Source organism: Streptomyces sp. R302, assembly GCF_012927245.1.
Taxonomy (GTDB): Bacteria; Actinomycetota; Actinomycetes; order Streptomycetales; family Streptomycetaceae; genus Streptomyces.
Genome location: NZ_JABBGE010000009.1, coordinates 1 through 114,131, shown reverse-complemented (window position 1 = coordinate 114,131; position 114,131 = coordinate 1). Strand labels below are relative to the sequence as shown.

Genomic DNA, 114,131 nt, shown 5'->3' with positions numbered 1-114,131 from the left:
GCCCGCGGAGCCGGTGCGGCTCAGCGAGGCGGCGGTGCGCTCGCGCTTCCATCCGGTGGACTGGAACGAGATCGACGGCGTCGTCAGCCTCGCGGTGGCCGAGGGGACGCTCGCCGAGGCCCGGCTGCGGATCATGGACGAGCAGGGCCGGGTGATCAGGACCGTACGGAGCCGGTCCAAGCCGCTGATCGAGGGAAGCGACTACCAGCTGGTCGGGACGCTCCAGGAGGTGGCGGAGCCGCAGCCGGGGACGGCCGGGCCGCACACGCCGATCACCGGGGACTGGCGGCGGTCGCGGGAGGCCTTCCTGCTCGACGCGGGGCGGGCCCTGGCGGAGGCGCGGTCCACGGCCGAGGTGCTGCGGGTGGCGGCCTCGTTGTCGATGCCGGGCTTCTCGCCGGACGGGCTCGCGGTCTTCGGGATGTCGGGCGACCGGCTGACGGTGATCGGGCACCACGGGCAGCAGGACGGCGACGAGGGCCCCTTCACCTCGATGTCGCTCGACACGGACTATCCGGCGGCGGAGGTGGTGCGGACCGGGCGGGCGATCTACCTGCCGTCCCCGGAGGAGTACCGGCGCCGCTTCCCGACGACGTGGCCGCTGGCGGAGCCCTTCGAGCGGCAGTCGTGGGCGTTCGTGCCGCTGGTCGTGGCGGGGCGGACCATGGGCGCCTGGATGGCGGCCTTCAAGCATCCGGCGACGTTCACGCCGGACGAGCGGTCGGTGCTGACCACGGTGGCCCGGATGCTGGCGCAGGCGCTGGCCAGGGCCGGGGTGGCGGAGTCGGAGCGGGAGCTGTCGCTCGGTCTCCAGCGGACGATGATGCCGGTGCTCGGGCCGGGGATCCCGGGGATCCAGGTGGCGGCGCGGTACGTGCCCACCGGCGGCGGTCTCCAGGTCGGCGGCGACTGGTACGACCTGATCCGGCTGCCCGGCGGCACGGAGGGCGGTACGGGCGGCGGCGCGGGCCGGATCGCGCTCGTCATCGGGGACGTCCAGGGGCACGACGTGCGGGCGGCGGCCCTGATGGGGCAGCTGCGGATCGCGCTGCGGGCGTACGCCTCCGAGGGGCACCGGCCGGACGCGGTGCTGTCGCGGGCGTCGCGGTTCCTGTACGGGGTGAACGACGGGTACGACGGGTACGACGGCGACGGCAGGCCGGGCGGCGGGCCGGGGGCCGGGGCTCCGGGCGGCGGGCCGCGGTTCGCGACCTGCCTGTACCTGGAGGTCGACCTGGAGACGGGGACGGTGGACATCGCCCGTGCGGGCCACCCGGACCCGGCGGTCCGGATGGTCGACGGAACGGTTCTGCTGAGGCCGACGGCCGGCGGGCTCCCGCTCGGCATCGACGCCGACACCGACTACCCCACCACCCGCCTCACCCTCGACCCCGGCGAGACCCTGATGATCTGCACCGACGGCCTCCTGGAGACCGGCGGGCACGACCTCGACAGCGGCTGGGAGCGGGTCAGGCGGCTCCTGGAGGCGCACCGGGGCGACGACCTGGAGGAGCTGGCCGACACCCTTGTGGAGGCCGTCCACGGGCCCGGCTCCCACCACACCACCGGGCCGCTCGCGGACCGGCGCGAGGACGACATCGCCGTCCTGCTGCTCTCCCTCCGGCCGGCGACGGCGGTACGGGAGACCCCGCGCCGCACCCTGATGACGATCGCCCAGGCCGAGCCGGAACGGATCGCGGAGGCCCGCGAGCAGGTGCGGCAGCTGCTGCACGACTGGACCGACGAGGACCAGCTGGACTCGGCCGTCCTGATGGTCTCCGAGATGGTCACGAACGTCCTCGTCCACACGGACGGCGACGCGCTGCTGACCGCGGAGGTCGCCTGCGGCGCCAAGGGCCGCCGGCTGCGGGTCGAGGTCTCCGACGCCAGCGACGAACTGCCGCACAAACGGCACCCGGGCGAGATGGCGTCCAGCGGCCGCGGCCTGGTCCTGATGGAGATGCTGGCCGAGACGTGGGGCGTCGCACCGCGCGGCGAGGGCAAGACGATCTGGTTCGAACTGACGGAACCGCCGGGGGCGGAGGGGTGCTGCTCGTAGGGACGCGAAGGCCTCCAGGGACGACGGCACGCGCGCGTGGCGCGCGTCGGCGGAGCCCGTCCCCCCGGCGGCTGAGCTCCGCAGGCCGCACGCGCGCGTGGCCCCCGGCGGCGGAGCCCGTACCCCTCCGGCGCGCAAGGTCTCCCCGTACGGCGGAGACTGGTGTCGTACGGCCGTCGGGGGGACCACGGAGCACGCCATGGACACCCACAAGGTCGGCAGTGACACCACCGTCCTGGCCGACAGCCTGGAAATACCGGGGATCGGGCACATCCCCGTCAACGCCTACGTACTGACCGCCGCCGAACCCGTCGTCGTCGACACCGGCCTTTCGCTCGACGACCGGGACTTCCTCGCCGCGCTCGCCAGGGTGATCGACCCCGCCGACGTGCGCTGGATCTGGCTCTCCCACCCGGACCGCGACCACACCGGCGGCATCTTCGACCTCCTGGAGGCCGCCCCGCACGCGCGCGTGGTGACCACCTTCCTCGGCTTCGGCATCATGACGACCGAGCGGCCGCTGCCGATGGACCGGGTGTACTTCCTCAACCCGGGGCAGTCCCTGGACGTCGGCGACCGCGCCCTGCACGCCTTCCGGCCGCCGCTCTTCGACAATCCGGCCACCGTCGGCTTCTACGACGACCGCACCCGGATCGCCTTCAGCTCGGACTGCTTCGGCGGGCCGATGCCGACGGCCGAGCTCGCCGAGAGCGGGCACGCGAGCGACCTGAAGCCGGAGGAGCTGCGGGCCGCGCAGCTGCTGTGGGCGACGCTCGACAGCCCGTGGGTGCACCTGGTGGACCCGGAGAAGTACCGGGCGACCCTGGCACCGCTGCGGGAGACGAACCCGGAGATCGTGCTCTGCACCCATCTGCCGCCCGCCGTGCGGATGACGGACCGGATGCTGGAGACCCTGGCCGCCGCGCCGGACTCCGACCCCTTCGTCGGCCCGGACCAGGCCGCCCTGGAGGCCATGCTGAAGTCCTTCGAGCCGGGCGGCGCGCCGGTCTAGGCGGGCTTCTCCGGAGCCGTACCGGTGCCGTACCGGGCGCGGAGTTCGCCGAGGATGCCGGTGGCGGCGGCCGTCAGGGGGACGGCGAGGAGCATGCCGAGGATGCCGGCGACGGAGGCGCCGGCGGTGATGGCGAGCATGACGGCGGCCGGGTGCATCTGGACGGTGCGGCTCTGGACCATCGGCTGGAGGACGTTGCCCTCGATGACCTGGACGGCGAGGACCACGCCGAGGACCCACAGGGCGATGACGAAGCCGCGGTCGGCGAGGGCGACGAGGACGGCGACCGCGCCGGAGAGGAAGGCGCCGAGGTACGGGATGTAGGCGGTGACGAAGACGAGCGCGGCGAGCCCGACGGCGCCGGGCACGTCGAGGACGAGCAGGCCGATGCCGATGAGGACGGCGTCGACGAGCGCGACGAGCGTGGTGCCGCGCATGAAGCCCTCGACGGCCTCGAAGGCGCGGCGGGCCATCGCCTCGGCGGTGTCGCCGGTGGCGGCGGGGACGAGGGAGCGCAGGGAGCCCGCGGCCCGGTCGGAGTCGCGGAGGAAGAAGAAGATCAGGAGGAGGGCGAGGACGGCGGTGGCGAGCATCTGCCCGACCACGCTGAGCCCGGAGATCACCCCGGAGGCGGCGGTGCCGCCGAACTTCTCCAGGAGGGTCTTGGCGTTCTCGGCGAGGTCGGCCAGGGAGGTCCCGGCGGCCCCGAAGTGCTCGGCGATGTCGACGGCGGCCTGCCGCAGCGAGGCGAGGATCTGGTCGCCGGTCTCGATCAGCGCGGCGACGACGATGTACGTGGCTCCGCCGACGACGAGGAGCACGGCGAGGACGGTGATCGCGGCGGCGAGGGACTTGTTCACCTTCATCCGCAGCAGCCGCCGGTAGAGCGGTCCGAGCAGCGCCGTCCCGAGGATGGCGAGCAGCACCGGCGTCACGGCGGCCTTGAAGACCACGCAGAGCCAGATGAAGACGGCGGCGACCCCGGCGACGAGCAGCGCCACGGCGCACCAGGCGGCGAGCTTGCGGGCGGGCTCGGGGAGGAGGGGCGCTCGACTGGTCTGCACCCGCCCATAAGATCACACCATTGTGCGGGAAACGCGGACATGACGGGCCGTCCGGGCGACGCCCCGTCATGCTCCTGGTCTCCGGCTACTCGCCCATGCCGTGGACGGCCGGGATGGTGCCGAGGCGGCCCGCCTGGAAGTCCTCGAAGGCCTGGCGGAGTTCGGCCTGGGTGTTCATCACGAAGGGGCCGTAGTGGGCCATGGGCTCGCGGATGGGCCGGCCGCCGAGGAGGACGACCTCCAGGTCCGGGGTGTGCGAGTCCTGCTTCTCGTCGGCGCGGACGGTCAGCGAGCCTCCCTGGCCGAAGACGGCGGTCTGGCCGAGGTGGATCGGGCGGTGCTCGGCGCCGACGGTGCCGCGGCCGGCCATCACGTACGCGAGGCCGTTGAAGTCCTCGCGCCAGGGCAGGGTGATCTCGGCGCCGGGGCGCAGAGTGGCGTGGATCATCGTGATCGGGGTGTGGGTGATGCCGGGGCCCTGGTGGCCGTCGAGCTCGCCGGCGATGACGCGGAGCAGCGCGCCGCCGTCGGGGGAGGTGAGCAGCTGGACCTGGCCGCCGCGGATGTCCTGGTAGCGGGGGGCCATCATCTTGTCGCTCGCGGGCAGGTTCACCCACAGCTGGAGGCCGTGGAAGAGGCCGCCGGAGACGACGAGGGACTCCGGCGGGGCCTCGATGTGGAGGAGGCCGGAGCCGGCGGTCATCCACTGGGTGTCGCCGTCGGTGATGGTGCCGCCGCCGCCGTTGGAGTCCTGGTGGTCGAAGGTGCCGTCGACGATGTAGGTGACGGTCTCGAAGCCGCGGTGGGGGTGCCAGGGGGTGCCCTTGGGCTCGCCCGGCGCGTACTCCACCTCGCCCATCTGGTCCATCATGATGAACGGGTCGAGGTACTGGTAGGTGATCCCCGCGAAGGCCCGGCGGACCGGGAAGCCCTCGCCCTCGAAGCCCTGCGGGGCCGTGGTGACGGCCAGCACGGGGCGCGGGGCGGCGTCGGCCGGGGCGACGACGCGCGGCAGGGTGAGCGGGTTCTCGACAGTCACGGCGGGCATGGCGGGACCTCCTTCGTGCGACCTGAGGGCCGGCCTTCGCGGCCTGTCCTCACAACCTCACTTTAGTTGAATGCTGAACTTCCTGCCACCCGGAACGCGGAACGCCCGGGAGGAATTCCTCCCGGGCGCCCCCGCGTACGTCCAGACCGGATCAGCCGTACATCCGCCGCATCGCGAAGTCCACCATCTGCTCCACGGCCTTCGCGTCGAAGACCATCCGGTGGTCGCCCTCCATGTCGAGCACGAAGCCGTAGCCGGTCGGGAGGAGGTCGATCACCTCGGCGCCGGTGATCACGAAGTACTTCGACTCCTTGCCCGCGTACCGCCGCAGCCCCTTCAGCGTGGTGAACATGGGGATCACCGGCTGCTGGGTGTTGTGCAGGGCGAGGAAGCCGGGGTTGTCGCCGCGCGGGCAGTAGACCTTCGAGCTCGCGAAGATCTGCTGGAAGTCCTCGGCGGCCATGGTGCCGGTGGTGAAGGCGCGTACGGCGTCGGCGAGGGAGGGCGGCGAGGGCTCGGGGTAGAGCGGCGCCTGCTGCTGGCCGTACCCGCCGGGAACACCGCCCTGCATGCCCCCTTGCATGCCGCCCTGCGGTGCGTACTGCCCCTGCGGAGGCGGCCCGTACTGCTGCTGCGCGCCCGGATTCTGCTCGTAGCCGTACATGGATCAGGAGCCTACTGCGTCACAGATCGCCCGCCGGGGGTTGCTCTTATTACCGGTGGGTAGCATCATCGTAGAGAAGAGTGCGCTACCCGTGAGTAGGAAGCGGGTGGCCCTCGGTGCACGAGGAATCCCTCCCCGATCTTTACGGAGCCGTCGCCATGGGGCACTACAAGTCGAATCTCCGCGACATCGAGTTCAACCTCTTCGAGGTGCTCGGCCGCGACAAGGTGTACGGCACCGGTCCGTTCGAGGAGATGGACGTCGACACCGCCAAGAGCATCCTCGACGAGATCCGCCGCCTCGCCGAGAACGAGCTGGCCGATTCCTTCGCCGACGCCGACCGCAACCCGCCGGTCTTCGACCCGGAGACCAACACCGCCCCGGTCCCGGCCACCTTCAAGGCGTCGTACAACGCCTTCATGGAGTCCGAGTACTGGCGCCTCGGCATCCCCGAGGAGATCGGCGGCACGGTCTCCCCGCGCTCCCTGATCTGGGCCTACGCGGAGCTGCTGCTCGGCTCGAACCCGGCCATCTGGATGTACTCCTCCGGCCCGGCCTTCGCCGGCATCCTCTACAACGAGGGCAACGAGGCGCAGAAGAAGATCGCGCAGATCGCCGTCGAGCGCCGCTGGGGCTCCACGATGGTCCTCACCGAGCCCGACGCCGGCTCCGACGTCGGCGCCGGCCGCACCAAGGCCGTCCAGCAGGAGGACGGCTCCTGGCACATCGAGGGCGTCAAGCGCTTCATCACCAGCGGTGAGCACGACATGGAGGAGAACATCCTCCACTACGTCCTCGCCCGCCCCGAGGGCGCGGGCCCCGGCACCAAGGGCCTGAGCCTCTTCCTCGTCCCGAAGTACGAGTTCGACTGGGAGACCGGCGAGCTCGGCGCCCGCAACGGCGCCTACGCGACCAACGTCGAGCACAAGATGGGCCTCAAGGCCTCCAACACGTGCGAGATGACCTTCGGCGACAAGCACCCCGCCAAGGGCTGGCTCATCGGCGACAAGCACGACGGCATCCGCCAGATGTTCCTCATCATCGAGTTCGCCCGCATGATGGTCGGCACGAAGGCGATCTCCACCCTCTCCACGGGCTACCTCAACGCCCTGGAGTACGCCAAGGAGCGCGTCCAGGGCACCGACCTGGCGAACTTCATGGACAAGGCCGCGCCCAAGGTCACCATCACGCACCACCCCGACGTCCGCCGCTCGCTGATGACGCAGAAGGCGTACGCCGAGGGCATGCGCTCCCTCGTCCTCTACACGGCCACCGTGCAGGACGAGATCCAGCTCAAGGAGGCCGCGGGCGAGGACGCGAAGGCCCTCATCGGCCTGAACGACCTGCTCCTGCCGATCGTCAAGGGCTACGGCTCCGAGAAGGGCTACGAGCAGCTCGCCCAGTCGCTCCAGACCTTCGGCGGCTCCGGCTTCCTGCAGGAGTACCCGATCGAGCAGTACATCCGGGACGCCAAGATCGACACCCTCTACGAGGGCACCACCGCCATCCAGGGCCAGGACTTCTTCTTCCGGAAGATCGTCCGCGACCAGGGCGCCTCCCTGAACGCGCTGTCCGAGGAGATCAAGAAGTTCCTCGCGGTCGGCACCGGCGGCGAGGAGCTGGCCGACGCCCGCGACGCGCTCGCCAAGGCGGCCGTCGACCTGGAGGCGATCGTCGGCCGGATGATCACCGACCTCACCGCCACCGGCGAGGACGTCAAGAACATCTACAAGGTCGGCCTCAACACCACCCGCCTGCTCATGGTCTCCGGCGACGTCGTCGTCGGCTACCTGCTCCTCAAGGGCGCGGCCGTGGCCGCCGAGAAGCTCGCGGCGGGCGCCACCGGCAAGGATGTCGCCTTCTACCAGGGCAAGATCGCCGCCGCGAAGTTCTTCGCCGCGAACGTCCTGCCCGGCGTCTCCACCGAGCGCCTCCTCGCCGACGGCGTCGACGGCGGCCTGATGGACCTGGACGAGGCCGCGTTCTAGTACTCCGGTACCGAACGCACCACGTCCTTACTGGAACGGCCCGTCCCCGGGGAGGGGGGCGGGCCGTTCCCCCTTTTTTGGAGGCTCGGTCCGCCTCCGGGGCGCCGAAGCCGGGCTCACGGCCCCGACGCGCCCCTTCGGCTCACTCGCCGGGTTCCGCGGGCGGAGGTACGGGCTCCGTGGGCCGAGGTCCCGAAGGGGGCGTCGGGGTACGGGCGTCGGGGCTCCCGACCGGGCCCGGGGGTGGAGAGGGGTCACCGTAAGGTGGGCGTATGAGCAGCGCAGCTTCCCGACCGGCGTCCGCACCCTTCGGGCCCGGACACACCGATGACCTGATGTCCTTCCTCGCGGCCTCCCCGTCGCCGTACCACGCGGTGGCCAACGCCGCGGACCGGCTGGAGAAGGCGGGCTTCCGCCGGGTCGAGGAGACCGCGGCGTGGGACGGGACGAGCGGCGGGAAGTTCGTCACCCGCGGCGGCGCGATCATCGCCTGGTACGTGCCCGAGGGCGCCGCCCCGCACACCCCGTACCGGATCGTCGGCGCGCACACCGACTCCCCCAACCTGCGCGTCAAGCCCCAGCCCGACATGGGAACGCAGGGCTGGCGGCAGATCGCCGTGGAGATCTACGGCGGCAGCCTCCTCAACACCTGGCTCGACCGCGACCTCGGCCTCGCCGGCCGCCTCACCCTCCGCGACGGCGGCCACCGCCTCGTCAACGTCGACCGGCCGCTGCTGCGCGTCCCGCAGCTCGCCATCCACCTCGACCGCTCCGCCAACGACGGGCTCAAGCTCGACCGCCAGCGCCACATGCAGCCCGTGTGGGGCACCGGCGAGGTCCACGAGGGCGACCTGATCGAGTTCGTCGCCGGCGAGGCCGGCGTGGACGCCGAGGACGTGGCCGGCTGGGACCTGATGGTCCACGCCGTCGACAAGCCCGCCTACCTCGGCCGCGACCGCGAACTCGTCGCGGGCCCCCGCATGGACAACCTGCTGTCCGTGCACGCCGCCGTCGCCGCGCTCGTCGAGGTCGCCGGCCGCGAGGACCTCCCGTACATCCCGGTCCTCGCCGCCTTCGACCACGAGGAGAACGGCTCCGAGGCCGACACCGGCGCCCAGGGCCCCCTCCTCGGCACCGTCCTGGAGCGCTCCGTGTACGCCCGCGGCGGCGCCTACGAGGACCGGGCCCGCGCCTTCGCCGGCACGGTCTGCCTCTCCTCCGACACCGGCCACGCCGTCCACCCCAACTACGCGGAGCGGCACGACCCGACGCACCACCCGCGCGTCAACGGCGGCCCGATCCTCAAGGTCAACGTCAACCAGCGGTACGCCACCGACGGCACCGGCCGCGCCCTCTTCGCCGCCGCCTGCGAGAAGGCGGGCGTGCCGTGGCAGTCGTTCGTCTCCAACAACGACATGCCCTGCGGGACCACGATCGGCCCCATCACGGCCGCCCGCCACGGCATCACCACCGTCGACATCGGCGTGGCGATCCTCTCCATGCACAGCGCCCGCGAGCTCTGCGGCGCCGAGGACCCCTACCTCCTCGCCAACGCCCTGGTCGCCTTCCTGGAGGGCTGACCCGCCTTACGCGTCCAGCCCCGCGAGGATCAGCGGGAGGCGGCTCGCGCCGTCTCCCGTGATCCGCACCGGGACGCCCCAGTCCTGCTGGTGGACGTGGCAGGCCGGGTACTCGTTGGCCGGATCGTCGTCGCAGGACGCGGCCATCGCGGAGACGTGCAGGACGCCCTCGGTGAGGTCCGGGTTCAGCTCCAGGTCGCGGAAGAGGTCCGTGCCCGTGCCCTCGCCGGAGAGCAGCAGCTCCGGCGGGGTGGACGAGACCAGGAGGCGGGTGGAGGGGCCGTAGCGCTCGTCCAGCTTCTGGCCCGTCGGCGCCTGGAAGACGACGTCCAGGCGGAAGGCGCCGGGAGCGACGTCGGTGGCCTCGCGCTTCGTGCGGTGCGCGACCGCCTCCACCCGCACGGCCTCCTCCGGGAGCCGCAGCCGGGTCAGACGGTGGCGCGCCGACTCGACGACGACGATGTCGCCGCCGACGAGGACCGCGTCGCTGGGCTCGCGCAGATCGGTCGCGAGGGTGGTGACCTCGCCGGTCGCGGGGTCGTAGCGGCGCAGGGCGTGGTTGTACGTGTCGGAGACCGCGACCGAGCCGTCGGGCAGGGCGGTCACGCCGAGCGGGTGCTGGAGGAGGGCCTGTTCGGCGGCACCGTCCCGGTGCCCGAAGTCGAAGAGGCCGGTGCCGACGGCCGTGTGGACGTGCCCGTCGGTGTCGACGTACCGCAGCGCGCTGGTCTCCGAGTCGGCGATCCAGAGGCGGTCCTCGGTGGCGGCGAGCCCGGACGGCTGCGCGAACCACGCCTCGGCGCCGGGGCCGTCGACGAGCCCCTCGTTCGTCGTCCCGGCCGCCACCTCGACGGTCCCGGACGCGGGGTCGTACGTCCAGATCTGGTGCACGCCGGCCATGGCGATCCACACCTTGCCCCGCCACCAGGCGACGTCCCACGGCGAGGACAGGTCCACGTCGAGCGCGGGCCCGGAGGTCGGCGACCCCTGCCACCACTGCCTGCCGGTACCGGCGATCCGCTCCACCTCGCCGGTCGCCGGGTCGAACCGCTGGAGCGCGTGGTGCACGGTGTCCGCGACGACGACCGTCCCGTCCGGCAGCAGCGCCAGACCCTGCGGCTCGCGGAACACCCCCTCGCCGCCGATCCGCCGCACGACGGTCTCCCCGTCGGCGGCCAGCTCGACCAGCTGGTGCCGGGTGGTGTCCGAGACGAGCAGGTTCCCCTCCGGCAGGACGACGGCCTTCCCCGGGAAGCGCAGATCGGTCGCGACAGGCTCCGGCGGCACGTACGGCCCGTCCCCGCGCCGCAGCGTCCCCTTCGCCTCGTGCTCCGCCTCCAGCTCCTCCACCAGCGTCCGGAGCGCGTTGGCGTGCCCCTCGCCCGCGTGCTGGGCGACGACGTACCCCTCGGGGTCGATCACGACGAGCGTCGGCCACGCCCGCACGGCGTACTGCTTCCAGGTCGCGAGCTCCGGGTCGTCGAGCACGGGGTGGTGCACCTCGTACCGCTCCACGGCGTCGACGACCGCCTGGTGCTCGGCCTCGTGCACGAACTTCGGCGAGTGCACGCCCACGATGACGAGCGTGTCCCGGTGCTTCTCCTCCAACTCCCGCAGCTCGTCGAGGACGTGCAGGCAGTTGATGCAGCAGAAGGTCCAGAAGTCCAGCACGACGATCTTGCCGCGCAGTCCGGCGAGGGTCAGCTCGTCGCCGCCGGTGTTGAGCCAGCCGCCCTTGCCGATCAGCTCGGGGGCACGGACACGGGCGCGGGAACGGGGGGAGGGCGCGGGCGCGGGAGTGGGCGCCGGGGCAGCATCGTTCATCCTTCAAGCTTGCCATCCGCCTGTGAACGGGCCGCGAAGGGCCCGAACATAAGGGCGTACACGCGGACGGGCGTACGCGCGTACGAGTGGATCGGTGGGGCCGAGTGGGGGGTGCGGGCGTGTCCCGGGGTGAGGGAGGGACGCGGCGGGCGTTGGCATGGACGCATGACGCATGCGGGCAGATCATCCGACTACTCGCGCATCCGGGGGAGACGGGCCGTCCGGGCCGGCGCCGGGATCCTCGCCGGGGTGCTCGTCCTGCCCTGCCTCGTCCTCGCCGCCGGGGCCCCGGCGGCGGCGGGCGGCGCGGGCGACAGGGCGCTGCGGCTCACCGTCACCGTCAACGGGCGCGGGGACGGCGGGGAACGGCCGACACCCGTACGGGCCGGGAGCGAGGTGGTGAAGCGGTACCGGCTGGTGAACCGGGGCGGCGCCGATCTGCACGGGGTGCGGGTGCACGATCCCGGGAACCCCGAAGGGGTCACCGTGCGCTGCCCGCGCCGGACCCTCGTCGGGCTCACCTCCATGGAGTGCGCCGCCCGCTTCCGCGCCCTCCCCGGCACCCGCACCGCCACCGTCCGCGCCGAGGGCCGGATCCCATCGCTCGGGCTCGCCGCCACCGCGACCGCCCGCGGCGGGTACGCCGGCGTCCTCGGGTCCCTCGTCCTCGGCGAGCGGGTGCGCCTCGCCGCGCCCGCGACGAAGGGCGCGGCCACCGTCACGTACACCGTCGCCAACCGCGGGAACCGGCCCCTGTACGACGTGCGCGTCACCGATCCCGGGCTCGGGCTCGCCGGGCGCGGTGTCGACTGCGGCGCGGGCCCGCTCCGGCTCGCCCCCGGCGCCTCCGCGCGCTGTACGGCGACCGTGCGCCGCCCGCCGGGCGTCCACCGCAGCACCGGCCTCGCCACCGGCACCGACCGGGTCGCCACCTACGCCCCCGACGGGCGGCGCCTCGCCGCACCCCTGCTCACCGCCCGCTCCGGCGCCTCCTTCACGGTGCCGAGGCCGGAGCCGGAGCCGGTACGGGAGGGGGCGGCTGTGGCTGGTCCGTCTGGTGCGCCTGGGGCACGCGGGGTATCTGGTGCGCCTGGTGCGCCCGGTGCGCCTGGGGGTGCCGCCGTCGCGCCCGTGCCTCCGCTGACCGACGTCCTGCCCATCGGCCCGCCCGGGACCGACGCCCTCCCCGGTCTCGACGAGGCCGCAGGCCTCGGAGCCGCCGTGGCCGGAGAAGGGGAAGGTGCCGGTGCGGGTGCGGGGGCGGGGCTGGTGGAGCCGCCCCCGGCCGCACCGGCCGCACCGGCCGCACCAGAGGAACCCGGCGCGACAGGAGACACAGGCGGCACAGGCGGCACAGGCGGTACCAGCGAGACAGGCGGCACCGGCGAGGCATCGACCGGCGGGCGTACCCCGCCCGATACCGCCGCCCGGCGGACCGCGACGCTCGACGGCGAGGGGTTTCTCGGGAGGTTGCGGCGGCGGGGGCGGGAGGCGGACGAGATGGGGGTGGTCGTGATGCTGCTGCTGATCCTGGTGCCGGCGGCCCTCGCCGCCGCACTCCTGGGGAACCGGAGGACCTGACCCGTGGCCCTGCTCGAAACGCTCGTCGTCGTCGGCGGCGTCGCCCTGCTCGGCGCGCTCGCCGTCATCGTCAAGACGCGGCTCTTCCCCACCCCCGAGAGCGAGGAGCCGCGCGAGGACGTCGCCGAGTACATCGCCATGATGGTCTCGGTCCTCTACGCCATCGTTCTCGGCCTCTGCCTGGTCTCCGTCTGGGACACCCGGACCTCCGCCTCCGACCACGTCCAGGCCGAGGCGAGCGCCCTGCACCAGATGTATCTGCTCGCCGACGCGCTCCCCGACGACCGGCGCGAGCCGCTGCGGGAGGCGGCGCGGACGTACGCCGACCACGTCGTCGACGTCGAGTGGCCGATGATGGCCGCCCGGCAGCAGCTCGACGCCTCCGGCTGGCGGCTGCTCGAACAACTCCGGCGGGCCGGCGAGGTCGGCGACACCGCCACCGTCTCGCAGCAGATCGCCGCGCAGGAGGTCCTCGCCCAGCTCGGCAACGTGGACGACGCCCGGCGCAGCCGGGAGGCGGCCGCGCAGGAACGGCTGTCGCCGGTGCTGTGGGCCGGGCTGATCATCGGCGGTGTCCTGACCCTCGCCTTCATGTTCATCTTCGGCATCCATCACACCCGCACCCATGTGGTGATGGTGATGGGCCTCGCCGGTTTCATCGCCTTCACCGCGCTGCTGGTCCATCAGCTCGACGAGCCGTTCGGGGAGACGCTCGGCACCGGTCCCGAGGCCTTCACCCGCTACTTCGTGTGATCGCGCTGTTTCACGTGAAACAGCAAGAGGGGAGACATTCCGCATGAAATACCTGGTACGAGACAAGATCTTCGCGCTCGGCGACGACTACTGGATCGAGGACGAGGACGGCCGGCACGCCTTCCTCGTCGACGGCAAGGCCCTGCGGCTGCGCGACACCCTGGAGCTGAAGGACCGTGACGGGCGGGTGCTCGTCACGCTGCGGCAGAAGCTCCTGAGCCTGCGCGACGCGATGACGATCGAGCGGGACGAGCAGCCGCTGGCGACCATCCGCCGCAAGCGGCTCTCGCTGCTGCGCAACCACTACCGCGTGACGCTCGTCGACGGCACCGAGCTGGACGTCAGCGGCCGGATCCTGGACCGGGAGTTCGCCGTCGAGTACGAGGGCGAACTCCTCGCCCACATCTCCCGCCGCTGGCTCCGCGTCCGGGACACCTACGCGGTGGACGTCGTCCGCGAGGACGCGGACGCGTCCCTGCTCATCGCGGTGGCGGTGTGCGTGATCCGGATGGCCGAGCGGGGAGGGGAGTAGCCGGAGGGGACGGAGACCGGCGGGTCCTGTAAGGCTCTGGCCAACGTGGCTTGTTTCCGGCGCTCGGACCGGGAAACATACGGGTGCATCTGCAAAGTGATGTCGTCGTACCGCCATGGGGGCTCCGCGAGATGGGTTTTGACGAGGAAACTGCCGGCCTTGGGGCCACCGGGTCCATGCGCCTGAACGGGCTGGACGACGGCACCGGCGGCCGGGGGATCGTCGGTGGCGGCGCCCCGGACCTGCGGACCGCGCCGGAGAAGAAGCGGGCGGCGGCGAACACCATCGAGACCGAGCTGGAGCCCAACACGGGCAAGGCCGCCAAGTGGGCCGACGAGGCCACCACCACGGCGATCTCCACCTTCGGCGGCTGGTCCGTCGCCGCCGGCCTGAAGACGGTCGACACCACCTGGAACAACCAGGTCAAGGCGCTGCTCGGGCGCCTCGCGCACGAGAAGGGCGCGCTGCGCGGCACCATCACCACGCTCAACGGCCAGGACGTGGCCGTCCGCTCGCAGCTCGCGGGCGTGCGGCCGATCTCCTCCATCTCCGGCTACTGAGAAGGGTGCCGTCGTGCTGACCTACTCCGAGATCATGACCACCGACCTCGGCAAGCTCTCCGCCGCCGCCGACAAGTGGGACGAGATGGCGAAGGAGCTGCACCGGGTCGAGGTGCGCTACCGGGACAGCGTGCAGGTGCTGCCCGACTCGCCGGCCTGGATGGGCCTGAGCGCCAACGCCGCGCGGACCAACTTCTCCGCGACCCGGTACGAGTACCAGGCCGCGCAGACCCAGGCGAAGGCCACCGCGACGCTGCTCCGCAACGGGCACCAGCAGTTCGTCGAGTTGAAGAAGCAGCTGGAGTCGGCCCGTGCCGACGCCGTGAAGGCCGGCATGAAGGTCTCCGAGGAGGGCCGGGTCGCCTACGACCACGAGCGGCTCACCCCCGGTGAGAAGCAGGCCGTCATGCACGACCCGGACTACGCCAAGAGCATCCGGGCAGCGGAGACCGCCTGGGACGAGCAGCTCGACAGCTGTGTGAAGGCCTTCGACCTCGCCGACCAGGACCTGAAGAAGGACCTGGAGGCCGTGGTGAAGGACAGCGGCGGCGGCAAGAACGACGAGACGCTCGGGACCGGCTTCAACGGCGGTGCGGACAAGGTCGCCGCGGCCGACGACAAGGCCAAGGCCGACCGGATGGACCTCGCCTGGCTGGAGATGAAGGACAGCGAGACGCTCGACGACTACATCAAGCGGCTCCAGAAGGAGGGCCTCACCCGGCTCACCGGCAACCCGCAACTCGCCGAGCTGGTGACCAAGTTCACCAACGGCGCGATCACAGCGGGCGCGTTCACCGGCGCGCTGACGGCCGCCGGCCTGTACTCGTACAAGCTGTCCAAGGCGCTCCGGCCGCCGTTCGTGCACCCGACCGCGCCCGGCACCTTCCTCTCCAAGCACTTCAACATGCGGCTCGCGGGCGCCGCGCCCGGCAGCCTGCTCAGCAAGATCCCGCCGGGCCTCGCCACCGCCCTCACCGGCTCCGACGAGGCCGCCATGTGGGGCGGGTTCATGCGGAACGGCTCGTTCTTCATGCCGACGGCCGCCGAGGCCAACCTGCTCAAGGTCGCCCAGAACGGCGGCCTCGCCAACGCGGCGAAGGCGGCCGGCTGGCTGCGCGGCGCCGGCGTCGTCGGCGGCGTCGCGGCCACCGCCTACGGCGTGGCCAACCTCGCCACGTACGACACCGACATGATCAAGGCGGACCCGGCGAAGTTCGCCTCGGACCTGACCGGCACGGCCTTCAGCGCGTCCATGACGGCGCTGACCGTCGCCCCGACGCCGGTCACCCTCGGCCTCGCCATCGGTACGGGCGTGGCCTACGGCGCGGCCCTCATCTGGGACAACCACGAGGCCATCGGCAAGGGCCTGGAGGACGCCGGCGAGTGGGTCGGCGACAAGGCGTCCGACATCGGCGAAGGGATCAAGGACGGCGCGAAGAAGCTGGGCAGCGCGCTGAACCCGTTCGACTGAGCACCCGGCCGTCGGCCGGACTTCGACCGAGAGGTACACAGGGATCATGCACACCGACGTCACCCCCTTCGAGCTGCGGCGCTGGCAGGAGGGGGGCCGGCACGACCACCGGGCCGGCTTCAAGGGGAGCTCACGGGAGTTCGGCGAGATCGTCCTCACCGCCCCGCTGCCCCGGAGCAACGCGGAGGCGGCCGTCGTCTCCGAGCTGCGCGGCGGCCTGCTCCCCACGGCCTCCTTCGAGGCGCGCGGGATCCACACCGACGTCGTGAAGCTGCCCACCCTCAACCGGTCCACCCTCCGCGTCGGCGACCGGATCGTCCCCCTGTCCCGCAACCGCGCGGGCTTCACCGCCGGCCAGCGCGCCCTGCACCTGCGGTTCGCGGGCGACGACTACCGGCTCTCCGCCCTCGACAAGCGCGGCTACGTCCTCACCCGCCTGCCGGACGACGAGGACCCCGGCGTCACCGTCACCGTCCGCGAGTCCGGCCGCGGGAAGAAGCGGCGGCTCCAGGTCCAGGTCGCCGGCCGCGCGGAGGGCGGCGACCTGTCCCTGGCGCTGATCTTCGCGGGGGTGGACCGGTCGGCGCTGACGCGGCTCGGCGCCGTGAAGGCGGGGATCTCGCGGGTGACGCACCTGTTCGCCGAATCGCAGTACTGATCCCCCCCCCGTTCCGCACCCCCTTCTCTTCCGACCTTCCGACCTTCCGACCTTCCGAGCGAGTGAGCGAGTGAGCGCATAGATGCCTTCCTTCGATGTGACCCGGTCCCGTTTCCGTCTCAGTGACGACCATGTGTTCGTGCTGGCCCAGATGGCGACCGGGCAGCCGGTCCCGGAGGCCCTGGAGGGCGCGCGGGCGGCGCTGCGGGAGGCCGGGCTGATCAACGCGGCCGGGGAACTGTCCGCCCTGCTGCTGCCCGTCATGAAGACCGTCGTCCAGCCGAACGTGATCGTCTCCCTGGAGGCCGGCGGCCGCCAGGGCACCCTGCTCCACGGGCTCCTCATCGGCGAGGAGCACGTCGTCTGCCACGAGAGCTGGCCGGGCGAGGCGGAGGCCGTCTACCGGCTCGTGGAGCCGCGCACGGTGGTGTGGACGCTCGCCGACCTCGTCGCGCTCCGCCAGTCCGGCGGCGCGCCGGCGGACGAGGCGGTCGTGGAGACGACGATCGGGGTCCTGGAGGCGGGCCTGGCGGCCCTGGAGAAGGCAGCGTCGACACCGGGCGCGGACGAGCGGGCGCTGGTGGCGGCGGCCCTGGAGGCGGCGGGCGGACCGGCCGCCCCGCTGGCCGACCTGATCGTCGAGCTGCGCTCCCAGTGGCGCGTCACGGCCGCGTGGCAGGGCGGCCCGGAGGGCGAGCGGGGTGTCGTGGCGCGGATCGTGGCGGCCTGGGACTGCGGGCCGCTGGGCTACTGGCAGCGCGAGCTGCCGGCCGAGCCGGTCGCCGAGGGTTCGGTGACGCCGGAGAGCGCCTTCCGGCTGCGCCGGGTGACGCCGAAGCGGCTGTGGCAGTCCCTGACGGACCTCCTCCCGGACGCCGCCGAACTCGCCTCCTGAGCAGGGGCGGGGGCGGGGGCGGGGAAGCCCCGGGTCTCAGGCCCGGGGCGCCGTCCGCGGCTCGTACGTGACCTGCTCGACCGGGTCCTCGTGCGGATGGAAGAGGGCGGGCAGGCCCTCGACGGCGAGCTCGCCGCGCAGCCAGGCGAGGAGCGTCCCGGGGAGGGTGCCGGTGAGCGGCCGGCCCACGCGCGCGTGGCGGGGGTCGATGATCAGCGGCCAGGTCTCGGGGTCGTCGCCCTCGGCGAGCCAGCCGAGCTGGTCGCCGTCGATGGTCGAGGCGAACGGCAGGAAGCCGCCGGGCTCGGGCCAGACGGCCAGCGGGTGGAACTCGGGGTAGTCGGCGCGCGAGGAGCGGTAGGTGTCGGCGTACCACTCGGCCCAGGGCGCGAGGTCGTACTCCCCGGTGCCCCAGGGCAGGGGGAAGCGCAGCCAGTCGCACCAGACGCCGCCGCCGTACGCCTCCATCAGGCGGACGTAGTCGCCGGGGAGTTCGGTGCCGAGCTGGTCGTACGTCCACTCCCAGCCGCGCGGGCCGAGGTACGGCTCCGGGGGCGGCGGGACGGCGGCGAGGAGGGTGTCGAGTCCGGTGCCGCCGCTCGCGAACGCGGCGCGCTGCGCGGCCGTCGGCTCCGGGCGGCGCGGCGGCGGGACCCATGGCCCGGTGGCGTCCTCGGCGCGGGCGCTGCGGGCGAGGGTCCGGGGCAGGCCCTCGTCGACGAGGAGCGCGAGGGCGGGCAGCAGGGTGGTGCCGGGGCGGCGCCAGGGGTCGCGGCCCTTGTCCTTCTCGTGCGGGTCGTGGAGGACCACGGGCCAGGCGTCGGGGTCGTCGGAGGCGCTGGTGTCCCAGAAGAGGGTGCCGGAGGTGCGCGTCTCGCCGAAGGGGAGGACGCCGGGCGCCGTGCGGCGGTACTCCTGGACGAAGCGGCCGTAGTCGAAGAGGCCGTGCGCGTCGGCGTACGGCGTATGGATCCAGAACCGCTCGCCGAGGAGGACGGGGCCGTAGAGGGTGGCGATCGCCTTGTAGTCGGCGGGCAGCCGCAGTCCGATCCACTCCTCGACGGCGGCCCAGTCGACGGGGATCGCGGGCCCCTCGGGCGGCGGCCCGAAGAGCCCGGCGAAGGCGGCGAGCGCCTCGTCCCGGAAGTCCGTCACACGCGCGTCCGGCGGGGCGCGGCGACGCCGAGGACGCGGTCCTTGAGGGCCGGGAAGTCCTCGCGGATCGCGGCGGGCTTCGCCGGGTCGAGGACGGCCCGCAGGATTTCCTCGCCGGGCCCGGCCTCGGCGAGGATCTCGCCCCAGGGGTCGACGACCAGCGAGTGCCCGGCCTGTTCGACGCCCGCGTGGGTGCCGGCGGTGCCGCAGGCGAGGACGTACGCCTGGTTCTCGACGGCCCGGGCCTGGGCGAGGAGCCGCCAGTGGGCGCGGCGGCGGGCGGGCCAGCCGGCCGGGACGACGAAGGCCTCGGCGCCGGCGTCGACGAGGCCGCGAAAGAGCTCGGGGAAGCGCAGGTCGTAGCAGGTGCCGACGCCGACGGTGAGGTGCGGCAGGTCGAAGGTGACCAGGTCCTCGCCGGCGGCGAGCAGCACGGCCTCGCCCTGGTCGAAGCCGAAGCGGTGGATCTTGCGGTAGGAGGCGGCGAGTTCGCCGTCGGGGGAGAAGACGAGGGAGGTGTTGTAGAGGGAGCCGCCGGCGGACTCGACGAAGGAGCCGGCGTGCAGCCAGACCTCGGCGTCGCGGGCGGCAGCTGCCATCGACTTGTACGTGGGTCCGTGGAGGGGCTCGGACTCGGCGGCCCAGAGGTCGGCCGAGAACGCCCCCGTGGGCCACAGTTCGGGGAGGACGACGAGGTCCGCGGCCCCGCGCTCCTCCCGTACGAGGCGGGCCGCTCGGGCCCGCCGGTCGGCGACCGGTTCGTCCGGGTCTACCGCGATCTGGATCAGCGAGGCGCGCACACTACCACCGTCCTGGCGTTGAAGCCGTCAACACCGGCCTACGATCGTCACACGAAAGCACTGCCGGGGTGCTCCCGGGGAGCGTAACTTAGCGTCCGAGCCTCCCATTCCACTGTCGCCCAGTCGTGTTTTCAGCCCGCACCGAAGAACGTCGAGGGGTCCCGTGACCGTCCATCCCAGCCTCCAGAACTACGCCGACGCCTGGACCCACTCCATCGAAGCGATAGCCGAGCTGGTGCAGCCGCTCGTGGAGGGCGAGTGGAACCGGGCGACCCCGTGCCCCGGCTGGTCGGTCCGCGACATCGTGTCGCACGTGATCGGCCTGGAGACCGAGATGCTCGGGGACCCGCGGCCGATCCACTCGCTCCCCCGCGACCTGTACCACGTGCGCAGCGACTTCGCCCGCTACATGGAGGTGCAGGTCGACGTCCGCCGGCACCACACGGCGCCGGAGATGACCTCGGAGCTGGAGTACGTCCTGATCCGCCGGGCCCGTCAGCTGCGCAACGAGACCCGCTCCCCCGACCACGTCATCCGGGCGCCGCTGGGCGGCGAGCAGACCCTGGAGCTGGCCTACCGGCTGCGGGCCTTCGACACCTGGGTGCACGAGCAGGACCTGCGGTTCGCGCTCGGCGTGCCGGGGAACCTGGACTCGCCGGGCGCGTTCGTGACGCGGGACCTGCTCCTGGCGGGGCTGCCGAAGGTGGTCGCGAAGGGCGCGGGCGCGCCGGCGAACTCGGCGATCGTGGTGGACGTGACCGGGCCGGTGGAGTTCCTGCGGACGGTGCGGGTGGACGCGGAGGGGCGCGGCTCGATCGACGGGGCGCCGTCGCTGGGCCCGGCGGTGACGCTGGCGACGGACTGGGAGACGTACGTGCGCCTGGCCTGCGGCCGGGTCCGGCCGGCCGAGGTGGCCGACCGGGTCAAGGTGGAGGGCGACCGGGACCTGGCCGACGCGATCCTCGACCACTTCGCGGTGACGCCGAACTAGATCCTGTCCGGCGGCTCAGACCGGCACGTGGACGGCCTCCACGCGGCTGGCGACGAGGCGTTCGCGTTCGCGCCGGTGGGTGCGGGACTTGAGGCGCAGGATCTGGACGACGCCGAGCGCTTCGAGGACGAAGACGGAGGAGAACGCGATCCGGTAGTCGTCGCCGGTCGCGTCGAGGAGCACGCCGACGGCGAGGAGCGTCGTCATCGAGGCGACGAAACCACCCATGTTGACGATGCCGGAGGCGGTGCCCTGACGCTCCGGCGGGTTGGCCGGGCGGGCGAAGTCGAAGCCGATCATGGAGGCCGGTCCGCAGGCCCCGAGGACCAGGCAGAGGGTGACGAGCAGCCACATCGGGGCGTGGTCGGCGGGGTAAGCGATCGTGGCCGCCCACAGCAGGGCGGTGGCGGCGACCGTGCCGAGGGCCAGCGGGGCGCGGGCGCCGCCGTGCCGGGCGATGATCTGGCCGTAGGCGAGGCCGACGGCCATGTTGGACAGCACCACGAGGGTGAGCAGCTCACCGGCGGTGCCCCGGTCGAGGCCCTGCGCCTCGACGAGGAACGGCAGCCCCCACAGCAGCAGGAACACCATCGCGGGGAACTGGGTGGTGAAGTGCACCCACAGGCCGAGCCGGGTGCCGGGCTCGCGCCAGGACTCGGCGATCTGCCGGCGGACGTAGGCGGCGCCCGCGTGCCGGACGGGAGCGGGCTCGTACCCCTCCGGGTGGTCCTTCAGGAAGAGCAGCAGCAGGACCAGGACGACAACGCCGGCCAGCGAGCTGCCGACGAAGGTGGTGGTCCAGCCGAGGCCGTGCAGCGCGCGGGAGAGGACCACGGTCGAGATCAGGTTGCCGGCCATGCCGATGAGGCCGGCGAGCTGGGCGATCAGCGGTCCCCGGCGGGCCGGGAACCAGCGTCCGCCGAGCCGCAGGACGCTGATGAAGGTCATGGCGTCGCCGCAGCCGAGCAGAGCGCGGGCGGCGAGGGCCATGGGATACGACGGCGAGAGCGCGAACCCCACCTGCCCCAGGGTGAACAGAACGACGCCGAGCGCGAGGACCTTCTTGGTGCCGAGCCGGTCGACCATGAGGCCGACGGGTATCTGCATGCCCGCGTAGACCAGCAGCTGGAGTATGGAGAAGGTGGAGAGCGCGGAGGCCCCCACGTGGAAGCGCTGGGCAGCGTCAAGCCCGGCGACCCCGAGAGAGGTCCGGAAGATGACGGCGACGAAGTAGACGCCGACGCCGACCCCCCAGACGAGGGCGGCGCGCCGCCCACCGGGCGGATCACCGGGCAGGGACGGCCTCACCGCCCCTCCCCCCGCACCAGCGCACCGACCCGCCCGAGGTGGCCGCGAACAGCGGCGGCGGCCCCCTCCGCGTCCCCGGCCTTCAGCCGGTCGAGGATCTCGGCGTGCTCGGCGATGTTCTGCGCGACCCGGTCGGGGTGCGCCTGCATCACGGCGACGCCCATGCGGAGCTGCCGGTCGCGGAGCTGGTCGTACAGTCGGGCCAGGATCTGGTTGCCCGCGTACCGGACGATCTCGGCGTGGAAGCACCGGTCGGTGACGGCGACCTCGGCGAGGTCCCCGTCCCCCGCCTGCCGCTGCTGCTCCTCCAGGAGTTCTTCGAGCCGGGTGAGGAGCGCGGGCGGAGCGGGCACGGCCTTGCGGACGGCGAACTCCTCGACGAGCAGCCGCGTCTCGACGACGTCGGCGATCTCCTGCGCCGACACGGCGAGGACGAGGGCCCCCTTCTTCGGGTAGAGCTTCAGCAGCCCTTCCATCTCCAGCTTGAGCAGCGCCTCGCGGACGGGCGTCCGGGAGACCCCCACGGCCTGCGCGAGCTCCCCCTCGGTGAGCAGGGTCCCGCCCTCGTACCGGCGGTCGAGGACCGCCCGCTTGACGTGGCGGTAGACCCGTTCGGCGGCGGGCGGCCGCTTGAGCGCTGATGGCATGCGCACAGCATAGATACAAGGCATGTACAACAAACAGGCCCGTCCGCGATGCGGACGGGCCTGTTTCACGTGAAACGTGGCAAGTGGTCCCTTACGACCAGGTCATGAGCCGCTTCGGCTGTTCCAGGATCGCGGCCACGTCGGCCAGGAACTTGGAGCCGAGCTCGCCGTCGACCAGGCGGTGGTCGAAGGAGAGGGCCAGCGTGGTGACCTGACGCGGCTTCACCTTGCCCTTGTGGACCCAGGGCTGGAGCTTGATCGCGCCGACCGCGAGGATCGCGGACTCGCCCGGGTTGAGGATCGGCGTACCGGTGTCGACGCCGAAGACGCCGACGTTGGTGATGGTGAAGGTGCCGCCCTGCATGGCCGCCGGGGTCGTCTTGCCCTCGCGGGCAGTGGCGACCAGCTCGCTCAGGGAGCGGGAGAGCTCCGGCAGGGTCTGGGCGTGCGCGTCCTTGATGTTGGGGACGATCAGGCCCCGCGGGGTGGCCGCGGCGATGCCCAGGTTCACGTAGTGCTTGAGGACGATCTCCTGCGCCGCCTCGTCCCAGGCCGCGTTGATCTCCGGGTTGCGGCGGACCGCGACCAGGACGGCCTTGGCGATGAGGAGGAGCGGGTTGATCCGCAGGCCGGCCATGTCCTTGTCGGCCTTGAGCTCCTCGACCAGCTTCATCGTGCGCGTGATGTCGAAGGTCACGAACTCGGTGACGTGCGGGGCGGTGAAGGCCGAGCCGACCATCGCCGCCGCCGTCGCCTTGCGGACGCCCTTGATCGGGACGCGGGTCTCCCGGGCGTCGCCCACTGCCACGGGGGCGGTGACGCCGACGGGCGCCTGGACCGCCGCGGGCGCCGGGGCCTCGACGGCCGGGGCGGGCGCCGGGGCGGCCGCGCGGTGCACGTCCTCCCGGGTGATGACCCCGTCCGGGCCGGTCGGGACGACCGAGGCCAGGTCCACGCCGAGGTCCTTGGCGAGCTTGCGCACCGGCGGCTTGGCCAGCGGACGCGGGCCGGCCGGGGCGTTCCCGTTCAGCTGCTCGGGGACCACCGCGACGGGCTCGGCGGCGGGGGCCGCGGGGGCCGCGGTCTTCCGCGCGCGGCGCTTGGTGGAGCTGGCGGCGACGCCGTAGCCGACGAGGACCGGCTGGCGGCCCTCGGGCTCGGGCTCAGGTGCCGGCGCCGGGGTCTCGACGGGGGCCGGTGCGGCCGGGGCCGGGGCCTCGGCGGGCGCGGCGCCGCCGACGTTCACCGAGATGATGACCTGGCCGACGTCGACCGTGGTGCCCTCGGGGAAGACCAGCTCGTGGACGGTGCCGTCGAAGGGGATCGGCAGCTCCACGGCGGCCTTGGCCGTCTCCACCTCGCAGACGACCTGCCCGTCGGTGACGGTGTCACCGGGCTGGACGTACCACTTGAGGATCTCGGCCTCGGTCAGGCCCTCGCCCACGTCGGGCATCTTGAATTCGCGGATCGTCATGGTGGTGCTCTCCTCAGTACGCCAGCGAGCGGTCGACGGCGTCGAGCACGCGGTCCAGGCCCGGCAGGTACTCCTCCTCCAGGCGCGCCGGCGGGTACGGCGCGTGGTAGCCGCCGACCCGCAGGACGGGGGCCTCCAGGTGGTAGAAGCAGCGCTCCGTGATCCGGGCGGCGATCTCCGCGCCGGAGCCGAAGAACACCGGCGCCTCGTGGACGACGACCAGGCGCCCGGTCTTCTCGACCGAGGTCTGGATGGTGTCGAAGTCGAGCGGGGAGACCGAGCGGAGGTCGACGACCTCGATCGACTTGCCCTCCTCGGCGGCGGCCGCGGCGGCCTCCAGGCAGGTCTTCACCATGGGGCCGTAGGCGACCAGGGTGAGGTCGGTGCCCTCGCGGGCCACGCGGGCCTTGTGGAGCTCGCCGGGGATGGCGTCGACGTCGACCTCGCCCTTGTCCCAGTAGCGGCGCTTGGGCTCGAAGAAGATGACCGGGTCGTCGCTCTGGATCGCCTGCTGGAGCATCCAGTAGGCGTCGGAGGAGTTCGCCGGGGTGACGACCTTGAGGCCCGCGACGTGCGCGAAGAGCGACTCGGGGGACTCGGAGTGGTGCTCGACGGCGCCGATGCCACCGCCGTACGGGATGCGGATGACGACCGGCATCTTCACGGTGCCGAGCGAGCGGGCCCGCATCTTCGCCAGCTGGGTGACGATCTGGTCGTACGCCGGGAAGACGAAGCCGTCGAACTGGATCTCCACGACGGGGCGGTAGCCGCGCAGCGCGAGGCCGATCGCGGTGCCGACGATGCCGGACTCGGCGAGCGGGGTGTCGATGACCCGGTCCTCGCCGAAGTCCTTCTGGAGGCCGTCGGTGATGCGGAAGACGCCGCCGAGCTTGCCGACGTCCAGGCCCATGACGAGGACCTTGGGGTCGGTCTCCAGGGCCTTGCGCAGCGACTCGTTGAGCGCCTTCGCGAGGGGAAGCTTCTGAACAGCCATGATTACTCGGCCTCTCCGTTCGCGAAGGACGCCTGGTAGGCGGCGAACTGCGCGCGTTCCTCGTCGACGAGCGCGTGCCCGTCCGCGTACGTGTGGTCGAACATCGCCATGTGGTCCGGGACCGGCATGGCACGGACGACCTCGCGGACGTGCTTGCCGAGGTTCTCGCTCTCGGCCTCCAGCTCCTCGAAGAAGGCCGCGTCGGCGTGGCCCTCGTTCTCCAGGTAGGCCCGCAGGCGCAGGATCGGGTCCTTCGCCTCCCACGCCTCGCGCTCGGCGTCCCGGCGGTAGCGGGTCGGGTCGTCGGAGGTGGTGTGGGCGGCCATCCGGTAGGTGAACGCCTCGATGAGCGTCGGGCCCTCGCCGCGGCGGGCGCGCTCCAGGGCCGAGCGGGTGACGGCCAGGCAGGCGAGGACGTCGTTGCCGTCGACGCGGACGCCGGGGAAGCCGAAGCCGCGGGCGCGCTGGTAGAGCGGGACGCGGGTCTGCTTCTCGATGGGCTCGGAGATCGCCCACTGGTTGTTCTGGCAGAAGAACACGACCGGGGCGTTGTAGACCGCCGAGAAGACGAACGACTCGTTGACGTCGCCCTGGCTGGAGGCGCCGTCGCCGAAGTAGGCGAGCACGGCGGAGTCCGCGCCGTCCTTGGCGATGCCCATGGCATAGCCGGTGGCGTGCAGGGTCTGCGAGCCGAGGACGATCGTGTACAGGTGGAAGTTGTTGCTGCTGGGGTCCCAGCCGCCGTTGTTCACACCGCGGAACATCCCCAGCAGGTTGGTGGGGTCGACACCGCGGCACCAGGCGACGCCGTGCTCGCGGTAGGTCGGGAAGACGTAGTCGTCGTCCCGCAGGGCCCGACCCGAACCGATCTGCGCGGCCTCCTGGCCGAGCAGCGAGGCCCACAGGCCCAGCTCGCCCTGGCGCTGGAGCGCGGTCGCCTCCGCGTCGAAGCGGCGGGTGAGGACCATGTCGCGGTAGAGCCCGCGCAGCTCCTCGGCGCTCAGGTCGATGTCGTAGTCGGGGTGCTGGACGCGTACGCCTTCGGGCGTCAGCAGCTGAACGAGCTCGGGCTCCCCGGCCGGGGCCTGGGCGGCCTTCTTTGCGCCGGCGCTGGCGCCGGTGGTGCGCTTGGCGCCGCTGCTGCGTCGCGTCGTCTTGCGCGCGGCAGTGCTCTCCACGGTCACGTGCGTGCTCCTCCGTCGGTCCGGCCCCCGGGTTCGCCGGTGGGCCAGTGCGGCTCTCCGCCTTATCCGTACCCTGCGCACGGGGTGGGTGCGACGCGGCCGGGGTCGGGCGTGACAGTTGTCCCGGCGAACGCCGTCAGAAGGCACGTTACCCATCACGCCGCATTCCTGCGAAACCCCTCTTGACCTGCGAATTTGCTTGGATTTCCAAGTAAATTCGGAAAAGCGGGAGCTCGCCCTGGTCAGCGCGTCGGGCAGCGGCCCGACACCCTCGTCGGAACATCCGGCACCGTAACCCGCGCACCCCGGGCACCGGAAGAGCCAATATGTGAGACTGACCGCGTGCGCGAAGAAGGAAAAATCCGGGTATTTCTGCTGGATGACCATGAAGTCGTCCGGCGCGGCGTCCACGAGTTGCTTTCCGTGGAGGACGACATCGAGGTGGTCGGCGAGGCCGGAACCGCGGCGGACGCCCTGGTCAGGATCCCCGCGACCCGCCCCGACGTGGCGGTGCTCGACGTGCGGCTGCCCGACGGCAGCGGTGTCGAGGTCTGCCGCGAGGTCCGCTCCCAGGACGAGTCGATCAAGTGTCTGATGCTGACCTCGTACGCGGACGACGAGGCACTTTTCGACGCGATCATGGCCGGGGCCTCCGGATACGTCCTCAAGGCCATCCGGGGCAACGAGCTCCTCAACGCGGTCCGGGACGTGGCGGCCGGCAAGTCGCTGCTCGACCCGGTGGCGACGGCCCGGGTCCTGGAGCGGCTGCGGGACGGCAACAACCCGAAGCGGGACGACCGGCTCGCCCACCTCACCGAGCAGGAGCGCAAGATCCTCGACCTGATCGGCGAGGGCCTCACCAACCGGGCCATCGGCGAGCGCCTCCACCTCGCGGAGAAGACCATCAAGAACTACGTCTCCAGCCTGCTGTCGAAGCTCGGCATGGAGCGCCGCTCCCAGGCCGCCGCGTACGTGGCCCGCATGCAGGCCGAGCGGCGCTGAGACCCGTACCGGGCCCGGCGGACCCCCGCCCGGCCCTGCGGTCTCACCCGGACGGAGCAGCCCGGGGCCCGCGCACGGCATTCGGGACCTACGTCCCCGCCGGCGCGGGGCCCCGGCCCCTTTCCCGACAGGGTGCCGGTGGCGGACAGTGGAGGCATGTCCACCGAGGAGATCCGCGCCATCGAACTGCTCGGCCGTGCACCGTACGGCCGGATCGCCACGAGCATGCGGGCGATGCCCTTCGTCGCGCCCGCCCGCCACATCGTCTCCGACGGCAGCGTCGTGATCCGCATGCACGAGGGGCTCGGCTACCACCAGGCGTGCAGCGGCAGCGTCGTCGCCTACGGGGCGGACGACCTCGATCCGGAGTCGGGCACCCTGTGCTCGGTGCAGTTCACCGGCACCGCCGAGATCGTCGAGCCGACCGAGACCGAGCTGGCCGCCTTCGGCCCCGAACCGCAGACCGTGGACGGCGAGCCCTTCGTCCCCGTCTACATGCGGATCGAACCCCAGTTCGTCACCGTGCACACCATCGACTACGGCCCCGCGGCCGCCTCCGCACCGCGACACCTCCACCACGCGGCGTGATCTAACATCTGCGGAGTGCCGCGCTCATCTGAACATTCCGCTCCTCCGGTCGGCGCCCTGCTGCGCCGCCATCCGCACGCCGGCGAGCCCCTGTCCTGCGTCCCCGTCACCGAGGGCCTGCTCAACCGCGGCTACCGCCTCGCCACCACCCGCGGCCGCTACTTCCTCAAACAGCACCTCGACGCCCCCACCGCCGACCGGGCCACCATCACCCGCCAGCACCGCGCCACCCAGCGGCTGCACGCCCTCGGCCTGCCGGTGGCCCCGCCGCTGCCCGACAGCCGTGGCCGCACGGTCGCCGTCATCGACGGCCGCTGCTACGCCCTGCACCCCTGGGTCGAGGGCCGGCACCGCGACGGCGCCCAGCTCACCGCCGGCGGCTCCCGCCGCCTCGGCGCCCTCCTCGGCCGCGTCCACACCACCCTCGACCGGGTCATGGAGCCCCCGCCGCCCGGCGAGCGGCACGACAGCGCCCGCCCCGAGGACACCTTCGCCGACATCGCCGAGCTGATCCGCCTGGCCCGCGCCCACCGCCCGTACGACGGCTTCGACGCCCTCGCCGAGCACCGGCTGCGGGAGCGGCGCCGGCTGCTCGCCCAGCACGCCCACCGGCGCCCTCCGGCGCCCGCCACGGCCGGCTGGGTACACGGCGACTTCCACCCGCTGAACCTGCTCTACCGGGGCGCCGAACCGGCCGCGATCGTCGACTGGGACCGCCTCGGCGTCCGCCCCCGGGCCGAGGAGGCCGTCCGGGCCGCCGCGATCTTCTTCGTACGGCCGGGCGGCGAGCTGGACCTGGAGAAGGTGCGGGCGTACGCGCGGGCGTACCGGCGGGCCGCAGGGGCCGACGGCGCCGAGCTGGCCGCGGCGGTGCACCGGGTGTGGTGGGAGCGGCTCAACGACTTCTGGACGCTGCGCTGGCGCTACCGGCTGAACGACCACAGGGCCGACCCGCAGTTCCCCGCGGTGTCGGCCCTGGCCGTGTGGTGGACCCGGGAGTACGACGCCGTCCGCGACGCCTTCGCCGCCTGACGCCCGCCGTCCCCCGGGGGCGCGGCTACGGGGTGGACCCCGTGTCGCCCTCCGGACCGCCGGTCGGCGGGACGTCCGGGTCGCCGTTGCCCCCGCCGGTCGGGTCGGGCTCGCCGGTGGAGCCGCCGTCCGTCGGGGCGGTCGTCGTGCCGCCCGTCGGGGTCGGCGCGGTCGTCGTGTCGTCGGTCGGGGTCGGCGCGGTCGTCGGCTCGTCCGTCGGCGTCGGCGCGGTCGTCGGCTCCTGCGTCGGGGTCGGCGCGGTCGTCGTCGGCGGGGTGGTCGGCGGCCACGGGTTCTGCGTGGCGCCACCGCCGCCGGTCGTCGACGGCTCGTAGGTCTCCTCGGACGGCTCCTCGGACGGCGGGGGCTCCTCGGAGGCCGTGGACGGCGTGGACGAGACCGTCGTCGGCGTCGTCACCGGCTTCTTCTCCTTGGTGCCGTCACCGGCCATCTGCACCGCGAAGACGACACCGGCGACGATCGCGACCAGCGCGAGCGCCGCGAACAGCACCCGCCTGGTCCGCCTGCCCCCGCCGCCGTCCTGGCCGCCGTAGCCGCCGTTCCCGCCGCCGGGGCCGTAGCCGCCGGTGCTGCCCGTGCCGTCGTAGTAGCCGCCGTCGTCCGGGTTGGGCGGCGGCAGGATCTGGCCCTGGGAGGTCTCGCCGAGCGGCGGGTGCCCCATGGCCATGGCCGTCGTCGCGGCCATGCCGTGGCCGGGGGTGTGCCCGCCCTCGTGCACGGCCACCGGGCCGGTGCTCCAGGTGCCGGTGTGGCCGCCCTGCTGCCGGAGCATCTCCAGGCCGTACTGGATCAGCCCGCGGAACTCCTCGGCGCTCTGGAACCGGTCGTCCGGCTCCTTCGCGAGCGAGCGCATCACCAGGCCGTCCAGCTCCGGCGGCGTCGAGCCGCGGACCTCGGACGGCGGGACCGGGATGTCCTGGACGTGCTGGTAGACCACCGACAGCGGCGTCTCGCCGGTGAAGGGGGGCCGCAGCGAGAGCAGTTCGTAGAGCAGGCAACCCGTCGCGTACAGGTCGGAGCGGTGGTCGACGGCCTTGCCGAGCGCCTGCTCCGGGGAGAGGTACTGCGGGGTGCCCATGACCATGCCGGTCTGCGTCATCGTCGCCTGCGCGCCGTGCAGCGCGCGGGCGATGCCGAAGTCCATGACCTTCACGGCGCCGGTGTTCGTGATGATGACGTTGGCCGGCTTGATGTCGCGGTGCACGATGCCGTGCTGGTGCGAGTACGCCAGCGCCTCCAGGACGCCGGAGACGATCACAAGTGCCTGCTCAGGCCCGGGCGCCTCCGTGCTGACCAGCAGGTCACGGATGGTGCGGCCCTCGACGAGCTCCATCACGATGTACGGCACGGGGCGGCCGTCCACGACGTCCTCGCCGGAGTCGTACACCGCCACGATCGCGTGGTGGTTGAGGCCGGCGACGGACTGCGCCTCGCGCGTGAACCGCGCCTTGGAGACCGGGTCCTCGGCCAGGTCGGAGCGGAGCAGCTTCACCGCGACGGTGCGGCCGAGCCGCACGTCCTCGGCGGCGAAGACCTCGGCCATGCCGCCGCGTCCCAGACGGTGCGTCAGGCGGTAGCGGCCGTCACCGACGACCCGCCCGAGCCCCCACGACTCCCCAGCGGCGCCCGGCACACCGCCACCTGCGTCGGATCCGGGTTCCATGAGTCCTCGCCGTCGTCTGTGCGTGCCGTGTGTCCAGTCGTCACGCTACAGGCTTCGTACGACAACACGGTCCGCGATGACCGGCCATCCAACCCTTCTCGTGTACGCCTGTGCAAATTCCGTGAGTTTCACCGGACCCCTGCGCGACGCGGGCGGTGCAGAGGGTCACGGAACGGGCACGCGGCTTGACGTGTCAGGGGCCTCGGGCAGACTTGGCGCAGAATCAAGCCGGATACGGACTTCCGGCCGGGAGACGACGGACCGACGCCGCGGGGCGCAGGGGGACAGCACACATGAGCCACGACGGCGCTCAGGGCGGCCGCTACGCGGGCGGTTCGGTCGCGAACGGCCGCTACCAGCTGCGCGACCTCCTCGGCGAGGGCGGCATGGCCTCGGTCTACCTCGCGTACGACAGCGCGCTGGACCGACAGGTCGCGATCAAGACGCTCCACACCGAGCTGGGCCGCGAGGCGTCCTTCCGCGAGCGGTTCCGCCGCGAGGCGCAGGCCGTGGCGAAGCTCTCCCACACCAACATCGTCTCGGTCTTCGACACCGGCGAGGACACCCTCGACGGCGGCATGATGCCGTACATCGTCATGGAGTACGTGGAGGGGCAGCCGCTCGGCTCGGTCCTCGCCTCCGACGTGCGCCAATACGGGGCGATGCCCGCCGACAAGGCGCTGAAGGTGACGGCGGACGTGCTCGCCGCCCTGGAGGTCAGCCACGAGATGGGCCTGGTCCACCGCGACATCAAGCCCGGCAACGTGATGACGACCAAGCGCGGCGTCGTGAAGGTCATGGACTTCGGCATCGCCCGCGCCATGCAGTCCGGCGTCACCTCGATGACCCAGACCGGCATGGTCGTCGGCACCCCGCAGTACCTCTCCCCCGAGCAGGCCCTGGGCCGCCCTGTGGACGCCCGCTCCGACCTTTATTCGGTCGGCATCATGCTCTTCCAGCTGCTGACGGGCCGCCTGCCCTTCGACGCGGACTCGCCGCTGGCCATCGCCTACGCGCACGTGCAGGAGGAGCCGGTCGCGCCGTCCTCGGTGAACCGGTCGGTGACGCCCGCGATGGACGCGCTGGTCGCCCGCGCGCTGCGGAAGAACCCGAACGAGCGGTTCCCGAGCGCCGCCGCGATGCGCGACGAGTGCCTGCGGGTGCTCTCGGCCGGCCAGGCCGCCGCCCCGGTGATCGTCGCCGGCGGCCCGGTCAGCAGCGGCTCGGGCGTCGGCTCGGCCGTCTTCCCGCCGGTCGGCCAGACCCCGCCGCCGCACCCGCCCGCCCCGCACGTCCAGCAGCCGTACCAGCCGCCGACGCCGCAGCCCGGCCCGTACGGCCCGCCGACCCCGGCGCCCGTCCCGGCACCCGGCCCGGGCTACGGCTACCCGCAGCAGGCGCCGGCCCCCGCGTACCAGACCCCGCCGCCCGTCTCCTACGCGCCCGCCCCCACCCCGGCCCCGGCCGCCCCGGCGCCGCGCCGGAACATGCCGGTCCTCGTCGGCGCGGTCCTCGTCGCCCTGATCGCCGTCGGCGGCACGCTCATCGCCCTCAAGCCGTGGGAGAAGGAGCAGGACCCGACCGCGGGCGGCACCGGCGGCCCGACCGGCGGCACCACCGGTCAGACCCAGACCCAGACCGACGCCCCCGGCCACAAGGGCCCGGACCTGTCGAAGACCATCGAGACGAAGAAGTGCACCCAGCCGCGGGAGTCGAGCGACGACCCCGAGAAGTTCGAGGTGCCGGACCTCACCTACAAGAACATCACCTCGGTGAAGGACTGCCTGCGGGCCGCCGGCTGGAAGGTCACCAAGGAGATCCCGGTGAACGAGAACACCTACGGCGAGGGCACGGTCCTCCAGCAGTACCCGAAGGCCGGCACGGACATCTCCGCGAAGGACGCCGAGTTCACCCTGGACGTCTCCACCGGAGACCCCCAGCAGTAACCGCCGGGATGCCGGACCCGTCCCGTTATGTGACGCTGAGTCGGACACCTCGGCGGCACGGCAGGGAGGGTTCCCGGTGGCTCCCACACACGGCGGAAGCGGTGGCGTACGAGTCCGCGGGCAGGTGCGGATGCGGGACCTCGGGTCCCGTACCGCCCTCCGCACCGCCGCGCTCGCCCCCGCCCTGGCCTGCGCCTTCACCCTGTACGGCGGCACCGGCGCGGCCGCCCAGGGCCCCACCGCCGGGCCCACCGCGCCCGGCGCCTCGAACCCCGCCGCGCCGTCCTCCCCGGCCGCCCCGCCCACCGCGACCGGCGGCCCCTCCGCCACCACCCGGCCGGGCACGCCCCCGGGACCCGGCGCCACCGGCCGTCCCCCCACGTCCGGCCCCACCGGGACCTCCACCACGGCGTCGCCCACGCCCACCGCGAGTCCCACCGCCTCCGCCTCCGCCCGGGCCGGCGCGCCCCGGCCGGGGAAGCCCGCCGCCCGCACCAGCGACGCGCCGGAGCCCACCGGCTCTCCCTCCCGCGCCGGGCGGCCCGCGGGCGAGGGCCGCCCCAAGCCCGGCCGGGCCGAACCGGCGACACCGACACCGACCCCGACCGTCACGGAGACCACGGAGACCACGAAGGCCCCGGAGGACACAGAGGGCACGGAGGCCACGGAGAGCTCCGCCACACCCTCACGTGACAGAACCGCAACAGAATCCGCCGCCGACCGCCTCCCCGAGGAGGACGCGGAGGTACCCGGGGAGGACACCGCCGCCCGCCCCGAAGCGGCCCGCGCCACCCGCCCCGCCGCCGCCCCGCAGCTCGCCGTGGGAACCCCCGGAACCGCCTCCGACCAGCCCGTTCCCCTGCTCACCCTCGGCGTGGGGCTCACCCTGATGGGGCTCGGCCTCGGCTTCCTCGGGCTCCGGCTCCGCCGCCGCTGACGGCTCGTCCGGCCGCACCCGCTCCCTCCTGAGGCGGACCCTCCGCATCCCCCTCAGGACGGTTGCCGCCCTCGGCATACCCGGTATACATACTCGGTATGTCGATCCGCCACGGGCTCCTCGCCCTCCTCGAACACGGCCCCCGCTACGGCTCCCAGCTGCGCACCGAGTTCGAGTCCCGCACGGGCTCCACCTGGCCCCTCAACGTCGGGCAGGTCTACACGACCCTCGGCCGGCTCGAACGGGACGGCCTCGTGACCCAGAACGGCGAGGACGGCGCCGGCCACGCGCTCTACGCGATCACCGACGCCGGCCGCACCGAACTGCGCACCTGGTTCGAGCAGCCCGTCGACCGCACCAGCCCCGCCCGCGACGAGCTCGCCATCAAGCTCGCCATGGCCGTCGGGGCGCCCGGCGTCGACATCCGCGAGGTCATCCAGTCCCAGCGCCGCCACACCGTGAAGGCCATGCAGGACTACACCCGCCTCAAGGCCCAGGCCCTCGCCGCGCTCGAAGGCACCGGCAGCCGCGAACGCGACGACGTCGCCTGGCTCCTCGTCCTGGAACAGCTGATCTTCCAGACCGAGGCCGAGGCCCGCTGGCTCGACCACTGCGAGTCCCGGCTGATCCGCCTCGCCGCGACCGCCCCCGCGGCCACGGCCGCCACGCCCCCCGCCCCGCCCGGGCCCGGGGCGGGGACGGGGCCGGGGGCCGTGGGGGCCGGGTCGGGGGCGGCTCCGGGGGGCGGGGCCGTGGGCCGGGCCCGCTGACCGGGGCCCGAGCCCCCGTACGACCGTCTCCGTTCTTCCATCACACCGCTCACCGTGCGTTCTCCGCGCACCCTAGGGGGACCCTTCATGTCCACACCGCTCGCCGCGCAGCCCGTGCTGCGCCTGCAGAACCTGACCCGGGTCCACGGGTCCGGCGCCACCGAGGTGCACGCCCTGCGCGGCATCGACCTCGACGTGCACCCCGGCGAACTCGTCGCCGTCATGGGGCCGTCCGGCTCCGGCAAGTCCACGCTCCTCACCATCGCCGGCGGCCTCGACACCCCCACCTCCGGACAGGTCATCGTCGAGGGCACCGACATCACCACCGCCGGCCTCAAGGAACTCGCCGCCCTGCGCCGCCGCAGCGTCGGCTACGTCTTCCAGGACTACAACCTCATCCCCGCGCTCACCGCCGCCGAGAACGTCTCCCTGCCGCGCGAGCTCGACGGCATGTCCGCCCGCAAGGCGCGCGTGGAAGCCCTCGCCGCCCTGGAGGAGATGGGCCTCGGGCACCTCGCCGACCGCTTCCCCGACGAGATGTCCGGCGGCCAGCAGCAGCGCGTCGCCATCGCCCGCGCCCTCGTCGGCGACCGCCGTCTCGTCCTCGCCGACGAGCCCACCGGCGCCCTCGACTCCGAGACCGGCGAATCCGTCCTCGCCCTGCTCCGCTCCCGCTGCGACGCGGGCGCCGCCGGCGTCCTCGTCACCCACGAGCCGCGCTTCGCCGCCTGGGCCGACCGGGTCGTCTTCCTGCGCGACGGCGCCATCGTCGACCAGACCGTGCGCAGCGAGGCCGACTCCCTCCTGACGGGCCGGGTGGCGGAGGCGTGAAGACCTGGCTCCACTCCTGGCGGGCGGCAGTCCGCATCGCCCGCCGCGACGCCTGGCGCGCCAAGGGCCGCAGCTCGCTCGTCCTCGCGATGATCGCCCTCCCCATCCTCGGGGTCAGCGCCGCCGATCTCACCATCCGCAGCTCCGAACTCTCCGTCACCGAACGCCTGGAGCGGTCGATCGGCGCCGCCGACGCCGCCTTCCGCGACCCCGGCTTCGGCGGTGTCCCGGTCCACCAGACGCCCGCCGGCGACAACGTCTACCCGGCGAGGGAACCCGCGGACAACGAGCCCTGGCCGAGCGGCTCCACCGACCCCGGCAAGGTCATACCGGCCGGCGCCCGCTGGATCACCGACACCCAGGGCGCGGCCAAGCTGACCACCGTGCACGGCCTCCTCCAGACCGACGTCCGGGAGCTGAAGGCCGACGACCCGATGGCCAGGGGCATCACGACGCTCCTCGACGGGCGTTACCCGCGGAAGGCCGACGAGGTCATCGCCACCTCGGCGTTCCTGGAGAAGAGCGGGCTCTCGGTCGGCTCGACCGTTTCCGCTCGCAATTTCGACCGTCCGTACCGGATCGTGGGCTCCTACGAACTGCCCGACGAACTGAAGATCGCGCAGATCACCGCGCTGCCCGGCGCCTTCCTCGCCCCGTACGGGAAGGCCGCGGAGAAGGCGGGGGCGCTCGCGCCCGGCTCCTCCACCTCGTACCTGGTGCAGCGCTCCGGTGGTTTCACGTGGAACGACGTACAGGCGATCAACGCCAAGGGCGTCATCGTCACCTCTCGTGCCGTCCAGCTGAACCCGCCCGCCGACTCCGAGGTCCCGCTCTACCAGCAGGACGGCTGGGGCAACTTCGAGTCCAGCGACGGCGCCGACGCCATGCTCCTCGCCTCCCTCGCCACCGTCGTCGGCCTGGCGATGCTGGAGATCTGCCTGCTCGCCGGACCCGCCTTCGCGGTCGGCGCCCGCCGCTCCCGCCGCCAGCTCGGCCTGGTCGGCGCCAACGGCGGCTCCCGCAGCCACATCCGCGCCATCGTCCTCAGCGGCGGCCTCGTCATCGGCGTCTCCGCCGCCGTCGTCGGCACGGTGCTCGCCCTGGTCCTCACCCTCGTCCTCCAGCCGTTCCTGGAGGACTTCCTGGGGAAGCGGTTCGGCGCCTTCGACGTCCGGCCGCTCGAACTCCTCGGCATCGCGCTGCTCGCCGTCCTCACCGGTCTGCTCGCCGCCATCGTCCCGGCCGTCACCGCCTCCCGGCAGACCGTGCTCGCCTCGCTCACCGGCCGCCGCGGCGTCCGCTCCACCAGCAAGGTGCTGCCCGTCATCGGCCTGGTCGCGCTGCTCCTCGGCGCGGCGATCGCCCTCTACGGCTCCGTCGTCACCGACCAGTTCATCATCGTGGCCGGCGGCTCGGCCATCGCCGAGCTGGGCGTGGTCGCCATGACCCCCGCCATCGTCGGGCTCTTCGGGCGGGTCGGCCGCTGGCTGCCGCTCTCCCCGCGGCTCGCGCTCCGCGACGCCGTCCGCAACCGGGGCCGTACGGCTCCGGCGGTCGCCGCCGTCCTCGCCGCCGTGGCCGGCACCGTCGCCGTCGCCACGTACACGTCGAGCAGCGACGCCCAGTACCGGGCCGAGTACACCGCCAGCCTGCCGCACGGCGCCGTCTCCTTCTTCCAGATGGAGGAGGGCGGCCGGGACGTCCCCGCCGTCGCCGACGCCGTCCAGCGCTACTTCTCCGTCGAGACCCGCGCCGACGTCTCCCGCGTGGCCGTCGGCAAGCCCGGCTGCCCGGCCTGGGGCGGCGGCGACGGCTGCGGCCAGTACGAGCTGCTCACGCCGCCCGCCAACGTGTGCCCGATGTGGGTCGCCACCACCGACGGCAGCGACCCGTCCGAGAAGTTCACCCCCGAGCAGCGGCAGAAGCTGCTGCGCGAGGACTGGCGCTGCGCGCAGACCTCGGGCGGCGGGGTCTACGTCGACGGCGGGCTCCTCGTCGGCGACGCCCGCCTCCTGAAGGTCCTCGGCATCGACGACTCCGGCGCCGCCCAAGCCCTCGCCGACGGCAAGGCCGTCGTCTTCTCCCGGCCGCTGGTGGACAAGGACGGCGCGATCGGCATCAAGCAGATCACCGACATGAAGGCCGCCGAGAAGGCCGTGTCGCAGAACAAGCCCTCCCCGGGCAAGGTCTCCCGCGTCTCCGCCCACCTGGTGTCCGGCGACCCGAAGACCTACGGCCTCCAGGTCCTCATGACCCCCGCGGCCGCCAAGGCCGCCGGCCTCGCCACCGTGCCCGCCGGCGCCTACTTCAGCACCGACTCCCTGCCCGGCAGCGAGCAGCGCCAGAAGCTCGACGCCGAACTGGCCACGATCGGCGCCGGGGTGGACCTCACCGTCGAGGAGGGATACGTCTCCGACGACAGCATCTTCCTCCTCGCGCTGACCGTCTTCGCCGGCCTGGTCACCATCGGCGCCGCAGGCATCGCCACCGGCCTCGCGCAGGCCGACGCCGAGGCCGACCTGAAGACGCTGGCCGCCGTCGGCGCCCCGCCGCGCGTCCGACGCACCCTCAGCGGCTTCCAGTGCGGGGTGGTCGCCGCGATGGGCGTCGTCCTCGGCTCGCTCGCCGGACTGCTCCCCGCGATGGGGCTGCGGCTCACCGAGGGACGCGAGCAGACCCGCTTCCACGAGCAGATGGTCGCGGACGGCTGGGCCGGCGACCTCACCCCGCCGTACGTGCCGATCGTGATCCCCTGGGAGACGCTGGCGGCGCTGCTCGTCGCCGTCCCGCTCGGCGCCGCCCTGCTCGCCGCGCTGGTGACCCGTTCGAAGGGAGCCGTCGCCCGCCGCGAGGCGACCTGACGTCTTTCCGCGGCCGACCGTGCCCGGGGAGGAGGGTGGATCACCCTTCTCCCCGGGCACACCTGGTGGTGAAGCGTGTGTGCGAGAGAATGGCGGCATGGAGATGCCGAGGAATGACAGGTCGCCGGAGAGCCCCCAGGTCCTCATCGTGGGACAGGACGGGATGGCACTCGGCGGCGCCCAGGGCGACGACGAAACCCGCGAGGTCCCGGTGACGGAAATGGTCGAACAGCCGGCGAAGGTCATGCGGATCGGCAGCATGATCAAGCAGCTTCTGGAGGAAGTTCGGGCGGCACCTCTCGACGAGGCCAGCCGGGTCCGGCTGAAGGAGATCCACGCGAGCTCGGTGAAGGAGCTGGAGGACGGTCTCGCGCCGGAGCTCGTCGAGGAGCTGGAGCGGCTCTCGCTCCCCTTCACCGACGAGGCCATCCCCTCCGAGGCGGAACTGCGCATCGCGCAGGCCCAGTTGGTGGGGTGGCTGGAGGGCCTCTTCCACGGCATCCAGACCGCGCTGTTCGCCCAGCAGATGGCGGCCCGCGCCCAACTGGAGCAGATGCGGCGGGCCTTGCCCCCCGGCGCCTCGCACGAGGACGACGACGAGCCCGACGGCCGCGGTCACGGACGCGCGGTCGGCTCGGGGCCGTACCTGTAAGGCGGTCGTACGAGGGAGGGCCCGGCGCTTCGGAGGCGCCGGGCCCTCTCGCGTACCGCCGCGCTCCTACGGGGCGAGCAGCAGGACCTTGCCGACGTGTGCGCCGGACTCCAGCACGCGGTGGGCCTCGGCGGCCTCCGGCATCGGGAGCGTCCGGTCGACGACCGGGCGGACCGTGCCGCCCTCGACCAGCGGCCAGACGTGCTCGCGGACGGCGGCGACGATCGCCGCCTTCTCCTGGAGCGGGCGGGCGCGCAGGGTGGTCGCCATCACGGCGGCCCGCTTCGCGAGGAGCGCGCCGAGGTTCAGCTCGCCCTTGACGCCGCCCTGGAGGCCGATGATCACAAGGCGGCCGTTCACCGCGAGGGCCTGGATGTTCCGGTCCAGGTACTTGGCGCCCATGATGTCCAGGATCACGTCCGCGCCCGCCCCACCGGTGGCCTTGTGGAGCTCCTCCACGAAGTCCTGGGCGCGGTAGTCGATCAGCACGTCCGCGCCGAGCTCGGCGCAGCGGGCCAGCTTCTCCGGGCTGCCGGCCGTGACGGCGACCTTCGCGCCGACCGCCTTGGCCAGCTGGATCGCCATCGTGCCGATGCCGCTCGCCCCGCCGTGCACCAGGAGCGTCTCCCCGGGCCGCAGGTGGGCGATCATGAAGACGTTGGACCAGACCGTGCAGGCGACCTCGGGGAGCGCCGCCGCCGTGGCCAGGTCGACGCCCTTCGGGACCGGGAGCAGCTGGCCGGCCGGGACGGCGACCCGCTGGGCGTAGCCGCCGCCGACGAGCAGCGCGCAGACCTCGTCGCCGACGGCCCAGCCGGAGACCCCGGGGCCGAGGGCGGTGATCCGTCCGGCGCACTCCAGGCCGGGGTAGGGCGAGGTGCCGGGCGGCGGGTTGTAGAAGCCCTGCCGCTGGAGGACGTCGGCGCGGTTGACGGCGCTCGCCACCACCTCGACGAGGACCTCGCCCTCGCCGGGCACGGGATCGGGCACCTCGGCCCAGACGAGGGCCTCGGGGCCGCCGGCTTCCGGAATCGTGATCGCATGCATGGGCGCGAGGCTACTCCCGGTCGGATGGCGGTGCTCAGTCCTCCGGGGGTGTGGTGAGGGGGATGCGGGGGGTGGCCCGGACGATGGTGATGACCCGGTCCGTGAGCTGGAGGGGGCTGGCCGCCGGGTCGTCGTAGCCGAGCAGCCGGTGGCCGCGCAGCACGCTCACCACCAGGTCGTCGGTCTCCCGGACGCTGCGGCCCGCCTCCGCCTTGGTCACCGGACGCTCGACCAGGTCGAGGCCGGAGCCCTGCTGGATCAGGTCCTCCATGACCGTGCCCGCGCTGGGGCTGAGCACGGAGAGGCCGAGGAGCCGGCCGGCGGCGGAGGCGCTGGTGATGACCGCGTCGGCGCCGGACTGGCGGAGCAGCGGCGCGTTCTCCTCCTCGCGGACGGCGGCGACGATCTTCGCGCCCCGGTTGAGCTGGCGGGCGGTCAGGGTGACCAGGACGGCCGTGTCGTCGCGCTGGGTGGCGATGACGACCTGCCGGGCCCGCTGGACCTCGGCCCTGAGCAGCACGTCGCTGCGGGTGCCGTCGCCGACGACGCCGACGAAGCCGTCGACGTTCGCGGCCTCGATGACCTTGCCGGAGGGATCGACGATGACGATCTGGTCCTTGCGCAGGCCGGTGGCGCAGAGCGTCTGGATCGCGGACCGCCCCTTCGTCCCGAAGCCGACGATGACGGTGTGGTCGCGCAACTGGGACCTCCACTTCTTGAGGCGGAACTCCTCCCGGGTCCGCTCCGTGAGGACCTCGAGAGTGGTGCCGACCAGGATGATCAGGAAGAGCACGCGCAGGGGCGTGATCACCAGGATGTTGACGAGCCGCGCGGAGTCGCTGAACGGGACGATGTCGCCGTATCCGGTGGTGGAGAGGGTGACGGTCGCGTAGTAGGCGCAGTCGAGGAAGTCGACGGTCTCGTCGGCGTTGTCGTGGTAGCCGTCGCGGTCCACGTAGACGATCAGGATCGTCAGGAACAGCACCCCGAGGGCCATGAGGAGACGCCGGCCGACCTGGCGGAGCGGGTCCACGGAGCGCCGGGGCAGATGGATCCGCGCACCGGTGACCTTCTCGTCGGCATGGCGGGCCATGACGTCACGGCTGGGAAGTTTCACGTGAAACATGCTCCTTGAGCGAACGGCGGCTCGGTCGGCCAGGGGAGGGCGAGCAGCTCGAGGCGCTGTCCGGGCTCGGCTCCGCCGGGCGGGACCACGGCCATGGCGTCGGCGGCGGCGATGCCCCGCAGCATGGCCGGCCCGTTGTACCGCAGGGGCACGACGAGCCCGTCCCGGTGGACGACGGGTACGAGCCGGGTGTCGTACGGGTGGCCCTGCACGGGGTCGCGGAGGGGTGCCCCCGCCGTGGGGGGCTCGTCCGGTGCCGGCGTGGCGGTCAGGGCGGCCAGCAGCGGCGCGGCGAGGGTGAGGAGGCCGGAGACGGCGGCCAGGGGGTTGCCCGGCAGTCCGACGAGATGGCGTCCCGCGTCCAGCCGGGCGAGCAGCATCGGGTGGCCGGGGCGGACCTTCACCCCGTCGACCAGGAGGGTCGCGCCGGCCTTGTCGAGGACCGGATGGACATGGTCCACGGGTCCGGCGGCGGTTCCTCCGGTGGTGACGACGAGGTCGGCGGCGGAGGTGGTGACGGCCGTGTACAGGGCCTGGGCGTCGTCGCCGATCCGGCGGGTCGCCAGGACCTCGGCACCGAGGGCGGCGAGCCAGGGCCCGAGCATCGGGCCGAGCGCGTCACGGATCAGCCCCTCGTGGGGGAGCCCGGACGTCAGCAGTTCGTCGCCGAGGACGAGGACCTCCACCCGGGGGCGGGGCGCCACGGCGAGCGCGTCGTATCCGGCGGCGGCGGCGAGACCGAGGACGGCGGGGCCGACGGGGGAGCCCGCGGGCAGCAACTCGTCTCCGGCCCGGCACTCCTGACCCCGGGGACGGATGTCCTGACCGGTCACGACCTCCCGGAGGGGGTACAGCAGAAGCGTTACGGCCCCGGGGCGGCCGGCCTCGGGTTCGGCTTCGGGGTGGTCGACCTCGGGGTGGTCGGCTTCGGGGTGGGAGTGCTCGGTGCGGGAGTGCTCGGTGCGGATGACGGCGGTGGCGCCGGCGGGGACGCGGGCGCCGGTGGCGATCCGTACCGCCTCCCCGGGGGCGAGGGCGGCGGCCCCGGCGTGCCCGGCGAGGACCGCCTCCTCGCGCACCGTCCAGGGCCCCGGTCCCGCGACCGCCCAGCCGTCCATGGCGGAACTGTCGAAGGAGGGCAGATCGGTGAGCGCCCGCAGCGGTTCGGCGAGGGTGCGTCCGAGTGCCTGCCCGAGCGGCACGCGCACCGCCGGACGCTCCACCGCCGCCCGCGCCGCGTCCCCGGCCCGGGCGGCCAGGGCGCGCGCCTCGGGCCAGGGAGCGGCGCGATGGTGCCCGTGCGTGGGTCCGGGCGCCGGGGCGGGGGGACCGGCGGGTTGTCCGGGAGTCATCCGGCCTCGTTCTTCTCTGCCTGCTCGCCCTGCTTCGCCTGCTCGCCCTGCTTCGCCTGCTCGGCCTGTTCGGCTTCCCAGCGGAGGGCGAGCGCGGTGGCTCTGCGGGAGGCCTCGGCCACGGCTTCGGCGGGGGCCGTACCGCCCTGCGCGGCCCGGGCCGCCGCGTAGCCGACGAGGAAGGTCGTCAGGGGCGCGGCCGGGCGGGCGACGCCGTGGGCGGCGTCCCGGGCCAGGTCGAGCAGGACGCCGGTGTCGACGTCCAGGTCGATGCCCAGTTCGGTCTTGACTGCGGTGATCCATTCGTCCAGCACGGATCCATGGTCCCTGATGCGCGTCCGGGCCACGGCGATGTCCTCCCAGGTGTCGCAGTCGAACGAGGCCGCGGGCTCGTCCGCCCCCACCGGGACCCGGACGAGGCGCAGCCCCCCGAGGAGCGCCCGCAGCGGCAGATCGTCGAGGTCACCGCGCGCCTGCCGGAGCCCGTCGAGCTCCCGGCGCAGGGCTTCGCCCCGGTAGGCGGCGACGAGCGGCTGCTCCCGGCCGTCCCCGTCGACGAGCAGCGCCCCTTCGGCACCCGGCTCGGCGTCGAGGGCGGCGAGGAGCCGCAGCAGCGTCCCCTCGCCGAGGAACGGCAGGTCGGCGGAGAGCGCGAGCAGGACGCCGGGGTCCCCGAGCGCGGTGATCCCGGCGGCGAGGGCGGCCACCGGCCCCGTCCCGATCCGCTCCTCGCGGGTCCAGCCGACGGGCCGGGCGGTCGGGCGCGGGTCGCCGACGACCACGGTCCGGCGCGCCCCGGCGCAGGCGGCGAGCACCCGGTCGAGCAGGGTCCGCCCGCCGACCCGTACTCCTGGTTTGTCCGCACCGCCGAGGCGCCGCGCGGCGCCTCCGGCGAGCACGACGGCGTCGAATGCGGTGGTCACCCCAGCAGTATGGTCCGCCGCCCCCGGCGCCCGCCCGGCCGGTCCCCTGGATGAGACGGCCGGGAGCGGGCGCGTCGGCGGTCAGACCGTGCGGAGCAGCACCGCAGGCTGTTCGACGCAGTCCGCGACGTACCGGAGGAAGCCTCCGGCCGTGCCGCCGTCGCAGACGCGGTGGTCGAAGGTGAGCGAGAGCTGCACCACCTGACGGACGGCCAGTTCGCCCTGGTGGACCCAGGGCTTGGGGATGATCCGGCCAACGCCGAGCATCGCCGCTTCGGGGTGGTTGACGATCGGCGTGGAGCCGTCCACCCCGAACACCCCGTAGTTGTTGAGGGTGAAGGTGCCGCCGGTGAGGTCGGCCGGGGTGAGCGTGCCCTGCCGGGCCGTCTCGGTGAGCCGGGCGAACTCCTCGGTCAGCGACTCCGCGGTGCGGGTCCCGGCGTCCCTGACCACGGGGACGACGAGCCCGCGCGGGGTCTGGGCGGCGAAGCCGAGGTGCACCTGGGGCAGCCGGACGATCTCGCGGGCGGCCGTGTCCACGGTGGAGTTCAGCTCGGGGAAGCGGCCCAGGGCGTGGACGCAGATCCGGGCGAGGAGGGCGAGGAGCGAGATCTTCGGTCCGCCCGCCGCGTTCATCGCCGCCCGCGCGGCCATGAGTTCGGTGGCGTCGGCGTCCACCCAGCAGGTCGCGTCGGGGATCTCCGTACGGCTCCGGGAGAGCTTGTCGGCGACGGCGCCGCGCAGCCCGCGCAGCGGAATCCGTTCGGCGCCGGGGGCGACCGCGGCCGAGGCGACCGCGGCCGGGGCGGCCACCGCCGGGGCGGCGACGGTCGGTGCGGTCACGGGCGCCACAGCCGTCTCCCGCTCCACGAGGGCCCGCTCGACGTCGGCGCGCAGGATGAGGCCCTCGGGGCCCGAGCCGTGCACCTCGCGCAGGTCGAGACCCCGGTCACGGGCGAGCTTCCGCACGAGCGGGGAGATGACCGGGACCGGGCCCCCGGCGGGGGCCACCGGGGTCGCGGGGGCGGCCGGAGCCACCGAGGTCGCGGGGGCGGCCGGAGCCACCGAGGTCGCGGGGGCGGCCGGAGCCACCGGGGCCACGGAAGCCACCGGAGCCGCGGGAGCCGCCGCCCGGGCCGTCGGGGTGGGGCCGGCCGCCGCGTTCGGCGTGGGGTGCGCGACGGCCGGTGACTGGGGCCGGATCCGGCGCCGCCGGGCCGCCGGGCCCGCGGTGCCGTAGCCGACGAGCACGTTGCCCGAGTACTCGGAGGAGACGGCGGCGTCCGCGGCGGGCGCCTCCGCCGTACCGGCGGCGGGCGCGGCCGTCCCCGCGTCGGCGGAGGCCCCGACCGCGACCGTCAGCAGCGGTGCGCCGACGGGCAGTTCGGTGCCCTCCTCGCCGAAGCGGGCGGTGACCACGCCCCCGTACGGGCAGGGCACCTCCACCATCGCCTTGGCGGTCTCGACCTCGACGACGGGCTGGTCGATCGCGACGACGTCGCCGACGGCCACCAGCCAGCGGACGATCTCCGCCTCGGTGAGTCCCTCACCGAGGTCGGGCAGCTTGAACTCCAGGACCTGGGCCATCAGTTCCCCGCCTCCCACTGGAGGCGGGCGACCGCGTCCAGGACCCGGTCGACGCCCGGCAGGTGGTGCCGCTCCAGCATCGGCGGCGGGTAGGGGAGGTCGAAGCCCGCGACCCGCAGCACCGGCGCCTCCAGGTGGTGGAAGCAGCGCTCGGTGACCCGGGCGGCGATCTCCGCGCCGGGGCCGGCGAAGCCGCCGGACTCGTGGACCACGACCGCGCGGCCGGTGCGCCGCACCGACGCGGCGACGGTCTCGTCGTCGAAGGGCACGAGCGAGCGGAGGTCGACGACCTCCAGGTCCCAGCCCTCGGCGGTGGCCGCCTCGGCCGCCTCCAGGCAGACCGGCAGCGAGGGGCCGTAGGTGATCAGGGTGGCGCTGGTGCCGGGCCGGCGGACGACGGCCTTGCCGATGGGCTCCACGCGCGCGGGGGCCTCGGGCGACCAGTCGGACTTCGACCAGTAGAGCCGCTTGGGCTCCAGGAAGACGACCGGGTCGTCGGAGGCGATCGCCGCCCGCAGCAGGCCGTAGGCGTCCTCGACGGTCGCCGGGGTGACCACGTGCAGGCCGGGGGTGGCCATGTAGTAGATCTCGGAGGAGTCGCTGTGGTGCTCGACGCCGCCGATCCCGCCGCCGTACGGCACCCGGATGACCATCGGCATCGGCATCGCGCCGCGCGTGCGGTTGCGCATCTTCGCCACGTGCGAGACGAGCTGCTCGAACGCCGGGTAGGCGAACGCGTCGAACTGCATCTCGACCACCGGCCGCAGGCCGTACATGGCCATGCCGACGGCGGTGCCGAGGATGCCCGCCTCGGCCAGCGGCGTGTCCGTGCAGCGGTCCTCGCCGAACTCCTTGGCGAGCCCGTCGGTGACCCGGAAGACCCCGCCGAGGGTGCCGACGTCCTCGCCCATCACATGGACGGTCGAGTCCTCGGCCATCGCGTCGCGCATGGCGCGCTGGAGCGCCTGCGCCATCGTGGCCGGCTTGGTCCGGCCCGCCGCCTTGGCGGCCGCGCCGGTCGTCGCCGTCGTCATCGGCTCTCGCCCTCCGCTTCGAGTTCGGCCCGCAGCTGCGCCGCCTGCTCGCGCAGCTGCGCGGTCTGCTCGGCGTAGACGTGGGTGAAGAGGTCCATCGGGTCGAGCACCGGGTCGGCGTTCATCCGCTCGCGCAGCTCCGCCGCCATCGTCTCGGCGGCCTCGGCCGCGGCGCGGCGGCCGTCCTCGTCGAGCAGACCGCGCTCGGTCAGCTCGCGCTCCAGGAGCAGCACCGGGTCGTGCGCACGCCAGGCCTCGACCTCGCCCTCCGCGCGGTAGCGGGTGGCGTCGTCGGCGTTGGTGTGGGCGTCGATCCGGTAGGTGATGGCCTCCACGAGGGTCGGGCCGCCGCCGCGACGCGCGCGTGCCACGGCCTCGGTGAGCACCTGGTGCACGGCGACCACGTCGTTGCCGTCGACCAGGCGGCCCGGCATGCCGTAGCCGACGGCCTTGTGGGCGAGGGAGGGGGCGGCGGTCTGCTTGGCGAGCGGCACGGAGATCGCGAAGCCGTTGTTCTGCACGAAGAAGACCACCGGCGCCTGCCAGACGGCGGCGAAGTTCAGCGCCTCGTGGAAGTCGCCCTCGCTGGTGCCGCCGTCGCCGACCATGGCGAGCGCGACCACGTCGTCGCCCTTGAGGCGGGCCGCGTGGGCGAGGCCCACGGCGTGCGGCAGCTGGGTGGCGAGCGGGGTGCACAGCGGCGCCACGCGGTGCTCGCGCGGGTCGTAGCCGGTGTGCCAGTCGCCGCGCAGCAGGGTCAGCGCCTGCACGGGGTCGAGGCCGCGGGCGACGGCCGCGAGGGTGTCCCGGTACGACGGGAAGAGCCAGTCCCGCTCCTCCAGGGCGAGGGCGGCGGCGACCTCGCACGCCTCTTGGCCGGTCGTGGACGGGTAGACCGCGAGCCGGCCCTGCTTGGTCAGGGCGGTCGCCTGGGCGTTGTACCGGCGGCCGCGGACCAGCTCCGCGTAGAGCCGGCGCAGCAGCGCGGGGTCGGCGTCGGCCACCGCGTCGGTGCCGAGCACGCGCAGCGGCTCGGCGTCGGGCAGCAGCGGGGCGGGATCGGTCCGCGGCCGCCAGGCGGGCGGCGGCGTGGGCCGGTAGGCCGTCTCGGCGAGCGGCTCCTGGACTGTCGAACTGCGCTGTTGCAACGAGTCCACCTCCTCGTGGGAGCGGGCATAAGACCCGAAGGCGGGTGGCGCGGGTGTGGCGCGCCTCACCTACCGATTGTTCGGTCGTGGAGGCATTTTGGCTACAGGCACCTCCAGCCTGTGGACAAACGGTTCTCCACAGCCTGGGATAGAGGCAGGTCGTCCACCGGAGAGAGGCGGGGGCACATGGCGGATGAACAAATGGCCGTCACCCGGGGCGGCGCCCCGGACGAGTCGGCGGGGGACGGGACGGCCGAGGAGCTGAGCGCCCCCTCGGACACGCCGGCGCACGCCGCCCCGGCGCGCCCGCTGGACGCGATAGACCGGGACATCCTGCGGCTGCTCCAGACGGACGGCCGCGCCTCGGTGCGCTCCGTGGCCGAGCGGGTGCACGTCTCCCGGGCCAACGCGTACGCGCGGATCAACCGGCTCATCGACGACGGCGTGATCCGCGGCTTCAGCGCCCGCGTCAACCACGAGCGGGCCGGCCACGGCGCCTCCGCCTACATCACGCTCAAGATCGTCCAGAACTCCTGGCGCACGGTCCGCGAGCAGCTCAAGGCGCTCCCGGGCGCCGCGCACATCGCGCTGGTCAGCGGAGACTTCGACGTCCTGCTGCTGGTCCACACCCCGGACAACAGGACCCTGCGCGAACTGGTCCTCACCCGCCTCCAGGCCATCCCGGAGGTCCTGTCCACCCGCACCCTGCTGGTCTTCGACGAGATGGACCTGAACGCCGACCCGAGGCCCTGACGCCCCACGAACACGCCAGAGGGCCCCGGAACGGATCCGGGGCCCTCTCGTACGTCTTCCAGAGCCCCTACGCCGCTCCGGGACCCTCCTACACGCCTTCCGGGGCGCCCTCAGCGGGCCTTCCGCAGCCCGTCGAAGGCGAGGTGGGCGACGGTCTCGGCGAGCTGGTCGCGCTCCGTCTGGTCCGGATGCGGCCGGTACCACTCCACCAGCGAGTTGATCATGCCGAAGAGGAGCCGGGTCGCGAGCCGGATGTCCACGTCGGACCGCAGGTCGCCCTCGGCGGCGGCCGCCCCGAGCAGCTCGGCCACCCGGTGGTCGAACTCGCGGCGCCGCTCCATCGCCCACCGCTCGGTCGCGGTGTTGCCCCGCACCCGCAGAAGCAGCGTCACGTACGGCAGCTCCGCTATCAGCACCTCGACGGTCCGCCGGGTCACGTACTCGACCCGCTCCACCGCCCGCCCGCGCACCGCGCCCGGCTCCTCCAGGACCGAGAAGAGCCCGTCGAGCGCCCGGCTGACCGCCCGCCGCAGCAGCTCCTCCTTGCCCGCCACGTGGTGGTAGATCGAGGACTTGGAGATCCCGGCGGCCTTGGACAGGTGCTCCATGGAGGTGCCGTCGTAGCCGCGCTCGTTGAAGACCCGCACCGCGACCGAGAGCAGCGTCTCGGGGGTGTAGGTGTCGCGTCTGGCGGTGGTCATCGCTCCTCCTCGGCGTAGGCCCGGCGCGCGAGGCCGAGGCACGGCGCGTACCGGCCCGTCGGGTACCGGTCGTGCAGTTCGTCCAGCAGCATCGCCGCCCGCCGGTGGCCGAGCCTCGCCCCCCATTCCAGGGGTCCGGCCGGATAGTTGACCCCGAGCCGCATCGCCGTGTCGATGTCCTCCGCCGTGGCGACGCCGCGGTCGACGGCGTCGGCGGCGAGGTCGACGAGCATCGCGACCGTCCGGGCCACGATCATGCCGGGGACGTCCCCGATGACGGAGACCTGCTTGCCGAGCGCCTGGAAGAGCCCGACCGCCTCGCCGAGGACCTCGGGCGCGATGCCCTCCTGGGCCGACAGCGCGATCCGTCCTGCGGCGGCGTAGTCGAGCGCGAGGTCGAAGTAGACGATCTCCTTCTGGTACTGGAAGGAGGTCTCGCCGTCCGCGAGGTGGAGCTCGGCGCCGCTCGGCAGCACGACGCGGCCGTCGCCCTCCTCGCGCTCCACGCGGATCCCCGCCTCCTCGAAGAGCCCCACCAGCGCCTGGGCCGGTCCGAGGTCGCCGTGGACGGCGATCCGCTCCGGCGCCTTCGCGGGCGGCGCGGTGTGCGGCTCGGGCCGCTCCGCGCCCTCCGCGTACGGGTACCAGCCGTGGCCCGACTTCCGGCCGAGCCGCCCCGACTCGACCAGCCTGCGCTGGGCGAGCGAGGGCGTGAACTTCGGGTCCTGGAAGAAGGAGTCCCACACGGAGCGGGTCACGGCCTCGTTGACGTCCTGCCCGATCAGGTCGGTCAGCTCGAAGGGGCCCATCCGGAAGCCGCCGGACTCGCGCAGCACCGCGTCGATCGTGGCCGGGTCGGCGCCGCCCTCCTCGTACACGCGGAAGGCCTCCGCGTAGAAGGGCCGGGCGATCCGGTTGACGATGAAGCCGGGGGTGTCGGCGCAGCGCACCGGCGTCTTCCCCCAGGCCTTCACCGTCTCGTACGCGCGCGTGGCGGCGGTCTCGTCGCTCGCGAAGCCGCGGACGACCTCGACGAGGGGGAGCAGCGGCGCCGGGTTGAAGAAGTGCAGGCCGACGAAGCGGCCGGGCAGCCGCAGGCCTCCGGCGATGGCGGTGACGGAGAGCGAGGAGGTGTTGGTGGCGAGGAGGGCGTCGTCGGCGACGACTGCCTCCAGGTCGGCGAAGAGCCGCTGCTTGACCGCCAGGTCCTCGACGATCGCCTCGACCACGAGGGCCGCGTCGGCGAGCTCGGCGAGGTCCGCGGCGGCGTGCAGCCGGCCGGCGGCGGCCTCGCGGTCGGCGGCGGTCATCCGCCCCTTCTCGACGAGCCGGTCCAGGCGGGCACCGATCGCGGCGACGGCCTCGGCGGCACGGCCGGGGGCGCTGTCGTGGAGCCGTACGGAATGGCCGGCGGCCAGCGCCACCTGGGCGATCCCCTGGCCCATGGTGCCGGTGCCGACGACGGCGACCGTCCGGTCCACCCCGATTGCCTCGTTCATGGTGGCGCTCCCCTTGACGGTCCCGTTGGCACGCACGTCCGCTTCGCTGCCGGCGCTCATAGGAGTGATCCTCCCCGATGGGTTTTCCACAGGATCGATGGACCCCCTTGTCCCGACCGATCGTTCGGTTACTCTAACTCCGTACGTGTCTCCCTGCCCAGCTCGACGAGGAGTTGGTCCATCCATGGCCACCGCCCAGCCGACCACCGACGTTCTGGCCGAGAAGCACCGGTCCACACTCGATCAGGCCCTCGCCACCATCCGCACCCGCGCCTACTGGTCGCCGTACCCGGAGCACCCGAAGGCCTACGGGGCGGACGGCTCCCTGGACGCCGCCGCCGGCCTCGCCGCCCACGAGGCGGTGCTGAACGGCCGCTTCGACCTCGACCAGCCGGGCACCGACGGCTGGACCGGCGGCGAGATCTCGCCGTACGGCCCCGCGCTCGGCATCGAGTACCCGCACGCGGACATCGACGTCCTGCTGCCCGCGATGCGCGCCGGCCTGCCCGCCTGGCGCGACGCCGGACCGGAGACGCGCGCCCTGGTCTGCCTGGAGATCCTGGCCCGGATCTCGGCCCGCACCCACGAGTTCGCCCACGCGGTCATGCACACCAGCGGCCAGGCGTTCATGATGGCGTTCCAGGCCGGCGGCCCGCACGCGCAGGACCGCGGCCTGGAGGCGGTGGCGTACGCGTACGAGGAGCAGACCCGCACCCCCGCGGGCCGGGCCGCCTGGTCCAAGCCGCAGGGCAAGCGGGACCCGCTGGAGCTGTCCAAGGAGTTCACCCCGGTCGGCCGCGGCGTCGCCCTGGTCATCGGCTGCAACACCTTCCCGACGTGGAACGGCTACCCGGGCCTCTTCGCCTCCCTCGCGACGGGGAACGCGGTCCTGGTGAAGCCCCACCCGCGCGCGGTCCTCCCGCTGGCGCTGACCGTGAAGGTCGCCCGCGAGGTCCTCGCCGAGTCCGGCTTCGACCCGAACCTGGTGGCGCTGGCCGCCGAGCGTCCGGGCGAGGGCATCGCCAAGACCCTCGCGGTCCGCCCGGAGATCCGGATCATCGACTACACCGGCTCCACCGGGTTCGGCGACTGGCTGGAGGCCAACGCCCGCCAGGCGCAGGTCTACACGGAGAAGGCCGGCGTCAACACCGTGCTGATCGACTCCACCGACGACTACAAGGGCATGCTGTCCAACCTGGCGTTCTCGCTGTCCCTGTACAGCGGCCAGATGTGCACCACCCCGCAGAACCTGCTGATCCCCCGCGACGGCATCGCCACCGACCAGGGTCCCAAGTCCTACGACGAGGTGGTGGCCGACCTGGCCGCCTCGGTCGGCGGCCTCCTCGGCGACGACGCCCGGGCCAACGCCCTGCTCGGCGCCCTGGTGAACCCGGACGTGAAGGCCCGCCTGGAGGCGGCCGCCGGCCTCGGCGAGGTCGCCCTGGCCTCCCGCGAGGTCGCCAACCCGGACTTCCCGGAGGCGGTCGTCCGCACCCCCGTCATGGTCAAGCTGGACGGCTCCAAGCCGGACGCGGAGGCCGCGTACCTCTCCGAGTGCTTCGGCCCGGTCTCCTTCGCGGTCTCGGTCGACTCCACGGCCGACGGACTGGAGCTGCTCCGGCGCACGATCCGCGACAAGGGCGCGATGACGGTCGGCGCGTACACGACCGACGCCGACACCGAGCGGGCCGTCGAGGAGATCTGCCTCGACGAGTCGGCGCAGCTCTCGCTCAACCTGACGGGCGGGGTGTACGTGAACCAGACGGCCGCCTTCTCCGACTTCCACGGCTCGGGCGGCAACCCGGCGGCGAACGCGGCGCTGTGCGACGGCGCCTTCGTCTCCAACCGCTTCCGGGTGGTCGAGGTGCGCCGCCAGGCCTGATCCTGATCCGGCACACCGGACCGGCACACCGGAGCGGCACACCGGTCCGGTGTGCCGGTCCCTACTCGGGGGCCGGCACGTCGGCGTAGCGCTGGATCCAGGCGTGCATGGCGATCGCGGCGGCCGCCCCGGCGTTGATCGACCGGGTGGAGCCGAACTGGGCGATCGAGCAGACCTTCGCCACATGGCGGCGGGCCTCCTCGGTCAGCCCGGGCCCCTCCTGCCCGAAGAGCAGCACACAGCGGCGGGGCAGCACGGTCCGCTCCAGCGGCACCGAGCCCGGCAGGTTGTCGATGCCGATGATCGGCAGGTCCTCGGCCGCCGCCCAGGCGGTGAGCGCCTCGGTGTCGGGGTGGTGCCGCACGTGCTGGTAGCGGTCGGTGACCATGGCGCCGCGCCGGTTCCAGCGGCGGCGCCCCACGATGTGCACCTCCTTGGCCAGGAAGGCGTTGGCGGTGCGCACCACGGACCCGATGTTGAAGTCGTGGCCCCAGTTCTCCACGGCCACGTGGAAGTCGTGCCGGCGGGTGTCGAGGTCGGCGACGATCGCCTCCCGCGTCCAGTACCGGTAGGCGTCGACGACGTTGCGCCGGTCGCCCTCGGCAAGGAGTGCGCGGTCGTAGCGCGGGTCCTCGGGCCACGGCCCGGGGTGCGGGCCGACGCCGACCTCGGGGCCGTACCCCTCGTCGTACTGGAGCGGCTCGGCCCCGGCCTGGGCGGGGTGTTCTTCGGTGGTGCTCACCCGACGAGGGTACGGGGGGCGGCCTCGCCGCCCGTCTCGCCGCCCGGCTCCCCGCCCGGCGCGGGGCGCTGCGGGGGCAGCTCCGCGGCGGCGGTCCTGCGCCGCAGCACCCGGTCCCGGCCCTTGGCCGCGCGCGCGCCCAGCCACACCAGGAAGACGGTGGGCAGGAAGACGGCGTCGGCGGCGATCATCGCCATCGAGAAGGCCGGCAGCCCGAGCAGGAGCGCGATGCCCGCGTGCTCCAGCATCATCGCGACGAGCAGGACGTTCTTCACCTTGCGCTTGAACAGCGTGAACGGGAAGGCGACCTGCACGATCACCGTGCCGTAGCTGAGCAGCATGACCATGATCCCGCTGGAGGCGAGGAGCTCGGAGAGCGCCGGCCAGGGCGTGAAGTAGTCCAGGTGCAGCGGGTAGAAGAGCGCGGTGCCGTCCTGCCAGCGCGAGCCCTGGACCTTGTACCAGCCGGCGGTGGCGTAGATCAGGCAGACCTCGGCCATGAGGACCACGAGGGCCGCGTTGTGGGCGAGGTTCGCGAGCACGTCGAGGAGGACGCGGGGCTCGCCGGGCGCGTACTGCTCGACCAGCCACCACAGGCCCTGCCCGAGCCAGAGCACCCAGAGCAGCACGTACAGCCACCACTCGCCGGTGACCGGGCTGAACCAGGTCGCGGCGACCAGGAACCCGCCGAGGACGACCCACAGGACGGGGCCCGCGAGCTCGACCCGCCGGGCGGCCTCCTCGCCCCCGGCCGCCTTACGGGCGGCCCGCCGGGCGTCCAGCGACCACACCTGGCCGCAGCGCAGCAGCGTCAGGTAGATCGAGACGAGGTGCACCACGTTGTCGCCGCCGTCGCCGAGGAAGACGGACCGGTTCTGCAGCGACAGCGCGCCGACCATGAAGACCACCGACACGGCCCGGGTGTGCCAGCCGAGCAGCAGCAGCACCGCGGCGACCACGGCCAGGCCGTAGACCACCTCGAACCAGAGCCGGCCGTCGGACCACATCAGGACCGTGAACGCGCGGTTGTCTGCGATCAGCCGGCGCGCCATCTCGAACGACCAGGGGCCGTCGGGGCCGTACATCTCGTGCCGGTGCGGGAACTCCCGCACCAGGAAGAACAGCCAGGTCAGCGAGAAGCCGATCCGGACGATCGCGGTCTGGTACGGGCCGAGGGCGCGCGAGGTGACGGTCTGCGCCGCCCGCGCCAGCCTGCGGTCGAAGGGCACGCGCGCCGGGGCCGCGGCCGGTGCGGGGGTGGGGGCGGTCATCGGCGGGACTCCGTGCGGCTGGGGGCGGTCATCGGCTCGTCTCCGTACGGCTGCGGTCGGCGTCGGTGATCTCCCACCAGGGCATCAGCCGGCTCGACGGCTCGGTGGAGCGCTTCTCGGTGCTCCAGTGCGGGGCGGCCACGGGGGTGACGGTGCGGCGCAGCTGGATCCGCTCCACCGTCCCGCCGACGTCCGCGCGCGCCCCGGGCCCCTCGATGCGCGTCAGCACGATCCGGCGCATGTACTCCTCCGAGAGCCGGCCCCGCATGCCCTTGGGGCGGCCCTCGTCGTCGTGCGCGTTGCCGTACCAGTCGATCGCCCGGCGCAGCTGGTTCTGCTGGGTGTGGCTCGGGAAGACGCTGCCGCGGACGTCCTCGACGTCCTGGGCGGTGAGGTCGATCCAGCCGGTGGTGCGGCGGGCGCCGTCGGCGCCCGCGACCTCGGCGCGGACCTGCACCGAGACGTTCTGCTGGAGCGGGTTGGGAGCGAAGAGCTTCCAGTTCTGCTCGAACTCGGGGTAGATCCAGTCGTCGACGGCCTGGCCGTGCTGCTTGGTCACCGTGTTCGAGGGCGCCACGTGCAGGAAGACCATGGCCAGGTGCAGGCAGGCGAGCACCGCCACGGAGGCCAGCGCCACCGCCGCCACCACCTGGTACGGCAGGGACAGCGCCAGGATCCCTCCGGCCGGCCGCCGCTCCGCGCTGCCGTCGATGTGCGCGCTCATCCCACCCCGATCCCGGGCTTCCCGACCCGATCCCGTCCCGAACCCGTCCCGCGGTGACCCGCTCGTCCGCGCCCCGATCGGAGCAGGCGGTTATCCACAGGGTTGACACCATACGGGCCGCCGACCCACCATTGAAGTCATTCAACCGAACGATCGGTCGGTAGGGGGTCCGATGACCGCAGGGACGGCAGGGACGGCAGTGACCGCGGAAGCGCCCGGCAGGGACGCCGCGGACGCGGCGGCGCAGGCCGCCCGCGAGGCGGTGTTCGACGCCGCGGTCGCAGCCGACGAGCGCATCGAGCCGCGCGACTGGATGCCGGAGGCGTACCGCGCCTCCCTCGTCCGCCAGATCGCGCAGCACGCCCACTCCGAGATCATCGGCATGCAGCCCGAGGCCAACTGGATCACCCGCGCGCCCTCGCTGCGCCGCAAGGCCATCCTCATGGCCAAGGTCCAGGACGAGGCCGGCCACGGCCTCTACCTCTACAGCGCCGCCGAGACCCTCGGCGTCAGCCGCGACGAGCTCCTCGACAAGCTCCACAGCGGCCGCCAGAAGTACTCCTCGATCTTCAACTACCCCACCCTCACCTGGGCCGACGTCGGCGCCATCGGCTGGCTCGTCGACGGCGCCGCCATCACCAACCAGGTCCCCCTCTGCCGCTGCTCCTACGGCCCGTACGCCCGGGCCATGGTCCGCGTCTGCAAGGAGGAGTCCTTCCACCAGCGCCAGGGATACGAAGCCCTGCTCGCCCTCTCCCGCGGCACCGAGGCCCAGCACGCCATGGCCCAGGACGCGGTGGACCGCTGGTGGTGGCCGTCCCTGATGATGTTCGGCCCGCCCGACGACGTGTCGACCCACTCCACCCAGGCCATGGCCTGGAAGATCAAGCGCCACTCCAACGACGAACTGCGCCAGCGCTTCGTCGACATCGCCGCCCCGCAGGCGGAGGCCCTCGGCCTCACCCTCCCCGACCCCGACCTGAAGTGGAACGAGGAGCGCGGGCACTACGACTTCGGCCCCATCGACTGGGACGAGTTCTGGGACGTGCTCAAGGGCAACGGCCCCTGCAACGACCAGCGGATCACCCAGCGCCGCCAGGCCCACGAAAACGGCGCCTGGGTCAGAGAGGCCGCCGCGGCCTACGCGCGCAAGCACACCGGACAGCACGGGGAGGCACAGGCATGAGCAGCGACACTTGGCCCCTGTGGGAGGTGTTCGTGCGCTCCCGCCGAGGGCTCTCCCACACCCACGCCGGCAGCCTCCACGCCCCCGACGCGGAGATGGCCCTGCGCAACGCCCGGGACCTCTACACCCGCCGCATGGAAGGCGTCTCCCTCTGGGTCGTGCCCTCCGCCGCCATCACCGCCTCCTCCCCGGACGAGAAGGACCCCTTCTTCGAACCGGCCGCCGACAAGCCCTACCGGCACCCGACCTTCTACGAGATCCCGGAGGGGGTGAAGCACCTGTGACCACCACCGACACCACCGGCACGGCCCCCGCACCGACCCCCGCGCCCGTCGCCGCACCGGTCACCGACCCCGCCGTCACCGCCGCCGCGCTCGCCCTCGGCGACGACGCCCTCGTCCTCGCCCAGCGCCTGGGGGAGTGGGCCGGCAGCGCCCCCGTCCTGGAGGAGGAGGTCGCCCTCGCCAACATCGCGCTCGACCTCCTCGGCCAGGCCCGCGTCCTCCTCTCCCTCGCCGGCGACGAGGACGAACTCGCCTACCTCCGCGAGGAGCGCGACTTCCGCAACGTCCAGCTCGTCGAGCAGCCCAACGGCGACTTCGCCCACACCATCGCCCGCCAGCTGTACTTCTCCACCTACCAGCGACTCCTCTACGCGGCGCTGGCCGCCGGCGACGGCCCGCTGACCGGACTCGCCGCCAAGGCCGTCAAGGAAGTCGCCTACCACCAGGACCACGCCGAGCACTGGACCCTCCGCCTCGGCGACGGCACCGACGAGAGCCACCGCCGCATGCAGACCGCCTGCGACGCCCTCTGGCGGTACACCGGCGAGCTCTTCCAGCCCCTCGACGGCCTCGCCCTCGACACCACCGCCCTCGAAGCCGCCTGGCTGGACTCCGTCACCGAGATCCTCACCCGCGCCGGCCTCACCGTCCCCACCGGCCCCCGCACCGGCGCCTGGCGCGCCGGCGCAGGCCGCCAGGGCCTCCACACCGAACACTTCGGCCGGATGCTCGCCGAGATGCAGCACCTCCACCGCAGCCACCCGGGGGCGACATGGTGACCACCACCGCCACCCCCCTGGAGGCGGAGCTGGCCCGGATCGCCGGCGCCGTCCCCGACCCCGAGCTGCCCGTCCTCACCCTCGCCGAACTCGGCGTGCTCCGCGGCGTCCACGTCACCGGCCCCGGCCGCGTCGAGGTCGCCCTCACCCCCACCTACACCGGCTGCCCCGCCGTGGAGACGATGTCCACCGACATCGAGCACGCCCTCCACGAACACGGCGTCCCCGACGTCACCGTCGTCACCGTCCTCGCCCCCGCCTGGACCACCGACGACATCAGCGAGGAAGGCCGCCGCAAACTCACCGAGTTCGGCATCGCCCCGCCCCGCCCCCAGGGCCCCGCCGGCGGACCCGTCGCCCTCACCCTGGCCATCCGCTGCCCCCACTGCGGCTCCACGGACACCGAGCTCCTCAGCCGCTTCTCCTCCACCGCCTGCAAGGCCCTGCGCCGCTGCGCCGCCTGCCGCGAACCCTTCGACCACTTCAAGGAGCTGTAGATGTTCCATCCGCTCCCGGTGAGCCGGGTCGAGCGGCTCACCGACGACTCCGTGGCCGTCACCTTCGCGGTCCCCGACGAACTCCACGAGACCTTCCGGCACCGCCCCGGCCAGCACCTCGCCCTGCGCCGCACCGACGAGTCCGGCGAAGAGATCCGCCGCACCTACTCGATCTGCTCCCCCGCCGCCCCGGCCGGCCGGCGGCCCGAACTCCGCGTCGGCATCCGCCTCGTCGACGGCGGCGCCTTCTCCACCTGGGCCCTCAAGGAACTCGCCCCCGGCCACACCGTCGACGTCATGGCCCCCACCGGCCGCTTCGTCCTCGACCCGCGCCCCGGGCACTTCGCCGCCATCGCCGGCGGCAGCGGCATCACCCCGGTGCTCTCCATGGCCGCCACCCTCCTCGACCGCGAACCCGAGGCCCGGTTCTGCCTGATCCGCAGCGACCGCACCGCCGCCTCCACGATGTTCCTCGACGAGGTCGCCGACCTGAAGGACCGCCACCCCGAGCGCTTCCAGCTCGTCACCGTCCTCTCCCGCGAGGAACAGCAGGCGGGCCTCCCCTCCGGCCGCCTCGACCAGGAGCGGCTCGCCGCCCTCCTGCCCGCCCTCCTCCCGGTCGGCGCCATCGACGGCTGGTTCCTCTGCGGCCCCCTCGGCCTCGTCCAGGGCGCCGAGCGGGCCCTGCGCGGCCTCGGCGTCGACCGCGCCCGCGTCCACCAGGAGATCTTCCACGTCGACGACGGCTCGGGCCCCGCGCCCGTCCCCACCGCCGACACCCCCGCCCACGCCACCCTCACGGCCACCCTCCACGGCCGCTCCGGCACCTGGCCCGTCGAGCGCGGCGAAACCCTCCTCGACACCGTCCTGCGCGCCCGCGCCGACGCCCCCTACGCCTGCAAGGGCGGAGTCTGCGGCACCTGCCGCGCCTTCGTCGTCGGCGGCGAGGTCCGCATGGACCGGAACTTCGCCCTCGAACCCGAGGAGACCGACGCCGGCTATGTCCTGGCCTGCCAGTCCCACCCGGCCACCCCCGACGTGGAGCTGGACTTCGACCGCTGAGCCCGCCGAGTCCATTCCCTTCCGCTAGAACCTGTTCTATCTTGACGGCCCGTCAGGCGCGTGCGCCCGACGGGCCGCCGGCACGAGCAACGGACAGCGACGGAAGGACCGGGCCATGGACTTCACGTTCACCGAGGAGCAGCGGGCCGCCGCGGAGACGGCCCGCACCGTCTTCGCCGACGTCGCCCCCGACGCCGTACCCAGCCCCGCCCTCACCCCGACCGCCGTCGCCGACGACCTCGACCGCCCCCTGTGGCGGCGGCTCGCCGCCACCGACCTCCTCGGCCTCCTCACCGGCCCCGAACACGGCGGCACCGGCCTCGACCCGATCGCCCTCTGCCTCGTCCTGCGCGAGTCCGCCCGCGTCCTGGCCCGCGTCCCCCTCCTGGAGACCACCGCCGTCACCCACGTACTCCAGCAGCACGCCCCGGCCGCCACCGCCGCCGCGCTCCTGCCCGAAGTCACCGCCGGCCGCCTGATCCTCACCGCCGCCGCCCACGGCACCACCGGCCACGAACCCGCCGAACGGTCCGTCACCGCCCGCCCCGACGGCGACCACTGGATCCTCGACGGCACCACCGACCACGTCCCCTGGGGCCACCAGGCCGACCTGACCGCCGTCCCCGCCCACACCGCCGACGGCCGCACGGTCCTCGCCCTGCTCCCCCGCGACCACACGGGCCTCACCCTCGACGCCCAGTACGGCACCCACGGCGAACGCCTCGCCCGACTACGCCTCGACGGCGCCCGCCTCCCCGCCGACCGCGTCCTCGACTCCGCCGACGCCTGGCCGGCGCTGCGCGCCCTGCTCACCACCGGCACCTGCGCGCTCGTCCTCGGCCTCGGCGAGCAAGTCCTCACCATGACGAGCCAGTACACCGGGAAGCGCGAACAGTTCGGCCATCCCGTGGCCACCTTCCAGGCCGTCGCCGTCCAGGCAGCCGACCGCTACATCGACCTGCGCGCGATGGAGGCCACCCTGTGGCAGGCCGCCTGGCGCGTCACCACCGCCGCCGAAGCCGCCCTGCCCGTCGAGGCGGACCTCGCCGTGGCCAAGATCTGGGCGGCGGAAGGCGTCCGCCGCGTCGTCCAGACCGCCCAGCACCTGCACGGCGGCTTCGGAGCCGACACCGACTACCCGCTGCACCGCTACCACGCCTGGGCGAAGTACCTGGAACTCTCCCTGGGCCCGGCCGCCGCCCACGAGGAAACCCTGGGCGACCTCATCGCCGCCCACCCCCTGGACTGACCGCCAGGGAGGCACGGCCGAGGCATCTCAACCACCTCAGCCGCCAACTACCTCAACTGCCTCAACTGCTGCCTCAGGCGACGAACCCGGGCCCGCCGTCCGCGACCACGGGCCGCCCGGCGCTCTCCCAGGCCACCATCCCGCCGTCCACGTTCACCGCGTCGTAGCCCTGCTGCACCAGGTACTGCGTGACCTGCGCCGACCGGCCGCCGACCCGGCACATCACATAGGCACGGCCGCGCTCGGCGAGCACCTCGCCGACCTCCGCGAACCGCGCCACGAAATCACTCATCGGCACGTGCACCGCGCCCTCGACCCGGCCGGCCGCCCACTCGTCGTCCTCCCGCACGTCGAGCACCAGGGCATCGGCGGGGACGGACGCGGCGGGCACCGACGGCAGCGGGGCGAAACTCATGGGACGACCTTCTCTCGTGTACGGCGGAACCGTCTCGACCTCGAAAACCTACTGCACCAACGCGGCCAGCTCGGCCTCGCGCTCGGACACCTGACCGCGCAGCTGCTCGGCGATCTCCTCCAGGAGCCGGTCCGGGTCCTCCGGCGCCAGCCGCAGCATGGAGCCGATGGCGCTCTCCTCCAGCTCGCCCGCCAGCGCGGACAGCAGGTCCTTGCGCTGCGCCAGCCACTCCAGGCGCGCGTAGAGCTCCTCGGTCTCGCTGAGCCGCTCCTCGGCCGGTACCGGACCCGCCTCCCACTCCTCGGCGAGCTCGCGCAGCAGCGCCTCGTCGCCCCGCGCGTAGGCGGCGTTCACACGGGTGATGAACTCCTCCCGCCGCCTCCGCTCGTCCTCCTCCCGCGCCAGGTCGGGATGGGCCTTGCGGGCGAGCTCACGGTAGAGCCGGCGCACCTCCTCGCTGGGCCGCACCCGCTGCGGCGGCCGCACCGGCCGCTCGGTCAGCATCGCGGCCGCCTCGGCGGAGAGCCCGTCGGAGTCGACCCAGTCGTCGAAGAGGACCTCGACCCCCGGCAGCGGCAGCACCGCGGCCCGCGCCTCCCGCGCCAGCCGCAGATCCTCCGGATCACCGCTCTTCTCGGCCCGCGCCTCGGCGATCGACGCGTCCAGCTCGTCGAGCCGCGCGTACATCGGCCCCAGCTTCTCGTGATGCAGCCGCGAGAAGTTCTCCACCTCGACCCGGAAGGTCTCGACGGCGATCTCGAACTCGATCAACGCCTGCTCGGCCACCCGAACAGCCCGCTCCAACCGAGCCTCGGCCCGCTCATCCCCACCCCGCGAGCCCACATCCGCCCCGGCCTCCGCCTGCGACTCCGGCTCGGCCTGCGACTCCGGGCTCGACGCCTGCTCCGGCTGCGGCTCCGGCTCCCGGCCCTGACCCTGCTCCTGGCCTCGGTCCTGGCCTCGGTCCTGGTCCTCGCTCACGTTCACGCCCGCCCACGTCCTCGTTCCGGCCCGACCCCTCAAGCGTAGGTCCTCACAAGGGGGCCCTCCCCCCTCCCTCCCCCTCCCTCCCCTCCCCCTCGTTGTCCTTCGTCGTCCCTCTCTCACACCTCAGACGCCGAGTTCCGCTGCCATGCGGCCGGTGCGGATGGCCGTGAGCAGGTCGGCGTGGTCGGCGGTGGTGCGGTCGGCGTACGTGACCGCGAAGGCGGCCACGGCCTCGTCGAACTCCTCGTTCTTGCCGCAGTAGCCGGCTATCAGGCGCGGGTCGGCGCTGTGGGCGTGGGCGCGTGCGAGGAGCGCGCCGGTCATGCGGCCGTAGTCGTCGACCTGGTCGGCGGTGAGCGCGGCGGGGTCGACGCTGCCCTTGCGGTTGCGGAACTGGCGCACCTGGAAGGGGCGCCCGTCGACCGTGGTCCAGCCGAGCAGGATGTCGCTGACGACCTGCATGCGCTTCTGCCCGAGGACGACGCGCCGGCCCTCGTGGCCGGGGTCGGGGACGGCGAACCCGGCGGGCAGGTGGGGCAGGAGCACGGACGGCCGGGCTTCCTTCACCTGGAGGACGAGCGGTTCGCCCCGGTGGTCGAGGAGCAGGACGACATACGAGCGGGTGCCGACGCTGCCGGTGCCGACGACCCGGAAGGCGACGTCGTGGACGGCGTACCGGGCGAGGAGCGGCAGGCGGTCCTCGGAGACGGTCTCCAGGTAGTCGCCGAGGGCGGCGGTGACGGCGGCGGCCTCGGCGTCGGCCACCCGGCGCAGGACCGGTGGCGCGTCGACGAAGCGGCGTCCGCCGCCGTCGGTCTCGGCGACGGGCTCGGTGGAGCGGGCGGCGAACCGGGCGCTGGTGTTGTTGCGGGCCTTGGCGGAGACCCGCTCCAGGGTGCCGAGGAGGTCGCGGGCGTCGGTGTGGGAGACGAGCTCCTCGTCGGGTATCGCGTTCCAGGCGTCGAGGGCGGGGAGCCGGGCGAGGAGGCGCATGGTGCGCCGGTAGGCGCCGACGGTGTCGAAGGCGGCGGCCCGGCAGGTGTCCTCGTCGGCGCCGACGACGCGGCCCGCGAGGACGAGGGAGGTGGCGAGCCGCTTGAGGTCCCATTCCCAGGGGCCGACGACGGTCTCGTCGAAGTCGTTGAGGTCCATCACGAGCCGGCCGCGGGCGTCGCCGTAGAGGCCGAAGTTGGCGGCGTGGGCGTCGCCGCAGAGCTGTGCGGCGACGCCGGTGACGGGGGTGCCGGCGAGGTCGTGGGCCATGAGGCCGGCGGAGCCGCGCAGGAAGGCGAAGGGGTTGGCGGCCATGCGGCCGACGCGGATGGGGGTGAGCTCGGGGACCCGGCCGCGGCTGGACTCCTCGACGGCGCGGACCGCGTCGGGGCGCCCGGCGGGGAGGGTGAGCTCGGCGTGGGAGGCGCGGGGGACGGCGGTGCGCAGCTCCTTGCCGCGCCCCTTCGCGGAGTGTTCCGCGCTGCCGCGCCGTACGAATCCGGGCACGTGCGGGATGCGCTCCGCGTCCGTTCCGCCACGCTGTCCGGGCACGACGGCCTGGATCTCGTCCATGGGACGACCTCCCCCGATGACTGGCCGGACAGTGCGTCCGACGACTTCCGGAGCTGACGGTACAGCCGGTCTTGATCGCCCGTCTCCCCCTGTGGACAACTACCTGTGGACAACCATCGAGCCCCTGGTCAGACGGGTCCGGGCGGGATTCAGGCGGGTCAGACGGCGACGGCCTCCTCCATTTCCTCCTCCCGTTCCTCCTCCGTTTCCTGGTTCGTCTCCTCGTTCGTCTCCTGCTTCGTCGCCACTCCCGCGGTCGGGGCGTTCCGCGCGGCCTCGGTGCGGCCGGCGAGGGCGACGAGGGCGATTCCGGCGAGGAGCCAGAGGGAGAGGACGAGGAGGTGGCCGCCGAGGGCGTGTCCGTCGAAGTAGACGTGGCTGCGGATGCCCTCGACGAGGCCGGCGCCGTTCCAGAAGGCGTGCAGGGAGCCGAAGAAGCCGGGCTGGAGCTCGGGGCGGTAGATGCCGCCGGAGCTCGTGAAGTTGAGCATGACGAAGAGGACCATCACGCCGAGCGTGGTCCAGCGGCGCAGGTAGGTGTGGAGGCCGACGCCGATGAGGAGGATGCCGGCGGCGTAGAGCCAGGAGAGTGCCCAGACGCCGGCGAGTCCGTGGTCGACGAGGTGGAAGACGGGGCCGGCGAAGAGGGTGCCGATGAGGCTGACGACGAGGGCGGTGCCGGTGGCGAGCAGGGCGCGGATCCGCAGGGGGAGGGCGGCTCCGGCGGCTCCGATGACGGCGACGGAGGCGTAGGCGCCGATGCTGACGGCGACGAGGAGGAAGAAGACGCCCTGGCCGGTGGGGTCGCCGGAGGCGGTGGGGGCGAGGTCGGTGACCTTGAGGGGGGCGTCCTGTCCGGCGGCGACCTTGGTGAAGACCTTCTCGACGGCCATGGCGCTGGTGTCGGAGGAGGCGGAGGCGACGAGGAGTTCGGGGTGGTCGCCGGGGATGTAGGCGCCGTAGCTGTCCTGGTGGAGAAGGGCGGTGGCGGCGGTGGCGCGGTCGGGGACGGTGCGGACGTCGAGGGCGCCGTCGGCCTTGTCGTGGAGGGTCTGGGCGAGGACCTGGGTGGCGGGTCCTGAGCCGACGACGTCGACGCGGAGGTCGTGGGGCTGGGGGGCGTGGAAGGCGCCGAGGTAGGCGAGGCCCATGCCCAGGCACATGAGGAGGGGGGTGAGGAGGTGCCCGAGGACGTGCCGTAGAGCGGCGGCGGTGGTAGTGGGGTTCGGTCCTGCGGACACCGTGACCTCCGGATACAGACGACTGAGCGAGATGGTTGGCTTTTACAACCAAAGAACCGTTGTACTATACAACTGAAATCGCATGCCGGGCCAGCTCACCGAGGAGCCCCTATGTCCGACGCCCCCACCGGCGCCGCCGACGACGCCTCCGACGGAGCGCCGCGTGAGACCTCCCTGGACGTCATCCAGCGCGAGCTGACCGCCTTCGCGCGCCGGGCCCGGGCCGCCGCGGCCCGCGTCCACCCGGAGATCCCACTGGTCTCGTACACGCTCCTGTCCCACATCGAGGGTCGGCGCGGCAGCCGCGCCACGGACCTCGCGGCGCACTACCTGCTGGACAAGTCGACGGTCAGCCGCCAGCTGGCCGGCCTGGAGAAACTGGGCCTGGTGGAGCGCCGGCCCGCCCCCGAGGACCACCGGGTGCAGGTGCTGCACCCGACGGAGGCCGGTCTCGCGGTGCTCGCCACCGCGCAGGCGAACCGTCGCGCCGCCTATCAGGAGCGCCTGAAGGACTGGTCCAGCGAGGACCTGGACCGGTTCGCCGGCTATCTGCTCCGCTACAACGCCGCGGGTCCGGCCGGCCTGCCCGATCCCGACTGAGCGTCCCGGGCGGCTACAACCCCGCGTCGCGTGCGAGCAGCGCCGCCTGGACCCGGTTCTCGCACTGGAGTTTGGCGAGGATACGGCTGACGTAGGTCTTCACGGTCGCCTCGCTCATGTGCAGCCGACGGCCCGCGTCGGCGTTGGAGAGCCCCTCGCCGAGGACCGCGAGGACCTCGCGCTCCTTCTCGCCGAGCGCGGCGATCCGGCCGCGGGCCTCTTCGGCGCGGGCGGTCTCACGGCCGGAGGCGAGCCGTTCGACGACGTGCCGGGTCGCCGCCGGCGAGAGGTAGGCGTCGCCCGCGGCCGCGGCCCGTACGGCTCCGATCAGTTCGGCGGGGGCGGTGTCCTTCAGCAGGAAGCCGGCGCTGCCGTGCTCCAGCGCCCGCAGCACGTTCTCCCGCTCGCCGAAGGTCGTCAGGATGATCACCCGGGCCGCCGGCGCGGCCCTGCGTAGTTCCGGGAGGGCGGAGAGCCCGTCGAGGACGGGCATCTGGATGTCGAGCAGCACGACGTCGGCGGCGTGCGCGCGGACCGCGTCGACAGCCTCCCGGCCGTTCGCGGCCTCCGCGACCACGTGGATGTCCGGATCGGAGTTGAGGATCATCCGGATCCCCGCCCTGATCAGCGGCTCGTCGTCGGCGACCACGACCTTGACGGCCCGTCCGGCCCGCCCGGGCCGCCCGGACGGTCCCGTCCGCTCTGACAGCACTGCGCCTCCCCCAACGCTTCGGTACGGGCCGCCGAGGCACTACGGCCTCACGACGTACGACTTCTTCTCGATCAGCTTGCCGTCCTTGAAGCAGAACCGGAAAACGGGCTCCTCCTCGAAGGCGTCGCCCATCTCGGTGGAGAGCACGACGAGGCAGTCGGCGCCCTCGGGTCTGGCGGGCCCGCCCTTGCCGGTGACGCCCAGGACGCCGAGGGAGCCCGGGTCGGGGAGCAAGGAGCGGACGTCCGCCTCGTCCGTGCCGACCACGATCGACTCGTACCTGTCGGGCGTGACCATGGAGTCCTGGAAGGATCCGACGAGGTGGTAGAGGCCGAAGCCGGCGGCGACGAGCAGGACGACGAGCGCCGCGAAGGCGATGCCGCAGCCGAGCGCGATCGTCGCTCCGGTGCTCCGTGTCTTGCCCCCGTGCAGCGCCATCGCCAACTCCCGTTCCGTGAAGGTCCAGTCGGGGTCCCCGACCGGTGCGGAACGACTTTTCCTTCCGAAGGGCTTCGTCGACTGCTGCCGGAAGTCGTCGGCCGCGTCGACGAAAGGCGCCGATTCGCCGCTGGGCGCGGAGCCGTACGGCAGCATCCCGGCGACCCGGAATCCTCCGCCGTCGGCGGGGCCCGCGTGGCACATGCCGCCGACGAGCCGGGCCCGTTCGACGAGCCCGGCCAGCCCCTGGCCGCCGCTGACGACGCCCTCCGCGGGGCCGGTGGTCGGCTCCTCGTTGAAGATCTCGACGACGAACGTGTCGGGCTCGTAGCGCAGTTCGACGCTGATCGGGGCGCCCGGCGCGTACTTGTAGGCGTTGGTGAGCGCTTCCTGCGCCATGCGGTACGCGGCGTGCCCCGCGGCGGGCTCCAGGGGCCGCTCGTCGCCGATCCGCCGCAGCTCCACCCGGGTCCCGGCGGCGCGCGCCGAGGCGACGAGTCCTTCGATGCCGGCGATCCCGCGGGCCGCCCGCCCGCTCTCGTCCCCGACGGCCACCGGCCCGGTGTCGGGGTCGGGGGCCTCGGTGCCGTCCCGGAGTATGCCGACAACCTCCCGCAGCTCGTGCATGGCGGTCACGGACGCGTTCCGAAGCACGCCGACGACCTCCCGCTGCCGCTCGTTCAACTCGCGGTCCACCTCCAGGGCGCCGGTCTGCACGGCGATCAGGGCGAGTTGGTGGCCGAGGCTGTCGTGCATGTCCTGGGCGATGCGCTGCCGTTCCCGCAGCCGGGCGTTCCGCCCGATCATCGCCCGCTCGCTGATCAGCCGCACGTTGCGCTCCTGGAGCGCGTGGAGGAGGGTGCGGCGCTGGGCCCAGTAGCGGTGGGCGAGTCCGGGCGCGAGCGTGGTCCCCAGGTAGTAGAGGGTCGCCATGAACGCGAGGGTGAGCAGCCGCTGCTTGTCCCAGCCGATGAGCAGGGTCGCGCCGACGTTGAGGACGTAGGCGGCGACGTACGCGTGCAGGGCCCGGCCGACTCCGACGATGTGGCCGCCGGCGGACCAGCCGAGGACGAGCAGCAGCGGGCCGAGGCCGGGGACGACGGGGGCGAGCCCGGCGGTGACGACGAGCACGCTGGCGGGGAACCGGCGGCGCAGCAGCGACAGCACGGCCGCGGCGACGGCCACCCCGGCGAGCTGTGCGCCCTCGCCTCCGAGCAGTTCCTCGGTGCCGGCGGCGAGCAGCGCGACGACGGCGGTGAGGGCCGCCTCCCCGACGGTCCTGCGCCGCGACCATTTCCCGGCGGGCGCGAGCCATCTCCACGCGGCGGCCACCCTGGACCCGATCCCGCGCCCGGCCTCCGGCTTCGCCGCCGTCCCCACCCTCGTCGCTTCCACGCTCGCACCCTAGGCAGCGCGGGCAGGCCGGAGCGTCCCTCTTTCGTCGCGACCCGGAACGACGAAAGGCGAGACGGAGACGGGGCGGGCGCAGACGGAACGAGACGGAGACGGGGCGTCATATGCGCCGAATACGCGCCGACGCCGCTTCCGTGTCCGGACAACGCGGAAGCCCCGTAGGTCTGGGACCTACGGGGCTTCCGTCTGGTGCGCGAGGGGGGAGTTGAACCCCCACGCCCTTTCGGGCACTGGAACCTGAATCCAGCGCGTCTGCCTATTCCGCCACCCGCGCATTGGGTGGTCTCCCGGTCTCTCACCTTTCGGTGCGAGCGCCTGGCGACATCTGAAGATTAGCACGTCGCAGACGGTGGATTCACATCCCTTGTTTCGGCCCCCCTCGGGCCGAACAGAGGAGAGAGGGGAGGCAGACCCCGACGCCCTCACCCGAGGAGACGGCGCCCCCGCCCGAGGGAGACGGAGAGAAGGAGGAGGGGGAAGAGAGGGAAGGGGGAGAGGGGAAGGGGGGGAAGGGGGGAGAGAGGAAAGGAGACCGGGAGAAGAAGGAGAGAAGGGACACAGGGGAAGAGAGGGGAGGGAAGGGAGAGAGCGGAGAGACAGGGGAGAAGCGGGAGGTTGCGGCGCCGGCGGCCCCGTCCTGCGTGACGGCTCACCTCCTCCACCCTCCTGTCGGACAGTCTCGTGCGGGACACTGTCCACAGGCCCCCTCTACGATCCCTGGGGGGAGGGCCTGTGAGAGGTGACACTCGTCCACAGGGCAGAGAAGGGGAACCAGCCGATTTCCCGACGCGTGGATACGATCAGTAAGCAGTACCAGGACGGCAACGACGGAGGAGGTGCCCCATGGGAGTCCTGAAGCGTTTCGAGCAGCGTCTCGAAGGTCTGGTCAACGGCACCTTCGCCAAGGTGTTCAAGTCCGAGGTCCAGCCGGTCGAGATCGCCGGCGCGCTCCAGCGCGAGTGCGACAACAACGCGCAGATCTGGAACCGCGAGCGGACCGTCGTCCCCAACGACTTCATCGTGGAGCTCAGCGCGCCCGACTACGAGCGCCTGAGCCCCTACTCGGGGCAGCTGGGCGACGAGCTCGCCGGGCTGGTCCGTGACTACGCCAAGCAGCAGCGGTACACCTTCATGGGGCCGATCAAGGTCCACCTGGAGAAGGCCGACGACCTCGACACCGGTCTGTACCGGGTGCGCAGTCGTACGCTCGCGTCGAGCACGTCCCAGCCGCAGCCGCACCCGGGGCAGCAGCCCCACCAGCAGCCCCGCCCGCCCCAGGGGCAGGGCGGCTACGGGTACCCGCCGCAGGGTCCCCCGCCCGGCGCGCCGCCGATGCCCGCCTCGCCACCCCCCGGCGGCGCGGGTCACCGGCCCGCCGCCGCCGGCGGCGGCCGTCCCGCGGCGCCCGGCGGCACCCAGGTGCGCCGCTGGATCGAGATCAACGGCAACCGCCACCAGATCTCCCGCCCGACCCTGGTCCTCGGCCGCAGCACCGACGCGGACGTGAGGATCGACGATCCCGGCGTCTCCCGCCGGCACTGCGAGATCCGGACCGGAACGCCCTCGACGATCCAGGATCTCGGATCCACCAACGGCATCGTGGTGGACGGGCAGCACACCACCCGCGCTACGCTCCGCGACGGCTCGCGGATCGTCGTGGGCAGCACCACCATCGTTTACCGGCAAGCCGAAGGGTGAAGCGGGGGCAATGTCAGAGCTGACCCTGACGGTCATGCGGTTGGGTTTCCTGGCCGTTCTGTGGCTGTTCGTCATCGTGGCCGTCCAGGTCATCCGCAGTGACCTGTTCGGCACGCGGGTGACCCAGCGCGGTTCGCGCCGCCAGGAGGCGCGCACCCAGCAGGGCGGGCGCCAGGCCGCTCCGCCGCCGCAGCGCGGCCAGCAGCAGGCGCCGCCGTCCGGCGGTGGCCGGTCGCGGCGCGGCGCGCCGACGAAGCTGGTCGTCTCCGAGGGCACCCTCACGGGCACCACCGTCGCCCTGCAGGGCCAGACGATCACCCTGGGCCGGGCGCACGACTCGACGATCGTGCTGGACGACGACTACGCCTCCAGCCGGCACGCCCGGATCTACCCGGACCGGGACGGCCAGTGGATCGTCGAGGACCTCGGGTCCACGAACGGCACGTACCTCGACCGGACCCGCCTCACCACCGCGACGCCGATTCCGCTGGGGGCGCCGATCCGCATCGGCAAGACCGTCATCGAGCTGCGGAAGTAGTACGACAATGAGCGAGCTGACCGGAGCGACCGGAGGGTGGGCAGTGTGGGTCGAGACCGGCTGTACCCCGATGCAGCGGCGACAGGGCAGGTGGGCATGAGTCTCTCCCTGCGATTCGCCGCGGGCTCGCACAAGGGCATGATCCGCGAGGGCAACGAGGACTCCGGCTACGCCGGTCCGCGTCTCCTCGCGATCGCCGACGGCATGGGCGGCCAGGCCGCCGGCGAGGTCGCCTCCTCCGAGGTGATCTCCACGCTCGTCGTCCTCGACGACGACATCCCCGGATCCGACATCCTCACCTCGCTCGGTACGGCGGTGCAGCGCGCCAACGACCAGCTCCGGATGATGGTCGAGGAGGACCCGCAGCTGGAGGGCATGGGCACCACGCTCACCGCCCTGCTGTGGACCGGTCAGCGCCTCGGCCTCGTGCACGTCGGCGACTCCCGCGCGTACCTGCTGCGCGACGGCGTCCTCACCCAGATCACCCAGGACCACACCTGGGTCCAGCGGCTCGTCGACGAGGGCCGGATCACCGAGGAGGAGGCCACCACCCACCCGCAGCGCTCGCTCCTGATGCGCGCGCTCGGCAGCGGCGACCACGTCGAGCCCGACCTCTCCATCCGTGAGGTCCGCGCCGGCGACCGGTACCTGATCTGCTCCGACGGCCTGTCCGGCGTGGTGTCCCACCAGACCCTGGAGGACACCCTCGCCAGCTACCAGGGCCCGCAGGAGACCGTGCAGGAGCTGATCCAGCTCGCGCTGCGCGGCGGCGGCCCCGACAACATCACGGTGATCGTCGCCGACGTCCTCGACGTCGACGGCGGCGACACCCTCGCCGGCCACCTCAGCGACACCCCGGTCGTCGTCGGCGCGGTCGCCGAGAACCAGCAGCAGCTGAACGACGGCGGCGCGATGCAGACCCCGGCCGGCCGCGCCTCCGGGCTCGGCCGCCCCGCCCACCACCAGCCGCCCGCCGGCGGCTTCGGCCCGCCCGGCAGCGGCGACGACCACGGCTACGGCGGTCCGCCGCACGGCGCCTTCGACTCGTACACCGACGACGACTTCGTCAAGCCGCGCCGCAAGCGGCGGTGGATCGGGCGCACCCTGATCCTCGTCCTCGCCCTCGGCGTCCTCGCCGGCGGCGCGTACGGCGGCTGGCGCTGGACCCAGACCCAGTACTACGTGGGCTCCAGCGACGGGCACGTGGCGCTGTACCGGGGCATCAGCCAGGACCTCGCGTGGGTGAAGCTCTCGGAGGTCGAGAAGGACCACCCCGAGATCGAACTCAAGTACCTCCCCGCCTACCAGCGGAAGCAGGTCGAGGACACCATCGCGGGCGGCAGCCTCGCCAAGGCCCAGACGAAGATCTCCGAGCTGTCCGTGCAGGCCTCGGCGTGCAAGAAGACCGAAGAGCGCCGCGTGGCCAAGGAGAAGGCCGACAAGGAGAAGGCCGCCGCCGAGGCGGCCGAGAAGCCGGCCGACGGCGACAGCGCCGATGCCAAGCCCGAATCCAAGCCCACCGCAGCCGCTCCGACCCCGGGTCCCACCCTCACCTCGGAGGAGCAGAAGCTGGCCTCGAACTGCGGCAAGCAGTAAGCACCCGTAGGGGGCCTGTCACCACCATGAGCGTTGTCACCAACACGACCACCATCGGCGCGATCGAGGCGCCGAGCCGCCGCAACACCGAGCTGGCGCTCCTCGGCTTCGCCGTCGCCATCCCGGTGTTCGCGTACCTCAACGTCGGGCTCGCCCTGGACGGCGAGGTCCCGGCCGGCATGCTCGGGTACGGGCTCGGCCTGGCGCTCCTCGCGACCGTCGCCCACCTCGTGGTGCGCAAGTGGGCCCCGTACGCGGACCCGCTGCTGCTGCCGCTGGCGACCCTGCTCAACGGCATGGGGCTGGTGCTGATCTGGCGGCTGGACCAGTCGCCGCGGCTGATCGCGACGTCGATGCGGCTGTACAAGAGCTTCAGCCCGGACGCGCCCGCCCAGATGATGTACTCGGCGATCGGCATCGCGATGCTGGCGGCCGTACTGCTGTTGTTGAAGGACCACCGGGTCCTCCAGCGCTACACGTACATCTCGATGATGGCGGCGCTCGTCCTCCTGCTGCTGCCCCTGGTGCCGGGTCTCGGTTCCGCCGTCTACGGCGCCAAGATCTGGATCAACGTCGCGGGCTTCTCCATCCAGCCCGGAGAGTTCGCGAAGATCGTCCTCGCGGTGTTCTTCTCCGGCTATCTGATGGTGAAGCGGGACGCGCTGGCCCTGGCCAGCCGCCGCTTCATGGGGCTCTACCTGCCCCGCGGCCGCGACCTGGGGCCGATCCTCACGATCTGGGCGGTCAGCCTCCTCATCCTGATCTTCGAGAACGACCTCGGTACGTCCCTGCTGTTCTTCGGCATGTTCGTGATCATGCTGTACGTGGCGACCGAGCGGACCAGCTGGATCGTCATGGGTCTGCTGATGTCCGTCGCCGGCGCGGTCGGCGTGGCCTCCTTCGCGAGTCACGTCCAGGCCCGTGTCGACGCCTGGGCCGACCCGTTCTCCTGCGCCGAGAAGGTCGCGGCATGCGACCAGATGACCGAAGTGCTGATGTCCTTCGGCTCCGGCGGCATCCTCGGCACCGGCCTGGGCCAGGGCAATTCGGATCTCATCGGCTTCGCCGCGAACTCCGACTTCATCTTCGCCACCGTCGGCGAGGAGCTCGGTCTGGCCGGCGTCATGGTCTTCCTGCTGCTGTACGGGCTGATCATCGAGCGCGGTATCCGGACCTCCCTCGCCGCCCGCGACCCCTTCGGCAAGCTGCTGGCGATGGGCCTCTCCGGCGCCTTCGCGCTCCAGATCTTCGTCGTCGCCGGCGGCGTGATGGGCCTCATCCCGCTCACCGGTATGACGATGCCGTTCCTCGCGTACGGCGGTTCGTCCGTGATCGCCAACTGGGCCCTGATCGGCATCCTGATCCGGATCAGCGACACCGCGCGCCGCCCCGCGCCCGCCCCCGCCCCGAACCCCGACGCCGAGATGACCCAGGTGGTCCGTCCGTGAACAAGCCGCTGCGCCGGGTCGCGATCTTCTGCGGCCTGCTCGTCCTCGCCCTGCTCCTGCGCGACAACTGGCTCCAGTTCGTCCGCGCCGACGAGCTGAACTCGCACGCGGACAACAAGCGCGTCCAGATCGAGCGGTACGCCACCGAGCGCGGCAACATCATCGTCGACGGCAAGCCGATCACCGGCTCCGTGGATTCGGGCGGCACCTACTACAAGTACAAGCGCACCTACGTGAACGGCCCCATGTGGGCCCCGGTCACCGGGTACGCCTCGCAGGTGTACGACGCCAACTTCATCGAGAAGATCGAGGACGGCATCCTCACCGGCAACGACGACCGGCTCTTCTTCGACCGGACCCTCGCCATGTTCACCGGCGAGAAGAAGAAGGGCGGCGACGTCGTCACCACCCTCAACGGCGCCGCGCAGAAGGCCGCCTTCGAGGGCCTGGGCAGGAACACCGGTGCCGTGGTCGCGATCGAGCCGTCGACCGGCAAGATCCTGGCGATGGCGTCCACCCCCTCGTACGACCCTGCCACGATCGCCGGCAGCAACGACGAGAAGGCGTGGGTGGCGCTGACCGAGTCCAAGGCCAAGCCGATGCAGAACCGCGCGCTGCGCGAGATCTACCCCCCCGGCTCGGTCTTCAAGGTCGTGACCGCGGCCGCCGCCCTGGAGTCCGGCAAGGTCAAGGACATCGACGCGGCGACCGACACCCCCGAGGGCTGGAAGATCCCGCTGTCCAACCTGCCCATGAAGAACCACTCGGGCGGCTGTGCCGACGCCAGCCTCAACGAGGCGCTGCGGATCTCCTGCAACTCGGTCTTCGCCAAGCTCGGTGACGAGGTCGGCGTCGACAAGATGACCGAGATGGCAGAGAAGTTCGGGTTCAACGCGGAGCAGTTCGTCCCTGTCCGTTCCGCGGCCTCGGTCTTCGACAAGAAGGCCGACCGCGGCGGAAACGCACAGGCGTCCATCGGCCAGTTCAACACCGCGACGACCCCGCTCCAGATGGCGATGGTCACGGCGGCGATCGCGAACGACGGCAAGCTGATGAAGCCGTACATGATCGACCAGCTGCGCGCCCCGAACCTGGACGTGATCAAGCAGAACGAGCCGGAGGAGATGAGCCGGCCGGTCTCTCCGGAGAACGCCCAGAAGCTCCAGGCGATGATGGAGAACGTCGTCTCGAAGGGCACCGGTGCCAAGGCCGACGTGCACATGAGCGGCGTGAGGGTCGGCGGCAAGACGGGTACCGCGCAGCACGGCGAGAAGAACGCCAAGCGCCCGTACGCGTGGTTCATCTCGTACGCCAAGACCGACCAGGGTTCCCCGGTCGCCGTCGCCGTGATCGTCGAGGACGCCGAGGGTGTCGGCCGTGAGGACATCAGCGGTGGCGGTCTCGCCGCACCGATCGCGAAGGCGGTCATGAAGGCGGTTCTGAAGAGCCGCGGCTGATCTTGCGAAGGGCCGGTGCCCGCCAGGTACCGGTCAGGTATCAGCTGCCCTCCGCGCGTGGTCCGGCTCTTCGGGGCCGGTACCGTATGCGCGGACAGCACACACCGCCGGACCACCCCAGGGTGCGGTCGGGACAGACGGAGAGGGCTGGATTAGCTATGGAAGAGCCGCGTCGCCTCGGCGGCCGGTACGAGCTGGGCTCGGTGCTCGGCCGCGGTGGCATGGCCGAGGTGTACCTCGCCCAGGACACCCGGCTCGGCCGCACCGTCGCCGTGAAGACGCTGCGGGCCGACCTGGCCCGTGACCCGTCCTTCCAGGCCCGGTTCCGCCGTGAGGCACAGTCCGCCGCCTCCCTGAACCACCCGGCGATCGTCGCCGTCTACGACACCGGCGAGGACTACGTCGACGGGGTCTCCATCCCGTACATCGTGATGGAGTACGTCGACGGGTCGACGCTCCGTGAGCTGCTCCACTCGGGCCGCAAGCTGCTGCCCGAGCGCACCCTGGAGATGACCGTCGGCATCCTCCAGGCCCTCGAGTACTCGCACCGCGCCGGCATCGTGCACCGCGACATCAAGCCCGCGAACGTGATGCTGACCCGTACGGGCCAGGTCAAGGTCATGGACTTCGGCATCGCGCGCGCCATGGGCGACGCGGGCATGACCATGACGCAGACCGCGGCCGTCATCGGCACCGCCCAGTACCTCTCGCCGGAGCAGGCCAAGGGCGAGCAGGTCGACGCGCGCTCCGACCTGTACTCCACCGGCTGCCTGCTCTACGAGCTGCTGACCGTCCGGCCGCCGTTCATCGGCGACTCCCCCGTGGCCGTGGCCTACCAGCACGTCCGCGAGGAGCCGCAGCCGCCGAGCAACTTCGACGCCGAGATCACGCCCGAGATGGACGCCATCGTCCTCAAGGCACTGGTCAAGGACCCCGACTACCGCTACCAGTCCGCCGACGAGATGCGCGCGGACATCGAGGCGTGCCTCGACGGGCAGCCGGTCGCGGCCGCCGCCGCGATGGGCATGGCGGGCGCCCCGGCGTACAACGGCTACGGCTATCCGCCGGAGGACCAGCCGACGACGGCGCTGCGCCAGACCGACCCGGCCGGCCAGACGACGATGATGCCGCCCGTCCAGCAGGACGGCGGCTACGGCGGTGGGTACGGCGGGCACGACGGTTACGACGACCGTCCGGACCGCCGCCGCGGCGGCGGCGGCGGCCAGAAGAAGTCGAACGCCTCGACGATCCTGCTCGCGCTCTGCGGCGTCCTGGTCCTGGTCGGCGCGATCTTCATCGCCAAGTACCTCCTGGACACCAACGACACCCCGCAGCAGACGCAGGTGCCGCCGCTCGTCGGCCAGACGATGCCCGACGCGCAGCGGTCCGCGCAGAACGCCCAGGTGAAGGTGGTGGAGGCGGGCAAGGAGCGCTGCGACCAGCCCACCGGCGCCATCTGCCGCCAGGACCCGGCCTCCGACGGCGCCGCGAAGATGCCGATCGACGGCACGATCCAGGTGTGGGTCTCCGAGGGCGCGCCGCTCGTGGAGGTCCCGGACGTCCAGGAGCAGTCGCTCCAGCGGGCGAAGGAGACCCTGGAGGGCAAGGGCTTCAAGGTCAAGGTCGACGAGGAGGAGTCCGAGGAGGACCCCGGCACCGTCCTGCGGCAGAACCCGCAGAACGGCACCAAGGCCGAGAAGAACTCCGAGGTGACCCTCACCGTCGCCAAGCAGAAGCTGACGCAGCTGCCGAACGTGAAGAACCGCGACATCAGCCTGGCGCTCCAGCAGCTGAACGGCCTCCAGTTCACCAACGTGAAGCAGGAGGAGGTCGACAGCGACCAGCCCAAGGGCATGGTCCTGGAGCAGGTCCCGGCCGGCCCGAGCAACCAGCCGCTGGACGTCGAGATCAAGCTGAAGGTCTCGAAGGGCCCGCAGGAGACCCCGATCACGATCCCCGGCGACCTCGCCGGGAAGACGCTGAAGGAAGTCCGGGACTGGTTCCAGAGCCAGGGCGTGACGGTCGTGGTGGTCGGTGTCGACAAGGACGACGCCCGTGTCATGCAGTCGGCGCCCGCCGGCGGTCAGACGGTCAACAAGGGCGGCTCGGTCACCCTGTTCACCGCTGACGTGAACGGCGGGGGCAACCCCGGCGGGAACGGCGGCCAGCAGGACGGCGGCAACGGCGACGGCAACATCGGCGGCTGGTTCGACTAGCCCGGCCGGCCCGAGAGCAGAAGGGGGAGCCCCGGAGTCCTTCACAGGACTCCGGGGCTCCCCCCTTTCGTCGTTCCGTCTTCCGTCTTCCGTCTTCCGTCAGCGGAGTTCGGCCGGCGGGGTGCGGTCCGCGTCGACCTTCTCCGTGCGGGCCAGCTCGCCCCACACGATGTAGCGGTAGTCGGAGGTGTACATCGGGGTGCAGGTGGTGAGGGTGATGTACCGGCCGGGTGCCTTCTTGCCGGACTCCTCGGGGACCGGCTGGAGGACGTCCACGTTGTACTTCGTGGTCTCCGGGAGCGTCTTGTAGACCTTGTAGACGTACCAGGTGTCCTTGGACTCGAAGACGATCGGATCGCCGTTCTTCAACTTGTGGATGTCGTGGAACTTGGCGCCGTGGCCGTCCCGGTGGGCGGCGAGCGTGAAGTTGCCCTGCTTGTCCTGCGGGAGGGCCGACTTGACCGGTTCGGTGTAGTAGCCGGCGACGCCGTTGTTGAGGACAGTGCTCTCGGTGCCCCGCTTCACCAGGATCTCGTCGCCGCCGAAGGCGGGGACGTGGAGGAAGCCGAGGCCTCCCTTGGTGTCGAGGGCGCCGGGGCCCTGGTCGGCCCATTCGCCGCGGACCTGCGCGCCTTCCTTGTCGGCGGCGCGGTCGGCGAGGACGTTCGTCCACCACAGCGAGTAGACGACGAAGAGTCCGAGCACGAGGCCGGCTGTGATGAGGAGTTCGCCGAAGACGCTGATGAGCCCGGCGATCCGGTTGCGCGCACGTGACACTGGGTCGGCCCTCGTCCCTTCTGGAGGTGTGGGGTCTCAGCCTACGAGCGCGGCCGGCTTTCCCTTGCTCCGCGGGCGTTCCTCGACCAGCTTTCCCCAGACGATCATGCGATAGGTGCTGGTCCACTCGGGCGTGCAGGTCGTCAGGGTGATGTACCGGCCGGGCTTGGTGAAGCCGGAGCCCTTGGGGATGGGGTCGATGACGGAGACGTTCGACGGGGAGGTCTGCGGCAGGATGCTCGCCATCTCGTAGGTGTAGTAGGCGTCCTTGGTCTCGACGACGATCGGGTCGCCCGGCTTGAGCTTGTTGATGTAGCGGAACGGTTCGCCGTGGGTGTTGCGGTGGGCGGCGACCGCGAAGTTGCCCTGCTTGTCGGCGGGCATGGCGGTCTTGAGCTTGCCCTCGCCGTAGTGGCCGGCCATGCCCTTGTCGAGGACCTTGGGCTTGCTGATGCCCTCGGCGACGGGGACGACGACGTCCAGCTTGGGGATGTACATGATGGCGAAGCCCTCGCCGGGGGCGAAGACGTCCGGCTTGTTCTCGCCCTTTGCCCAGGTGTCCTCGATGCGATCCTTCGCCTGGTCGGCCTCCTGGCCGGCGAGGACGTTGGTCCACCACAGCTGGTAGGCGACGAAGAGGAGCATGACCACGCCGAGGGTGATGAACAGCTCGCCGACGACGACGCCGACGCTGTCCTTGGCGGCCTTCGCCTCCCGGGCGGCGCGGCGGGCCTCGACCCGCGAGAGGGGGCGCTCGGCGGGGGTCCCCGCGGACGCCCCGGTGGCCGCTCCGGCCGCCGGGCGGCTCTTGCCGCGGCCCTGCTTGGCGGCGGCCCGCCGCCGCTCGGCCCGCCCGGGCCCGGGAAGGGCCTCCACGGGCCTCGGAGCCTCCTCCGCGACCTCGGGCGCCTCCCGGGTCCCCTCGGCCTCGTACGGCTCGCGTATGGGCTCGTGGACGGCTTCCCGAGGGGGTTCGTAGCCCGGTGCCTGCGTCTGCGCCTCGTACGGATACGGGTACGGGCCCTGCTGCTCGTAGCCGTACCCGTCCTGCTCGTACCCGCCCTGGTCGTACGAGCTCTGCCGGTCGTACCCGCCCTGCTCGTACTGGCCCTGCTGGTCGTAGGCGCCCTGCTGCTCGTAGGCGCTCTGTTCGTACGGGCTCCGCCCGGGCGCCTGGCCCCCGTGGTTCTCGGGTATCGGCTCGGCGCCGGACGGCTCGGATGCCCGGAACCACGGCGAGCCCGTCGTCACGCGACGGCCTTGCCCACCACCGGCGCGAGCCCCGCCGACCGGCCGACCGCTCCCTCGTCTCCGCACTGCGTCAGCCAGTTGGCGAGCATCAGGTGGCCGTGCTCGGTGAGCACCGACTCGGGGTGGAACTGGACGCCCTCGACGGGCAGTTCGCGGTGGCGGAGGCCCATGATGATGCCGTCCTCGGTCCGCGCGGTCACTTCGAGCTCGGCGGGCAGGTCGGCCGGCTCGGCGGCGAGCGAGTGGTAGCGGGTGGCCGTGAACGGCGAGGGGAGGCCGGCGAAGACGCCCTTGCCCTCGTGGACCACGGGCGAGGTCTTGCCGTGCAGCAGCTCGGGGGCGCGGTCGACGACACCGCCGTAGGCCACGGCCATCGACTGCATGCCGAGGCAGACGCCGAAGACCGGGACGCCGGTGGCGGCGCAGTGCCGCACCATGTCGATGCAGACGCCGGCCTGCTCGGGGGCGCCGGGCCCGGGGGACAGCAGCACGCCGTCGAAGCCGTCCTGGGCGTGGCTCAGCTCCACCTCGTCGTTGCGCAGCACCTCGCACTCGGCGCCGAGCTGGTAGAGGTACTGCACGAGGTTGAAGACGAAGCTGTCGTAGTTGTCGACGACGAGAATTCGCGCGCTCACTGGCCGTCCACCGTCACATCGTTGAACGGAAGCAGAGGCTCCGCCCAGGGGAACACGTACTGGAAGAGGGCATAGACGACCGCGAGGACCAGCACGACCGAGATCAGCGCCTTCACCCAGGCGTTGCCCGGCAGATGCCGCCAGATCCATCCGTACATGACGTCCGACCGCCCCTTCCGTTCGTTACGGGCACCAGAGTACGGGGCGAGGCCCCCGTCGGGGGGAAGCTGTCCGAAGCCTGTGGACAACCGGTCCCGTCCGGGCTACGCGGCGGGCCGGGCCTGGTGGAGGTCGACGGCGCCCGCGTAGCCGGGGAGGGTGACGTTCTTGTGGTCGTCGACCTTCCAGCCGAGGCCGTAGGCCTTCACGTACAGCTGGTAGTTCTGGAGCGCGGGGGAGTCCGCGAGGGCCTTGTCGAGCTTCCCGCGGTCGCCGACGGCGGTGATCTTGTACGGGGGCGAGTAGACCCGGCCCTGGAGGATCAGGGTGTTGCCGACGCAGCGGACCGCGCTGGTGGAGATGAGCCGCTGGTCCATGACGCGGATGCCTTCGGCGCCGCCCTCCCACAGGGCGTTGACGACGGCCTGGAGGTCCTGCTGGTGGATGACCAGGTCGTTGGCCTGCGGTTCGGGGTAGCCGGGGGCGGCCTGGGCGCCGGGCGGGGCGTCGTTCAGGGTGACGGTGAGGCCGGGGCCGGAGATCTCGGTGGTGCCCGCGGCGGTCTCCAGGGCCTTGAGGCGGCGGTCCTCGGCGGCCGTGGAGCCGTCGTCGCGGGCGGCGAGGGTCTCGACCCGGTCGCGCAGGAGGGCGGTGGACTCGTCGAGGCCCGCGTTCTTGTGGCTGCGTTCCTCGATGAGGTCGGAGAGCCTCAGCAGGGAGGCGTCCGTGCGGATGTTGGTGCCCTTGGCGGTGTTGAAGCTCGTGACGAAGAGCAGCCCCGCGAGGGCGAAGACGCCCAGGGTGAGGAGGCGGACGGGGCGCCAGGAACCGGCCCCGCCCGGTCCGACGGGGGGTTCGCCCGGAGTGTCGGCGGAATTGCTCAACGTACCCTGATCCCCTTCTGCGCCGCGGAACCACTACGCTAACGGACGCCCGGGGGGCGCAGTCGACCTGCTACGTCACATCCCGGCGACAGCCACAGTTCCCTGCGCGGTCACGCAGCGCATCGACAGGAGAGTCCCTCGTGCCGAAGTCACGGATCCGCAAGAAGGCCGACTACACGCCCCCGCCGGCGAAGCAGGCCGCCAACATCAAGCTGACGAACCGCAGCTGGGTCGCCCCGGTGATGCTGGCCCTGTTCGCCATCGGTCTGGTGTGGATCGTGGTCTTCTACGTCACCGATGGTTCGCTTCCGGTCGAGTCGATCCGGAACTGGAACATCGTGGTCGGCTTCGGTTTCATCGCCGCCGGCTTCGGTGTCTCCACGCAGTGGAAGTGAGCGTCTTAGCGGCGCTTAGCGGGTCTTCCCGGTTGCCGTCAAGCTCACCCCTGAGTTTATCCACAGCGTTGTGCACAGCACTGGATAACTTACGAAGATCTGTGGATAACTCGCACCGGGTTGACGCCGGTATGACCGCGAACACCTGTCCACGATCGACTGGAGCCCCCTCCCTCTCGGGACAAATCCCAGGTCAGAGGCAGGGGGCTCGGTCATGCCCACCGCAGTGGGGAGAACCCGCCACGCGCTGTGGATAACTCTGGGGAAAGCTCGCTTCCCCAGCTCGTCCACAGCCTCACGCGCTCAGGTGAGCGCCATGGTCCTGCCCACCACGACGCCCACGTCGATGAGCAGCACCAGTCCACAGGCGCCGTACTGGATGAGCTCCCGGCGGATCCGGGGCGCGCCCACGAGCACGTACGTCACCAGGGCACCGGCCACGAGTCCACCGACGTGCGCCTCCCAGGAGATCCCCGGACGGGTGAATGTCATCGCCAGGGAGAGGGCCACGAAGAGGAGCACCGGCGCCATGTCGTGGCGCCGCCGGCGGGCAAGGACCGCCCAGGCGCCGATGAGGCCGTAGACGATCCCCGAGGCGCCCAGCGAGGGCTGGTTCGGGGCGGCGACCACATAGGCGAGGACCGAGCCGGACAGGCCGGAGAGCAGGCACAGGAGCGCGTACCGGGACCGGCCGAGCTCCGGCTCGACGATCCCGCCGATCACCCACAGGCCCAGCAGGTTGAAGAGGATGTGCCAGGGCTCCTGGTGCAGGACCGTGGAGGTGAGCAGCCGGTACCACTCGCCGTCCGCGACGCCGACGACCTCGCCGAGCAGCGGGTTGTACGCGTACCCGATCAGCACGAGCTCGTCGACGAACCGGTCGCCGAGGATCAGCACCAGCCCGTACACCAGCACGCAGACCCCGATGAGGATCTTGGTGACGAGGCGGTCGTCGGTCCTGACCCGGCCGCCCGCGAGCGTCCTGGCCTGGTTGGCGCCGGCCGCGTGCCCGGTGCCCGAGCCGCTGCGGACGCAGTCGGGGCACTGGAAGCCGACGGAGGCGGAGATCATGCACTCCGGGCAGATGGGCTTCTCGCAGCGGGTGCAGCGGATGCCCGTCTCGGTGCCGGGGTGGCGGTAGCAGTGCGGCGGTCCGGACGGCGCGTCCATGGGCGGGGTCCCCTCCTTCTTCCCGGTCAGCGCTGCTCGATCACCACGGACTCGACCACGACGTCGGTCAGCGGCCGCTGGGTCTGCGGGTCGGTGGGGACCTGTGCGATGGCGTCCACGACGGCGCGGCTCTTCGCGTCCACGACCTCGCCGAAGATGGTGTGCTTGCGGTTCAGCCAGGTCGCGGCGCCGACCGTGATGAAGAACTGGGAGCCGTTGGTGCCCGGCCCGGCGTTGGCCATCGCCAGCAGGTACGGCCGGTCGAACCAGAGCTCCGGGTGGAACTCGTCCGCGAACTCGTAGCCGGGGCCGCCCGTGCCGGTGCCCAGCGGGTCGCCGCCCTGGATCATGAAGTCGCCGATGACCCGGTGGAAGACCGTGCCGTCGTAGAGGGGATCGGTGGAGACCCGGCCGGTGCCGGGGTGGGTCCACTCGCGCTCGCCCGAGGCGAGCTCGGTGAAGTTCCGCACCGTCTTCGGCGCGTGGAACGGCAGCAGGCGCACCTCGATGTCGCCCGCGCTGGTCTTGAGGATCGCGTACGGCATGGCCACGGTCCGCCTTCCCTCCCTGGTCGTGCGTCACACCGCGGAACGGATCGCCTCACGCGTCCGCGGCCCTGGCGAGTCGATCCTCGCACGACGCGGCGGCCGCGTACGGCCCGCACGCACTCCCCGCATGCCCCGGATGCCAGCCCCGCATGCCGGAGTTCGCTCCGGAAGGCATGATGCCGAAAAGGATGGAAAGGTGAAAAACCGACATCGCTCGCCACCGAGGAGGAGGAACCCGTGACTCGCATGGACAGCGTGCGCGCCGCTACGGATTCGGCGAAGGAAAGCGTCCTGCACGCCGCGGACGTGGTGGCGCCGTACGCCGGCACGGCCAAGGACCAGGCCGCGCACTATGCGCACGAGGCGCGGGTGCGGCTCGCACCCAGGATGTCGAGCGCCGCTCGGCAGGCACGCGCGCAGGCGCGTGCGCAGTACGCCGCGCATGTGGCGCCGCACGTGCCGCCGCGGGTCGACGAGGCCGCGCAGCGCGCTGCGGCTCGGACCCGCTCCGTCGCCCATCAGGTGGCCGACTACACCGTTCCGCGTGTCGAGCACGCGGTCGCCGCGACCGGTCCCGTCCTTGAGGAGGCCGGGTCGCGTTCCACTGCCGCCTTGGCCGCTCTGCGCGGTCAGGTGACGCCGGACGACGTCCGGAAGATCGTGAGGAAGCAGGAGCGCCGGGCCAGGGCCGGGCGTCTCGTGAAGGGTCTGGTCGTACTCGGGGTGCTGCTCGGCGGCGCGTTCGCCGCCTGGAAGTGGTGGGACAGGCAGGCCAATCCCGACTGGCTGGTCGAGCCGCCGGCGCCCACGGAGGTGGACGAGGGCTCGGGCATGCCGTCCGCGTCGGGCGGTCCCTCGGGCATGGGGTCCGAGGCCGGTACGCGGGTGGTCGCGGATTCCGGGAGCGTGGTGGAGGCCGGGACCGAAGGCGGGTCCGGGATCGAGGCGGAGCCGGAGAACGGGTCCACGGAGCCCGACGAGCGCCGCTGACCTGGGACCGTTCCGTCCGGGGTCGAGCCCGGTTCGGGGTGCGGTGTCCGGTTCGGGGTGCGGTGAGGGAGGAGTCGTGCTCTCCCCGCACCCTAGGCGGCCGTCGCGAGCGCCAGCCGCGTCAGCGCGGCCGGGTCGCTCGCGAACGGTGCGGCGGCGCGGAGCGTGCGGGAGGCGGGGGCGGAGCCGTGCGCCTCGGCGCCGATGCGCTGCTTGATGGTGGGCGGCAGCGAGCCGCGGCGGAGGGGCGTCCAGGGCTCCGCCCGCCTCTGTGCCACGACCGTCGCGGCGCGCTCGGCGGCGACGGGGGCGGCGGGGGCGGCCGGCTCCTCGGGCTGGGTCACGGGGGCCTGTCCCTGGGCGGCGGCGGGGGCCGCCAGGCCGACGGAGGCGAGCAGGGCGAAGAGGACGGAGATGAAGGCGGTCCAGAACTGCTTGACCTTGGCGGTGGCCATGGCCCCTCACTTTCGCTTTCACTGGTGCGGCGTTCTCGGATGGTTCATTTCAGGTTGCGCGCTTTACATACCTTTCTCATGATCTGTATGCGCACCCGGATCCGGCGGAGCGACGCCGCGTCCGCGCAGTTCTTCCGATGAACACCACCCGTCCGGATCAACCGCCCGGCCCACGGCGCCCGGCACGCCGCCCGCTTCCCGCTCCCGCAGACAAAGAAGTGACCTGCGTCACATCGCGTCACAGTCTTCGCCCGCCCGGTGTCCTGTGGTCGAACCCCTGAAGGGGCCGGTCCGGAGGAACCCGGGGCCGGTCCGGGACGAAGGAGACGACGCCATGGGCGGGAACACCGAAGTGGTCGTGATCGGCGGCGGATACGCCGGAGTCATGGCGGCCAACCGGCTCAGCGGACGCGCGGACGTGGACGTGACGGTGATCAATCCCCGTCCGTCGTTCGTCCCCCGGCTCCGCCTCCACCAGCTGGTCGGCGGCAGCCACCCCGCGGTCGTCCGGTACGAGGAGGTCCTGGCGGAGCGCGTCCGGCTCGTCGTCGACTCCGTGGCCCGGATCGACGCCCACGCGCGCGTGGTCACCCTGGAGTCGGGTGCCACGATCGGATACGACCGCCTCGTCTACGCCGTCGGCTCCACCGGCGCCCGCCCGGACGTGCCCGGCGTCGCCGACCACGCCCACCAGGTCGCCGAGCTGGAGTCGGCCGAGCGGCTGCGCGACGCCGTCGCCCGGCTGCCCGCCGGGGTCCCGGTCACCGTCGTCGGCGCCGGCCCGACCGGCATCGAGACGGCCGCCGAGATCGCCGAGGGCGGCCGCCCGGTGACGCTGGTCTGCGGCGGCGTCCTCGGCCCGTACCTGCACCCCCGGGCGCGGCGCTCGGCCGCCCGCCGGTTCGCCGCCCTCGGCGTCACCGTGCTCGACGGCCCCGGCACGAAGGTGACCGAGGTGACGGCGGACGAGGTCCGGCTCGCCGACGGCCGCGTGGTGAGCGGCGGGCTCGCCGTCTGGACCGCCGGCTTCGACGTCCCGGACCTGGCCGTGCGCAGCGGCCTGCGCACCGACGCCGCCGGGCGGCTGCTCACCGACGAGACGCTGACCAGCGTGGACGACGAGCGGATCGTCGCGGCCGGGGACTCCGCGGCCCCCTCGGACCTGCCGTTCCGGATGAGCGCCTACGTGGCGGGCTGCCTCGGCGCGCACGCCGCCGACACGGTGCTGGCCCGGATCGACGGCCGCCGCCCCGAGCCGGTCGACATGGCGTTCAACGCGATGTGCCTCAGCTTCGGCCGGCGCACGGCGATCTTCCAGATCGCACACAAGGACGACCGGGCGATGGGAATCTACGTCGGCGGACGTGCGGGGGCGAAGCTCAAGGAACTCGCCTGCGCGTTCAGCGTCAAGCACCTGACCGAAGAGGCCCGCAAGCCCGGTGCGCACTCCTGGCCCAAGGACGGCAAGCACCGGCCCCGGCTCCTCCAGGAGCGCGCGGTCCGCACCACGGACGCCGCCGAGCACGCGGTCTGATCCGGCGGACCGAGAACGGGGAGAAGAGAACATGACCGGCGAGCACACCACCGACCCGGCGACCGAGACCTTCGTCGCCCACCGGAACCTGCTGTTCACGGTGGCGTACGAGATGCTCGGCTCGGCCGCCGACGCCGAGGACGTCCTCCAGGAGACCTGGCTGCGCTGGACCGGCGTCGACCTCGCGCAGGTCCGCGACCAGCGGGCGTACCTCGTCCGCATCACCACCCGCCAGGCCCTCAACCGCCTGCGCACCGTGCAGCGGCGGCGGGAGGCCTACGTCGGGCAGTGGCTGCCCGAGCCGCTGCTCACCACGCCGGACGTCGCCGAGGACGTCGAGCTGACCGAGTCGGTGTCCATGGCGATGATGCTGGTCCTGGAGACCCTCACGCCGACCGAGCGGGCCGTCTTCGTGCTCCGCGAGGTCTTCGAGGTGGGGTACGAGGAGATCGCGGCGGCCGTCGACAAGACCCCGGCCGCCGTCCGCCAGATCGCCCACCGGGCCCGCAAGCACGTCGACGCCCGGCGGCCCCGCACCACGGTCTCGGCCCGGGAGGCGCGGGCGGTCGTGGATTCCTTCCGGCGGGCCCTGGAGACCCGCGACCCGCAGGACTTCCTGGACCTGCTCGCCCCCGACGTCGTCCTCGTCAGCGACGGCGGCGGGATCAAGCGGGCCGCGCTCCGGCCCGTCGTCGGCGCCGACAAGGTGACCCGCTTCTACCTCGGCGGCACCCTCAAGCACGACGTCACGGTCACCACCGAGCCCACGGTCGTCAACGGCGCCCCGGCGCTCGCCGTGCGCGTCGACGGCGAGCTGGACGGCGTGATGGCGCTGCGCGTCGAGAGCGGCCGGATCAGCGGCCTGTACTACGTGCGCAACCCCGAGAAGCTCACCCACGTCCTGGCCGAGACCTCCCTCACCCTCCACTGAGCCCTGCCACCCCCAGCACCGGAAAGGACCCGGAGATGCCCGGACGGACCACCCCCGCCACGAGCCCCCGCCCCGCCCTCCACCGGACCGTCAGGGCCGCGGTCGCCCTCCAGACCCTGGCCCTGTTCTTCCAGGCGAGCACCGCCGGCGCCCTGCTCGTCTCCCCGACGGGCGCGCTCCTCCACGACGTCGGCTCGCGGGTGATGTACGGCGCCTCGATGCTGTACGTGGTGGCCGCGGTGGTGGCCTGGCGGCCGGGCGGGGGCAGCCCCCGGCCGATCCTGTACGCCTCCGGGCTCCTCGCCCTCGCCTCGGTCCAGGTCGCCCTGGGCATCGCCCACCTGCCGGCGTTCCACGTGCCGCTGGGCGTCGCGATGGTGGTCCTCAGCAGCCTCGACCTGGTCACGTCGACCGCGGGCAGGACGGCTCCGCGCGGGGCACCGATCGCGCGGGCCCCGCACCCGGTCGCCGACCGGTAGACCGGGCCGCGCGGCGCCGCGGCCCGGCGGCCCGGCGGCCCGTCCAGGGTCAGGCCGGCCCGTCCAGGGTCAGGCCAGCGCGGCCGCCGCAGCCTCGGCGAAGGCCTGCGGATTGTCCAGCATGATGTTGTGCCCGCAGTCCGGGATCTCGACCACGCCGACGCCCGCCGCCACGAGCTCCGCCGCGCCCCGCAGGGGGCCGTCGGCCCGCGGGAGCAGGAAGGTCCGCGGGATCGTCAGGTCCCGCAGCAGCTCCCGCATGACCGGGTCCGAGCCGCGGACCAGCTGGACGGCGCTGCGGTGCAGGGCCTCGCCGCCCGCGAGCCGCATGGTCGACCACCAGTGCGCGCCGACCGCGTCCCGTGCCTCCGCCCAGCCGCCGGCCATGAACTCCTCCTCGGTGTAGGCGGCGATCCCGGTGCTGCCGACCGCGCCGCGCTCCGGCTCGGCGGCGTCGAGGTTGGCGTCGACGAGCACCAGTTTCGACACCAGGCGCGGATGGCGGGCGGCCAGCACGACCGCCACCGAGCCCCCCATGCTGTGCGCGATCACCTCGGCCCCGGCGACACCGGCGGCGGTCAGCGCCCCGGCGAGCGCGTCGGCGTGCGCTTCCAGCGAGTAGTCGAAGTCCATGGGCCGGTCGCTGATGCCGTGCCCGAGGAGGTCGATCAGCAGCGAGCGGTGGCCGGCGAGCAGCGGGTGCACCGCCGTCTCCGTCCAGTACGCCGACGAGGTGGCGCCCAGACCGTGGACGTAGACACGGACCGGTTCGGCCCCCGGCAGCTCTACCCAGCGGATCAGGTCGCCCTGGGGGGTCACGGCGGCGGTGCGCACAGTCTGCTCTCCTGACGTCGATTCACATAGAGACATACGGACTTACGGGTGTACTGGTCGGGACGAGCGCCCGCCACTGCCGGCAGACGCTGACGGCCCGGATCGTCACCGGCGAGCACCCGGCGCACTCCGTAGCGGTCCATCAGCTTGCCCTGGAGCGGGCCGCCGACGGCGACGCCGGCCGTCCAGAGGGCGATCACCAGGCCCGCGGCCCCGAAGCCGCGGCCGAGGCCGAGGACGACGCCGAGGTTCATCACGACGGGGATCGCGACGACGGCGATCTTCGCGAAGAAGCCGAGCACCAAGAGCGGGCCGATGCCCGGGTGGGCGACGACCTTTCCGTAGCCGTCCATGCGCATGCCGGCATCCCATCCTCGTTGTCGCTATCGGTCTCGTCCGCCGTCGGCACAGAAGGGCTCGGCGTCGATGCCACCCCTTCGGGAATGCCCTTCGCGGGTCTTCGGAAAGGAAGGGGCCTCCGGGATCTCACGGGAACGCAAGAAAGCGATTCCGAGCATGATTCGCCCCTTCGGGGAATTTCCCGAAGTCGCACGACATGTGCCGTCCAGCGCGATGAGAAGACTCTCGCAGCAGACGCGGGGCCGGGTGGAGAGATACTCGGTGTCCCCATACGGACAGACCAGAAGAGGTTCCCGACAAATGGAGCGTTCAGGGACACAAAGCCCCGATGGCGCGGCTCAGTTGGCGCCGGAATCGCTGACCGTCTACGCGTGGGTATTGCAGAACGGCGTCCTTCGGCACTCCGACCTGACCGCACCGGAGAACGAACTCGGGCTTTCCAAGGCTGATTTGTCCCGCGCACTGGACAGCCTGCTCGAACTCGGCCTGCTGCTGCCCGCCGGCCGCGGGGACGGCCTGATACCGGCAGATCCCACGATCGCCGAGATGGCGGTCCGCGCCCCGCTGGAGCGGGAGATCCGGCGCAGGCAGCAGGAGCTGGTGGACGTCCACACCCGCCTGCGCCCCCTGGCACCGCTGTTCGCGCGGCACGAGCGCACGGGACGGCGCGCCGACGGGGTGCGCACCTTCGACGAGGCGGACGAGGTCCGGCGGGAACTCTCCCTGATGACCCGGCTGTGCACCGAGGAGATGGTGAGCATCCAGCCGGGCGGCGGCCGCAGCTCCGACACGCTGCGCGGCATCATCGACGAGAGCCTGTCGATGCTGGACCGCGGGGTCCGGCTGCGCACGCTCTACCAGCACACCGCCCGGGCCAGTCTGAGCACGCAGATGTACGTGCGCACGGTGTCGGCGGCCGGCGCCGAGATCCGTACCACCGCCGAGGCCTTCGACCGGATCATCATCTTCGACCGGGAGACGGCGTTCGTGCCGCAGCAGCGGACGGCCGGCGGGCCGCAGGGCGCCTCGATCGTCACGGACCCGACGGTGGTGGGCTTCCTGTACCGGATGTTCGAGAGCCTGTGGGAGTCCGGCCGCCCCTTCGACGCGATGCTGCCCGACCCGCCGCAGCCCCCGGAGGCGCTGAGGCTCACGATCCTGCGGCTGATGGCGGCCGGATTGAAGGACGAGACGATCGCCAAGCGGCTCGGGATGGCCACCCGCACACTGCGCCGTCACGTGAAGGACGTCACGGACGAACTGGGTGCGGAAAGCCGATTCCAGGCAGGCTACAGAGCCCACCGGCTGGGCCTCCGACTCGACACGGACGAGGGCGAATAGCCCCTCCATCGGCAGCAGCACCCCGGTCCGCGGCCCGGGCGGCCCGACGTCCACAGCCCGTCGACACGTCGCCGGGTCCGCCCCTGAGGGGCACAAGCGCCGCGAAAAAATGCCCCCTGAGCTGCGTTTTCGCAGGTCAGAGGGCATCTTCCGAGTGGAGCCTAGGGGAGTCGAACCCCTGACATCTGCCATGCAAAGACAGCGCTCTACCAACTGAGCTAAGGCCCCGGAACGAAGACAGCGTACCGGTTCTCCCCCTGTCCCGGGCAAAAGGTGGGGACTCCCGGTGAACGACCACGCTCCGTAAGATGCTGACCGGGGTTCGCAGTGGCGAACCAAGGGATGGGGAGAAGTGATGGACGCAGCGCAGCAGGAAGCCACGGCAAGAGCCAGAGAGCTTCAGCGCAGTTGGTACGGGGAGCCGCTGGGGGCGCTCTTCCGTCGGCTGATCGACGATCTCGGGCTCAACCAGGCCCGGCTGGCCGCCGTGCTCGGGCTCTCCGCGCCCATGCTGTCCCAGCTGATGAGCGGGCAGCGCGCCAAGATCGGCAACCCGGCCGTGGTCCAGCGCGTCCAGGCCCTCCAGGAGCTCGCCGTGCAGGTCGCCGACGGCAGCGTCAGCGCCGCCGAGGCCACCGACCGCATGGACGAGATCAAGAAGTCCCAGGGCGGCTCGGTCCTGACCGCCACCAGCGCCCAGTCCGCCAACGGCTCGGGCGCTCCCACCGTGCGCCGCGTGGTCCGCGAGATCCAGTCGCTGTTGCGCTCCGTGGCCGCGGCCGGGGACATCATCGACGCCGCCGACTCCCTCGCCCCGGCCCACCCGGAGCTGGCAGAGTTCCTCCGGGTGTACGGAGCCGGGCGCACCGCGGACGCGGTCGCCCACTACGAGTCGCACCAGAACTGAGCACGACACACGCACGACTGACGACGGACGGGGAGCGGGCGCAGCGCGATGGGTGAGGTCTTCGCCGGCAGGTACGAGCTGATCGACCCGATCGGACGGGGCGGGGCCGGCGCGGTCTGGCGCGCCTGGGACCACCGCCGCCGCCGCTACGTGGCGGCCAAGGTGCTCCAGCAGAGCGACGCGCACACCCTGCTGCGCTTCGTCCGCGAGCAGGCGCTGCGGATCGACCATCCGCACGTCCTCGCCCCGGCCAGCTGGGCCGCCGACGACGACAAGGTCCTCTTCACGATGGACCTGATCGCCGGCGGTTCGCTCGCCCACGTCATCGGCGACTACGGCCCGCTGCCGCCCCGCTTCGTGTGCACCCTCCTCGACCAGCTGCTCTCGGGCCTGGCGACGGTGCACGCGGAGGGCGTCGTCCACCGGGACATCAAGCCGGCGAACATCCTGATGGAGGTCACCGGCACGGGCCGCCCGCACCTGCGCCTGTCGGACTTCGGCATCTCGATGCGCAAGGGCGAACCCCGTCTCACCGAGACCAACTACGTGGTGGGAACGCCGGGTTACTTCGCGCCCGAGCAACTCCTGGGCGTCGAGCCCGACTTCACCGCGGACCTGTACGCGGTCGGGCTCGTCGGGCTCTATCTGCTGCACGGCACCCGGCCGGACTCGCAGGCCCTCGTGGAGCACTTCCTGGCCCATGGCACCCCGCCGGCGCCGGAGAGCGTCCCGGAGCCGCTGTGGCAGGTCCTGGCCGGGCTGCTGCAGCCCGATCCGCAGGCCCGCTTCCGGACGGCGACGGGCGTGCGGAAGGCGCTGAGCGCCGCCGTGGAGATGCTCCCCGAGCCGGCGGCCGGCGAGGAGCCGGTGGAGATCTTCGACCAGCTCGGCCCGCTGCCGGCCGGCTTCGGCCCGGAGGGCCCGGTGGCCGTGGCCCGCCCGGTCCAGGACGCCCCGCCGCCGGCCCAGGACACCCCGCAGGCCCCGGCCGCCGCGCCCGGCACCGTACCGCCCGCGCAGGCCCCGCCGCCGTACCGACTGCCGTACCAGCAGCCCTACCCACAGCCGTCCCCACAGCCTTCCCAGGCGTACCAGCCGGTGCCCGCGGCCTCCGAGACGGGCAGCTTCCACCTGTCCCCGCCGGTGGCCCCGCCAGCCCCGCACACCGCGGCGAACCCGTACGCCGCCCCGGTCACTCCGACCACTCCGACCACTCCGACCACTCCGCTCGCCCCTCCCGCCCAGGCGGCCACGCAGGCGCGGCCAGTCCCTGAGCGCCGTCCGGGACCGCCCCCGAAGGTGGCGGTCCCGGTGCTGCTGCTCGCGCTGGTGTCGCTGGCGGTCGGCTTCTGGGCCCTGACCCAGGTGTAGGTCAGCGGGCCGCCCTGCGCGCCAGCAGCGTCCAGGCGCCGAGGCCGACGAGCAGGACGGTGCCGAGGCCGAGGCCGCCCGCGGCGACGAACGCCATCGTCGAGTCGGTGGCGGCCTCCGCGCCGGTCGCGCCGCTCGCGGCGGCCTCCCGGTCGTCGCCCGTCACCTGGAAGATGCCCGCGTCCCCGGCGTAGTCGGGTCCGGCCTGCTTCGCGCCGGTGACGTCGACCCGCAGGATCAGCGGCAGGGGCTGGTCCCCGAACTCCTCGGCGATCTCCGGGCTGAGGGTGGCGCTGAGGTAGTACCAGCCGGCGAACCGCATGCCGCTCGTGCCGGTGTCGTACGCGGAGCGGTTCTTGTGGTCGACCGGCCGCTGCGGGTCGAGGGCGGCCGTGGCGGGCTTGCCGCTGTAGTTGACCGTGTCCAGGTCGACGAAGCCGCGCGCCGGGTTGGCGAGCCCGAACGCGAGCGCGTTGCTCACCGACTCGTCGCCCGCGTCGCTGCTGCCCAGCTCGGCGCGGGCGAAGAGCTGCTGGCCCCAGTCGACCGGCACCCGCCAGAAGAGCGTCTGGCCGGGCCTGATGTCCGCCCGCCACTCGCCCTTGTCCAGGGAGACGGCGTCGTGGAAGCCGTTGCCGCCCTGCCGCTTCTTCTGCTCGGTGACGAGCGGCGCGGGCGCCTTGGAGGGCCAGGACTCGGGCAGCTTGTCCGGCCCGTTCTTCTTCAGGAGCGGCTCGGTGACGTGCTGGAGCTCCAGCTCCCAGTCGTCCGGGGTGGAGGTGGCGTCCGACTCCCGCTCGACGACCACGTAGTACGTGCCGGCCTCCTGGCAGCCGGAGACGTCCGGGTGGACGATCCGGCGCGCGTAGGCGGTCAGCGGCCGGGCGTACTCGCCGGACGCGAAGTTGACGTCCTGGTAGCCGCACTCGGTGCCGGAGCCGTCCTGGATGGCGATCCGGAAGCCGTCGCCGTACGCGGCCTTCCCGCCCGGCTTGGGCACGGCGACCGCGGAGACGTACGTGTTCTTCGAGGTGTCCAGGTCGAGCCGGTAGTAGAGCTTGCCGTCCTTCTTCACGGTGTCCCGGTAGGTCCCGCCCGCCGCCAGCGGCTTGGCGTCGGCACTGGAGCCGGCGCCCGCGATCCGCTGCGCCGAGGGGTCGAAGGAGTACGCGGGCAGCGGGGCCGCCTCGGCCGCCCACGCGGGCAGCGCGGTGACCGTGCCGACCGCGGCGGCGGCCGTCAGGAGCGCCGCGACCTTCCGCGTCCGGGCCGCGGTCCTCCCCCGCCCCCCGGACCGGCGCCCGGCCCCGTCCCCGGTCGTGGCCCCCGCCTGCGTGCTCACGCGCTTCTCCTCGTCGTGTCCGTCACCGCGCCCTGGCCCGTGCCCGACCGCGCCCCGGCCCGTGCCCGCCGGACGCCGAGGACGACCCCCGCGAGCAGGAGGAGCGCCCCGCCGCCGGCCGCCAGGGCCGTCGTGCCGGACCATCCTGCCCCGCCGGCGGCTCCGGTGTCCGCACCGGGGCCGGATTCACCCCGCTCCGCGGCCTCCTCGGGGGCGAGCACGCGCGCGTGGTGCTCGGGTCCGGCCTTCGCCTCCCCCACGACCCGCACCCGCAGCACGAAGCCGATCTCGGGATCGCGGGCGATCCGGGCCGCGTCGGCGCCGAGGGTGACGGCGATGTAGTGGCTGCCCGGGAGGTGGACGGCGGTCACGTTCCGGTCGGGCTCGTAGCGGTTGGTCCAGGCGACGGGGACGGTGCCCATGCGCAGCCGGGCCTGCTTGCCGGTGTAGAGGGCCTGCGAGTCGAAGACGCCGGTGCCCCGGCCGACCGGCTCCCTGGCCGGGGTGTACACCTCGGTCCCGCCGTACGAGTGGACCGGGCCGACGAGGCCGGTGACGGTCGGCTCGTTGCCGAACTCGACGTCGTACCGCAGCTGCTGGCCCCAGCCGACCGGCACCTTGTACCAGAGGGTCTGGGCGGGCAGCAGCCGGTCGCGGTAGACCCCGGTGGCGAGCTCCTTCGCGTCGTTGAAGCCGGTGCCGCCCCGGACGTCCTCCGGCTCTCCCACGGGCAGGGCCGCCTTCGGCCCGCCGGCGCCGTACTCGGGCTCCGACTGCGCCGGTACGGTCCCGGCCGGCAGCGGCTTCTCGACGGTGAGGAGCAGCTCCACGGGCCAGCGGGCGGCGTCCGAGCCGGGCTTGCTCGTGCGCTCGACGGTGAGCCAGTAGCGGCCGGGCCGGTCGCAGGCGGAGTACCGCTTCCGGGTGGGGATCCGGGCCACGGCCGAGGTGAGCGGCACCGCGCCCTCGTCCTGGTGGAAGATCTCACTCCGGGTGTCGCAGGAGCCTTCGTCGCCGATCGAGGAGACCCGGACGAGGGCGGTGGTCAGCTTGTCGACGGTGTCGACGGCGGCGCCGGGCTGCGGGACGGCCGTGGCCGCGAAGTGGGCGGTGGAGTCGGCGTCGAGGTCGGTCGCGTAGTAGCGGGTCTCGCCGGGGCCGATGGTGTCGAGGTACTGCCCCGGGGCGAGCCCGGGGGCGCCGGTCCGCGCGGGGGTGCCGCGCACGGGCGTGCCGCGGAGCCGGTAGCCGTCGGCGGAGAGGCGGGCGGCGCGCTGGAGCTGGCGGGCGAGCGCGTCGGCGTCGGGGGCGTCGTAGTAGCGGCCGTTGCCGGCCTCGGCGACGCACTCCAGCTCCTCGCGGGCCTTGCCGGCGACCTGGAAGCCGACGGTGTCGATGCGCAGCCCGACGCCCTGGCGGGCGAGTTCGGCGGCGACCTCGCAGGGCTTCGGGGTGCCGCAGGTGTCCTCGCCGTCGGAGACCAGCAGGATCGTACGGGTGACCAGGGCGCCCGGAGCGGCCTTCGGCAGGTCCTGGGCGGCCTTGCGGAGGGAGAGGCCGATGGGGGTGTCGCCCTTGGGTGTGAGGGCGGCCACGGCGGCCTTGAGCCCGGCCCGGTCGAGCGGGGCGACCGGGCGGGCCAGACGGGTGTCGTCGCAGCCGCGGGGCTTGTCGGCGCCGTAGACGCGGAGTCCGGTGGGGTGGCCGTCGGGGAGGCCGTCCACGACGGTCCCGACGGCGTCCCGGGCCGCCGCCATCCGCGTACGTCCTCCGGTTCCGGCGCCGTCCACCGGGTCGGCCATGGAGCCGGAGGAGTCGAGCACCATCACCAGGGCCCCGGCGGGCGCGGTCCCGGTCCCGGTGCCGGTCCCCTCCTCGGCCGCCGCCCGCGGCGCCGGGCCGAGCAGCAGCGCGAGTACGCCGGCCAGCGCGCCTCCCGCCGCGGCCCTTCGTCGTCCGGTCGTCACGGTGTCCCCCAAGGAAATCCACCCGCGCACGCTTGTTCGCGAGCATTCAACTTTGCCACTGCAAGCTATCGATTTGCTTAGGTGAATACAAGGGGAAAACGGAGATCCCGGCCGCGCGAGGCGCGGCCGGGATCTCCGGACTTCAGATGGGGTGGGTCTCAGACACCGGAACCGGACGGCACGGAGTCGGTCGCCTCCGTCCACAGGTCCTGCTCGGCGCGATCCGCCTGGATCTGGCGGTACACGAGGAGCCCGCCGATGGCGGCCAGTGCGACCAGGAGCAGCTTCTTCACCGCGCGACCTCGTCTTTCGTTGACGTAGGAGTCTTCTGACGCCCACTCTACACATCGACCGATACCGATCGGTGACCTGTACGAGCGTCAAACCTCATACAAAGAGATCGACCCGGACGGAGGAACCGTCCGGGTCGATCTTCACTGTGGGGCTAACAGGATTTGAACCTGTGGCCTCATCCTTATCAGGGATGCGCTCTAACCAACTGAGCTATAGCCCCGCCGCGCTTGCCGGTTTGTTTCCCGCCGCGCTGACTCCTGAACATTAGCGCACGTGGGGGCCAGTCCCAAAATCGGTTCCGGGACCGGCCCCGTCGCGGACTACTCGTCCTCGGCCAGCGTCAGCTCGACGCCGCCGACGAAGCCGGCGGACAGGTTGTAGATGAACGCGCCCAGGGTCGCCAGGGCCGTCATCAGGACCACGTCGATCACCGCGATCACCGAGGTGAACATCAGGACCCGCGGCAGCGACAGGAAGGACTGCAGGTCGAAGCCGTTGGACTCGTTCGAGCCCGTCGCCTCGCTGATCGTCCCGCCGACCGTCGAGAAGACGCCCATGGCGTCCATGACCATCCACAGCACCGCCGCCGCGACGACCGTGCAGATGCCCAGCGCGATGGAGAGCAGGAAACTCACCTTCATCACCGACCACGGGTCGGCCTTCGCCACCCGCAGCCGCGCCTTGCGGGTGCGGGGCGTGGTCCGCGCCCCGGTCCGCGGCCGGCGCACGGCACCCGTGTTGCCGCCGCGCGCCTGACCGCCCTGCGTCGGGGCGCCGTAGGCCTGCGGCGGGTGGTACGGGCCCTGCTGCTGCCCGCCCTGCCGATCGCCGGGCAGCGGCCCGCCGTAGCTCTCGTAGGAGGGCTGCTGCCCCCGTCCGTCCGTCACCGCACCCCCCTGGGAGTCCGTGGCCGAGCCACGGGCGCCGTACGCGCCGGCACCTGCAGAAGCTCCGGCGGCCGCCGAACCGGCGCCCGTGGCTCCACTCACGCTCTACTCCTCGTGATCCCCGGTCGCAGGCTCCGTGCCCTCGACCGTTCCCTCGGCCTCGACTGCCTCGACGGCACCCTCGACCTCGACGACGTCCTCGCCGTCCTCGTCCTCGCTGCCGGCCTCGGCGTTGCGTGCGATGCCGACGACGGCATCGCGCTTGCCCAGATTGATCAGCTGGACGCCCATGGTGTCACGGCCGGTCTCCCTGACTTCGTTGACTCGCGTACGAATCACACCGCCGGAGAGCGTGATGGCGAGGATCTCGTCGGTCTCCTCCACCACCAGCGCGCCCACGAGCGAGCCGCGGTCCTCCACGATCTTGGCGGCCTTGATGCCGAGGCCGCCGCGGCCCTGGACGCGGTACTCGTCGACGGGGGTGCGCTTCGCGTACCCGCCGTCCGTCGCGGTGAAGACGAACGTACCGGGCCGGACGACATTCATCGAGAGCAGTTCGTCGCCCTCGCGGAAACTCATGCCCTTGACACCCGAAGTGGCGCGTCCCATCGGACGCAGCGCGTCGTCCGTGGCGGTGAAGCGGATCGACTGCGCCTTCTTGGAGATCAGCAGCAGGTCGTCCTCGGCGGAGGCCAGCTCGGCGCCGATCAGCTCGTCGGCGACGCCTTCGGCGCCGTTGTCCCGCTCACGCAGGTTGATGGCGATGACACCGCCGGAGCGCGGCGAGTCGTAGTCCTTCAGCGCGGTCTTCTTCACCAGGCCCGAGCGGGTCGCGAGGACCAGGTACGGCGCGGCCTCGTAGTCGCGGATCGCCAGGATCTGGGCGATCTGCTCGTCCGGCTGGAAGGCCAGCAGGTTGGCCACGTGCTGGCCGCGGGCGTCCCGGCCGGCGTCCGGCAGCTCGTACGCCTTGGCCCGGTAGACCCGGCCCTTGTTGGTGAAGAAGAGCAGCCAGTGGTGGGTGGTGGAGACGAAGAAGTGGTCGACGATGTCGTCCTGCTTCAGCTTCGTCCCGCGCACGCCCTTGCCGCCGCGCTTCTGCGACCGGTAGTCCTCGGTCTTGGTGCGCTTGACGTAGCCGCCACGCGTGATGGTGACGACGATGTCCTCCTCGGCGATGAGGTCCTCGATGGACATGTCGCCGTCGAAGGGCACCAGCTTGGAGCGGCGGTCGTCGCCGAACTTCTCGACGATCGCGGTCAGCTCCTCGCTGACGATGCTCCGCTGCTTCTCGGGCGAGGCGAGGATCGCGTTGTACTCGTTGATCTTCGCCTGGAGCTCGTCGTGCTCGGCGATGATCTTCTGGCGCTCCAGGGCGGCGAGCCGGCGGAGCTGCATCTCCAGGATCGCGTTGGCCTGGATCTCGTCGATCTGGAGGAGGGTCATCAGGCCCTCGCGGGCGACCTCGACCGTGTCGCTGCGCCGGATGAGGGCGATGACCTCGTCGATCGCGTCCAGCGCCTTGAGGAGGCCGCGCAGGATGTGGGCGCGCTCCTCGGCCTTCCGCAGCCGGAACTTCGTCCGGCGGACGATGACCTCGATCTGGTGCGTCACCCAGTGGCGGATGAACGCGTCGAGCGAGAGGGTGCGCGGCACGCCGTCGACGAGCGCCAGCATGTTCGCGCCGAAGTTCGTCTGGAGGTCGGTGTGCTTGTACAGGTTGTTGAGGACGACCTTGGCGACCGCGTCGCGCTTGAGCACGATGACCAGGCGCTGGCCGGTCCGGGACGAGGTCTCGTCGCGGACGTCGGCGATGCCGCCGATCTTGCCGTCCTTCACCAGGTCGGCGATCTTCTGCGCGAGGTTGTCCGGGTTGACCTGGTAGGGCAGCTCGGTGACCACCAGGCACTGGCGGTTCTGGATCTCCTCGACCTCGACGACCGCGCGCATCGTGATGGAGCCGCGACCGGTGCGGTACGCCTCCTCGATGCCCTTGCGGCCGACGACGAGCGCGCCGGTGGGGAAGTCGGGGCCCTTGATCCGCTCGATGAGCGCGTCGAGGAGCTCCTCGTGACCGGCCTCGGGGTGAGCCAGGTACCACAGGGCGCCCTCGGCGACCTCGCGGAGGTTGTGCGGCGGGATGTTGGTCGCCATGCCGACCGCGATGCCGGCGGAGCCGTTGACCAGCAGGTTCGGGAAGCGCGCCGGGAGGACCGTCGGCTCCTGGTTGCGGCCGTCGTAGTTGTCCTGGAAGTCGACGGTCTCCTCGTCGATGTCCCGGACCATCTCCATCGACAGCGGCGCCATCTTGCACTCGGTGTAGCGCATGGCGGCGGCCGGGTCGTTGCCCGGGGAGCCGAAGTTGCCGTTGGAGTCGACGAGCGGCATCCGCATCGACCAGGGCTGGGCGAGGCGGACGAGCGCGTCGTAGATCGAGGTGTCGCCGTGCGGGTGGTACGTACCCATGACGTCGCCGACGACGCGGGCGCACTTGTAGAAGCCCTTCTCGGGCCGGTAGCCGCCGTCGTACATCGCGTACAGCACGCGCCGGTGGACGGGCTTGAGGCCGTCCCGTACGTCGGGCAGCGCGCGGGACACGATGACGGACATCGCGTAGTCGAGGTACGAGCGCTGCATCTCGGTCTCGAGCCCGACGGGCTCGATGCGCAGCACCGGCTCTTCTTCTTCGGTGGTCACGGGGGGGTTCTCGTCGGCCATTGCTGGTCGTCAGTCCTTTCGTACGGTCAGCTGAGACCGACTCAGATGTCGAGGAAGCGAACGTCCTTGGCGTTGCGCTGGATGAAGGAGCGCCGCGCCTCGACGTCCTCGCCCATCAGCACCGAGAACAGGTCGTCGGCCTGCGCGGCGTCGTCCAGGGTGACCTGGCCGAGGACGCGGTGCTCGACGTCCATGGTGGTGACGCGCAGCTCCTCGGCGTTCATCTCGCCGAGACCCTTGAAGCGCTGGATCGAGTCGTCCCTGATCCGCTTGCCGTTCTGCTTGCCCAGCTCGACCAGGGCGTCGCGCTCGCGGTCGGAGTAGGCGTACTCGAAGTCCTCCCGGCCCCACTTGATCTTGTAGAGCGGCGGGCGGGAGAGGTACACGTGCCCGTGCTCGATCAGCGGCCGCATGAAACGGAAGAGGAAGGTGAGGAGCAGGGTGTTGATGTGCTGGCCGTCGACGTCGGCGTCCGCCATCAGGATGATCTTGTGATAGCGGAGCTTCTCGATGTCGAAGTCCTCGTGCACACCGGTGCCGAAGGCGGAGATCAGCGCCTGGACCTCGGTGTTCTGGAGGATCTTGTCGACGCGGGCCTTCTCGACGTTCAGGATCTTGCCGCGGATCGGCAGGATCGCCTGGTACATCGGGTTCCGGCCGGACTTGGCGGAGCCGCCGGCGGAGTCACCCTCGACGATGAAGATCTCGCACTTGGTGGGGTCGTTCGACTGGCAGTCGGAGAGCTTGCCCGGGAGGGAGGCCGACTCCAGGAGACCCTTGCGGCGGGTGAGGTCACGGGCCTTGCGGGCGGCCACGCGCGCGGTGGCGGCGGTGATGCCCTTGCGGACGATGTCCGCGGCCTCGTTCGGGTTCCGGTCGAACCAGTCCGTCAGGTGCTCGTGGACGACCTTCTGGACGAAGGTCTTCGCCTCGGTGTTGCCGAGCTTCGTCTTGGTCTGGCCCTCGAACTGCGGCTCGCCGATCTTGATTGAGATGATCGCGGTGAGACCCTCGCGGATGTCGTCGCCGGTGAGGTTCTCGTCCTTCTCGCGGAGCAGCTTCTTCTCGCGCGCGTACTTGTTGACGAGCGTCGTTAGCGCGGCGCGGAAGCCCTCCTCGTGGGTACCGCCCTCGTGGGTGTGGATCGTGTTCGCGAAGGAGTACACGCCCTCGCTGTACGACGAGTTCCACTGCATCGCGATCTCGGCGGAGAGCAGGCGCTCCTTGTCCTCGGCCTCGATGTCGATGATCGTCGGGTTGATCAGCTCGCCCTTGCGCGAGTTGAGGTACTTCACGAAGTCGACGATGCCGCCCTCGTAGTGGTACGTCACCGTGCGCGCGGCCGGCTCGGCGGCGGCCTCGGCGTCCGGGTCGTCGGCGCCGACCGTGGCCTTGGCGGACTCGCGCTCGTCGGTGAGCGTGATCGTGAGGCCCTTGTTGAGGAAGGCCATCTCCTGGAAGCGGCGGGAGAGCGTCTCGAAGGAGTACTCGACCGTCTCGAAGATGTCCGGGTCGGACCAGAACGTGACCGAGGTGCCGGTCTCGTCGGTCTCCTCGTGCTGAGCCAGGGGCGCGGTGGGAGCACCCATCTTGTAGTCCTGCGTCCAGCGGTGCCCGTCGGTCTTGATCTCGACGGAGACCTTCGTGGACAGGGCGTTCACGACGGAGACGCCGACACCGTGCAGACCGCCGGAGACGGCGTAGCCGCCGCCGCCGAACTTTCCGCCCGCGTGGAGGACCGTCAGCACGACCTCGACGGCCGGCTTGCCCTCGGACGCGACGATGCCGACGGGGATGCCTCGGCCGTTGTCGACGACGCGGACGCCGCCGTCGGCCAGGATCGTCACGTCGATGGTGTCCGCGTGACCGGCCAGCGCTTCGTCGACCGAGTTGTCGACGACCTCCTGCACCATGTGGTGCAGGCCGCGCTCTCCGGTCGAGCCGATGTACATGCCGGGGCGCTTGCGCACCGCATCCAGGCCTTCGAGGACCTGGATGTTGCTGGCGGTGTACTGAGTGTTCTCGTTGGGGTTGCCGGAATCGGCCACGAAGCGCCCTTTCTGGCACAGCACAGGCCATGCTCCGGGCATAGGGGAGCCGGCTGCGTCGTTCGACAGTTCCGCAGTGTGGCGGGATTGTCTCCCAGTCTACCGGTACCGCCGACACTCATGGGGGTTTGCCGGTACCTGAATGCGCATGTGCCGCCCTCCGCGCCCCCGAGACGACTCCCCATATCCGGACAGGGTCTCCAGAGCCCTCTGACGGCCACCTAGCGCTTCGAGTCGTAGCTCGTTGTGGGCAGGCGTTCCGCAAGGGCTGGGGGTCCCCCCGGACGAAGTCTGGGGGAGGGTGGGCACAACGCCCCGCGCGACGACGCCCGACTGCTTGGTCCCGCGCCCCTCGTGCCCCGCACCTCGCCCTGGCGTCAGCCGTACGTATCCCCGGGCCCCACGGAACCGGGCGCCTTGAGAGGCCCGTACCGCCGCTGCCCGCCAGGCCCCAGCACCTTGATCAGCCGCACCGTCCCGTGCCCCAGGTCCTCGTTGAGCCGGGCGACCAGCGTCGGCGCCAGCAACCGCAACTGCGTAGCCCACGCGGTGGAGTCGCACTGCACGGTCAGCACCCGCGCGTCCGGCTCCTCCTCGTACTTCACCGGTACGCAGTGCTTCGCGAGGTCCTCCCCGACGATCTGCGGCCACCGCCCCATCACGCCGCCCACGGCCGCCGGCGTCTCCCAGCCGCGCTCGGCGAGCAGCCGGTTGATCGCGGCGCCGAGCGCCATCGGGTCGCGCCCGTCGGCACGCGCGCCGGAGCGCAGCCCGCCCCCGCGCCTGGCCTGCTTCTTCTGCTGCGCGGCCGCCCCACGCGCGCGTGCCGCCTCCTTCGCGGCCCGCAGCGCGACCCGGGCGAGGTCCACGCCCGAGGGTTCGGGAGCCGCAGACTTGTCCACAGACTGTGGGGAAGTTTCGCCGGCGTCGCTCATACCCGCTCCACCGTCCCTCCGGTCACCGCGTACCGCGTCCCCTTGAGGACGTCCGGCACGTCGTCGTCGACCGCCGCCGTCACCAGGACCTGCTCGCCGTCGGCCACCAGCTCCGCGAGCCGTTCCCGCCGGCGCGCGTCCAGCTCGGCGAAGACGTCGTCGAGGACCAGGACGGGCTCGTTGCCCTCGGAGCACAGCAGGTCGTACGAGGCGAGGCGGAGCGCCAGCGCGTACGACCAGGACTCGCCATGGCTCGCGTACCCCTTGGCGGGCAGGTCGCCGAGGCGCAGCAGCAGCTCGTCGCGGTGCGGGCCGACGAGGGTGACCCCGCGCTCGATCTCCTGCTTGCGGGCCTCGGCGAGGGCGGCGATCAGCTGCTCGTACAGCTCTTCGCGGGTCTGTCCGGTGCCGGGCGCGGAGGGCCGGTACTCCAGCAGAATCGGTCCGCCGCCGGGCGCGAGCTGTTCGTACGCCTTGTCCGCGAGCGGCTGGAGGGTGTGGACGAGGTCGAGCCGCTGGGCGAGCAGCTCGGCGCCGGCCCGGGCCAGGTGCTGGTCCCAGACGTCGAGCGTGGAGAGGTCCATGCCCCGGCCGCCGTGCCGACGGGCCATGGCGGCGGACTTCAGCAGGGTGTTCCGCTGCTTGAGCACGCGCTCGTAGTCGGAGCGCACGCCCGCCATGCGCGGCGCGCGCGCCGTGATCAGCTCGTCGAGGAAGCGCCGGCGCTCCCCGGGGTCGCCCTTGATCAGCGACAGGTCCTCGGGCGCGAAGAGCACGGTCCGCACGATGCCGAGCACGTCACGGGGTCTGACCTGCGAGGACCTGTTGATGCGGGCGCGGTTGGCACGGCCGGGGTTGAGCTCCAGCTCGACCAGCTGGGAGCGCTCGCCCTGGGTGACGGCGGCCCGGATGACGGCCCGCTCGGCGCCCATCCGCACCAGCGGGGCGTCGGAGGCGACGCGGTGGCTGCCGAGGGTGGCGAGATAGCCGACGGCCTCGACGAGGTTGGTCTTGCCCTGGCCGTTGGCGCCCACGAACGCGGTGACGCCCGGGTCGAGGGGTACCTCGGCCCGGGCGTACGAGCGGAAGTCGGCCAGCGAGAGATGCGTGACGTGCATGGTGGGCGCCGGCCTTCCCCCGGTCGCTGTGCACCGGGTGGTGCACAGCCTGTGGATTGCTACTTCTTCTCGACCGCGTGGCCGCCGAACTGGTTGCGCAGCGCGGCGATCATCTTCATCTGCGGCGAGTCGTCCTGGCGGGACGCGAACCGTGCGAACAGCGACGCGGTGATCGCCGGCAGCGGTACGGCGTTGTCGATGGCGGCCTCGACGGTCCACCGGCCCTCGCCGGAGTCCGACGCGTAGCCGCGCAACTGGTCCAGGTGCTCGTCCTCGTCGAGGGCGTTGACCGCGAGGTCGAGCAGCCAGGAACGGATGACCGTGCCCTCCTGCCAGGAGCGGAAGATCTCGCGGACGTTCTCCACCGAGTCGACCTTCTCCAGGAGCTCCCAGCCCTCGGCGTAGGCCTGCATCATGGCGTACTCGATGCCGTTGTGGACCATCTTCGCGAAGTGGCCGGCGCCGACCTTGCCGGCGTGCACGGAGCCGTACTCGCCCGCGGGCTTGAGCGCGTCGAAGATCGGCTGGACCTTGGCGACGTCCTCGTCGGAGCCGCCGTACATCAGGGCGTAGCCGTTCTCCAGGCCCCACACACCGCCGGAGACGCCGCAGTCGACGAAGCCGATGCCCTTGGCGGCGAGCTCCTCGGCGTGCTTCTCGTCGTCGGTCCAGCGGGAGTTCCCGCCGTCCACCACGATGTCGCCCGGGGAGAGCAGCTCCGCCAGCTCGTCGACGGTGGACTGGGTGGCCGCACCGGCGGGCACCATGACCCAGACGACGCGCGGACCCTTGAGCTTGTTCACAAGCTCTTCGAGACTGTGGACATCGGCGAGGTCCGGGTTGCGGTCGTATCCGATGACGGTGTGGCCTGCGCGGCGGATGCGCTCGCGCATGTTGCCGCCCATCTTGCCGAGACCGACGAGACCGAGCTCCATCAGAGTGTTCCTTAAGCGTCGTGTGCGGTTGCTACCCGGGTCCGAGCCTACGCCCGGACCCGGCCGCACACCTGTGGGGTCAGCCGCTCAGTCGAACCCCTCGGAACGCAGGTCAGCCGCTCAGCCGCACGGGCATGATCAGGTACTTGTAGGCCTCGTCCGCCTCCGCGTCCACGGCCGGGCGGCCGCTGAGCAGCGCCGGCTTGGTGGAGGTCGTGAAGGAGAGCTGGGCGACGGGGGAGTCGATCGCGCTCAGGCCGTCCAGCAGGAAGGTCGGGTTGAAGGCGATCGAGATGTCGTCGCCGTCGAGCTGCGCGTCGACCCGCTCCACAGCCTGTGCGTCGTCGCTGGAGCCGGCCTCCAGGATGAGGACGCCCTGCTCGAAGCTGAGGCGGACCGGGGTGTTGCGCTCGGCGACCAGGGCCACGCGCTTGACGGCCTCCACGAAGGGGGCGGTCTCGATCACCGCGACCGAGTTGAACTCGGTGGGGAAGAGCGTGCGGTACTTCGGGAGGTCGCCCTCCAGGAGGCGGGTGGTGGTGCGGCGGCCCGCGCCCTCGAAGCCGATCAGGCCCTCGCCCTGGCCGGAGCCGGAGAGCGCCAGGGTGACGGTGTCGCCACTGGTGAGCGCCTTGGCGGTGTCCAGGAGGGTCTTCGCGGGCACCAGGGCGACGGCGGAGGCGTCCGGGGACTCCGGCTTCCACAGGAACTCGCGGACCGCGAAGCGGTAGCGGTCGGTGGAGGCCAGGGTGACGGTGTCGCCCTCGATCTCGATGCGCACACCGGTGAGGACGGGCAGCGTGTCGTCACGGCCGGCGGCGATGGCCACCTGCGCGGCGGCGGCGGCGAAGACCTCGCCGGGGACGGTGCCGGTCGCGGTGGGCATCTCCGGCAGCGCCGGGTACTCCTCCACGGGGAGGGTGTGGAGGGTGAAGCGGGAGGAGCCGCAGACCACGGTCGCCCGGACACCGTCGGTGGAGATCTCCACCGGGCGGTTGGGGAGGGCGCGGCAGATGTCGGCGAGGAGGCGGCCGGAGACGAGGACGGTGCCGTCCTCCTCGACCTCGGCCTCGACGGAGACGCGGGCGGAGACCTCGTAGTCGAAGCTCGAGAAGCTCAGCGCGCCGTCCTCGGCCTTCAGCAGAAGGCCCGCGAGTACGGGAGCCGGCGGACGGGCCGGAAGGCTGCGGGCCACCCACGCCACCGCCTCCGCGAGTACATCGCGCTCCACCCGGATCTTCACCGGAACCGCCTCCTGCTTGTTGCTGGCTCTTCGTCGACTGCGGCATCCAGTCTGACGTACGCCGCCGACACTCGGTGCGGCTCGGGGTCAAGTCGGGACGAGAGCGGGTCGGGGCTCCGGCGCCGAGTTGTGCACAGCCCCCGCTTCAAAGCGATTCCCGGGCTAACTATGAGTGGCAGTAGTAGTAGGGCCTGTGGAAACCGTGGATAACGTCGTCCGCGCAGGTCAGACCCTGTTTTTTGTCCACTGCCCCTGTGGGTGGAACCAGTGGAAAACCACGGTTCTCTGTGGACACCGGAAAGTTCTGCACACCCCATGCACAGGCAAGGGGGAGTTCTCCCCAGTGCTGTCCCCAGCTTTCCCCAGGTTCCCCACAGCCCAAACGTCTCCCTTGGTGTGACGCCTTTCACTCCAGCCGGTGAGAGGGGGTGTTGTGTTGCCGAACAGTGGACAGCGGTGTGGAGAAGCTGTGGGCAACCGGCCTCTCCCTGTGGGTAGCCAGTGGACAACTCTCCGGAGCCCCTGTGGACGAAAGATTCATCCACAGGCTGTGGAGATCGGTTGCCAACAAATCCACACCCCTCTGAGCTGGAGTGATGGACTGTCACCCGCTCGGCCTGTGGACACAATCCGGATAACTCGACAGTCCCCACCCTGTGGACGGGAGATCATCCCCCAATCTGTGGAGAACCCGCCACCGGAACGGAGTAATCGAACAGGGCCATCCGGGTCAGCGCGCCGTCATGGCGTCCGCTCGCCACCGCAGAACCCCTCCACCACGCCGAAGGGCGCCCCGGGAGGTGTCCCGGAGCGCCCTTCGGAGGCCGTGCGGAGGCCGTGCGGAGCCCGTACGACGCCCCTGCGGAGCTCGTACGTCGGCGGCTCAGCCGTTCTTGATGCGGTTGGTCAGCTCGGTGACCTGGTTGTAGATGGAGCGCCGCTCCGCCATCAGGGCGCGGATCTTCCGGTCCGCGTGCATGACGGTCGTGTGGTCCCGGCCGCCGAACTGCGCGCCGATCTTCGGCAGCGACAGGTCGGTGAGCTCCCGGCACAGGTACATGGCGATCTGGCGGGCCGTCACCAGGACCCGGCTGCGCGAGGAACCGCAGAGGTCCTCCACGGTCAGCCCGAAGTAGTCGGCCGTGGCCGCCATGATGGCCGGCGCCGTGATCTCCGGCGAGGAGTCCTCGCCGCCCGGGATCAGGTCCTTGAGGACGATCTCGGTGAGGCCCAGGTCCACCGGCTGCCGGTTGAGGCTCGCGAAGGCCGTCACCCGGATCAGCGCGCCCTCCAGCTCACGGATGTTCCGCGAGATCCGGGAGGCGATGAACTCCAGCACCTCCGGCGGGGCGTTCAGCTGCTCCTGCACCGCCTTCTTGCGGAGGATCGCGATGCGCGTCTCCAGCTCCGGCGGCTGCACGTCGGTGGTGAGTCCCCACTCGAAACGGTTCCGCAGCCGGTCCTCCAGGGTCACCAGCTGCTTGGGCGGCCGGTCGGAGGAGAGCACGATCTGCTTGTTCGCGTTGTGGAGCGTGTTGAAGGTGTGGAAGAACTCCTCCTGCGTCGACTCCTTGCTCGCGAGGAACTGGATGTCGTCGACCAGGAGGATGTCCACGTCGCGGTAGCGCTTGCGGAAGGCGTCGCCCTTGCCGTCGCGGATCGAGTTGATGAACTCGTTGGTGAACTCCTCCGAGCTCACGTACCGCACGCGCGTGCCCGGGTAGAGGCTCCGCGCGTAGTGCCCGATGGCGTGCAGCAGGTGCGTCTTGCCGAGCCCCGACTCGCCGTAGATGAAGAGGGGGTTGTACGCCTTCGCCGGCGCCTCGGCCACCGCGACCGCGGCCGCGTGCGCGAAGCGGTTCGAGGAACCGATGACGAAGGTGTCGAAGAGGTACTTGGGGTTCAGGCGCGCGTGCGGCTCGCCGGGCCCGCCGGCGCCGGAACCCGCGCCGGTGCCGCCGAGCGAACCCTGGCCGATGCCGGGGCCCACGCCCTGGCCGCCGGGACCCGGGCCGGGGCGCGGTCCCGCCCCCGGCGGCTCGGGCAGCTCGGAGCGCTCGGGCCGCTGCGGCTGCTCGTAGCCGCGGGAGGACTCGTCGTAGCGCGGCCGGCCGGACGGATCGGGGGAAGCCGGGCCGGTGTACGGGGCGCGCTCGGGGAAACCGCCGAGGCGCGGCTGCTGCCAGGAGAGGTCCTCCTGGGACCGCGGCCAGGCGCCCGGCTCGGGGCGCGGCGGCTGCTGGTAGTCCGGGTAGGCCGGGCGCGCGGTGGGCAGCCCGTCGTCGGGGAGCGCGCGGTGCCCGTAGCCGTCGTACTTCTCGTACGGCTCCGGCTGCGGGCGCTCGCCGTAGTGCGGCTGCTGCGGGGCGTGGCCGGGGGAGGGCGCCGGGGGCTGCTCGCCGACGGAGTCGTCGACGGTGATCGCGATCCGGATCGGGCGGCCGCACTCGCGGCTGAGGGTGTCGCTGATCAGAGGGGCGAGGCGGCCCTCCAGGACGCGCTTGCCCCATTCGTTGGGGACGGCGAGCAGCGCCGTGTCGGCGACCAGGGCGAGCGGCTGGCAGCGCTCGATCCACTGTTTGTCCTTGGGCTCGATGCCCTGCTGTCCTTCTCCGAGCAGCTGATCGAGCACGCGTGGCCACACTGCGGCAAGATCAGCAGGTACGTCAGCCACAGGGCACGCTTTCTCGCAGGTCCCACGAAGGTGTGGTTCTCGGGACGATAAGAACAGAACGGAAGAGATAGTGGAGTCCAGTCACGGTAGTCGCGGCGGCTGACGTCGTTCAAGTTGTTGTCCACAGCCTGTGCACAAGCGGGCCCGCCGACGGGTCGGTTTGACCGGATGGCGTAACCGCGCGTACCGTAACCAGGTCGAGTTGTCGATGGCTGCTGCCGCCTGCCTCCGATGGGCAAAGATCACGTCAGTGATCGCGTAGCGGTGCACTCGAGCGTATGCGAGCTACTCGTGGGCGCACGGTGACAGCCAGGCGATGTCCCGCCACCACCCGAATCATTTCTGGAGCCCCCGAGTGAGCAAGCGCACCTTCCAGCCGAACAACCGTCGTCGCGCGAAGACCCACGGTTTCCGCCTGCGCATGCGTACCCGTGCCGGCCGCGCCATCCTGGCGAACCGCCGTGCCAAGGGTCGCGCGAGCCTGTCCGCCTGATCCACCTAAACAGGTCATGACGTGCTGCCTACCGAGAATCGGCTGAGGCGGCGCGAGGACTTCGCAACCGCGGTACGCCGAGGACGCCGGGCCGGTCGCCCGCTCCTCGTCGTCCACCTTCGTAGCGGTGCAACGGACCCGCACGCGCCTGGGGAGAGCGCTCCCCCGACGCGTGCGGGTTTCGTCGTGAGCAAGGCCGTGGGCGGTGCGGTCGTCCGCAACCAGGTGAAGCGTCGTCTGCGCCATCTCGTCCGCGACCGGCTCTCCGCGCTGCCCCCCGGTAGCCTGGTGGTCGTACGGGCGTTGCCCGGAGCCGGTGACGCCGACCACGCCCACCTGGCCCGCGACCTGGACGCCGCCCTCCAGCGGCTGCTGGGAGGGGGTACGCGATGAAGTACCCGTTCCTCGCCCTCATCAAGCTGTACCAGTGGACGATCAGCCCGCTTCTGGGCGACGTCTGCCGGTACTACCCGTCGTGTTCCCACTATGGATTCACGGCCATTGACCGGCATGGCGCGATCAAGGGCATCGCCCTGACCGCCTGGCGCATCCTGCGGTGCAATCCGTGGTCGCCCGGCGGAGTGGACCATGTCCCCCCGCGGAAGCGTCCGCGCTGGCACGAGATGCTCAGGAACGCGCTGCGCGGCGACAAGGGCGGGATCTCCGCCGAGACGAGCCCGGCCGCAGAGACCTCGCCCAATGCTCAAGGAGCCTGATTAGTGGACACGATTGCCAGTCTGTTCAGCTTCATCACCTGGCCCGTTTCCTGGGTCATCGTCCAGTTCCACAAGCTGTACGGGGCCATCTTCGGCCCCGACACGGGCTGGGCCTGGGGCCTGTCGATCGTGTCCCTCGTGGTGCTGATCCGGATCTGCCTGATCCCGCTCTTCGTGAAGCAGATCAAGGCGACCCGGAACATGCAGGCGCTCCAGCCGAAGATGAAGGCGATCCAGGAGCGCTACAAGAGCGACAAGCAGCGTCAGTCCGAAGAGATGATGAAGCTGTACAAGGAGACGGGCACCAACCCGCTCTCCTCGTGCCTTCCCATCCTCGCCCAGTCGCCGTTCTTCTTCGCCCTGTACCACGTGCTGTCCAACATCGCGTCGGGCAAGGAGATCGGGGCCCTCAACCAGAACCTGGTCGACAGCGCCCGTGAGGCGCACATCTTCGGCGCCCCGATCGCCTCGAAGTTCATGGACTCCCCCGAGGCCGTCGCGGCCCTCGGTGCCTCGCTGACCGATGTCCGCATCGTCACCGCGATCATGATCGTCCTGATGTCGGCCTCGCAGTTCTTCACCCAGCGCCAGCTGATGATGAAGAACGTCGACCTCTCGGTGAAGACCCCGTACATGCAGCAGCAGAAGATGCTCATGTACATCTTCCCGGTGATCTTCGCCGTCATGGGCATCAACTTCCCCGTCGGTGTCCTCGTCTACTGGCTGACCACCAACGTGTGGACCATGGGCCAGCAGATGTACGTGATCAACCAGAACCCGACCCCGGGCAGCAAGGCGCAGGACTCCTACCTCCAGCGCCTGCTGAAGAGCGTCACGCACCACGGTGAGGTCCGCAGCCGGCGCCACAAGGCCGTCGTCAAGGTGATCGTCGCCAAGGGCTCGGACCGCAACGAGAACGAGCGCCGCTTCATCGGTGGTCTCGCCAAGGCCGGCTTCGCCGCGCAGGCCGACGGCACCGTGGTGAAGAGCGACGCCGCCGTCGCCGAGGCCGAGGGCACTGCCGCCCCCAAGCGCCAGCAGCCCAAGCGCCAGACCAAGGCCCAGCGCCAGTCCGGCGGCCAGCAGGCCAAGAGCGACGAGACCGTCGAGGAGACGGCCGAGGAGTCCGCGGGCGAGGCCGCCCAGGACGCCGAGCCGAAGACCTCGCTGGAGAAGAAGCCCGAGACGCCCGCCAAGGGCGGCGCGCAGGGCGGCGGCCGCAGCCGCGCCAGCTCCGGCGGCTCCCGCCAGCGCAAGGGCCAGCAGCGGCCCAAGCACCCGTCCTCCAAGAAGTAGAAGCGTCCACGTAGCTAGAAGGAGTCCATCCGTGACGGAAGGCACCACCTCCGCCGCCGAGGGTGGCGACACCCTGACCCGCCTGGAGCAGGAGGGTGAGATCGCGGCCGACTACCTTGAGGGTCTGCTCGACATCGCCGACCTCGACGGCGACATCGACATGGACGTCGAGGCGGACCGGGCCGCGGTCTCGATCATCAGCGACTCCGGCGGCCGTGATCTGCAGAAGCTCGTCGGCCGCGACGGCGAGGTGCTGGAGGCGCTCCAGGAGCTCACCCGCCTCGCCGTGCACCGGGAGACCGGTGACCGCAGCCGTCTGATGCTCGACATCGCCGGCTTCCGGGCGCAGAAGCGCACGGAGCTGGCCCAGATCGGCGCCAAGGCCGCGGACGAGGTCAAGGCCTCCGGCCAGCCGGTCAAGCTGGACCCGATGACCCCGTTCGAGCGCAAGGTCGTGCACGACGCGGTCGCCGCCGCCGGTCTGCGCAGCGAGTCCGAGGGCGAGGAGCCGCAGCGCTTCGTCGTCGTTCTCCCTGCCTGACCCCTCTCCTCGCGTCGGCCCCGTCTGTTCGCAGACGGGGCCGATCTTTGTCAGCCTGATAGTTCAGCCACTCAGCCACCACAGCGCGCTCGCACAGTACGCGTGCGGTACGGAAGGACGGTCCCCGTGACGGAGGCAGCGGAGCTCCCCGAGGCGCCGGAGCAGGCACGGAAGGTCTTCGGCGAGTACTTCCCCGAAGCCGTGCGGTACGCCGAGCTGCTCGCGGACGCCGGAGTGAAGCGTGGGCTCATCGGCCCGCGCGAGGTCCCGCGACTGTGGGAGCGCCACCTGCTGAACTGCGCGGTTCTCTCCGAGGTCGTCCCCGAGGGCGTCACGGTCTGCGACGTCGGCTCCGGTGCCGGCCTGCCCGGCATCCCGCTGGCCCTGGTCCGGCCCGATCTGAAGATCACGCTCCTGGAGCCGCTCCTGCGCCGCACCAACTTCCTCACGGAGGTCGTGGAGCTGCTCGGTCTCGACCATGTGACCGTCGTCCGCGGTCGCGCCGAGGAGATGCTCGGCAAGGTCCCGCAGGTCCACGTCGTGACCGCCCGTGCCGTGGCCCCCCTCGACCGGCTCGCCGGCTGGGGCGTTCCGCTGCTCCGTCCCTACGGCGAGATGCTGCTGCTGAAGGGCGACACCGCGCAGGAGGAGCTCGACGGTGCCCGCGCCGCGCTCGCCAAGCTGGGCGTGGTGGAGACCTCGGTCCTCCAGGTCGGCGAGGGAATCGTCGATCCGATGTCCACCGTGGTCCGGGTCGAGGTCGGCGAGAGCCCCGGCGGTGTCCGCTTCGCGGCCAAGCGGGCCAAGGCGGCGCGGACCAGCAAGACCCGTCGGCGCCGCTGAGCGTCGCTTTCGTCCGCTTTCACGGAGTGTCGAACGGTCCCGGCAGGGGCGCAGGGGCATCGTGTTTCACGTGAAACGTCGCTCACTGCTCCAGGGGATCATCAGCCGCGGGCGCGCCGCAGCCACCCCCCGGGACCGCAGGCCCCGTGTGAAGCCACCCGCGAGGGTTACGGAGTTTTCCACAGAGGTGGATTCACCCACAGATCCACCGACCTCGCTGGTTCAGGACCCCGCAGGCATGGCAGGCTCTTCCCATCGCGAGCTTGATGCCGAGGAGAGTGAATCCTTGCGGTCCGACGCCAACATCGCGGGACCGATGACCGATCCGGTCCCCGGTCCCCGAACCGAATCGGCTGGGGAAGATGTTTCACGTGAAACGCTGCCCCCGGTGGATGACACCCCCATTGGCCGTGCTGCCCAGCTGGCCGTAGAAGCGCTGGGCCGTGCCGGGGAGGGACTGCCCCGTCCCGAGCAGACCCGCATCATGGTGGTGGCCAACCAGAAGGGCGGCGTGGGCAAGACGACCACGACCGTCAACCTGGCGGCCTCCCTGGCCCTGCACGGTGCCCGGGTCCTGGTGGTCGACCTGGATCCGCAGGGCAATGCCTCCACGGCGCTGGGCATCGACCACCACGCCGACGTCCCCTCGATCTACGACGTCCTCGTCGACAGCAGGCCGCTCTCCGAGGTGGTCCAGCCGGTCCTGGACGTCGAGGGCCTCTTCTGCGCCCCGGCCACGATCGATCTCGCCGGTGCGGAGATCGAGCTGGTGTCCATGGTGGCGCGCGAGAGCCGGCTCCAGCGGGCGATCCAGGCGTACGAGCAGCCGCTGGACTACGTCCTCATCGACTGCCCGCCGTCCCTCGGACTGCTCTCGGTCAACGCGCTGGTGGCGGGGGCCGAGGTGCTCATCCCGATCCAGTGCGAGTACTACGCGCTTGAGGGGCTCGGACAGCTCCTCAAGAACGTCGATCTGGTCCGCGGACACCTCAACCCGACGCTGCACGTCTCGACGATCCTGCTGACCATGTACGACGGCCGCACCCGGCTCGCCTCGCAGGTCGCCGAGGAGGTCCGCAGCCACTTCGGGAAGGAGGTGCTCCGGACCAGCATCCCGCGGTCCGTCCGCATCTCCGAGGCCCCCAGCTACGGCCAGACCGTGATCACCTACGACCCCGGTTCCAGCGGAGCCCTGTCGTACATCGAAGCGGCGCGCGAGATCGCCTTCCGCGGCATCTCTGTCCACTACGAGCCCCACCAGCACGGCCGCGTGGGGCACCAGAACAACCAGCACAGCATGGCGGAGGAACTTCAGTGAGCGACCGACGTAGGGGACTGGGCCCGCGGGGGCTCGGCGCGCTGTTCGCCGGCACCCCTCAGGACCAGCAGGCGCCGGAGGCCGGTGCCGTCTCCACGCTCCCCGGGAGCGGCGCGGCCCGCCTGTTCCCCCAGGGTGCCCCGCAGCCCGAGCCGGTGACGGCACCGGTGGAGCCCGAGCCGGCGCTGGTCGCCGGGGCGTACTTCACCGAGATCCCGCTCGACGCCATCACGCCCAACAAGCAGCAGCCGCGTACGGTCTTCGACGACGAGGCCCTTGCCGAGCTCGTCACCTCCATCAAGGAGGTCGGCCTGCTCCAGCCCGTGGTCGTCCGCAAGACCGACGCCGACGCCTATGAGCTGATCATGGGCGAGCGGCGCTGGCGAGCCTGCCGTGAGGCCGGTCTGGAGTCCATCCCCGCGATCGTCCGGGCCACCGACGACGAGAAGATGCTCCTGGACGCCCTCCTGGAGAACCTCCACCGGGCCCAGTTGAACCCGCTGGAGGAGGCCGCCGCCTACGAGCAGCTGCTCACGGACTTCGGCTGCACCCACGACCAGCTCGCCGACCGGATCGGACGCTCGCGTCCGCAGGTCTCCAACACCCTGCGACTGCTCCGGCTCTCCCCGCCGGTCCAGCGCCGGGTCGCTGCCGGAGTGATCTCCGCCGGCCACGCCCGCGCCCTGCTCGGCGTGGAGGACCCGGAGGTCCAGGACCAGCTGGCCTACCGGATCGTCTCCGAGGGCCTCTCGGTGCGCACGGTCGAGGAGATCGTGAAGCTCATGGGCCTGGAGGAGCCCGCCGCGGTGAAGACCAAGAAGCCGCGGGCGGGTGCCCGGGTCTCGCCGGTCTTCTCCGATCTGGCGACCCGTCTCTCGGACCGCTTCGAGACCCGGGTGAAGGTCGACCTGGGGCAGCAGAAGGGCAAGATCGTCGTCGAGTTCGCCTCGGTGGAGGACCTCGACCGGATCCTCACGACACTGGCCCCCGGCGAGAACAAGGTCATGGACCAGCTGAAGGCCGACCAGGAGTGGGAGCAGGGCGAGGAGTAAGCCTCCCCCGCACGCCCCACAGGGCGGGGAGCGCTTCGGGTGTCACCGGGTTTCCGGGGGCCACCGGAGGGCTCCCCGCCCTTTGCCTGTGTGCGGTGTCGCCGTGCGGGCCCGCTGGTTACGATTCCGAGAGCCGTATCCGTGCTCGGTGGCCGTGCGACGGCCAGGGAAGCGAGGGCAGCCGTGGGGCGTCGGCTCGTACCGCTCACGCTGGACAATCTTCCGCACCTGCCGAAGCGCTGCCGTTCCTGTGTGTTCTGGGAGCTCGATCCGGTGAGCGGCGAGGCGGCCGTGAAGGCGGGCCGCGCGGAGGTGGAGAAGGAGGCGTGGATCTCCGCCGTCCTGCTGGAGTGGGGCTCCTGCGGCCGGGTCGTCTATGTCGACGAGGTGCCGGTCGGGTACGTCCTCTACGCGCCTGCGGCCTATGTGCCGCGCTCGACCGCCTTTCCCACGAGCCCGGTGGCGGCGGACGCCGTCCAGCTGATGACGGCCTGGATCATGCCGGAGTACCAGGGGCAGGGCCTGGGCCGGGTGTTGGTGCAGACGGTGGCCAAGGACGTGCTCCGGCGGGGCTTCAAGGCCATCGAGGCCTTCGGGGACGCCCGTTGGAAGGAGCCGGCCTGTGTGCTGCCGGCGGACCATCTGCTCGCGGTCGGCTTCAAGACCGTACGGCCGCATCCCGCCTTCCCCCGGCTCCGGCTGGAGCTGCGGACGACGCTCTCCTGGAAGGAGGACGTCGAGATGGCGCTGGACCGGCTGCTCGGCGCGGTGCAGAAGGAGCCCGCGCTCCGACCGCTGTGAGGCGGAGACGTGAAACAGCCCGCCCCCTTTCGGGGCGGGCCGTTTCACGTGAAACAGCGTGGGTCACTTCGCGGCGACGAAGGGCTCCAGGTCGCGCAGGATGGCCGCCTTCGGCTTGGCGCCGACGATGGTCTTCACGACCTCGCCGCCCTGGTAGACGTTGAGCGTCGGGA

At 72.2% G+C, this 114,131-nt stretch carries 104 protein-coding genes, 3 tRNA genes and 1 pseudogene (1 of these 108 running past the window's edge); 53 read left to right on the top strand and 55 right to left on the bottom strand.

What is annotated here, in order from left to right:
* Together HHL19_RS26925 and HHL19_RS26920 are read left to right on the top strand one after the other, a co-directional pair.
* On the top strand, nt 1-2,059 hold the 3' portion of the coding sequence (locus tag HHL19_RS26925; protein ID WP_169092940.1) for a SpoIIE family protein phosphatase. It extends 107 nt beyond the left edge of the window; only the last 2,059 of its 2,166 coding nucleotides appear in the window; its start codon lies off the left edge, out of view; its stop codon occupies nt 2,057-2,059.
* Nucleotides 2,060-2,258: 199 nt separating this feature from the next.
* Nucleotides 2,259-3,071: an MBL fold metallo-hydrolase gene (locus HHL19_RS26920; protein ID WP_169092939.1), complete on the top strand. Its 813-nt coding sequence runs from the start codon at nt 2,259-2,261 to the stop codon at nt 3,069-3,071.
* Here HHL19_RS26920 and HHL19_RS26915 read toward each other — a convergent pair.
* The 3 genes from HHL19_RS26915 to HHL19_RS26905 form a co-directional block, all read right to left on the bottom strand.
* Nucleotides 3,068-4,135: an AI-2E family transporter gene (locus tag HHL19_RS26915; protein ID WP_169092938.1), complete on the bottom strand. Its 1,068-nt coding sequence runs from the start codon at nt 4,133-4,135 to the stop codon at nt 3,068-3,070. The genes HHL19_RS26920 and HHL19_RS26915 overlap by 4 nt on opposite strands.
* Before the next feature lie 85 nt (nt 4,136-4,220).
* Nucleotides 4,221-5,183: a pirin family protein gene (locus HHL19_RS26910; RefSeq protein WP_169092937.1), complete on the bottom strand. Its 963-nt coding sequence runs from the start codon at nt 5,181-5,183 to the stop codon at nt 4,221-4,223.
* A gap of 151 nt (nt 5,184-5,334) precedes the next feature.
* Nucleotides 5,335-5,847 (bottom strand): SseB family protein, encoded by a 513-nt coding sequence (locus HHL19_RS26905; protein WP_169092936.1) that lies wholly within the window; start codon nt 5,845-5,847, stop codon nt 5,335-5,337.
* 158 nt (nt 5,848-6,005) lie between these two features.
* Here HHL19_RS26905 and HHL19_RS26900 point away from each other — a divergent pair, with 158 nt between their 5' ends.
* Together HHL19_RS26900 and HHL19_RS26895 are read left to right on the top strand one after the other, a co-directional pair.
* Nucleotides 6,006-7,835: an acyl-CoA dehydrogenase gene (locus HHL19_RS26900; RefSeq protein ID WP_169093213.1), complete on the top strand. Its 1,830-nt coding sequence runs from the start codon at nt 6,006-6,008 to the stop codon at nt 7,833-7,835.
* Between the two features lie 272 nt (nt 7,836-8,107).
* Complete coding sequence (locus HHL19_RS26895) at nt 8,108-9,415, top strand: M18 family aminopeptidase (RefSeq protein ID WP_169092935.1); 1,308 nt, start codon at nt 8,108-8,110, stop codon at nt 9,413-9,415.
* 6 nt (nt 9,416-9,421) lie between these two features.
* Here HHL19_RS26895 and HHL19_RS26890 read toward each other — a convergent pair whose 3' ends face one another.
* Entirely contained in the window at nt 9,422-11,239 is a 1,818-nt protein-coding gene (locus HHL19_RS26890; protein ID WP_169092934.1) for an NHL domain-containing thioredoxin family protein, read from the bottom strand.
* A gap of 165 nt (nt 11,240-11,404) precedes the next feature.
* Here HHL19_RS26890 and HHL19_RS26885 point away from each other — a divergent pair, with 165 nt between their 5' ends.
* The 7 genes from HHL19_RS26885 to HHL19_RS26855 all read left to right on the top strand — a co-directional run bounded on the left by HHL19_RS26885 (nt 11,405) and on the right by HHL19_RS26855 (nt 17,689).
* Nucleotides 11,405-12,820 carry a hypothetical protein gene (locus tag HHL19_RS26885; protein WP_169092933.1) on the top strand — a complete coding sequence of 472 codons (1,416 nt, stop codon included), beginning with the start codon at nt 11,405-11,407 and terminating at the stop codon, nt 12,818-12,820.
* Between the two features lie 3 nt (nt 12,821-12,823).
* Nucleotides 12,824-13,573: a DUF4239 domain-containing protein gene (locus HHL19_RS26880; RefSeq protein WP_169092932.1), complete on the top strand. Its 750-nt coding sequence runs from the start codon at nt 12,824-12,826 to the stop codon at nt 13,571-13,573.
* A gap of 43 nt (nt 13,574-13,616) precedes the next feature.
* Nucleotides 13,617-14,105, top strand: a complete 489-nt coding sequence (locus tag HHL19_RS26875) for an LURP-one-related family protein (RefSeq protein ID WP_169092931.1) — start codon at nt 13,617-13,619, stop codon at nt 14,103-14,105.
* Nucleotides 14,106-14,281: 176 nt separating this feature from the next.
* Nucleotides 14,282-14,665, top strand: coding sequence for a hypothetical protein (locus HHL19_RS26870; protein ID WP_169092930.1), 384 nt, complete (start codon nt 14,282-14,284; stop codon nt 14,663-14,665).
* 13 nt (nt 14,666-14,678) lie between these two features.
* Nucleotides 14,679-16,136, top strand: a complete 1,458-nt coding sequence (locus tag HHL19_RS26865; protein ID WP_169092929.1) for a hypothetical protein — start codon at nt 14,679-14,681, stop codon at nt 16,134-16,136.
* A 46-nt stretch (nt 16,137-16,182) separates the two neighbouring features.
* A complete protein-coding gene (locus HHL19_RS26860) occupies nt 16,183-16,794 on the top strand; it encodes a hypothetical protein (RefSeq protein WP_169092928.1) in 612 nt (203 codons plus the stop codon).
* Nucleotides 16,795-16,933: 139 nt separating this feature from the next.
* Nucleotides 16,934-17,689 (top strand): histidine kinase, encoded by a 756-nt coding sequence (locus tag HHL19_RS26855; protein ID WP_346768418.1) that lies wholly within the window; start codon nt 16,934-16,936, stop codon nt 17,687-17,689.
* Between the two features lie 36 nt (nt 17,690-17,725).
* On the opposite strand, the gene HHL19_RS26850 is transcribed toward HHL19_RS26855, so the two are convergent.
* Both HHL19_RS26850 and HHL19_RS26845 read right to left on the bottom strand, forming a co-directional pair.
* Nucleotides 17,726-18,844: an SMI1/KNR4 family protein gene (locus tag HHL19_RS26850; protein WP_169092926.1), complete on the bottom strand. Its 1,119-nt coding sequence runs from the start codon at nt 18,842-18,844 to the stop codon at nt 17,726-17,728.
* The gene (locus tag HHL19_RS26845; protein WP_169092925.1) at nt 18,841-19,644 is read right to left on the bottom strand and encodes a carbon-nitrogen family hydrolase; all 804 of its coding nucleotides are present in this window, start codon (nt 19,642-19,644) and stop codon (nt 18,841-18,843) included. Before HHL19_RS26845 ends, HHL19_RS26850 begins: the two co-directional genes overlap by 4 nt.
* Before the next feature lie 163 nt (nt 19,645-19,807).
* Between HHL19_RS26845 and HHL19_RS26840 the strand changes: the two genes are divergently transcribed.
* Nucleotides 19,808-20,635, top strand: a complete 828-nt coding sequence (locus HHL19_RS26840; RefSeq protein ID WP_169092924.1) for a maleylpyruvate isomerase family mycothiol-dependent enzyme — start codon at nt 19,808-19,810, stop codon at nt 20,633-20,635.
* A 15-nt stretch (nt 20,636-20,650) separates the two neighbouring features.
* Here HHL19_RS26840 and HHL19_RS26835 read toward each other — a convergent pair whose 3' ends face one another.
* From HHL19_RS26835 to pdhA (HHL19_RS26815), 5 genes are all read right to left on the bottom strand, one after another.
* Nucleotides 20,651-21,943 carry an MFS transporter gene (locus HHL19_RS26835; protein ID WP_169092923.1) on the bottom strand — a complete coding sequence of 431 codons (1,293 nt, stop codon included), beginning with the start codon at nt 21,941-21,943 and terminating at the stop codon, nt 20,651-20,653.
* Nucleotides 21,940-22,590, bottom strand: coding sequence for a GntR family transcriptional regulator (locus HHL19_RS26830; protein ID WP_206325190.1), 651 nt, complete (start codon nt 22,588-22,590; stop codon nt 21,940-21,942). The genes HHL19_RS26835 and HHL19_RS26830 overlap by 4 nt, the downstream gene beginning before the upstream one ends.
* A gap of 91 nt (nt 22,591-22,681) precedes the next feature.
* Entirely contained in the window at nt 22,682-24,064 is a 1,383-nt protein-coding gene (locus tag HHL19_RS26825; RefSeq protein ID WP_169092921.1) for a dihydrolipoamide acetyltransferase family protein, read from the bottom strand.
* Nucleotides 24,065-24,077: 13 nt separating this feature from the next.
* A complete protein-coding gene (locus tag HHL19_RS26820; protein WP_169092920.1) occupies nt 24,078-25,058 on the bottom strand; it encodes an alpha-ketoacid dehydrogenase subunit beta in 981 nt (326 codons plus the stop codon).
* Between the two features lie 2 nt (nt 25,059-25,060).
* Nucleotides 25,061-26,242, bottom strand: coding sequence for a pyruvate dehydrogenase (acetyl-transferring) E1 component subunit alpha (gene pdhA, locus HHL19_RS26815; protein ID WP_169092919.1), 1,182 nt, complete (start codon nt 26,240-26,242; stop codon nt 25,061-25,063).
* A 342-nt stretch (nt 26,243-26,584) separates the two neighbouring features.
* Here pdhA (HHL19_RS26815) and HHL19_RS26810 point away from each other — a divergent pair, with 342 nt between their 5' ends.
* The 3 genes from HHL19_RS26810 (at nt 26,585) to HHL19_RS26800 (ending at nt 28,864) form a co-directional block, all read left to right on the top strand.
* Entirely contained in the window at nt 26,585-27,244 is a 660-nt protein-coding gene (locus tag HHL19_RS26810; RefSeq protein WP_169092918.1) for a response regulator transcription factor, read from the top strand.
* A gap of 156 nt (nt 27,245-27,400) precedes the next feature.
* The gene (locus tag HHL19_RS26805) at nt 27,401-27,832 is read left to right on the top strand and encodes a pyridoxamine 5'-phosphate oxidase family protein (protein WP_169092917.1); all 432 of its coding nucleotides are present in this window, start codon (nt 27,401-27,403) and stop codon (nt 27,830-27,832) included.
* A gap of 15 nt (nt 27,833-27,847) precedes the next feature.
* Nucleotides 27,848-28,864: a phosphotransferase gene (locus HHL19_RS26800; protein WP_169092916.1), complete on the top strand. Its 1,017-nt coding sequence runs from the start codon at nt 27,848-27,850 to the stop codon at nt 28,862-28,864.
* Nucleotides 28,865-28,889: 25 nt separating this feature from the next.
* On the opposite strand, the gene HHL19_RS26795 is transcribed toward HHL19_RS26800, so the two are convergent.
* Nucleotides 28,890-30,548, bottom strand: a complete 1,659-nt coding sequence (locus HHL19_RS26795; RefSeq protein ID WP_169092915.1) for a protein kinase — start codon at nt 30,546-30,548, stop codon at nt 28,890-28,892.
* A 293-nt stretch (nt 30,549-30,841) separates the two neighbouring features.
* Here HHL19_RS26795 and HHL19_RS26790 point away from each other — a divergent pair, with 293 nt between their 5' ends.
* The 6 genes from HHL19_RS26790 (at nt 30,842) to HHL19_RS26765 (ending at nt 38,545) form a co-directional block, all read left to right on the top strand.
* The gene (locus tag HHL19_RS26790) at nt 30,842-32,494 is read left to right on the top strand and encodes a protein kinase (protein ID WP_169092914.1); all 1,653 of its coding nucleotides are present in this window, start codon (nt 30,842-30,844) and stop codon (nt 32,492-32,494) included.
* 76 nt (nt 32,495-32,570) lie between these two features.
* Nucleotides 32,571-33,431: a hypothetical protein gene (locus HHL19_RS26785; RefSeq protein WP_169092913.1), complete on the top strand. Its 861-nt coding sequence runs from the start codon at nt 32,571-32,573 to the stop codon at nt 33,429-33,431.
* 98 nt (nt 33,432-33,529) lie between these two features.
* A complete protein-coding gene (locus tag HHL19_RS26780) occupies nt 33,530-34,201 on the top strand; it encodes a PadR family transcriptional regulator (RefSeq protein ID WP_240981892.1) in 672 nt (223 codons plus the stop codon).
* Between the two features lie 87 nt (nt 34,202-34,288).
* Nucleotides 34,289-35,032, top strand: coding sequence for an ABC transporter ATP-binding protein (locus tag HHL19_RS26775; protein ID WP_169092912.1), 744 nt, complete (start codon nt 34,289-34,291; stop codon nt 35,030-35,032).
* Nucleotides 35,029-37,893, top strand: coding sequence for an ABC transporter permease (locus tag HHL19_RS26770; RefSeq protein WP_169092911.1), 2,865 nt, complete (start codon nt 35,029-35,031; stop codon nt 37,891-37,893). Before HHL19_RS26775 ends, HHL19_RS26770 begins: the two co-directional genes overlap by 4 nt.
* A 97-nt stretch (nt 37,894-37,990) precedes the next feature.
* On the top strand, nt 37,991-38,545 hold the full coding sequence (locus HHL19_RS26765) for a bacterial proteasome activator family protein (protein WP_169092910.1): 555 nt from the start codon (nt 37,991-37,993) through the stop codon (nt 38,543-38,545).
* Between the two features lie 66 nt (nt 38,546-38,611).
* Here HHL19_RS26765 and HHL19_RS26760 read toward each other — a convergent pair whose 3' ends face one another.
* The 7 genes from HHL19_RS26760 to pdhA (HHL19_RS26735) form a co-directional block, all read right to left on the bottom strand.
* The gene (locus HHL19_RS26760) at nt 38,612-39,592 is read right to left on the bottom strand and encodes an NAD(P)H-quinone oxidoreductase (protein ID WP_169092909.1); all 981 of its coding nucleotides are present in this window, start codon (nt 39,590-39,592) and stop codon (nt 38,612-38,614) included.
* A gap of 34 nt (nt 39,593-39,626) precedes the next feature.
* Nucleotides 39,627-40,718 (bottom strand): potassium channel family protein, encoded by a 1,092-nt coding sequence (locus tag HHL19_RS26755; protein ID WP_169092908.1) that lies wholly within the window; start codon nt 40,716-40,718, stop codon nt 39,627-39,629.
* Nucleotides 40,706-42,151, bottom strand: a complete 1,446-nt coding sequence (locus tag HHL19_RS26750; RefSeq protein ID WP_240981911.1) for a molybdopterin molybdotransferase MoeA — start codon at nt 42,149-42,151, stop codon at nt 40,706-40,708. Before HHL19_RS26750 ends, HHL19_RS26755 begins: the two co-directional genes overlap by 13 nt.
* Entirely contained in the window at nt 42,067-42,993 is a 927-nt protein-coding gene (locus tag HHL19_RS36875) for a DUF6457 domain-containing protein (RefSeq protein WP_206325191.1), read from the bottom strand. The genes HHL19_RS26750 and HHL19_RS36875 overlap by 85 nt, the downstream gene beginning before the upstream one ends.
* 81 nt (nt 42,994-43,074) lie before the next feature.
* A complete protein-coding gene (locus HHL19_RS26745) occupies nt 43,075-44,580 on the bottom strand; it encodes a dihydrolipoamide acetyltransferase family protein (protein WP_169092906.1) in 1,506 nt (501 codons plus the stop codon).
* Nucleotides 44,580-45,614: an alpha-ketoacid dehydrogenase subunit beta gene (locus HHL19_RS26740; protein WP_169092905.1), complete on the bottom strand. Its 1,035-nt coding sequence runs from the start codon at nt 45,612-45,614 to the stop codon at nt 44,580-44,582. The genes HHL19_RS26745 and HHL19_RS26740 overlap by 1 nt, the downstream gene beginning before the upstream one ends.
* Nucleotides 45,611-46,771: a pyruvate dehydrogenase (acetyl-transferring) E1 component subunit alpha gene (gene pdhA / locus HHL19_RS26735; RefSeq protein WP_169092904.1), complete on the bottom strand. Its 1,161-nt coding sequence runs from the start codon at nt 46,769-46,771 to the stop codon at nt 45,611-45,613. The genes HHL19_RS26740 and pdhA (HHL19_RS26735) overlap by 4 nt, the downstream gene beginning before the upstream one ends.
* Before the next feature lie 252 nt (nt 46,772-47,023).
* Here pdhA (HHL19_RS26735) and HHL19_RS26730 point away from each other — a divergent pair, with 252 nt between their 5' ends.
* A complete protein-coding gene (locus HHL19_RS26730; RefSeq protein ID WP_169093212.1) occupies nt 47,024-47,515 on the top strand; it encodes an Lrp/AsnC family transcriptional regulator in 492 nt (163 codons plus the stop codon).
* Nucleotides 47,516-47,625: 110 nt separating this feature from the next.
* Here the strand turns inward: HHL19_RS26730 and HHL19_RS26725 are convergent, their stop codons facing one another.
* Both HHL19_RS26725 and HHL19_RS26720 read right to left on the bottom strand, forming a co-directional pair.
* The gene (locus HHL19_RS26725) at nt 47,626-48,216 is read right to left on the bottom strand and encodes a TetR/AcrR family transcriptional regulator (protein ID WP_169092903.1); all 591 of its coding nucleotides are present in this window, start codon (nt 48,214-48,216) and stop codon (nt 47,626-47,628) included.
* A complete protein-coding gene (locus tag HHL19_RS26720; RefSeq protein WP_169092902.1) occupies nt 48,213-49,715 on the bottom strand; it encodes a 3-hydroxyacyl-CoA dehydrogenase in 1,503 nt (500 codons plus the stop codon). The genes HHL19_RS26725 and HHL19_RS26720 overlap by 4 nt, the downstream gene beginning before the upstream one ends.
* Before the next feature lie 184 nt (nt 49,716-49,899).
* Here HHL19_RS26720 and paaN point away from each other — a divergent pair, with 184 nt between their 5' ends.
* Complete coding sequence (paaN, locus tag HHL19_RS26715) at nt 49,900-51,597, top strand: phenylacetic acid degradation protein PaaN (RefSeq protein WP_169092901.1); 1,698 nt, start codon at nt 49,900-49,902, stop codon at nt 51,595-51,597.
* A gap of 61 nt (nt 51,598-51,658) precedes the next feature.
* On the opposite strand, the gene HHL19_RS26710 is transcribed toward paaN, so the two are convergent.
* Genes HHL19_RS26710 through HHL19_RS26700 form a run of 3 tightly spaced genes read right to left on the bottom strand, consistent with a single transcriptional unit; the run spans nt 51,659 to nt 54,334 of the window.
* A complete protein-coding gene (locus HHL19_RS26710; RefSeq protein WP_169092900.1) occupies nt 51,659-52,339 on the bottom strand; it encodes a TrmH family RNA methyltransferase in 681 nt (226 codons plus the stop codon).
* Nucleotides 52,336-53,610: an HTTM domain-containing protein gene (locus HHL19_RS26705; protein ID WP_240981891.1), complete on the bottom strand. Its 1,275-nt coding sequence runs from the start codon at nt 53,608-53,610 to the stop codon at nt 52,336-52,338. The genes HHL19_RS26710 and HHL19_RS26705 overlap by 4 nt, the downstream gene beginning before the upstream one ends.
* A 28-nt stretch (nt 53,611-53,638) precedes the next feature.
* Nucleotides 53,639-54,334, bottom strand: a complete 696-nt coding sequence (locus HHL19_RS26700; protein WP_169092899.1) for a DUF5819 family protein — start codon at nt 54,332-54,334, stop codon at nt 53,639-53,641.
* A 172-nt stretch (nt 54,335-54,506) separates the two neighbouring features.
* Here HHL19_RS26700 and paaA point away from each other — a divergent pair, with 172 nt between their 5' ends.
* From paaA to HHL19_RS26670, 6 genes are all read left to right on the top strand, one after another.
* Nucleotides 54,507-55,520 carry a 1,2-phenylacetyl-CoA epoxidase subunit PaaA gene (gene paaA / locus HHL19_RS26695; RefSeq protein ID WP_169092898.1) on the top strand — a complete coding sequence of 338 codons (1,014 nt, stop codon included), beginning with the start codon at nt 54,507-54,509 and terminating at the stop codon, nt 55,518-55,520.
* Nucleotides 55,517-55,804, top strand: coding sequence for a 1,2-phenylacetyl-CoA epoxidase subunit PaaB (gene paaB / locus HHL19_RS26690; protein ID WP_030493720.1), 288 nt, complete (start codon nt 55,517-55,519; stop codon nt 55,802-55,804). The genes paaA and paaB overlap by 4 nt, the downstream gene beginning before the upstream one ends.
* On the top strand, nt 55,801-56,583 hold the full coding sequence (paaC, locus tag HHL19_RS26685; RefSeq protein ID WP_169092897.1) for a 1,2-phenylacetyl-CoA epoxidase subunit PaaC: 783 nt from the start codon (nt 55,801-55,803) through the stop codon (nt 56,581-56,583). The genes paaB and paaC overlap by 4 nt, the downstream gene beginning before the upstream one ends.
* The gene (gene paaD, locus HHL19_RS26680; protein ID WP_169092896.1) at nt 56,577-57,080 is read left to right on the top strand and encodes a 1,2-phenylacetyl-CoA epoxidase subunit PaaD; all 504 of its coding nucleotides are present in this window, start codon (nt 56,577-56,579) and stop codon (nt 57,078-57,080) included. The genes paaC and paaD overlap by 7 nt, the downstream gene beginning before the upstream one ends.
* Nucleotides 57,081-58,142: a 2Fe-2S iron-sulfur cluster-binding protein gene (locus HHL19_RS26675; RefSeq protein ID WP_169092895.1), complete on the top strand. Its 1,062-nt coding sequence runs from the start codon at nt 57,081-57,083 to the stop codon at nt 58,140-58,142.
* 115 nt (nt 58,143-58,257) lie between these two features.
* Entirely contained in the window at nt 58,258-59,391 is a 1,134-nt protein-coding gene (locus tag HHL19_RS26670) for an acyl-CoA dehydrogenase family protein (RefSeq protein WP_169092894.1), read from the top strand.
* Nucleotides 59,392-59,464: 73 nt separating this feature from the next.
* Here the strand turns inward: HHL19_RS26670 and HHL19_RS26665 are convergent, their stop codons facing one another.
* The 4 genes from HHL19_RS26665 to HHL19_RS26650 all read right to left on the bottom strand — a co-directional run bounded on the left by HHL19_RS26665 (nt 59,465) and on the right by HHL19_RS26650 (nt 63,600).
* Complete coding sequence (locus HHL19_RS26665; protein WP_169092893.1) at nt 59,465-59,806, bottom strand: rhodanese-like domain-containing protein; 342 nt, start codon at nt 59,804-59,806, stop codon at nt 59,465-59,467.
* 48 nt (nt 59,807-59,854) lie between these two features.
* Complete coding sequence (locus tag HHL19_RS26660; protein ID WP_169093211.1) at nt 59,855-60,649, bottom strand: hypothetical protein; 795 nt, start codon at nt 60,647-60,649, stop codon at nt 59,855-59,857.
* Nucleotides 60,650-60,916: 267 nt separating this feature from the next.
* Entirely contained in the window at nt 60,917-62,359 is a 1,443-nt protein-coding gene (locus HHL19_RS26655) for a DUF2252 domain-containing protein (protein WP_169092892.1), read from the bottom strand.
* A gap of 158 nt (nt 62,360-62,517) precedes the next feature.
* The gene (locus HHL19_RS26650) at nt 62,518-63,600 is read right to left on the bottom strand and encodes a hypothetical protein (RefSeq protein WP_169092891.1); all 1,083 of its coding nucleotides are present in this window, start codon (nt 63,598-63,600) and stop codon (nt 62,518-62,520) included.
* 111 nt (nt 63,601-63,711) lie between these two features.
* Between HHL19_RS26650 and HHL19_RS38225 the strand changes: the two genes are divergently transcribed.
* Entirely contained in the window at nt 63,712-64,200 is a 489-nt protein-coding gene (locus HHL19_RS38225) for a MarR family winged helix-turn-helix transcriptional regulator (protein ID WP_169092890.1), read from the top strand.
* A gap of 13 nt (nt 64,201-64,213) precedes the next feature.
* On the opposite strand, the gene HHL19_RS26640 is transcribed toward HHL19_RS38225, so the two are convergent.
* From HHL19_RS26640 to HHL19_RS26630, 3 genes are all read right to left on the bottom strand, one after another.
* A complete protein-coding gene (locus tag HHL19_RS26640; RefSeq protein ID WP_206325249.1) occupies nt 64,214-64,909 on the bottom strand; it encodes a response regulator transcription factor in 696 nt (231 codons plus the stop codon).
* A 42-nt stretch (nt 64,910-64,951) separates the two neighbouring features.
* On the bottom strand, nt 64,952-66,745 hold the full coding sequence (locus tag HHL19_RS26635) for a histidine kinase (RefSeq protein WP_346768419.1): 1,794 nt from the start codon (nt 66,743-66,745) through the stop codon (nt 64,952-64,954).
* 205 nt (nt 66,746-66,950) lie between these two features.
* Nucleotides 66,951-67,037 (bottom strand) — tRNA-Leu (locus HHL19_RS26630).
* A gap of 569 nt (nt 67,038-67,606) precedes the next feature.
* Between HHL19_RS26630 and HHL19_RS26625 the strand changes: the two genes are divergently transcribed.
* The 6 genes from HHL19_RS26625 to pknB all read left to right on the top strand — a co-directional run bounded on the left by HHL19_RS26625 (nt 67,607) and on the right by pknB (nt 75,716).
* Nucleotides 67,607-68,461 carry a DUF3662 and FHA domain-containing protein gene (locus HHL19_RS26625; protein ID WP_169092889.1) on the top strand — a complete coding sequence of 285 codons (855 nt, stop codon included), beginning with the start codon at nt 67,607-67,609 and terminating at the stop codon, nt 68,459-68,461.
* A 10-nt stretch (nt 68,462-68,471) separates the two neighbouring features.
* Nucleotides 68,472-68,999, top strand: coding sequence for an FHA domain-containing protein (locus HHL19_RS26620; RefSeq protein WP_169092888.1), 528 nt, complete (start codon nt 68,472-68,474; stop codon nt 68,997-68,999).
* A 96-nt stretch (nt 69,000-69,095) separates the two neighbouring features.
* A complete protein-coding gene (locus tag HHL19_RS26615; protein WP_169092887.1) occupies nt 69,096-70,595 on the top strand; it encodes a Stp1/IreP family PP2C-type Ser/Thr phosphatase in 1,500 nt (499 codons plus the stop codon).
* A 26-nt stretch (nt 70,596-70,621) separates the two neighbouring features.
* Entirely contained in the window at nt 70,622-72,043 is a 1,422-nt protein-coding gene (locus tag HHL19_RS26610; protein WP_169092886.1) for an FtsW/RodA/SpoVE family cell cycle protein, read from the top strand.
* Complete coding sequence (locus HHL19_RS26605; RefSeq protein WP_169092885.1) at nt 72,040-73,500, top strand: penicillin-binding transpeptidase domain-containing protein; 1,461 nt, start codon at nt 72,040-72,042, stop codon at nt 73,498-73,500. The genes HHL19_RS26610 and HHL19_RS26605 overlap by 4 nt, the downstream gene beginning before the upstream one ends.
* A 158-nt stretch (nt 73,501-73,658) precedes the next feature.
* Complete coding sequence (pknB, locus tag HHL19_RS26600) at nt 73,659-75,716, top strand: Stk1 family PASTA domain-containing Ser/Thr kinase (protein ID WP_169092884.1); 2,058 nt, start codon at nt 73,659-73,661, stop codon at nt 75,714-75,716.
* 99 nt (nt 75,717-75,815) lie between these two features.
* Here pknB and HHL19_RS26595 read toward each other — a convergent pair whose 3' ends face one another.
* From HHL19_RS26595 to HHL19_RS26575, 5 genes are all read right to left on the bottom strand, one after another.
* Nucleotides 75,816-76,493 (bottom strand): class E sortase, encoded by a 678-nt coding sequence (locus HHL19_RS26595; RefSeq protein WP_169092883.1) that lies wholly within the window; start codon nt 76,491-76,493, stop codon nt 75,816-75,818.
* A gap of 36 nt (nt 76,494-76,529) precedes the next feature.
* Entirely contained in the window at nt 76,530-77,744 is a 1,215-nt protein-coding gene (locus HHL19_RS26590) for a class E sortase (protein ID WP_346768420.1), read from the bottom strand.
* Complete coding sequence (locus HHL19_RS26585; RefSeq protein WP_169092882.1) at nt 77,741-78,379, bottom strand: aminodeoxychorismate/anthranilate synthase component II; 639 nt, start codon at nt 78,377-78,379, stop codon at nt 77,741-77,743. The genes HHL19_RS26590 and HHL19_RS26585 overlap by 4 nt, the downstream gene beginning before the upstream one ends.
* Complete coding sequence (locus HHL19_RS26580; protein WP_169092881.1) at nt 78,376-78,537, bottom strand: hypothetical protein; 162 nt, start codon at nt 78,535-78,537, stop codon at nt 78,376-78,378. Before HHL19_RS26580 ends, HHL19_RS26585 begins: the two co-directional genes overlap by 4 nt.
* A gap of 105 nt (nt 78,538-78,642) precedes the next feature.
* On the bottom strand, nt 78,643-79,422 hold the full coding sequence (locus tag HHL19_RS26575) for a DUF881 domain-containing protein (RefSeq protein WP_169092880.1): 780 nt from the start codon (nt 79,420-79,422) through the stop codon (nt 78,643-78,645).
* Between the two features lie 140 nt (nt 79,423-79,562).
* Here HHL19_RS26575 and crgA point away from each other — a divergent pair, with 140 nt between their 5' ends.
* On the top strand, nt 79,563-79,817 hold the full coding sequence (gene crgA / locus HHL19_RS26570) for a cell division protein CrgA (RefSeq protein WP_169092879.1): 255 nt from the start codon (nt 79,563-79,565) through the stop codon (nt 79,815-79,817).
* A gap of 303 nt (nt 79,818-80,120) precedes the next feature.
* On the opposite strand, the gene HHL19_RS26565 is transcribed toward crgA, so the two are convergent.
* Both HHL19_RS26565 and HHL19_RS26560 read right to left on the bottom strand, forming a co-directional pair.
* A complete protein-coding gene (locus tag HHL19_RS26565; RefSeq protein ID WP_169092878.1) occupies nt 80,121-80,987 on the bottom strand; it encodes a rhomboid family intramembrane serine protease in 867 nt (288 codons plus the stop codon).
* Nucleotides 80,988-81,013: 26 nt separating this feature from the next.
* Entirely contained in the window at nt 81,014-81,532 is a 519-nt protein-coding gene (locus HHL19_RS26560) for a peptidylprolyl isomerase (protein ID WP_169093207.1), read from the bottom strand.
* A gap of 240 nt (nt 81,533-81,772) precedes the next feature.
* On the opposite strand from HHL19_RS26560, the gene HHL19_RS26555 reads away from it, so the two are divergent.
* Nucleotides 81,773-82,525 carry a DUF5324 family protein gene (locus tag HHL19_RS26555; protein WP_169092877.1) on the top strand — a complete coding sequence of 251 codons (753 nt, stop codon included), beginning with the start codon at nt 81,773-81,775 and terminating at the stop codon, nt 82,523-82,525.
* A 92-nt stretch (nt 82,526-82,617) separates the two neighbouring features.
* On the opposite strand, the gene HHL19_RS26550 is transcribed toward HHL19_RS26555, so the two are convergent.
* Complete coding sequence (locus HHL19_RS26550) at nt 82,618-82,980, bottom strand: DUF6344 domain-containing protein (RefSeq protein ID WP_169092876.1); 363 nt, start codon at nt 82,978-82,980, stop codon at nt 82,618-82,620.
* Between the two features lie 334 nt (nt 82,981-83,314).
* On the opposite strand from HHL19_RS26550, the gene HHL19_RS26545 reads away from it, so the two are divergent.
* From HHL19_RS26545 to HHL19_RS26535, 3 genes are read left to right on the top strand one after another with little or no spacing between them, the layout of a single operon-like run.
* Nucleotides 83,315-84,514, top strand: a complete 1,200-nt coding sequence (locus HHL19_RS26545) for an FAD-dependent oxidoreductase (RefSeq protein ID WP_169092875.1) — start codon at nt 83,315-83,317, stop codon at nt 84,512-84,514.
* A gap of 31 nt (nt 84,515-84,545) precedes the next feature.
* Nucleotides 84,546-85,445, top strand: a complete 900-nt coding sequence (locus tag HHL19_RS26540; protein WP_169092874.1) for an RNA polymerase sigma-70 factor — start codon at nt 84,546-84,548, stop codon at nt 85,443-85,445.
* A gap of 35 nt (nt 85,446-85,480) precedes the next feature.
* Entirely contained in the window at nt 85,481-85,924 is a 444-nt protein-coding gene (locus HHL19_RS26535; RefSeq protein WP_240981890.1) for a hypothetical protein, read from the top strand.
* 69 nt (nt 85,925-85,993) lie between these two features.
* Here the strand turns inward: HHL19_RS26535 and HHL19_RS26530 are convergent, their stop codons facing one another.
* Nucleotides 85,994-86,758: an alpha/beta fold hydrolase gene (locus HHL19_RS26530; RefSeq protein ID WP_169092873.1), complete on the bottom strand. Its 765-nt coding sequence runs from the start codon at nt 86,756-86,758 to the stop codon at nt 85,994-85,996.
* Nucleotides 86,740-87,117 (bottom strand): hypothetical protein, encoded by a 378-nt coding sequence (locus HHL19_RS26525; protein WP_169092872.1) that lies wholly within the window; start codon nt 87,115-87,117, stop codon nt 86,740-86,742. Before HHL19_RS26525 ends, HHL19_RS26530 begins: the two co-directional genes overlap by 19 nt.
* 262 nt (nt 87,118-87,379) lie before the next feature.
* Between HHL19_RS26525 and HHL19_RS38595 the strand changes: the two genes are divergently transcribed.
* A complete protein-coding gene (locus tag HHL19_RS38595) occupies nt 87,380-88,459 on the top strand; it encodes a helix-turn-helix transcriptional regulator (RefSeq protein ID WP_169092871.1) in 1,080 nt (359 codons plus the stop codon).
* Nucleotides 88,460-88,614: 155 nt separating this feature from the next.
* Here the strand turns inward: HHL19_RS38595 and HHL19_RS26515 are convergent.
* Nucleotides 88,615-88,687, bottom strand: a tRNA-Ala gene (locus tag HHL19_RS26515).
* Nucleotides 88,688-88,814: 127 nt separating this feature from the next.
* On the opposite strand from HHL19_RS26515, the gene HHL19_RS26510 reads away from it, so the two are divergent.
* Complete coding sequence (locus HHL19_RS26510; RefSeq protein ID WP_169092870.1) at nt 88,815-89,366, top strand: DNA-binding protein; 552 nt, start codon at nt 88,815-88,817, stop codon at nt 89,364-89,366.
* A 48-nt stretch (nt 89,367-89,414) separates the two neighbouring features.
* Entirely contained in the window at nt 89,415-90,737 is a 1,323-nt protein-coding gene (locus tag HHL19_RS26505) for a serine/threonine-protein kinase (protein WP_169092869.1), read from the top strand.
* A 1-nt stretch (nt 90,738) separates the two neighbouring features.
* Here the strand turns inward: HHL19_RS26505 and HHL19_RS26500 are convergent, their stop codons facing one another.
* The 12 genes from HHL19_RS26500 to dnaA form a co-directional block, all read right to left on the bottom strand.
* A complete protein-coding gene (locus HHL19_RS26500) occupies nt 90,739-92,079 on the bottom strand; it encodes a hypothetical protein (RefSeq protein WP_346768421.1) in 1,341 nt (446 codons plus the stop codon).
* On the bottom strand, nt 92,076-94,046 hold the full coding sequence (locus tag HHL19_RS26495) for a VWA domain-containing protein (RefSeq protein WP_346768422.1): 1,971 nt from the start codon (nt 94,044-94,046) through the stop codon (nt 92,076-92,078). The genes HHL19_RS26500 and HHL19_RS26495 overlap by 4 nt, the downstream gene beginning before the upstream one ends.
* Nucleotides 94,047-94,204: 158 nt before the next feature.
* Complete coding sequence (locus HHL19_RS37705) at nt 94,205-94,339, bottom strand: DLW-39 family protein (protein ID WP_208809277.1); 135 nt, start codon at nt 94,337-94,339, stop codon at nt 94,205-94,207.
* 147 nt (nt 94,340-94,486) lie between these two features.
* A tRNA-Ile gene (locus tag HHL19_RS26485) sits at nt 94,487-94,560 on the bottom strand.
* A gap of 100 nt (nt 94,561-94,660) precedes the next feature.
* Entirely contained in the window at nt 94,661-95,227 is a 567-nt protein-coding gene (locus tag HHL19_RS26480) for a DUF3566 domain-containing protein (RefSeq protein WP_346768425.1), read from the bottom strand.
* Between the two features lie 105 nt (nt 95,228-95,332).
* Nucleotides 95,333-97,945 carry a DNA gyrase subunit A gene (gyrA, locus tag HHL19_RS26475; protein ID WP_169092867.1) on the bottom strand — a complete coding sequence of 871 codons (2,613 nt, stop codon included), beginning with the start codon at nt 97,943-97,945 and terminating at the stop codon, nt 95,333-95,335.
* A gap of 41 nt (nt 97,946-97,986) precedes the next feature.
* Complete coding sequence (gyrB, locus tag HHL19_RS26470; protein ID WP_169092866.1) at nt 97,987-100,017, bottom strand: DNA topoisomerase (ATP-hydrolyzing) subunit B; 2,031 nt, start codon at nt 100,015-100,017, stop codon at nt 97,987-97,989.
* 353 nt (nt 100,018-100,370) lie between these two features.
* Nucleotides 100,371-100,928, bottom strand: a complete 558-nt coding sequence (locus tag HHL19_RS26465) for a DciA family protein (RefSeq protein WP_169092865.1) — start codon at nt 100,926-100,928, stop codon at nt 100,371-100,373.
* Nucleotides 100,925-102,046: a DNA replication/repair protein RecF gene (recF, locus tag HHL19_RS26460; RefSeq protein ID WP_169092864.1), complete on the bottom strand. Its 1,122-nt coding sequence runs from the start codon at nt 102,044-102,046 to the stop codon at nt 100,925-100,927. The genes HHL19_RS26465 and recF overlap by 4 nt, the downstream gene beginning before the upstream one ends.
* Before the next feature lie 59 nt (nt 102,047-102,105).
* Nucleotides 102,106-102,981 carry a phosphogluconate dehydrogenase (NAD(+)-dependent, decarboxylating) gene (gene gnd, locus HHL19_RS26455; protein ID WP_169092863.1) on the bottom strand — a complete coding sequence of 292 codons (876 nt, stop codon included), beginning with the start codon at nt 102,979-102,981 and terminating at the stop codon, nt 102,106-102,108.
* A gap of 112 nt (nt 102,982-103,093) precedes the next feature.
* A complete protein-coding gene (dnaN, locus tag HHL19_RS26450) occupies nt 103,094-104,224 on the bottom strand; it encodes a DNA polymerase III subunit beta (protein ID WP_150229580.1) in 1,131 nt (376 codons plus the stop codon).
* 883 nt (nt 104,225-105,107) lie between these two features.
* A complete protein-coding gene (gene dnaA / locus HHL19_RS26445) occupies nt 105,108-106,898 on the bottom strand; it encodes a chromosomal replication initiator protein DnaA (protein ID WP_169092862.1) in 1,791 nt (596 codons plus the stop codon).
* A 355-nt stretch (nt 106,899-107,253) separates the two neighbouring features.
* Here dnaA and rpmH point away from each other — a divergent pair, with 355 nt between their 5' ends.
* From rpmH to HHL19_RS26400, 9 genes are all read left to right on the top strand, one after another.
* A complete protein-coding gene (gene rpmH, locus HHL19_RS26440; protein WP_015659252.1) occupies nt 107,254-107,391 on the top strand; it encodes a 50S ribosomal protein L34 in 138 nt (45 codons plus the stop codon).
* Nucleotides 107,392-107,412: 21 nt separating this feature from the next.
* On the top strand, nt 107,413-107,784 hold the full coding sequence (gene rnpA / locus HHL19_RS26435; protein WP_043222725.1) for a ribonuclease P protein component: 372 nt from the start codon (nt 107,413-107,415) through the stop codon (nt 107,782-107,784).
* Nucleotides 107,781-108,107 (top strand): membrane protein insertion efficiency factor YidD, encoded by a 327-nt coding sequence (gene yidD / locus HHL19_RS26430; protein WP_030493766.1) that lies wholly within the window; start codon nt 107,781-107,783, stop codon nt 108,105-108,107. Before rnpA ends, yidD begins: the two co-directional genes overlap by 4 nt.
* Before the next feature lie 3 nt (nt 108,108-108,110).
* On the top strand, nt 108,111-109,403 hold the full coding sequence (gene yidC / locus HHL19_RS26425) for a membrane protein insertase YidC (RefSeq protein WP_169092861.1): 1,293 nt from the start codon (nt 108,111-108,113) through the stop codon (nt 109,401-109,403).
* A gap of 31 nt (nt 109,404-109,434) precedes the next feature.
* A complete protein-coding gene (locus HHL19_RS26420; protein WP_169092860.1) occupies nt 109,435-109,944 on the top strand; it encodes a R3H domain-containing nucleic acid-binding protein in 510 nt (169 codons plus the stop codon).
* 126 nt (nt 109,945-110,070) lie between these two features.
* Nucleotides 110,071-110,787 carry a 16S rRNA (guanine(527)-N(7))-methyltransferase RsmG gene (rsmG, locus tag HHL19_RS26415; protein ID WP_169092859.1) on the top strand — a complete coding sequence of 239 codons (717 nt, stop codon included), beginning with the start codon at nt 110,071-110,073 and terminating at the stop codon, nt 110,785-110,787.
* 238 nt (nt 110,788-111,025) lie between these two features.
* Nucleotides 111,026-112,105, top strand: a complete 1,080-nt coding sequence (locus HHL19_RS26410) for an AAA family ATPase (protein WP_169092858.1) — start codon at nt 111,026-111,028, stop codon at nt 112,103-112,105.
* A complete protein-coding gene (locus tag HHL19_RS26405; RefSeq protein ID WP_169092857.1) occupies nt 112,102-113,157 on the top strand; it encodes a ParB/RepB/Spo0J family partition protein in 1,056 nt (351 codons plus the stop codon). The genes HHL19_RS26410 and HHL19_RS26405 overlap by 4 nt, the downstream gene beginning before the upstream one ends.
* 183 nt (nt 113,158-113,340) lie before the next feature.
* Nucleotides 113,341-113,958, top strand: a complete 618-nt coding sequence (locus HHL19_RS26400) for a GNAT family N-acetyltransferase (protein WP_169092856.1) — start codon at nt 113,341-113,343, stop codon at nt 113,956-113,958.
* 63 nt (nt 113,959-114,021) lie between these two features.
* On the opposite strand, the pseudogene HHL19_RS37700 reads toward HHL19_RS26400, so the two are convergent.
* Nucleotides 114,022-114,131 (bottom strand): annotated as a pseudogene (locus HHL19_RS37700) (thiol reductase thioredoxin); the annotation flags it as partial.

Coding starts and splice junctions, on each gene's coding strand:
- HHL19_RS26535 (WP_240981890.1), top strand. CDS start 85,481: ATGCCCGGACGGACCACCCCCGCCACGAGCCCCCGCCCCGCCCTCCAC.
- HHL19_RS26910 (WP_169092937.1), bottom strand. CDS start 5,183: ATGCCCGCCGTGACTGTCGAGAACCCGCTCACCCTGCCGCGCGTCGTC.
- paaB (WP_030493720.1), top strand. CDS start 55,517: ATGAGCAGCGACACTTGGCCCCTGTGGGAGGTGTTCGTGCGCTCCCGC.
- HHL19_RS26540 (WP_169092874.1), top strand. CDS start 84,546: ATGACCGGCGAGCACACCACCGACCCGGCGACCGAGACCTTCGTCGCC.
- HHL19_RS26780 (WP_240981892.1), top strand. CDS start 33,530: ATGTCGATCCGCCACGGGCTCCTCGCCCTCCTCGAACACGGCCCCCGC.
- HHL19_RS26755 (WP_169092908.1), bottom strand. CDS start 40,718: ATGTTTCACGTGAAACTTCCCAGCCGTGACGTCATGGCCCGCCATGCC.
- HHL19_RS26560 (WP_169093207.1), bottom strand. CDS start 81,532: ATGCCGTACGCGATCCTCAAGACCAGCGCGGGCGACATCGAGGTGCGC.
- HHL19_RS26545 (WP_169092875.1), top strand. CDS start 83,315: ATGGGCGGGAACACCGAAGTGGTCGTGATCGGCGGCGGATACGCCGGA.
- HHL19_RS26870 (WP_169092930.1), top strand. CDS start 14,282: ATGCGCCTGAACGGGCTGGACGACGGCACCGGCGGCCGGGGGATCGTC.
- HHL19_RS26550 (WP_169092876.1), bottom strand. CDS start 82,980: ATGGCCACCGCCAAGGTCAAGCAGTTCTGGACCGCCTTCATCTCCGTC.
- HHL19_RS26675 (WP_169092895.1), top strand. CDS start 57,081: ATGTTCCATCCGCTCCCGGTGAGCCGGGTCGAGCGGCTCACCGACGAC.
- HHL19_RS26525 (WP_169092872.1), bottom strand. CDS start 87,117: ATGCGCATGGACGGCTACGGAAAGGTCGTCGCCCACCCGGGCATCGGC.
- HHL19_RS26565 (WP_169092878.1), bottom strand. CDS start 80,987: ATGGACGCGCCGTCCGGACCGCCGCACTGCTACCGCCACCCCGGCACC.
- HHL19_RS26580 (WP_169092881.1), bottom strand. CDS start 78,537: ATGTACGGATGGATCTGGCGGCATCTGCCGGGCAACGCCTGGGTGAAG.
- HHL19_RS26860 (WP_169092928.1), top strand. CDS start 16,183: ATGCACACCGACGTCACCCCCTTCGAGCTGCGGCGCTGGCAGGAGGGG.
- HHL19_RS26765 (WP_169092910.1), top strand. CDS start 37,991: ATGGAGATGCCGAGGAATGACAGGTCGCCGGAGAGCCCCCAGGTCCTC.
- HHL19_RS26725 (WP_169092903.1), bottom strand. CDS start 48,216: ATGACCACCGCCAGACGCGACACCTACACCCCCGAGACGCTGCTCTCG.
- HHL19_RS26900 (WP_169093213.1), top strand. CDS start 6,006: ATGGGGCACTACAAGTCGAATCTCCGCGACATCGAGTTCAACCTCTTC.
- HHL19_RS26805 (WP_169092917.1), top strand. CDS start 27,401: ATGTCCACCGAGGAGATCCGCGCCATCGAACTGCTCGGCCGTGCACCG.
- HHL19_RS26895 (WP_169092935.1), top strand. CDS start 8,108: ATGAGCAGCGCAGCTTCCCGACCGGCGTCCGCACCCTTCGGGCCCGGA.
- gnd (WP_169092863.1), bottom strand. CDS start 102,981: ATGGAGCTCGGTCTCGTCGGTCTCGGCAAGATGGGCGGCAACATGCGC.
- HHL19_RS26760 (WP_169092909.1), bottom strand. CDS start 39,592: ATGCATGCGATCACGATTCCGGAAGCCGGCGGCCCCGAGGCCCTCGTC.
- HHL19_RS26510 (WP_169092870.1), top strand. CDS start 88,815: ATGGACGCAGCGCAGCAGGAAGCCACGGCAAGAGCCAGAGAGCTTCAG.
- HHL19_RS26890 (WP_169092934.1), bottom strand. CDS start 11,239: ATGAACGATGCTGCCCCGGCGCCCACTCCCGCGCCCGCGCCCTCCCCC.
- HHL19_RS26885 (WP_169092933.1), top strand. CDS start 11,405: ATGACGCATGCGGGCAGATCATCCGACTACTCGCGCATCCGGGGGAGA.
- HHL19_RS26615 (WP_169092887.1), top strand. CDS start 69,096: ATGAGTCTCTCCCTGCGATTCGCCGCGGGCTCGCACAAGGGCATGATC.
- gyrA (WP_169092867.1), bottom strand. CDS start 97,945: ATGGCCGACGAGAACCCCCCCGTGACCACCGAAGAAGAAGAGCCGGTG.
- recF (WP_169092864.1), bottom strand. CDS start 102,046: ATGCACGTCACGCATCTCTCGCTGGCCGACTTCCGCTCGTACGCCCGG.
- HHL19_RS26740 (WP_169092905.1), bottom strand. CDS start 45,614: ATGACGACGGCGACGACCGGCGCGGCCGCCAAGGCGGCGGGCCGGACC.
- HHL19_RS26920 (WP_169092939.1), top strand. CDS start 2,259: ATGGACACCCACAAGGTCGGCAGTGACACCACCGTCCTGGCCGACAGC.
- HHL19_RS26705 (WP_240981891.1), bottom strand. CDS start 53,610: ATGACCGCCCCCACCCCCGCACCGGCCGCGGCCCCGGCGCGCGTGCCC.
- HHL19_RS26775 (WP_169092912.1), top strand. CDS start 34,289: ATGTCCACACCGCTCGCCGCGCAGCCCGTGCTGCGCCTGCAGAACCTG.
- HHL19_RS26825 (WP_169092921.1), bottom strand. CDS start 24,064: ATGACGATCCGCGAATTCAAGATGCCCGACGTGGGCGAGGGCCTGACC.
- HHL19_RS26410 (WP_169092858.1), top strand. CDS start 111,026: ATGGCAGGCTCTTCCCATCGCGAGCTTGATGCCGAGGAGAGTGAATCC.
- HHL19_RS26655 (WP_169092892.1), bottom strand. CDS start 62,359: ATGGACGAGATCCAGGCCGTCGTGCCCGGACAGCGTGGCGGAACGGAC.
- HHL19_RS26670 (WP_169092894.1), top strand. CDS start 58,258: ATGGACTTCACGTTCACCGAGGAGCAGCGGGCCGCCGCGGAGACGGCC.
- HHL19_RS26700 (WP_169092899.1), bottom strand. CDS start 54,334: ATGAGCGCGCACATCGACGGCAGCGCGGAGCGGCGGCCGGCCGGAGGG.
- HHL19_RS26720 (WP_169092902.1), bottom strand. CDS start 49,715: ATGAACGAGGCAATCGGGGTGGACCGGACGGTCGCCGTCGTCGGCACC.
- paaN (WP_169092901.1), top strand. CDS start 49,900: ATGGCCACCGCCCAGCCGACCACCGACGTTCTGGCCGAGAAGCACCGG.
- yidD (WP_030493766.1), top strand. CDS start 107,781: ATGAAGTACCCGTTCCTCGCCCTCATCAAGCTGTACCAGTGGACGATC.
- HHL19_RS26905 (WP_169092936.1), bottom strand. CDS start 5,847: ATGTACGGCTACGAGCAGAATCCGGGCGCGCAGCAGCAGTACGGGCCG.
- HHL19_RS26875 (WP_169092931.1), top strand. CDS start 13,617: ATGAAATACCTGGTACGAGACAAGATCTTCGCGCTCGGCGACGACTAC.
- paaD (WP_169092896.1), top strand. CDS start 56,577: ATGGTGACCACCACCGCCACCCCCCTGGAGGCGGAGCTGGCCCGGATC.
- HHL19_RS26820 (WP_169092920.1), bottom strand. CDS start 25,058: ATGGCTGTTCAGAAGCTTCCCCTCGCGAAGGCGCTCAACGAGTCGCTG.
- paaA (WP_169092898.1), top strand. CDS start 54,507: ATGACCGCAGGGACGGCAGGGACGGCAGTGACCGCGGAAGCGCCCGGC.
- HHL19_RS26795 (WP_169092915.1), bottom strand. CDS start 30,548: ATGGAACCCGGATCCGACGCAGGTGGCGGTGTGCCGGGCGCCGCTGGG.
- HHL19_RS26610 (WP_169092886.1), top strand. CDS start 70,622: ATGAGCGTTGTCACCAACACGACCACCATCGGCGCGATCGAGGCGCCG.
- HHL19_RS26830 (WP_206325190.1), bottom strand. CDS start 22,590: ATGCCATCAGCGCTCAAGCGGCCGCCCGCCGCCGAACGGGTCTACCGC.
- HHL19_RS38225 (WP_169092890.1), top strand. CDS start 63,712: ATGTCCGACGCCCCCACCGGCGCCGCCGACGACGCCTCCGACGGAGCG.
- HHL19_RS26625 (WP_169092889.1), top strand. CDS start 67,607: ATGGGAGTCCTGAAGCGTTTCGAGCAGCGTCTCGAAGGTCTGGTCAAC.
- HHL19_RS26620 (WP_169092888.1), top strand. CDS start 68,472: ATGTCAGAGCTGACCCTGACGGTCATGCGGTTGGGTTTCCTGGCCGTT.
- pknB (WP_169092884.1), top strand. CDS start 73,659: ATGGAAGAGCCGCGTCGCCTCGGCGGCCGGTACGAGCTGGGCTCGGTG.
- HHL19_RS26505 (WP_169092869.1), top strand. CDS start 89,415: ATGGGTGAGGTCTTCGCCGGCAGGTACGAGCTGATCGACCCGATCGGA.
- HHL19_RS26745 (WP_169092906.1), bottom strand. CDS start 44,580: ATGGCCCAGGTCCTGGAGTTCAAGCTGCCCGACCTCGGTGAGGGACTC.
- HHL19_RS26465 (WP_169092865.1), bottom strand. CDS start 100,928: ATGAGCGACGCCGGCGAAACTTCCCCACAGTCTGTGGACAAGTCTGCG.
- HHL19_RS26665 (WP_169092893.1), bottom strand. CDS start 59,806: ATGAGTTTCGCCCCGCTGCCGTCGGTGCCCGCCGCGTCCGTCCCCGCC.
- HHL19_RS26790 (WP_169092914.1), top strand. CDS start 30,842: ATGAGCCACGACGGCGCTCAGGGCGGCCGCTACGCGGGCGGTTCGGTC.